The organism is Exiguobacterium sp. s152, assembly GCF_018618335.1.
GTDB classification, from domain to species: Bacteria; Bacillota; Bacilli; order Exiguobacteriales; family Exiguobacteriaceae; genus Exiguobacterium; species Exiguobacterium chiriqhucha.
Map to the genome: position 1 here is coordinate 227,728 of NZ_JACSLX010000002.1, position 115,343 is coordinate 343,070.

Here is a 115,343-nt window from a genome sequence, read left to right on the forward strand (position 1 = left end):
ACAACTTAACACCATCTTTTGAGGGGAGCGAACAAAATATGGGCACATTTTTGGTTACAGGAGCGACGAGCGGGATTGGACGGGCCGTCGCCCTTCGTTTGGCTGAGGACGGACATGACGTCATCGGCATCGGCCGCGACGAGACACGAGGTGCCGCACTCGAAGACGCCTCACCACGCATCACTTTCCTTACATGTGATTTAGCCGAATCCGAGCAAGTTGAAGCATTGATGGACCGCTTGAGCGAGGACAAGGTCGTCCTCAACGGATTATTCAACAACGCCGCGACATTCGGTCGCCCCGGGACACCAGAGTGGTTGCCGACGACCGCGTTCGACGACGTGTTCGAACTGAACGTACTGGCGACGAATCGCATCATCCAACGCGCCATCCCCCTGTTGGTGACAGGAGGGAGCGTCGTCAATAACGCCGCCATCGTCGGTCACGTCAAATTCCCGCCGATGCTCGGTCCATACGCCGCCTCGAAAGCGGCCGTCATCGCCTTGACGAAGACGTTCGCCCATCGGATGAAAGGTAAAGTACGTTTCAATGCGGTCTGTTTCGGTCCGGTCGACACGCCGCTCAGTCATAAACTGTACGGTGGTGAGGCCAAATTCCAAGAGGCGATGACCCATCATTTCCGGGGACATGCCGCCAAGCCGGAAGAAGTCGCACCGGTCGTCACGTTCCTGTTGAGCGGCGCGTCAAGCTATATTAACGGACAAGCCATCACGGTGGATGGTGGCTATACGCTCTCATAAGCAGCAAAAGGGAGGGGTCACTCGAGACCCCTCCCTTTCACGTCTGTACTTTTCGGGCACGCATCATCTGATTCGTCAGAAACGCGCGTTCTCGCGGATGCAACTCTTCAACATCGAGCGACTCCTCAAAATAGTCGATGAACGCCTCGAACGTCTCTTCGTGTGAGGCATGCGCTTCTAACCGGGCGATGCGGATTGCCTCGAACACGGACGCCATCACAAAGATGTCATGGCTCGCATACGTCTTAATCGGAGCAAGCGCCTCGAACAACGTCGCCTCCATCGGCTTCCGTTTGGCGTGCCAGTCACTCTTGCCATTGGAAAATAAGAAATCCCCTTCAGGTAATCGGCTCAGTTCCCGCAAAATGTCCCCGATGTAATGAATGGCGTGAATCGCCGTATTCGGATCGTTAATCCCGGGCGAGATACCTTTTAACGCGATTTCGCTCAACTTCTCGATAACGAAGGCCGGATCTTGAATCGAGGAGCGAATCTCCCCGATTTGGAACACGTCAATCTCGAGCGCTTCTTCCCCGAGCCAATAGCCAAGCAAGTCCCCTTTCGCCACGAAATCCCCGACAGCCACGACCGACTCAAAATCGACGTCATGACTCTCGTGTTTCTCGCTTGCGAACAGTTGAATGTAGCCGGTGCGCGGGGCATGGATGGCGTGACCCTCGAACGTATGGACCGAACGCTTAGGAACGATATGCATCTTGCCGTCGTCGACCGCTTGTTGCTGTGTCTCGATGACGGACAACGCCTCGCGATGCAAGGCTGACAAGAGACGTTCGGCTTGAATCGAGACGCTGATTGTTTGGATGAACTTGACGAACGCCCAGACGGAACTGACGACGAGCAGCACGCTGACGCCCGAGGCGAGGACGACGTCCTCATCTGACGTCCGAATTAAAAATAAGTTCGTGATGCCGTACACGGTCGTCATGATGAACAAGCCGAGCGTATGCTTCGACGCCGAATTCGTCAAAAAGTTGTTGATCGTCCGCGGCGAAAACTGGGACGAGTACGTCGTCAAGACGACGAGAATCGTTGAAAAACTGAACGTCATCATCGTCATCAAACTCGTGAAGGACGATGATAAAACCGTCGCCGCCGAATCCTTATCTAAATAGACGATTTCGGGCAATAGTTCCCGAAAGAAACTTCCAAAGTATTGGGTAAGGAACGTCAAGGCAATCCCCCCGACCCCATACAAGAACGGGACGAACCAGGCACTATCGGCCAACATCAACTGCAAACGTTTCAACATCACGACACCTCGTTTATGTATAAGTTAGAAAAAAATCGCCTGTCCATATGAACAGGCGATTGGGGTTTAGAAATAGTGACGGACTTTGGCGAAGACGTCCCCATCGAGAATGAGCTTGCCGTATTCTTCGAGCATCGCTAACGTCTGCGTGCTGAACGTCAAGTACTCGGCCAAGAGGCTCAATACGTTCTCTTCTTCCTCTGGTTCCATTTCTTCCGGAAAATCGATCCACAAGTAATACTTTTGATCGTAATGGAACAGTTTGAGGTCGATGTTACTTAACGTCTCTCCCGCCCGTTTGCTGAGCGAGATGATGGCCTCAAAGTCGTCCGTTTCCATGGCGAGCGGAGCCCACGCCTCCTGCTCGGTTTCTTCATCGAGTTCACTCAATTGGTCGAGCACCGATTGTTGATCGCGTGCCTCATCGATCGCCGAGCGCAGGAGTGATCCGAGCTCAGAATCGTCTTCGGCGTCAATCACGTTTTTCGCAATCGTCACGGTCACTTCAAGTCCTTTTTCAAAAGCTTGTACTTGTATCCATAGTGGACCATCAAACGAGATATCTTCTCGTTCGTGCGCTTCGTCCATCATCTGCCAGAACAGCTGCTCACCACGTTCTCGGTTATACCAGATTTCATCACGAGCGAAACCACGTTTTTCGATATCGACATACGTAATGAAAAATTTGACGGTATTATCATTGATGCGCTCAATTTTCACGATTGTCCACTCCCTTCTCACCTCACTCCTACTTCAACAATTAAGGAGGAGAGGGGAAATTGTCTTGTTATCATAGTACCCTTTTTTTAACGTGTCAATCTATTGATGATGGGGTTGTTACTATTATTTTATCGGAAAAACGGAATAATAAAAAGCACACTGCTTAGACAGTATGCTCCCTCACTCGTTGACGAGTCGTTGCGCTTCTTGAAGTTGGAACGTGCGGACCTTGCGCGGCAAGAATCGACGAATCTCATCTTCGTTATACCCGACTTGAAGACGTTTTTCATCAATCAAGATTGGACGGCGAAGTAGTCCTGGATACTCTTGAATCAAATCGTACAGTTGTTGAAGCGAAAGCGCATCGACCGATACGTCGATTTTAGAGAAAACTTTAGACCGGGTCGAGATGATTTCATCCGTCCCGTCCTCTGTCATACGTAAAATTTGTTTGATCTCATTGAGTGAGAGTGGTTCTGAAAATATATTTCGTTCCGTAAATGGGATATCATGCTCTTCAAGCCAAGCCCGTGCTTTTCGGCACGATGTGCAGCTCGGAGACGTGTAAAGTGTGACCATTTTCGTTCCTCCCTGATCAAATGTTCGTTCATCTTTTTCAAGTGACTCTATTTGTATACCCAAAAAATCGTTCACTTAATTATAATAATTCTTATGAATTGAAACTTCAATGATATTCTTTCTCATTCAAGTAAGAAAAGAGGACGCATTCTCGAGAATGCGACCCTTGATCGACCGTTCTAGGACGCCGGCATCCGAGAAACCGGTTGTGATACCGTCTCTTTGCCTGGCTTCACTTGTAAGTCTTTCAATTTCTTCTTGAGGACTTCCTTCAGAAGTTTCTTTTTCTGTTCCAAAACTTTATTTCGTTCTTTCATGGTCTCTCACCCCCAACGTCAAAAGGACCGGACCGACCGTTACTGAATCTGAAAATCTTGAACTTGCACTAATCTACAATTAAATTATAGCACATTCTTATGAAAATAGTTGAACAATCTCCAAATTTCTCATCATTTCACACGTTCCAAATTTGCTTTTTATATCCGATTCCCGTATAGTTAATAGAAATATCCTTTGAAATCACCAAGGAGGAGAGCGATGATGAGAATTACATTAGAGACGATTATGCAGCACCCGGTCACCCAAAAATACTTGACCCGTTCTGGCTTGAAACACGCCGTTGATGTGTGTGAACGCGCTCTCGAATTGGCGACGCGACGAGGGCTCGATACGGATTTGGCGACGAAAGCCGCCCTACTCCATGACATCGGTCATTATGAATGGTACACCGAAGGGAAATGGAATTATGATTTGTATCGTCAAAACGATATCCATGCCATTAAAGGCGCCGAACGCGCCCACAAGCTGTTGATTCGTCTCGGTGAAGACCCAGCCCACGCGAAAGAGATCTCGGTCATGATTTTGCTTCACACCGACTCCTACTTACCGCCCAACCGGATTCAACGGACGCCGCTTCAACAGCTCGTTCATGATGCTGACACGTACGTTGAACAGCCTGGCGGATTGCATCACTATGAGACGATGGACATCGAAGATGCCTTGGCCCGTGTCCGCTTGATTGACGCGGTCGTCGACCGGCTCTCGAATTTGCCACGCATCTCAAACGCCTGACACCGTCATCATGGACGGTGTTTTTTTGTACGAAAAAAGTCCCGAATCCATCTGGATTCGGGACTTTCCTATTATACGAGTTGTACTTTGTACGCTTCGTACTCTTCGTCTGTCAATGAGACGTAATGGCCTGGCTCGACTTCGCGGAGTGGCGGGATGCTTGAATCTTCATCCGAACGTCCGACGGCACCGAGTGACTTCGACTCATACACGATCCGTTTACGTGTCCGCTCATGCTCTGGATCCGGAAGTGGGATCGCCGAGAGGAGTGACTTCGTATAGGCGTGGAGCGGGTTCTCGTACAAACGCGCTGCAGGAGCGAGCTCGACGAGGTGACCTTGATACATTACGCCGATTCGGTCCGAGATATACTTGACCATCGACAAGTCGTGGGCGATGAACAAGTACGTGAGGTCACGGTCGCGTTGCAATTCTTTCATCAAGTTGACGACCTGGGCTTGAATCGATACGTCGAGAGCCGAAATCGGTTCATCGGCGATGATGAAGTCCGGTTCGACCGCGAGAGCGCGGGCAATCCCGATCCGCTGACGCTGACCGCCCGAGAATTCGTGCGGGTAACGGCTCGCGTGCTCTTTCGTAAGACCGACTGTCTCGAGAAGGTCATAGACGCGGTTCATCCGGTCTTCTTTCGTCTTGGCAAGACCGTGGATATCGATGCCTTCGGCGATGATATCAGCGACGGTCATACGCGGGTTCAGGGATGCGTATGGATCTTGGAAAATCATTTGCATCGCTCGGTTGAACTTCAATTTTTCAGCGGTGCTCTTCTTGCCGTGGACGTTCTCACCTTTGAAGATGACATCCCCGTCAGTCGCATCGTAAAGTCCGATGATGGTACGACCTGTCGTCGATTTCCCACATCCAGACTCCCCTACGAGTCCGAGCACTTCACCTTTATAAATATCGAACGAGATGCCGTCGACCGCTTTGACGACGCGGCCTCGGCCGATTTTAAAGTGCTGCTTCAGGTCTTTTACTTCGAGTAATTTCTCGCGTTCCATTATTCAGCACCACCTTTCAAAATCGATTTCGCGAACGCACTGTCCGGACGATACTTGAGCGCAAGATCACGGATTGCTTTCGGCGGGCTCACTTGCGGGGCTTGTGGGTGCAATAGCCAGCTCGCCGCATAGTGTGTGTCGCTAATTTGGAACATCGGTGGTTCTTTTTCAAAGTCGATTTTCATCGCATACGGGTTACGTGGTGCGAAGGCATCGCCTTTCGGTGGGTTGAGTAAGTTCGGCGGCGTACCCGGGATGGCCGGAAGCGCCTCGTTCGGGTCATCGGATGGACGCGGCATCGATCCGAGTAGTCCCCATGCATATGGGTGACGCGGCTCATAGAAGATCTCATCGACCGTTCCCTTCTCGACGATTTTACCAGCGTACATAACAGCAACGCGGTCTGCCATGTTCGCAACGACACCGAGGTCGTGCGTGATGAAAATGATCGCTGTGCCTGTCTTTTGCTGGATGTCTTTCAATAACTCTAAAATCTGAGCTTGAATTGTTACGTCGAGGGCCGTCGTCGGCTCATCGGCGATCAATACTTTTGGGTTACATGCGAGCGCGATCGCAATAACGATCCGCTGACGCATCCCACCTGAAAGTTGGTGCGGGTATTGCTTGAGGCGTGCCTCAGGGTTTGGAATCCCAACGAGTGTGAGCAATTCAAGCGTACGCTTCTTCGCATCCTCACCCGTGAGTCCTTGGTGTTGCTTCAATCCTTCGGCGATCTGTTTGTAGATCGTCATCGTCGGGTTGAGCGATGTCATCGGATCTTGGAAGATCATTGCGATATCGCGTCCACGAATTTTAAGCATTTCTTTTTCCGACAACTTCGCCAAGTCTTTACCTTCGAACAAGATTTCTCCATTCGTGATTTCACCTGGCGGGTTCGGAATGAGACGCATAATCGCTTTCGATGTGACGGATTTACCAGAACCCGATTCACCAACGATGGCGAGCGTCTCGCCTTTTTTCAAATCAAACGATACGTTGCGAACGGCTTGTACCGTTCCAGCATACGTATGGAACGAGACCGCTAAGTCTCGGACAGATAAAATCGTTTCCATGCACGAGTCCCCCTGTTTCTATAATTATTTACGCATTTTCGGGTCGAACGCATCACGCAAGCCATCGGCGAGCAAGTTGAAGCTGACCATGAGCAAGACGATGATGATTGACGGGATAACGAGCAAGTACGGGAACGTCCGAAGCTCTTTGTATCCGTCGTTAATCAACGTACCAAGTGATGCTTGTGGCGGTTGAAGTCCGATCCCGATGAAACTAAGGAATGCCTCGAAGAAGATGGCAGATGGAATCGTGAACATAAGTGTGATGATGATGGCGCCGAGCGTGTTCGGGATCAAGTGTTTGAAAATCAAACGTGTACTTGAAGCGCCGAGTGTACGGGCAGCCAAGACGAACTCTTGGTTCTTCAATTTCAAAATCTGACCGCGGACGAGTCGACTCATCCCGATCCAGCCGGTGATGGCCATCGCCAAGATGATGGTGAAGACACCTGGGTCAAAGATCAAGATGAACAAGATAATCAAAATCAAGTTTGGGACACCAGTCAAAATCTCAACAATCCGTTGCATGATGTTATCCGTACGGCCTCCGAAGTAAGCCGAGATACCACCATAGGCGACACCGATAACCGTATCGACGATTGCGGCCATTAAACCGATGAAGAGTGAGATACGTGTACCTTCCCAAACACGTGACCAAAGATCACGGCCGAGGTAGTCCGTACCGAACCAGTAGTTCTCTTCGACGTTCTTTTGTTCATAGAAGTCGATTTCACGGCCACCGAGGTTAGCCATCCCGTCGAACCCTGCCCACTCTAGTCCTGTGACTTTAGGTGGAAGTTTCGCTTGCGAGATGTTTTGCGTATAAGCATCACGACCAGACAGCATCGGGCCGAATAGAGCGAGCAAGACAAGAATGACGATAATCGATAACGACAAGATGGCCGCTTTGTTTTTCTTTAGGCGCATCCAAGCATCTTGCCAGAAGTTTAGACTTTTACCAGCGATTCGTTCAGCGAGCTGTTCGTTCATTTCGACACGTTGAAACATGTCTTGGTCGAACTGCTCGAAATTCTTTTTGTTTTCAATCATCAGTTATTCCCCCCAAGACGAATACGTGGGTCAACGACTCCGTAGAGCAAATCGACAAGTAGAATGATAATAATAAACAGGCCAGAGAAGAAGAGCGTCGTGCCCATGATGACCGAGTAATCATTCAACGTAATAGATGTGACGAACAATTCACCTAAACCAGGTACCGCAAAGATTTTTTCGATGACGAACGTACCTGTCAATAGACCGGCCGTCATTGGTCCGAGGATTGTAATTGCTGGAATCATCGCGTTACGCACCATGTGTTTCCAGACGATCGCATTCCCGGTCAACCCTTTCGCTTTCGCGAGCGTGACGTAATCTTGTCCGGTAACTTCTAACATCTCGGTCCGGACGAAACGAGCGATAGACGCCGTGACCCCGAGTGAGAGCGAGATGGTCGGTAAAATCGTATGCGCCGGGGAATCCCAGAACGCAACAGGGAGCAATTGCAACTTAACCCCAACGTAGTACTGGAGAAGTGCTGCAAAGACGAACGATGGGACAGAAATCCCGATTACCGAGATGAACATCGAACCATAGTCGATGAACGTATTATGACGAATGGCTGCCACGATCCCGAGCAACAATCCAACAAACGTCCCAAGCACGAGTGCTTGAATACCTAGTTGAGCTGAAGGTCCGATTCGTTCCATGATCAAATCCGTCACTGGCCGGTTGGCCGTACGGAACGATACACCGAGGTCCCCTTGCACAAGGTTTCCTAAGTAGGTCGCATAACGAACTGGAAGCGGATCATTGAGTCCGTAGCGGTCGTTCAATAGTTGAATTTGTGTCTCTGTCAATTTCTCCTGGTTTTGATACGGCGAACCTGGAAGCAGGTCCATCAGGAAAAACGTGAACGTCGCAATCAAGAAGAACGTGATGAGGCCGTAAGTCAGCCGCTGAAGAATATAACGTCCCATAAATAAATACCCCCTGTTTTTCTAATGTGTCTATGCTTGCACCAACAGCGTCACTATGACATATTTCCCTTTTCATGAATTCACAAAATGAAAGGAATTTTCTGAAAGAATAGGTCAAACGTCATCTCAAGGCTCTTAGCACAGCACATGAAAATCAAAGAATCCTTAGTTTGTAAAGTATTCTGAATTTTCACTGTTACTACATTATACTTTACCAACAAAACTTTTGAATAGTTTTTTCTCTAATTTCTAATTTTTTTTTAGAAAAGGGGGGACATGCGTGGTGCATGCCCCCTTCTCATTTAGTTGATATCGACGTATTTGTACTGGTAGTCAGCACCGAATAGTTGACGGTTGAAGTTTTCGACGTTCGGACGGAGCAAGTAAGCGACACCCGCTTGGTAAAGCGGCATGATAGCTTGGTCTTGTTCAATCAAGAGCGTTTCTGCTTCTTTAAACTTGTCATAACGCGCATCGATTGATGTTTCAGCTGATGCTTCATCAATCAACTTATCGTATGCTGCCGACTTGTAGTTGATGTCGTTTTGACCGTTGTCAGATGTGAAAATACCAAGGTTCGTGAGCGGATCTTGATAGTCAGGTCCCCAAAGGGCGAATGACATCTGATACTCTCCGTTCGCTTCGAGTTCGAGCTTGTTATTGAACGGTTGTTGTGAGATGTTCACGGTCACGTTCGGCAAGTTCGATTCGAGTTGGCCTTTCATGTACTCTGAGATTTGTTTTGCTACTTCGCTATCGAATGAGAGAAGTTCGATCGTGACAGCTTCGCCGCCAGTCGCTTCTTCCCAAAGTGATGCCGCTTCGTTAGCGTTCGTCTCAAAGTGTGTTACGCCTTCTGCATAATCCGTTCCGTCTTCATACTTGATGAATTCTTTCGGGACAAACGAAGTCGTTGCGATTGAGCCGTTGTTCAACAGCTGATCGATAATCCCGGTTGGGTCGACCGCACGAGCGACGGCTTTACGAGCGTTGACGTCAGCGAAGAGTTCATCTTCGTGGTTAAACTTGAAGTAACCGACAGATGACCGAAGGCCTGTGCTGTAGTCATCGTTCTCTTGGAATGCGGCAACTTGTTCAGATGAGAGGCCGGCGTAGTCGACTTCTCCTGCTTCATACAAGTTGACGACAGTCGATGTGTCTTTGACGACGCGAACGTCGACTTTCTCTAGGGCTACATTTTCAGCATCCCAGTACGATTCATTTTTCGTCAACACGTATCCTTGCTCGCGATCCCACTCCGACCATGTGAATGGACCGTTGTAGATGTGGTTTTCTGGAGTCGTCGAGAAGTCTTCGCCTTTTTCAGTCGCAAACGCTTCGTTAATCGGTGTGAACGTACCGAACGATGTGAGCGAGATGAATGATGGGTCTGGACGCTCGAGTGTAACTTCAAGTGTCTTCTCATCGATTGCCTTCACACCGAGATCTTCTTTAGGAAGTTTACCCGTGTTGATGGCTTCGGCATTTTTAACTGTGTTCATGATGTACGCGTATTGTGAACCTGTTTCAGGATCCACGGCGCGTTGCCAAGCGTAGACGAAGTCGTTCGCTGTGACAGGTTCTCCGTTTGACCATTCCGCGTCACGAAGTGTGAACGTGTAGACCGTTTCGTCTTCACTCACTTCTGGTTCTCCTTCAGCGATGGCTGGAACGGCATTTCCTTCCTGGTCAAGACGATAGAGACCTTCCATCGTGTTGGCGATCAAGTTGAACGCCACAGCGTCCGTCGCGAGCGCCGGGTCAGCTGTTGTAATGTCAGACGTGTCCGTCAAGCGGAGAATCTTTTCTCCGTTCGAAGACGAACCGCCGTCAGAGTCTCCGCCAGTCGAGCAAGCGGCGAGCACTGAACCGAGTGCCAAGATGAGTGTCATCATGAGCAAAATCGATTTTTTCTTCATTGCGATGTCCCCTTTCTGTTTCGTGAAGCATAGCGTTTCGTCGGACCGTAACATCTTACTTTTTCTTTAATTTTCTGAATATTTCATTTTGTATCCGACGAAAGAACGTTAGGGCTATTGTAAAAAATTTTTAATCAAACTGTCAACTCCCCAATAAACCGCTGTCATTTTTAACACGAACTTCTCGCCATATATGCCGCACAACAGTTATCATAGAGCCATAGGGCGGATGACTCGATGGAGCGCATCCACGCTGAAAGGAGTTTGTCATATTGAAAAATTTTAGAAGTATATTAATCGTTTGGGGAATTGTCACAATTGCCTACACCGTCTGGTCGACCTTTTCCTACTATCAGGACGAAACGGTCTGGTTTCATTTGAGCGGCGGCCTGTTCGTCGCCGGCATCCTCGTCTTCGCCGTCGGGATGTTCTCTCACATGGGCGCGACTGGATTGTTCGATGGATTCATGTACGGCTTCAAGCGCAATCGCCGGGCCAAATTGAAAGAAATCGATCCCGATTACGAGGAAGACGAAGAAGCGACACCGGAAGAACGGTCCGCACAAAAACGTTCGGCGTGGCGTTGGGTATATGTCGGTGTCGCGAGCGTCATCCTTTCTTATGTGGTCACCCTCGTTTGACCTTCCGATTTCATGGTCGATATGCTACACTATGGCTAGAACAATAGGAAACACAAGGATGAAGACAAGTACCTCGAATCCCCTTTCCCCCAGAGAGTCTACGTTGCTGCGAGTAGATGGAAAGCGTCGAGCGAATGGACTTCGGAGTGGCTCGCCTGAACGATAGTACGGCGAGACGGTCACGCCCGTTAACGCGATCAAGTGGCATGAGTTTCATGCAAATTTGGGTGGCACCGCGGTTATTCGTCCCGATTTATCGGGCGGGGAACCGCGGTTTTTATATTCTCTGGAGGTGTAATCATGGCAAAAATCTTTTCTGGCATTAAGCCGACCGGCGTCGTGACGCTCGGTAACTACTTAGGCGCGATGAAACAGTTCGTCGAACTGCAAGAGGAACACGAAGCGTTTTACTGTGTCGTCGATCTCCATTCGATCACGGTTCAACTCGACCGCGTCGAGTTGATGGACAACACGCGCAAGCTCGCGGCACTCTATCTCGCTTGCGGTCTCGATCCTGAGAAGTCGACGATTTTCGTCCAATCGGAAGTGAAGGCGCACGCCCAGCTCGGATGGATGTTGACATGTATCGCAGGCATGGGTGAACTGAGCCGGATGACGCAGTATAAAGACAAATCACAAAACAGTGAAAACATCGGCGCCGGGTTGTTCGTCTATCCAACCTTGATGGCGGCCGACATCCTCTTGTACGGCACGGAACTCGTCCCGGTCGGCGATGACCAAAAACAACACGTCGAATTGACACGTGATTTGGCCGAGCGCTTCAATAAGCGATACTATGAGACGTTCACGATTCCGGAGCCGCTCATTCAAAAAGAAGGCGCGCGCATCATGAGTTTGACGAACCCTGTCAAAAAGATGTCGAAATCCGACGCGAATGCGAAAGGCTTCATCTCGATGCTCGATGAGCCGAACGTCATCCGTAAAAAAATCAAGAGCGCCGTCACGGACTCGAGCGGTGTCATCAGCTTTGACCGTGAGAACAAACCGGGCATCTCGAACTTGCTTGAGATTTACTCGCTTTCGACCGATACCCCAATCGCTGAACTTGTCGAACGCTACAAAGATTCGAACTATGGAACGTTCAAGCAAGACGTCGCCGAAGCCGTCGTCGCCATGCTCGAGCCGATCCAAAATCGCTATCACGAACTCGTCGACTCAGCTGAGCTCGACGCCATCCTCGATGCGGGACGTGAGAAAGCGGAAGCCGTCGCCAACAAAAATCTCGCGAAAATCGAGAAAGCGATGGGACTCAACCGGAAACGGGCCAAAGTGAAGAAATAAAACGTAGCCGCCCTTTGCGTTCAAAGGGCGGCTTTTTCGTGCAACGTGATTGCTCAAACTGAAGACACAAAAAAAGAGACAGGCGTCCCCGTCTCTTTTTTGTATGCGTGTTGTTTCTTATTACTCTTTGCCTTCGATAGATGCCCACTTGTACGAGTAGTCAGCGCCGAACGCGTGTTCAACGATTCCTTTAACATATGGCTTCGTGAGGCGAGCCGATCCACGTTGGTAAACTGGCGAGATTGCGTTCTCTTCAAGAACGATTTTCTCTGCAGCTTGAAGGTCAGCCCAACGCTGTGCAGCATCTGTGCTTGATTTCGCAGATTCGATGAGCTTGTCGAATTCTTCGTTCGACCACTTACCACGGTTGTATGGTCCGTCAGTGACGAAGAGGTCAACGAATGTCATTGGATCCTGGTAGTCAGGGCCCCAGCCAGCGAATGTCAACTCGAACTCACCTTTGTTTTCAAGGTCAAGTTTGTTGTTGAACGGTTGTTGCTTGATTGTAAGTGTGATCCCTGGAAGGTTCTTCTCAAGTTCACCTTTGATGAACTCACCAATTTGTTTCGCAGATTCTGAGTCATAGTTGAGGAGCTCGATTTCGACAGAGTCTTGACCGAGTTCTTCAAGTCCTTTTTCCCAAAGCTCTTTCGCTTTGTCCACGTCGTAGCCGCCGATGTCGCCGTTCGCTTCACGGAAGTCTTTACCGTCTGGTCCAGTGACGAAGTCTTTAGGTACGAGGTAGTTGGCAGGAACTGAACCGTTCGCAAGGAGCGTTTCAGAGATCGCTGCTTTATCGTATGCCGCATCAATCGCGTTACGGATGTTTTGGTTGTCGAGCGCTTCAACCTCAGTGTTGAACTGAAGGTAGAAGAGTGTTGGCTCAACGACAGTTGAGAAGTCTTCGTTGTCTTGGTATTGAGCAACGAGTTCAGAAGTCAAACCAGTACGGTCAACGTCTCCGTTTTCGTACAAGTTAACGCCTGTTGAAACTTCTTTAACGACTTTAACGTTGATTTCTTCAAGTTTGACGGCTTCAGCATCCCAATAGTCGTCGTTCTTGACCATTTTCCAGCCTTGCTCGCGCTCCCAGCTTTCGAGTTTGAACGGTCCGTTGTAGAGAGTTGTCTCTGCAGACGTACCGAAGTTCTCGCCTTGCTCTTTGTCGAACGACTCAAGTTTAGGCATGAATACGCCGAAGCTTGTGAGACCGAGGAAGTACTCAGCAGGTGCAGTCAATTTAACTTCAAGTGTCTGCTCATCAGTCGCAGTGACACCGACAGCGTCACGCTCGCCTTCGCCTGTGTTATAGGCTTCAGCGCCTTCGATGATTGACATAACGTAAGCATATTGTGATGCGTTGTCTGGGTTAAGGACTTCTTTCCAAGCGTATTCGAAGTCGTTCGCAGTTACAGGCTCGCCGTTAGACCAAGTTGCGCCTTCACGGATTTTGAACGTGTACGTTTTACCGTCTTCAGAAACTTCGTGTGACTCCGCGATCCCTGGTGTCGGGTTATCGTCTTCGTCCATACGATAAAGACCTTCGTTAACGTTGTTCAAGACGTTGAATGAAACTGCGTCTGTTGCAAGCGTTGGGTTAAGTGAAGGGATGTCTGAGCTATCGAGCAAGTTGAGGACTTGCGCTTCATCAGTATTTTCTGATGCGTTGTTATCAGTTGTTGCTCCCTCTTCTTCCCCTGTCGAACATGCCGCTAGGAATGCGCTAGATAGAAGTGTTACCGACGTTGCTAAAGCAAAACCTTTTTTCTTATTCATTGCGATGACCCCCTGATTTTTTTCGTTTTAACGAAATGAACGATGGTAGAAAATTCTGATAGTTCACTTTACAAAATTTGTTACCACAATCCCGTTGAAGCAATAATACAATATTCTGATAATTTTGCAAAGTGTTTATTTTGATTTTTCTAAAAAATTTTTACTATGGGCTAAAAGCCCGCTTAGGTAGACGGGCTTTTAGCTCATTTTTCATAAACTTTAGAAAATGTTAGGACGTACGAAGGACCGATGACCGGAAAGCCGATTTCCGCATATTTGGAATCGACCGCGTAAGATCTTCCAGCTTGGTAGATTGGGATAACGACAGCTTGTTCCAACAATCGTTTTTCGGCTTGTCGATACGTCTCGTTCCTGTCTGTAACCGCCTCGGTCGTACGTGCCTGTTCCATCAACCGATCGAACGGTTTATCGGCAAATCCGCTCGAATTCAAATAGTTATCTGACTCGAATTGAGTCAAATAGGCGCTGAATGCCGGATAGTCCGGTTGCCAACCGGAAAGGGACAACGCGTACTCGCCTGCGACTTCTTTCCTAACTTTGTCCCCAAGTGGGAGTTCGACGACGTTCACTTGAAGACCCGGAAGTTTTTCAAGTTCCGTTTCAATCGTCTGGGCGATTTGTCGCGCTTCGTCATCGACAAAACTGAGCAACTCGATTTCAATCTCGTCTTCCTCGAGCCGCTCGAGCACTTCCTCGAACAGTGCGGTTGCTTCTCCATCGAGCGAAATGTCGAGTTCCGCTTCATCGGTGACGAGCAATCGTTCGGTCGTGACTTCGGCCCGAGCGAGTGAATCTTCCACGGCTTCCCGATTCAAGGCGAGGGCAAGCGCTCGCCGGAAATCAGCATCATCGAACGGATATTCGTCGACGTTCGGCTTCAAATAGAAGACGCCGCTCCGTGGGACGTCGACGAGCTTGCCTTCGAGCAAGTCGATGGTCGCCTCATCCGTGCCGTATGGAATCGGATGGATGCCATCCGGTTCTGAATCCAGCCCTTCATCCGCCAACATCATAATCTTTTCGAGCGTGACGCGATCGGCATCGTAATACGCCTCGTTTTTCGTCAACGTGACTTGGGCCGCATCCAATGATTCGATTTGAAACGGACCGTTCGCATCAAGCTCTTGCCATTCCCCGATCATCGTCTGTGGTAAAAAGGCCGGCATCGCCAAAATCTGTTCGAACCCTTCCATCGGTCGTTCGAGTGTCAACTCGAGTGTCCGCGCATCGACCGCCTTCACGCCGAGCGTCTCTGGTTCTTTCGTCCCGAGACTAATCGCTTTCCCGTTCAGAACGTCTTCCAAAAGGAAACTGAACGGAGAGTTCGTGTCGTCATCAGCGAGCATCCGGAAATGATCGACGAACGTCTCGGCCGTGACCGTATTCCCGTTCACGGTACGACTTTCTTTCAACTTGAACGTGTATGTCGCGCCGTCTTCCGATCGGGTCATCGTCTCGACGAGTCCCGGTTCGATTTCCCCGTCCGCACCGAAGCGATACAATCCTTCATAAATATGCGATAACACGGTCTGTGAACTCGGGTCGATGGCGAGCAGCGTATTCGGTTGCTCCGGTAACATCTCCCCATGAATCGTCACGATTTGTTCTTCAGGTGGTACTAATTCTCGTGCCTGCTCTCGTTGTCCGTACCATATAACGAAAAAAAGGATAAGGACTGAACTCAACAAGGCGGCACCGATGAAAAATCGTTTCATCTGGCATTCTCCTCTCTGTTAGCTCAACCCTTATACCCTACCCGTTTTTGCCACTTTTTTCTACTATTAGTCGTTTACTTTTGCGAACGCGAGCGTCGCGTTATGGCCTCCGAAGCCAAGTGAGTTGCTGAGTGCGTACTGGATATCAAGTTCCCGATTTCCTTCACGGACATAATCTAAATCACAATCGTCTGCCGGTGTCTTGCAGTTGATCGTCGGGTGAATCCGTCCCTCATGAATCGATAGCGCTGTAATGACGGCCTCGACTCCGCCGGCGGCACCGAGCAAGTGCCCGATCATCGATTTTGATGAGTTAACGGCCAAGTTATGAGCATGGTCACCGAAGACGTTGTGGATGGCTTTCGTCTCCAACATATCGTTGAGCGGTGTGCTCGTCCCGTGAGCGTTGATGTATTGCACGTCTTCCGGACGAATCCCCGCGTCCCGAAGCGCCTCGTTCATCGCTTTCGATCCGCCTTCCGCTTCCGGTGACGGTGCCGTGATATGGTAGGCGTCCGAACTCATGCCGTAACCGACGACTTCCGCATACATTTTGGCACCGCGCGCTTTCGCATGCTCGTATTCCTCGAGAACGAGCACGCCAGCGCCTTCACCCATGATGAATCCGTCACGGTTCGCATCGAACGGGCGACATGCCGTGTTCGGGTCCGGGTTCGTCGATAGCGCTTTGTTGGCACAAAATCCTGAGAACGAAAGCGGTGTGATTGGCGCCTCGGCTCCACCTGCGAACATCGCAAGCGCATCGCCACGTTGAATGACTTTGAACGCTTCCCCGATTGAGTTCGTTCCAGAGGCACAAGCCGTGACCGAACAGTTGCTTGGTCCTTTCGCCCCGAGGTAAATCGAGACTTGACCGCTCGCCATGTTCGGAATCATCATCGGGATGAAGAACGGGCTGATGCGGCGTGGTCCACGCTCATGCAAGATGCTCGCTTGTTTGTCAATCGTCTCGACACCACCAATTCCGCTTCCAATCCAAATCCCGACTTCATCCGCGATCGCCTTCACATCTAGACCGCTATCCCGATGCGCAGCGTCAGCGGCTAAAATCGAGTATTGGATGAACGAATCCATCTTGCGCGCTTCTTTCGGCTCGACCAAGTGGTCGATGTTCCATTCTTTGACTTCAGCTCCGACTTTCGCCGGATATTGGCTAATATCAATCTTCGTTAACGTATCGACTGCATTTTCCCCGTTCAACAGTCGTTCCCACATTGCCGTAACGTCGTTCCCGAGTGGGGATACGACTCCTAATCCTGTGATGACTACTCGTTTCATGCGTTAATCTCCTCCGTGATGTTAGCGTTATTCCATGTTAGACAACTCGCTCCCCAAGTGAGCCCGGCGCCGAATCCGGCGACGACGACCGTCTGACCGTTTGAAATCTTACCGTGTTTGACCGCTTCGGCCAAAGCGAGCGGAATCGAAGCGGCTGACGTGTTCGCATGGTCTTGAATCGTGACGACGACTTTTTCTTCTTGAAGCCCTAACCGTTCAATCGCAGCGTCGATGATGCGACGATTGGCTTGGTGTGGCACGAGCACGTCCAGGTCCTCAATTGACTTCCCAGCTCCTTCTAGTGCCTCTAGTACGATATCCGGCATTTTACGAACGGCGAATTTGAATACTTCACGTCCGTTCATGACGATTTTACCTTCTTCATTCTCATATAAGAACTTTCCGCCTGTACCGTCACTGCCGAGCACGATGGAATCGATGGCGGCCACTTCGTCTTCACCGAGGACGACGGCACCGGCCCCGTCACCGAACAAGACGGCGGTCGAGCGATCGTCCCAGTCGATGAGGTTGCCCATCTTCTCGGCTCCGATGACGAGCGTCCGTTTCAACCCTTTCGCCTGCATCATGCTCTTCGCCGTATCCATCGCGAAGATGAAGCCGCTACAGGCGGCACTGACGTCGAAAGCGACCGCTTGCTTGGCTCCAAGGTTGGCCTGGACGAGACAAGCAGTCGCCGGGAACGATGGCGCCGTCGCCGTCGCGCAAATAATCGCATCGATGTCTTCAATCGAGACACCTGCGCTTTGGAGCGCCCGCTCTGCAGCGTGTGTGGCCATATCGGCGACACTCAAGTCGGCGTCGGCCAAATGTCGTGCCTCGATCCCGGTGCGGGTCCGAATCCATTCGTCGCTCGTATCCATTCGTTTTTCCAAATCGATGTTCGTGATCCGGTTATCCGGAAGGAACGAACCGATCCCAATGATTCCAATGTTCATATTGATGACCCCTATTCTTAGTATCTGGTACTAATATAAGGGAATAAAAAAGGGATGTCAACGCATCCCTCTCGATTATTCACTTTGACCGAGTCGTTTCGTGACGGCCATGACCATTTTCGCCGAGTTGATCGATGCCGTCTCCAAAAATTCGTCGAACGACAAGTTCGCTTCCTCGTCGGCGCTGTCCGAGATTGAACGGGTCACGACGAACGGAATTCCGAACTGATAGCACGTCTGTGCGATCGGTGCGGCTTCCATCTCGACGGCAGCGACGCCTTCGAAATGGCCAAGGATGTCGGCGACACGCTTCGAGTCGTTGATGAACGAGTCACCTGTCACGATTAGGCCCGTATGGACGTTCACATCATGGAGGCTCTCAATCACTTCTTTACAGACATCCATTAAATGAGCGTCAGCCGTGTATGCTGCCGGCATGCCTGGCACTTGACCGTATTCGTATCCGAACGCTGTCACGTCGACATCATGGTGTCGGACTTCGGTCGAGACGACGACATCGCCGACTTTCATCCCTTTTTTAAAGCCGCCAGCTGAACCCGTATTAATGACGACATCCGGTTTGAACTTGTCGATTAATAGTGTCGTGCCGATGGCCGCGTTCACTTTCCCGATTCCCGACTTCAAAATGACGACTTCGACGTTGCCGAGGTACCCTTCATAGAAGTGATAGTTGGCGATTTCCGTGTCCGTCCGTTCTGTCAATTCGTTGCGGAGCAAGTTCACTTCTTCTTCCATTGCTCCAATGATTCCAATTTTCATGATAAGTGCCTCCTCAGAAAGAGAGCGACATCCATGTGGAAGTCGCTCATTTGTGTTACTTGATTTCTTTGATTTCGACGACCATGTCGCCGCCTGGCGTTTGGACGTTAACGACGTCTCCGACCGTACGGCCGAGGAGCGCTTTTGCAATTGGTGATTCATTCGAGATTTTCCCTGTGAACGGGTCAGCCTCGGCGCCCCCGACAATCGTGTACGTCTCGTTCTCGTTATCTTCTTGAATGAAGAACGTCACGGTCTTTCCGATTGCGACCATCGAGTTATCAGCCACATCGTCTTGGATGATGACTGCGTTACGAAGCATCTCTTCGAGTTGGGCGATCCGTCCTTCGACCATTGCCTGCTCTTCTTTCGCTGCATCGTATTCAGCGTTCTCAGACAAGTCTCCGAAATCGCGGGCAATCTTAATATTCTCAACGACTTCTTTACGGCGTACCGTCTTCAGTTCGTTCAATTCATTTTCGATTTTCGCTTTTCCGTCTAACGTCATGTAATGTTGTTTTTCAGCCATTTCTGTCACTCCTTCATTGTCTCCTAGTATATTACAGAATTTACGAACGGGAAAGCCCATATCCGACACATCCCGTTTTTAAACATGGGATAAACGTGAGTTCGGACGTTCTCCATATCCGACATTCGGTTAAATCTATCGCACAGACACATACAAGTCTCTAAAACACCTTTGTCCACCGACCTTTGAAAATCGAGTCCGGCAGCAGATCGATGATACGATGCTTGTCGTCATGCTAAAGACGCTAAAACATCAAGTAGGCACACCTGTAACGACCTGTGGTAGATGGTCACAGTCCACCAACCTGGGGACCTATAGAGTCTATCTCGGTAGAGGTGATGGCACACTCTCATTTGAAGGCTTGAACAAAACAAAAATGAACTGCGTTCGCACAAGCACTTCAGAATCCCACGGTTTCAATGGTGAGAGTGTCAAAGCTCTTTTAACTAAATTTGGCGAGAATTCTCCCACCTCTAAACGTCGAAGAGGGAAGGGCCAGCGTAGGTGGAAGATGAACCGCCTGCTTGCAAATCCTTTGGATATCCCTGTGACAGATATGACGAACAAAGGTTCGTGATTCTGTCAGATTCTCTCGCCCCCACCGCGGGTATCGGAATGGGACGAGACTCATCCTCACACCGCCCAAAGGAGGGACGGACATGCTGAAGGGCTACAAATACCGGCTCCACCCGACGCCGGCACAGGCCGAGTTCCTGATCCGGACGATCGGCTGCGCCCGGTTCATCTACAACAAGCTGCTCGAGGACCGTATCACCATCCACGAGGAGGCGAAGGCGGGCGGTGGGCCGAGACGGAAACCGCCGACACCCGCCTCCTACAAGCCACTGTTCCCGTTCCTGTGCGAGGCGGACAGCCTTGCGCTCGCGAACGCGAAGCTGCACCTCGATGCGGCGTTCGCGAAGTTCTTCGCCAGGACGGCCGGCTTCCCGGTGTTCAAGTCGAGACGGAAGGCGCGCGCGTCCTACACGACGAACAACCAGCACGGAACAATCCGCATCGAGGGAGACCGGGTACGGCTCCCGAAGATCGGGTTCATCCGGTTCACACAGCACCGCAGTTTCAACGGGAAGATCCGATCGGCGACCGTGTCGATGACGAAGACGGGCACGTTCTTCGTGTCGCTCCTCGTCGAACAGGACGACGAGCCGTGGGTCCCCGCCGAGCACAAGGTCGGGATCGACCTCGGCCTCGGGCACTTCGCCGTCACGACGAACGACGCGCTCGTCACGGAGAAGATTGCGAACCCACGCAACCTGCGAAAGGCCGAGGCGCGGCTGAAACGGGCGCAACGCGCGCTCTCCCGCAAGAAGCCGGGCAGCAAGAACCGCGAGAAGGCCCGGCTCCTCCTCGCGAGGAAGCATGAGCAGGTCAGGAACCGGCGCAACGACTTCCTCCACAAGCTGTCGCGACGCATCGTCGACGAGAACCAAGTCGTCGTGGTCGAGACGCTGAAACCGAGGGAGATGATGCAAAACCGCCGCCTGGCGAAATCGATCGGGGACGCCGGGTGGGGCGAGTTCGTCCGCCAACTCGAATATAAATGCAGGTTCTACGGCCGGACGCTGATCAAGGCCGACCCATGGTTCGCCTCGACCCAAGTCTGTTCGAACTGTGGCGAGAACGACGGCAGGAAGGGACTAGACATCTGGGAGTGGACATGCGGCACGTGCGGCGCGCATCACGACCGCGACGTCAACGCGAGCCTCAACCTGTTGCGTCTCGCTGACCGAAACCACCCAGGGCAGGGACTGCCCGACGAGCTTGGTCCATAACCGCGGCTAGTAAAAGCACGGTCTTCCCAAGAAACTCCCACTTCAAGTTGCGAAACAAGCAAGTGGTGAGTAGTTCACATTGAAAACGATTTATTTCCCTTACGCGCGGTTACGTTCTGTCAGCACCCAGCGAATCTTCGTCACGAGCAAATCGATGGCAACGAAGTTCTCGCCGCCTTCGGGCACGATAATATCCGCATAGCGTTTCGTCGGCTCACAAAATTGAAGATGCATCGGCCGGACGACGTTCGTATACTGCGCGACGACCGAGTCGATCGACCGACCCCGCTCATTCAAGTCCCGTTGCATCCGACGTAAAATCCGCACGTCCGCGTCCGTGTCGACGAACACTTTAATGTCCATCAAATCACGGAGACGGTCGTCCTCGAGTGCTAGAATGCCTTCGACGATGACGACATCGACCGGTTCGATCAAAATCGTCTGATCCGAACGTGTGTGTGCGGCATAATCGTATACCGGCTTCTCAACCGCCTTATGTTCTTGTAACTGTTTGATATGTTCAATCAATAAATCGTTATCGAATGCGAACGGATGGTCATAGTTCGTCTTATACCGTTCTTCCATCGTCATCTCTGACTGGTCTTTATAATACGCGTCTTGCTCGATCATGACGACCGATTGTCCTTTGAACGCATCCACGAGCGCGCGGGCCACGGTCGTCTTGCCTGATCCGGTGCCCCCGGCCACGCCGATAATGACGGGTTTATGTTGCATCAAAGTTAAATCCTCCTCATCGTAATTTACGACTGATTGCTAGGCCATCACCAAGGGGCAAAATTGCAGTATGATAATCGGTCCGTGCCATCAATTGCTCAGTAAACTCTTTTACGAGACGGACGAGCCGGCGGCGGCGGCGGTCAAGCACTGACACGTCTTCGAGCAGGACGTCCCCTCGTAAAAATAAATTATCGCTGTAAATCGTACCACCAATTGGTACTAAAGCGCCATACCCATCAAAGAATTTTTGATACTGACCTTTGGCCGCATCGATAAAGACCGCATCGAATTCTCCTTCAATCGTCCCAATCAATTCGACCGCATCTCCATGGATGACGGTGATTCGGGCCGATACGTCCGAGCGTCCGATAAAGCCGAGCGCCTCTTCGTGCCGTCGCGCATTCCGCTCGATTGTGACGATTTCAGCGTCCGGTAACAGCTCGGCCATCCGAATCGCGCTATAGCCGATGGCTGTCCCGACCTCGAGGATGCGGGCCGGGCGCTGCAACGCCAGAAGCGACAGCAACACTTCTGAACCGGTCAAGTCCATGATTGGCACGTGGTGTTCTTTCGCGAACGCCTCCATCTCCGCCAAGAGCGGGGACCGCGGCGTGACCAAGTTTTCCACGTAACCTTCATAGGATGAATGTTCCACGTCGTACACCTCAACCTCTCTATTCATTCAAACGACCGGAAGCCTAGGCTTCCGGTCGCATATCCGTCAATTGTTGTTTGCTTCTTCGAACGCTTCCCACTCCGGACGGTACTTGTTCACGTTTTGTTGGTGCGCCTCATATTCCACTTCGAACAAGACTTCCCCGTTCGGGAATCCTTCACGTGGTGGTCGGGCGTAGAAATAAACGTTATCCGTATCGTTCGGGTTGAGTGTGGCGACGAACGCGTCACGACTGACCGAAGCAATCGGCCCGATCGGGATGCCCTCGTAGCGGTACGTGTTATAGAGCGAGTCGTTTTCAAGGTCGTTGAACGATGTGAAAATTGACGTCTCCCCGGTGCCGTACCAGACGGTCGGGTCAGACTGCAACTTCATGCCATCGGCCAAACGGTTTTCGAACACGCCGGCAATCTCTTGCCGGTCCTCTGTCGACACGGCCTCTTTCTCAACGACCGAGGCAAGCGCAAGCGTCTCATGGAACGTACGTCCCGACGCTTTAACCTCATCCCCATACTCGAGATAGAGCTGTTCGGTCGGCTTCAACATCTCATCAATGATCTGTGTGAGTGTGACACCTTTGTCGAACTCATACGTGGCCGGGAACAAGTAACCTTCGAGCGGATGGTAAATCCCATCAGCGAGTACTTCGTCGGTCAACATCTCATGCTCATTGACGAGCGAGCGGATATACTCTTCGTCGCTCAGTTTGGCCGAAATCTCTTCTTTCGGGATTTCTGCAACTTTAGCGAGACGTGAGATGACCTGATCGATTGTAAAGCCTTCCGGAATCACCAATTTGATATCCGGGACAACGATGACTTTCCCAGTTTTCAGCGTGGCGATCAACTCGTCAAGCGACTGTGACGGAGACAATGTATACGTCCCCGCTTGGAACGATGATTCATTTTTAAATCGTGTATAAAAACGGAAAATCGTGCTATTCCTCACGAGCCCATTCTCTTCGAGTAGTTCGCCAATGTACCCTGAACCTGCACCGAGTGGAACCTCGACCTCGACCGATTCGGTCGAAGACGGGTCGACGGGTTCGAGCGATCGTTTCACGAACGCATACGACACCGCGGCACCTGTGGCGATAACTAGAAGAAAGACAGCAAGGATGATGACCGTAATTCGCCGAACGATCCGGTTACGTGCACGCTTCTCATCAAACATCGATGGATGGTTCATGCGCATTTCTCCCCTGTTCTTCTGTTATGAAGATGGGCGACGAGGGTTTCCCCTAGTCGCCCGCCCACTTATTAGTCTAATCCAACTTCGTCATTGACGATATCGAACGCTTCCATGACTTCCTCGAAGTCAGCGTCGTCTTCGACGATCTTCAAGACGAACTCTTCATCTTCAAGTTCTTCGATTTCGAACGCGTATACTTCGATTGTATCTTCGTCTTCCGTCTCCGGGTTACCGACCGGCTCAAGAACGACAAACGTCTTGTTCGTGCGGTCACTCGTCATCCGGAAAATTTCTGCGAATAAATGCTCGTCTCCATTTTCATCTGGAATTCGGTACATTTCTTCTTCGTTACGGCTAAGTTCTGCCATACGTAATTCCTCCTTATTTGCCTGCGCGATCCAGGTAGTTTTGTAAAATCATGACGGCTGCCATCTTATCGATGACGGCCTTTCTCTTTTTTCGGCTGACGTCTGCTGAAATCAGCATCCGCTCCGCTTGCATCGTCGTCAAACGCTCGTCAACGAGAATCGTCGGCAAACCGGTCGCCTCGGTGAGGGCCGCGGCAAACGCCTGTGACGCCTCGCCCCGAGGTCCGATCGTCGCGTTCATGTTCTTCGGAAGACCGACAACGACTTCTTTCACATCGTACTGCTCAATAATCGGTTGAAGCAGACGGACAGCTTCGTCAAAGTCCGGCTCAGTCCAGTAGACCGTCTCCACACCTTGCGCCGTCCATCCCATGAGGTCGCTCACAGCGACCCCAATCGTCTTCGAACCGACATCGAGCCCCATGACTCGCTTCATATTAATCCTCTCTACGATCGTTCAAATACGATTTGACCAGCTCTTCGAGCAGCTCATCTCGTTCGATTTTGCGAATTAAGTTTCGCGCATCGTTATGACGCGGGATGTAGGCAGGGTCACCTGACAACAAGTATCCGACGATTTGATTGATCGGTTGGTAGCCTTTCTCCTCGAGTGCTTGATATACCGTGATCAGCGTTTCCCGAGTGTTGGCTCGATTATCATCTTCTGGAAAATTGAATTGCATCGTGCGATCCATTTGGCTCACAAGAATCCACCTCTTTCCGTTTGCACTTCACATTCTATTATGCCAGTGATTGAACGTAATGTGAAGCAAACTTCAATGCTTCGTCCAGTTTTGTCGCGTCACGGCCTCCGGCTTGCGCCATGTCAGGACGGCCACCACCGCCTCCGCCACAACGTGTCGCCACTTCTTTAATCAATTTCCCGGCATGGAAGCCACGGTCGTTCAAGTCTTTCGTCACCCCTGCGACGAGGTTGACTTTGTCGCCGTTCGCTGAACCGAGCAAGATGACGGCTGAACCGAGCTTGCCTTTCAATTCGTCGACCATGCCACGGAGCGCGTCCATGTCTTGTCCGTCTACGCGTTTGGCAATCAATTGGACATCGCCGAACGTTTCGATGGAGTCAGTGAGTGACGACGCTTCGATGTTCGCAAGCTTCGCTTTGAGCGATTCGCTCGCGCGTTCAAGTTCTTTCATTTCAACTTGAAGCGCTTGGACACGTGTCGGCACTTCGAGCGGTTTTGTCTTGAGCAATTTCGCTGCCGTCTCGAGCGTCTCGATATGCTGGTTCATCACTTCGTAAGCCCCAGCGCCTGTGACCGCCTCGATGCGACGTGTGCCGGCCCCGATTCCTGACTCCGACAAGATTTTAAAGAGTCCGATTTCAGCCGTGTTACCGACGTGGCAACCACCGCAAAGCTCGACCGAGTCACCGGCCGCAACGACGCGGACGACGTCCCCATACTTCTCACCGAAGAGCGCCATCGCACCTTTCGCTTTCGCGTCGGCGATATTCATCTCTTCGATATCGACAGCAATCGACGCCCAGATGCGTTCGTTCACTTGACGCTCGATCGACTGGAGCTCTTCAGCCGTTACTTGACCGAAGTGCGAGAAGTCGAAGCGAAGACGATCTGGTGTCACGAGTGAACCAGCTTGGTTGACGTGCTCACCGAGCGTGTCTTTCAACGCACGATGCAACAAGTGTGTCGCTGTGTGGTTTTTAATGATCGCTTGACGTGAGTCGAAGTCGACCGTTGCTGTCACCGCGACCTCTGCCTTGGCGACACCCGATGTGACCGTGACCGTATGCAAGTTTTGGCCGTTCGGTGCTTTCGAGACATCTTTCACGTGAAGGACGAAGTCCGACCCGACGATTTGACCTTTGTCACCGATTTGACCACCGCTCTCTGCATAGAATGGCGTCTGGTCGAGGATGACTTGCGCTTCTTCGCCTGCTGCGACGACGTCGACGAGCTCACCATCGTGAATCAAGCTGATAATTTTTGCTTCCGTGCTGAGGTTCGTGTAACCGACGAATGATGACGCGAGCGTGATGTCTGCGAGTACGCCTGACTGGATTTGCATCGACTCGACGTCGGCGCGGGCTGTCCGGGCACGTTCGCGCTGGGCGTTCATCGCTTGTTTGAAGCCGTCCTCGTCGACTGAGAGGTTATGGTCTTCCGCATACTCGATCGTCAATTCGAGCGGGAAACCGTACGTATCGTACAGACGGAATGCATCTTCTCCGCTGATGACGTTCGAACCGGCTGCTTTTTGTGCTTTCGCGACTTCGTTCAAGATCGCAAGACCGTCATGAAGCGTCTCGTGGAAACGTTCTTCCTCGTTCTTGACGACTTTTTTGATGAAGTCTTTTTTCTCACGGACTTGCGGGTAGAAATCGACCATGATATCGCCGACGACATCGACGAGCTCATACATGAACGGACGCTCGATGCCTAGCATCTTCGCATAGCGGACGGCACGACGGAGCAAACGACGAAGGACGTAGCCACGACCTTCATTCGATGGGAGGGCCCCATCCCCAATCGCGAACGACACGGTCCGGATATGGTCGGCGATGACTTTGAACGCCACATCTTTGCTGCTGTCGGCGCGATACGTCTCGCCGCTGATTTTCTCCGTCTCCCGGATGATTGGCATGAACAGGTCTGTATCGAAGTTCGTCGGCACGTCTTGCATGACGCTCGCCATCCGCTCGAGACCCATCCCCGTATCAATGTTCTTCCGTGGGAGCTCGGTATAGTTCCCGTGCCCATCATGGTTGAACTGACTGAAGACGATGTTCCAAATCTCCAAGTAGCGTTCGTTCTCGCCACCCGGATACAGTTCTGGGTCGGTCGGGTCGTCACCGAACGCCGGTCCGCGGTCGAAGAAGATTTCTGTGTTCGGGCCAGACGGGCCTTCCCCGATTTCCCAGAAGTTCTCTTCGAGCGGGATGATGCGGTCAGCCGGAACGCCTAATCCGAGCCAGATTTGTTTCGCTTCTTCATCTTCTGGGTGAATCGTCACCGACAGACGGTCCGGATCGAGTCCGTACCATTCATCGCTCGTGAGGAGTTCCCAGCCCCATTTGATCGCATCTTCGCGGAAGTAGTCGCCGACCGAGAAGTTTCCGAGCATCTCGAAGAACGTATGGTGACGAGCCGTCTTCCCGACGTTCTCGATGTCGTTCGTCCGAATCGACTTCTGCGCGTTGACGATGCGCGGGTTAGCTGGAATGACGCGGCCATCAAAGTATTTTTTAAGTGTCGCGACACCTGAGTTGATCCAAAGAAGCGTCGGATCTTCGACCGGTACGAGTGAGGCACTCGGCTCGACACTGTGTCCTTTTGATTTGAAGAAATCTAAATACATTTGGCGAATCTGTGCGCCAGTTAATGGTTTGAGCGGTTTCATCAACAATTCCTCCTTCAGTTTAAACGAAACGAAAAAAAAGCGATGCTCATCCCTGTGGAAAGGGACGAAAGCATCGCTTCGTGGTACCACCCTCGTTCGCACGGCAAAGCCGTACCTCGAACATCCGATAACGCGGATGAGGCGCCCAGGGTGAGTGGGGACTCCAGACTAGCTTCGGTCGACCGGACCCCCATCTTCTCACAGCCTAGGAAGATGTCTCTGGTGAGGCGGTTACGACGTACTCATTTCCTTCATCGTCTTTAATCGTTTCAGTTTTCTATTCGTCATTATCACACGTCAGTCGAAAGACGTCAAGACTTGCCGCCTAGCCGTTCGACGAGTTTCGTCCGGCGCACCGGTTCCTCTTCCCGTGTCGCTGCCTCGAGCGCACGCACGTCCCCGAACAAGAGCAAGCTCTTCTTCGCCCGCGTGACGGCCGTATAAATCAAGTTGCGCGACGAGCGGAAACCGCCGTTGAAAAAGACGGGCATGAGCACGATCGGGAACTCGGACCCTTGCGACTTATGGATGGTGATGGCATAGGCGTGGGTGAACTGGTCCCATTCGCTCCGGTTATACTCGACCTCGGTTTGATCGAAACGGATATAGATTTTATCGACCTTATCGACGTTCTCTTTGGCGTAAAAGATGTTCGTGATTTCACCGATGTCACCGTTATAGACGTTCTCCTCGGCGTTATTGACGAGTTGGAGCACTTTGTCCCCGTTTCGATACGTCCGGTTGCCGTGCTTCACTTCCCGGGCGGCCGATTTCGGATTGAACACGTTTTGGAGCGCCTCGTTCAACCCGTCGATGCCGCAAATCCCACGGTACGTCGGCGCGAGCACTTGGATGTCGAACGGCGAATAGCCTTTCCGGAGCGCGGCCCCTGCCATTTGGCAGATGGCCTGCAGCGCCGTCTCTTGGTTGGCCGTGTAAAAACGACGGTCCGGCAGTGCCGCCAGTAAATCGTCTGGCATTTGTTTCGCGTTGAGCGCGTGCGCCAGGCGCAGGATGCTCGACTCGGACGCCTGCCGATGGACGACATCGAGCCGGACGACCGGGATGCCTTCGGTCGCCATCAAATCGGCGAGCACTTGGCCAGGTCCGACCGAAGGCAATTGATCGCGGTCCCCGACGAACAGAATCTTCATCCCGTTCGGCACAGCCCTGAGCAGGCTGCGGAACAAGAAGATGTCAATCATCGACGCCTCGTCGACGATGAGCACTTTTCCGACGAGCGGATTCGTGTCATCGACTTGGAACGAACTGCCGTCAAATTTGAGCAACCGGTGAATCGTCGAGGCCGGCAGCCCCGTCGACTCGCTGAGCCGTTTCGCGGCCCGTCCGGTCGGTGCGGCCAGCACGAACGGGAACGGCTGGTTCTGCACCGGCTCGAGTTTCCAATCGAACACGTCGCTGAGCGCATGGATGATGCCGCGGACGACGGTCGTCTTCCCGGTACCCGGTCCACCGGTGAGGACCATGAGCGGCGACTTCAAGGCGAGCTCAATCGCTTCCCGTTGCTGTGTCGCATACTCAATCGAGAACATCTCTTCGACGCGTCCGACCGCATCAAAAATCGTCGTCATATCGACGTCTTCTGTCGTCGAGGTCGACATGATGCGGGCAAGTTCTTCGGCCGCTTTTTGTTCGGCCCGGTAGACACGCGGATGATAGACGACACCGTCTTCGACGATGACACGTTCGTCATTCGCGAGCGTCTCGAGCGCCGAGACGAGTGCCTCACCCGGGTCGCCGCCGATGATGCGCGGCATCTCGTTCGCGAGTTGGTCGGCCGTGACGAACAAATGCCCGTTGCCTTGCTCGAGCTCAAGGACGTATAACACGGCCGCAGCAATTCGCTCGGGATGAATCCCTTGAATCCCGAAGTGGGCGGCGATAGCATCGGCCGTCTTGAAGCCGATTCCAGGGACGTCATACATGAGGGCGTACGGATTTTTTTCAATCGTCTCCATCGCCCGTCCCTCATATTCTTTATGAATCTTTGAGGCGAGGCGCGGCGTCACGTCGAACGGCGCCAAAAACAAGAGCAACTGGTCGACGCCATATAAGACGTTCAACCGCTCAGTGATGACGCGGGCCTGTTTCTCTTTCAACCCTTCGACGTTCGACAGAAGGCTCGGATGCTTGACGATTTGATCGATGCAGTCGTCTCCGAGTGCATCGGCAATCTTCTGGGCCGTCTTTTGGCCGATCCCGGGGAACGAACCGTTCGTCAAAAAGCGGACGGCGGCGCGCTTCGTCATCGGGACGACCCGGCGAATCCACTCTGCTTTCATCTGTTTCCCGAACCGGGGATGGTCGACGAGTCGGCCGTGCGCCTTATACGTCTCGCCTTTCTCAATACCGACGCCGACGCCGGCGATGACCATCTCGGTCTCGTCTGTCTCAAAATTCTTTTCTTTTATACGTACGAGCGCGATCGTGTGCGCTTCTTCTTCCGATTGAAACAGGACGCGGATGACTTTTCCTGTCAACTCGTAAGGTGCTGCCATCATTCGAGCCACCTCCAGCTAGTTTTCCATCCCCCATTATAGCCCGAGTTGAAACGATAGGACAAATCGCCTAACTGAACAGGTTCAAGATGCGCTCAAGTTGATCGAGGTCGACCCGTTCCAAGATTTGAATGAGTTGATCGAGATCGATTCGGTTCAAGATCCGTTCAAGTTGATCTAAGTCCACGGTTTCAAGCAACCGTTCGAACCGTTCCAACTCGCCCGAATTGACGTACCCTTCGAGCCGCTCGAACAGTTCGGTCCGCTCGATGCGGAACAATTGCTCCAAAGATGGCCGCTGAATCAACAACACGAGACCTGCGGCAACGACATGGACGCCCCAGTTGAGCACGACATGACCGAGCCGCACCGTCTGTCCGACGAACGGGATGAGCGGGATGAACGACAACTGCAACACGATGATGGCGAGCTGGATGTATGGATTTGGGATGAACCAAGCCACAATCGCGAGCAGGGCTGGTACGACCCAGGCCACCCCGACCGTCCCGAGCGTTACGGACCAAGAGCGATGAGTCGACAACACCCAATGCATGATGATACCGAGCACGAAGAACGTCGCGAATAAGACTAACAGGACGGTCGACGCCCGCTCCGACTCGACGACGACCCGGAACAACAGATTGTTCGTCCATTCGCCCGTCGCTAAACGTTCGTCGATGGCGGCAAACAGACGACCGAGCATAAACCATTCGATGATAAAAAAAACAAGGACACTGACCAGACTGATCAATCGCATAGACTTCTCCCCTCTCAATTGTTATTCCATTTCCCGAACAATTGGACGGCTATGCACGTTTTTCGTCGAATCAAAGCGGGAACTGTTCGAGTGAACCTATGAAGGAGGGACTATGTATGACGAAACGTATTCCAATCAGTGGCCTGTGTGAACTCGTGTTAGAAGTGACCGATATGGCGGAGGCCGTCGACTTTTGGCACGGCAAGCTCGGACTTCCCGTCGTCGAACAATGGGTCGGTGACGATGCCGAGCCGAGCGAAGCGCAAGAACAGGCGGACGAACCGTGGGCGACGTGGCTCTATGTCGGCGGGAACACCCGTCTTGGTCTCTGGCTGAAACGTGATTTCACATCGGAAGAAGAATCGAATCGCCAAGAGGACGTAACCGAGTGGGACACACTCTATGATGAGGGCGGCGCCCACGTCCACTGCGCGTTCTATGTGCCGATGGACTCGTTCGATCAAGCGCTCGAGGTATTAGAGGCGTCAAACATCCCGACGAAGCTCCGGACGTGGGACGAAGACGAGACGGTCAACGGCAAAGAGCGCTCGGCCTACTTTAAAGACCCGAGCAAGAACGTCATCGAGCTGTATACGAAAAACATGGACGAGGCGTACGAGAAGTTCGGTGGCGAGCCCGTGAAAATCACGACGAAACAACTCTGATTCACGTATACGCTCGACAACCCAACATGATACGATGAGAGAAAATGGAAAAGGTTGTGTATTATGCGTTTCTTCCCGCTTCTCATCGTGATTGGTTTAGGATTGCTCACGTATGGACTGTCTTTCATGGTGGATACATTCCCCACGCTCGATCGTCTAACTTCTTTTGCCACCCTATCGTTCGTTTCATTCGGTGCAGCCTTGCTCATCTTAACAGATGGTATACACCGGGCTAAATCAGGCCGACGCGTCGGTTGGAACTCTATCACGCTCGCCTTCGCATTATTATTGACGATTTATAATCTTGCGGTTTGGATGATCGGGGAGGTGGCTTCATGACGCTCATCTTACCAGAATGTATCACTGGCTTTTCATACGGCGACTGCCCCGTCCCCGAGTTCGATAATAAATCATTCCAAACGGTTTGTTTCGATTACGCTCGTCGGAAAGGTGGCACGTGCAACATCATCCTTGGTGACTCGGTCACTCCGAACTATGACCAAGCGACGATCACCATCCGTGGACGCAGCATCTATGTGCTGCTCAGCAGAGTGTATCCCATCATTGGCATCTCAAAATTTGAACCGTTTCAGTACGAATACATCGATGTACCCGAACTGACCGAAATGTTTCCGGATTCCTATCAAATCCCATCAGCGGCGGAGCTGAATGAACGATTTGATGTGACGCTACAGCCGTTTCTGAACAAGGCAGAACGTGGAGAAATCAACTATTGGCAGCCAAAGACAATCGGCAACGTCATCTTCCATTATTGGGACTAACGAAAAGCGCTTCTCGCAAAATTTGCGAGAAGCGCTTTTTTGATTCAGTTGCCGAGTAGCTCATCCATTTTCGCTTTCGCGTCAAAGGCGAGCGCATGGTCCGGTTGCAACTCGAGCACACGCTCAAGTTCAGCGTACGTCTTGTCCTGTTCACCGAGGAAGGCGTAGGCAATCGCCAAATTGTAGCGGGCGTCCGTATGGCTCGCGTCAAGGTCGAGCGTATGCTCGAGCGCTTCGACGGCCAAGTCGAGTTGTTCGTTCTGTGCGAGCGCGAGCCCGTACTGGAACGAAATCTCGACGTCTTCCGGCGCCTGCTTCATCGCCTCGCGGAGACGTGGCAACGCCCGGACGAAGTCGCCCATCGCCTTGTACGTCAAGCCGAGCATGAAGTGCAGGTCGGCGTCGTCCATTCCGGCCAGGAGCGCCTGACGAAGCGAAGCCTCGGCCAAGTCGAGCTGTTCGAGCTCATAGGCGAGCGCCCCCTTCGCATAGTGGGCCGCGCCGAACGCGTTGTCGAGTTCGAGCGCCTTATCGTAAAAGACGACGGCCTGTTCATGGTCACCGATCGCTTGTAGCAGCGTGCCCATGTTGACGTAACCGGTCGGGTCGGTCGAGTCCGCCTCGATGGCCGCATTGAACTGCTTAGCCGCCTGTTCGAACTCACCTTGTTGCATCGCTTGAATCCCTAATTCGTTTGCGTTCATCCTCATCACCTCATCCGATATAGTCGAGTCGTTTGCCATTGCGATACGCTTCGTCAATCGTCGCACCGCCGAGACAGATGTCGCCGTCATAGAAGACGACTGCTTGTCCTGGCGTGATGGCACGTTGCGGCTCATCGAATTTGACGAGCACGTCGCCATTTTCAAGTGGCGCAATCGTCACCGGCACGTCTTGTTGACGGTAGCGGAATTTCGCCGTCGCCCGGAACTCACCTGTTGGGACAGCTCCGGTCCACGAAAGTTTTGATGCGAGCAATGCGTCCGAATAGAGCGCGTCATGATGGAAGCCTTGGCCGACGTAGAGGATGTTTTCTTCGACGTTCTTGCCGACGACGAACCATGGGTCCCCGTCGCCGCCGATGCCGAGGCCATGGCGTTGACCGAGCGTATAATACATGAGCCCATCATGGTTGCCTTTTTGTTCCCCATCGAGCGTCTGCATGATGCCTGGTTGTGACGGTAAATACTCTGAGAGGAACTCTTTGAAGTTGCGCTCTCCGATGAAGCAGATGCCGGTCGAGTCTTTCTTCTTCGCTGTCGCGAGCCCCGCTTCTTCGGCGATGACACGGACGTCTTTCTTGTCCATATGACCAATCGGGAACATCGTCCGCGCGAGTTGGTCTTGTGACAACTGGTTCAAGAAGTAAGTTTGGTCTTTGTTGTCATCTTTCCCACGAAGGAGTCGATGCTCACCGTCAACATACTCGACCCGTGCGTAGTGCCCGGTCGCGACGAAGTCGGCACCGAGGCGTAGCGCGTGATCGAGGAACGCCTTGAACTTGATTTCCTTGTTACACATGACATCCGGGTTCGGCGTCCGTCCGAGACGGTACTCGGCCAAAAAGTATTCAAACACACGGTCCCAATATTCTTTCTCGAAGTTGACCGCGTAATAAGGAATCCCGATTTGGTTGGCGACCGCGATGACGTCTTCATAGTCTTCCGTCGCCGTACAGACACCGTTCTCGTCCGTATCATCCCAGTTTTTCATAAAGATTCCGATGACGTTATACCCTTGCTCTTTGAGCAGATGGGCCGTCACCGATGAATCGACGCCGCCTGACATCCCGACGACGACCGTCGTCTCGGCAGGGGCTTTTGTGCGTAAGTTCATTTGTTATCTCACTCCGTTCGTGAATGTCGAGACGACCTCAGAGAGTCGTTCGGCGAGCCGTTCCACGTCTTCGACCGAGTTGCCGTGTCCAAAGCTGATGCGGACGGACTGTTTCGTCCGGTCCGACGTCCCGAACATCGCCGTCAATACGTGTGACGGTTCAATCGACCCGGCCGTGCAGGCACTACCGCTCGAGATGGCAAAACCGCGCATGTCCATCATGATGAGGAACGGTTCGAGCTCGATGCCCGGGAGATACAAGTTGACGATGTGCGGCAGGCGGTTCGCCCCGTTCACGTCATACTCCACTCCGAGTTCATCGAGTCGCCCGAAGAGCGCCTCAGCAATTTGCTGGTAAGTCTTCACCCGTTCGGCCTGTTCGATTTTAGCCAGTTCGGCTGCTTGTTGGAACCCGACGGCACCCGGAACGTTTTCCGTGCCGGCTCGACGTTTCCGTTCTTGTTGTCCTCCAAAAGAACGCGTCGCTAATTTTACACCTGTTTTCATAAAAAGAAAACCGATACCTTTCGGGCCATTGATTTTATGGGCCGAGGCCGACAATAAATCGACACCGAGCGCCTTGACGTCAATCGTTTCCGTGCCGAGCGCTTGGACCGCGTCCGTGTGAAAATAGGCCGGATGGTCGGCGAGGAGCGCACCGATTTCCGCAATCGGTTGAAGTGTGCCGACCTCATTGTTGCCGTACATGACCGAGACAAGAATCGTATCGTCCCTTAGCGCGGCACGAACGGAGTCAAGCGTCACTGCACCCGTCGCGTCGACATCGAGATACGTCACCTCAAAGCCTTCCCGTTCGAGTTGCTCCATCGCGTGCAGGACGGCATGGTGCTCCACTTTCGTCGTAATCAAGTGTTTTCCTTTATGTTGATTCGCGTATGCCGCGCCGAACAACGCATAGTTGTCCGACTCGGTCCCACCCGACGTGAAGACGATCTCGTTCGGCGTCGCCCCGATCCACGTGGCGAGGGTCCGGCGCGAAGCGTCTAATGCAGCACGGGCCGTTCGTCCGATGCCATGGATGCTCGAGGGGTTACCGTATTGCTCGAGCAAATACGGCGTCATCGCTTCAAGCACCTCCGGACGCATCGGCGTCGTTGCGGCATGATCAAAGTAGTTCATGTTCGTTCACCTCACCTTTAAATATAGAACATATAGCCGTCTGAATCTTCTTCAGCGAGATCGGCAAGTGTCGTCTCTTCGAGCACTTTCTCGATCGCGGCTTTGATTTTATCCCATAGCTTCCGTTTCACGGCGTCATCTGCCTCTGAATCTTCGACAATCGTGAGCGGGCCTTCGAGCAGGCGGATGATTTCTCCCGCCGTGATGTCCGTCGCCGGTTTGACGAGCTGATAGCCGCCGTACGCCCCGCGGACGCTTTTGACGAGCCCACCGTTGCGGAGCGGACCGATCAATTGCTCTAAGTAATGTTCCGGCAAGTCATGCCGGGCCGCAATCTTTTTCAAGCTGAGCGGTTTATTGTCCGTTTCCCGAGCCAGTGCGATCATGATCGTCAATCCATAACGACCTTTTGTAGATATTTTCATCTTCATGTCTCCTTCTGCTATACTAATCGAACAAACGTTTGTCGAAAGGAATGTGTACGTATGAGTGATTTGTTTCAGCAATCGAATAGCGGCCCACTCGCCAACCGGATGCGGCCTGAAACGTTAGACGAAGTCATCGGTCAACGCCACATCATCGGCGAAGGCAAATTGTTGCGCCGGGCCATCGAGGCCGACCGCCTCGGCACGATTATCTTGTATGGACCGCCGGGAACGGGCAAGACGACGCTCGCCCGTGTCATTTCAAATTATACGAAAGCAACGTTCGTCCAATTGAACGCCGTCACGGCCAAACTTGATGAACTGCGAAGTGTCATCCGTGAGGCCGAGTCCCGGTTCGACTTCGAACAAGACCGGACGATTTTATTTTTAGATGAGATTCATCGTTTCAATAAACTGCAGCAAGACGCCCTGCTCCCGGCACTCGAGGCCGGCAAGCTCATCTTGATCGGGGCGACGACCGAAAACCCGAGTTTCGAGGTCAACGCGGCGTTACTGTCGCGCGCGACCGTGTTCCGGCTCGAACCGCCTGGACCAGACGAACTGCGCGTCGTCTTGGAACGGGCCTTGTCTGACAAAAAGGGGCTCGGCAACTATCCGGTCAAGATTGAGGAAGCCGCCGTGGACCATTATATCAAAATGGCGGACGGTGACTACCGTGTGCTGTTGAACGCGCTCGAACTGGCCGTGTTGACCACGCCCGAGATTGACGGCAAAATCGACATCACGCTCGAAGTCGCCGAAGAGTCGATTCAACAAAAAGCAATCAAGTACGACAAGACGGGCGACCGGCATTATGACGTCATCTCGGCGTTCATCAAATCGATTCGTGGCTCCGACCCGGACGCGGCCCTGTACTGGCTCGCCGTCATGATTGAGGCCGGTGAATCACCGCGCTTCATCATGCGCCGGCTCTATGTCCATGCGGCCGAAGATATCGGGCTAAGTGACCCGAACGCGCTCGTCATCGTCGATGCGGCCGCTCGCGCGAGCGAGCATATCGGTTTCCCGGAAGCGCGCATCCCGATGGCCCAGGCCGTCCTTTATCTCGCGACGGCACCGAAATCGAACGCGGTCATCACCGCCATCGACAAGGCGATCCATCACGTCCGCACGGTCGAAGGCGGCCCGGTCCCTGTCCATCTCCGCGACGCCCATAGCCCGGGTGCGCGTGAGCTCGGCAACGGTGCCGGCTACAAATACCCGCACGACGAGAAAGACGGCTACGTCCCGCAAAACTATTGGCCGGAAAATCTGGCCCGGAAACGTCCTAAATATTATACACCGACGAGCCGTGGCTTCGAGCAACAGCTGCAAAAACGGCTAGACTATTGGGAAAAACGACGCTGACTCTGATGAGTCAGCGTCGTTTTTTCATTTCTGGATGCGGTTAATCTCGACACCCGCTGTCTCGAGCATTTGATTGATGACGTAGCCCGCAGCGACGAGTCCTGCGACCGACGGGACGAACGCGTTCGAACTCGGTGGCATCTTCGCTTTACGGATCGGGGCATCCTTTTTGCCGACGACCTCGTTCACGTCTTCGCGTGTCACGATCGGTGACTCGTCCGAGAAGACAACCGGGACGCCTTTATGGATACGCTCTTTACGAAGACGCGTCCGGACCATCTTGGCGATCGGGTCGTACGTCGTATCCTTGATGTCGACGACTTTGATGCGCGTCGGGTCCATCTTGTTGGCCATGCCCATGCTCGAGATGACCGGGATGCCCCGGCGTTTGCACTCGACAATCAAATGGATCTTATAAATGATCGTGTCCGAGGCGTCGATGACGAAATCGAGGTCTTGGGCGAAGAACTCTTCGAACGTCTCTTCTGTATAGAACATTTTCAATTTGACGAGCTCAAGCTCCGGGTTGATGTCGAGGAGACGTGTTCCCATCGCTTCGACTTTCGGTTGCCCGACCGTCGACAAGAGCGCGTGGATTTGGCGGTTGACGTTCGTGATGTCGATGTCGTCCTTATCGACGAGGACGATGCGTCCGACACCGCTCCGGGCGAGTGCCTCGGCCGCGAACGACCCGACACCGCCCACGCCGAGGATGGCGACCGTCTTACCTTTTAATGCTTCTAAACCTTCTTGACCGATGGCCAACTCATTTCGTGAAAACTGGTGTAACATACTCTTCCTCCAAATTAATTCTATTTTCTCACACTATTTTACTCGGAATTATAATCAAAAAAAAGACGTCTAGCGACGTTTTTACAATAAAATCGATGGGACCCGGAGTGCCGTGACGATGCCCTGCTTTTGAACCTGCTTAAGCAGGTGGGTGACCTAGCGTCCCCTTCACAAGTCCTCCTGCACGTGATGAGGCAGTTGATCTGGATGGCAGTTCGGTCTCCCGTATTCAAAGTGTTGGCTCAAAATAACGAAGGCGGCTCTCGTACACCTCAGGTATCCCATCTGTTGTCCTTACTATAGCACTGTCTGTAAAAAGAAGTCAATCAGAAACGATGACTTCTCATGACAGTTTCGTCACAACCAACTGTTACGAAACGCACCGGTCGGGTCGTACGTATCTTGTTGCCGCGTGACGTTGAAACAGCGATCTCGCGAGTCGTTGCCGACCCCGGCCTGGTACGCCCAATTGCCGGTATTGCTGGCGACATCATAATCAATCAGCATCGATTCGAAATACGACGCGCCGATGCGCCAGTCTTGCCCGAGCTCTTTCGCAAAGTAACTCGCGACGATTTGACGCCCCCGGTTCGACATCCATCCCGTCGTATTCAATTCACGCATGAACGCATCTACGAAGTCGACGCCCGTCTCGCCCGCTTGCCAACGGCCGATGACATCATCGTCTACGCGCCATGCCTTCTGTTTCAATCGAATGCCTTGGGCGCGGAACAGTCGTTTCCCTTGCTCAAGGGCGACCCATTGGAAGAACTCGCGCCAGAGCAACTCGAAATAGAGCCAATACGTCGACTCGTTTGCCCCGTGCAACCGCTCATGTTGCTCGAGCTCGTGCTGCACCCGGCGCGGTGACAACGAACCGTTGGCGAGATAAGCCGACAGCTTCGACGAGTCGTCGACCCCGAAGCCGTTCCGTGTCTCTTTATACGTCCGGACCGGACCGGCCAAATATGCGTCGAGCCGCTCTCGTCCCGCCCGTTCCCCGCCTCGAAACGGAAACGCAGTCCGTGCGTCATGTTCCTGCTGTTCATAGGTAACCGGGAAATCGACGGAATGCAATTCTTTCGTAGGCGAGCGCTCAATCAAGCGGTCCGGTCTCGCATCAGCCTCCATTGCTTTCCTGAACTCGGTGAAGAGAAATGGCAGTTTCTCGAACGGAATCTCGTCTCGTGGATAGAGGGTGAACCCATCGAACGATTGGCACTCGCCTTGCCACGCGGTCATGACCTCACGTTCGCGTCTCCGTTCGTTATAGCCGATCGCTCGTTGGAACAATAAGCGGTCGGTTGGGTCGAACATGTCGAGCGGATGACCGATATGGACGAAAAGCGGGATGCCGAACGCTGCGAGCGAACCGGCCAAGTCGTCGAGTGACTCGTTCAAAAACTGAAGTCGACGTGGTCCAAGCGGAGTATGGCCGAACCGGTTTTCAATGAGCTCTTCTTGTGGAATGACGTAATGACCTTCGATGGGATCGTCATGCCGGAGTGCCTCCTCGAGCGGGCGATGGTCATCGACCCGTAAATCGTTTTGATACCAGATAATCGTCTTCATCTTTTTCGCCTCCTCCCCCCATTATGGGACATGGCTGCCGGTGTTCGCTTAGACGAAACTGTATGAAATATGTTTTCATTTCTGGAACAGGTGGAATATACATCATTAGAACAGAAAGGGGTGCAGCAACATGGCTAGAAAAGGTAAATTTGGTACACTCATTAAAGTCGCGACGGCGGTCGCACCGTTCGTCTACGATTACTATAAAAAGAACAAAGCAAAAAAAGCATCGACACCTAAAAAGTGAGCCAAGCGCTTCGGATTTCATCCGAGGCGTTTTTTTCTTGTGTTGAAACCAAATATGATATGATGATGGAACATTTTAGGGAATCGAGGCGACCATCATGCACGCGGTATGGGTACAATCTTTACGAATCAGTTTGAAGTGGGCGTTATTCATGGGTGGCCTGTTCTTGCTCGCCCTCGGGTCTTCGATGATGATTACGGCCGACCTCGGCGTATCGACATGGGACGTGCTCCATCTCGGGCTCGCCCGGCACACCCCGTTTTCCGTCGGGACGATCATCTTGCTCGTCGGTCTCTTGCTCGTCTTCTGCAAGTACATACTCGACCGGATTCGGCCCCAGTTCGGGACACTCGTCAACGCTGTCTTCGTCGGCGTGTTCATGAACTTGATTCTCGACCATCACTGGTTGCCGCAGCTTGATGGCATCGCGCTCAACATCGCCTGGCTCATTCTCGGCATCTTCGTCATCGGGATGGGTGCCGGTTTGTACGTCGCCATCGGCTACGGGGCCGGCCCACGGGACGGGTTGACGCTTGCTTTGGCCGACCGGTTCAACACGTCGGTCCGGATGATGCGGACGTGGATGGAACTGACGGCTTGCCTCATCGGCTGGGTGCTCGGCGGACCGGTGTTCTTCGGGACGGTGCTGTCGATTTTCTTGATTGGCCCGTTCTTCCAGTTTTGGCTTGAACAGTTTCGGCGCCTCGTCTCGGTCATCGACCGGGCGAAAGTGACGGCATAACGAAAGAGAGGATACCGGACTTCGTCGTCCAGTCTCCTCTCTTTTTTATGGGACAAGGACGATTTTTCCGAACTTGCCTCGTTGCTTAAAATATGTCTGCGCGTCCCGCGCCTCAGCGAGCGGGAACGTCCGATCGACGATGGGCCGGACCTTCCCGGCTTCAATCGCCGCGAGCATTGCTTGGAACTCGGCCCGCGTACCGAGCACGGAACCGTACATGATGATATGTTTCAAATACATCGTCCGGAAGTCGAGGTTCGTTTGTTGTCCCCCGGCCGATCCGGAGATACAGAACTTACCGCCATTTTTCAACACTTCGAGCGACGTCGCGAACAAGGCGTCACCGACGACATCGAGCACGGCATCGACCGGTCCCCCGTTCGCTTCGAGGATCTCCTCAGCCAGTCTCTCGGAGCGATATGAAAAGACTCGGCTTGCTCCAAGTTCTTTTAGTTTCGCCTCATCTTTCAAGTCGCCGACGATGGCGAATACGTTCGCGCCATGCACATTCGCCGCGATTTGGACGTTGAACAACCCGACCCCACCGCTCGCACCGGTGACGACGATCGTCTGCCCCGGCTGAATCTCAATCTGTTCGTTCATATGCCACGCCGTCAATCCGCTCACCGTGAAAACGGCACTGTCGACGAAACTGTCGAGCGGCATGTCGAAACAAAGGTCGGCCGGCCAGACGACGTATTCGGCATACCCGCCGTCGTACTCGGAACCGATAAATGACATATCTTCAGCGATATGTTCGGTACCATCTGGTCCGCTCGACGTGAACGGGAACAGGATGACCCGACGGCCCACCATCGTGTCTTCGACCCCACTGCCGACCTCCACGACTTCTCCGGTGATATCAGAACCCGGGATCCGCGGGAACTGAACCCCTTCCGGTCGCCACCCGGACTCTTTGTCCGTCCCATACGCCCCTTCTCGCATCCAAATCTCGGTATTGTTAATCCCGCACGCCTTCACGCGCACGAGCACTTCTCCTTGTTTTAGGCTAGGAACCGGGACATCGACGACTTGTAATTGATCGACGTCACCGTAACCGATGACCTGTACTGCTTTCATCACATGTTTTCCTCCTCATGACAACCATTTGCTTGTCTATACCCCACTAACGCACGACAGCCACCAAAAATATTGGTGGCTGCCCATTCCTTATAGTTGTTGGCGTCTGAGCAATCCGGCGAACACGCCGCCTTTCATGCTCAATTCATCGTGCGTCCCGTCCTCGACAATGCCGTCAGCGGTAACGACGAGGATGCGGTCGGCATTTTTTACCGTCGCTAAGCGGTGGGCGATGATGAGCGTCGTCCGATCGGCCGCGAGTTCATTGAGCGAGTCTTGAATGATTGCTTCCGTCTCCGTATCGAGCGCGGAGGTCGCCTCGTCCAAAATCAAAATCGGTGGATTTTTGAGGAACATCCGGGCGATGGCGATCCGTTGTTTCTGTCCGCCCGACAGTTTCAAGCCCCGCTCCCCGATTTGTGTATCAAGGCCGTACTGCAACTCGTCGACGAGCGAGTTCAAATGCGCTTTCTCAACCGCATGCATGATTTCAGCGTCGGTCGCATCTAGTTTCCCGTAAGCGATATTCTCACGGAGTGTTCCCGCGAACAAGAACACGTCCTGTTGCACAATCCCGATTTGACGGCGCAAGCTCTCTTTCGTCATATCGCGGATGTCCATGCCATCAATCGTGATGGCACCGCTCGTCACGTCATAGAAACGAGGGATGAGCGAACAAATCGTCGTCTTCCCGGCTCCGCTCGTCCCGACGAGGGCGACCGTCGTACCCGACTTGATGTCGAGGTCGATGTCAGTCAACACTTGGCGATAGTCTGAGTAGCCGAACGAGACGTTTTGGAAGGCGATATCGCCTTTCAGTGCCGTGACGTCGACGGCGTGCGGACGGTTCTCGATGTCCGGGGCCTCGTCCAATAATTGCGTGAATCGTTTGAAGCCGGCCATCCCTTTCGGATACATCTCGAGGAGGGCTGTAATTTTCTCGATTGGCTTGATAAGCAAGTTCATATAGAGGATGAACCCGACGAGCTGCCCGTAAGACAGTTGCCCTTGATACGTCAAATAGGCGCCGTAGACGAGTACGAGCAGCGTCATGAGACGCGTCGTAATGTAAATGCCCGCAAGCGATTTACTCATGACTCGATACGCCTCGATTTTCGAGCCGCGGTAGAAGTTATTGTCTTTCTGGAACCGCTTGATTTCGAACGTCTCGTTCGTGAACGATTGGACGACACGTGCGCCGGAGACGCTGTCCTCGACACGGGCGTTCACTTCACCGATATTCGTATACATCTTTTGCCACGCCTTGTTCATGTTCTTGTTGGCGTACGTGATCATGATGACGAGGAACGGCACGGCGACGACCGTCACGAGTGCGAGTTGCGGGTCAATCGAGAACATGATCCCGAACGCACCGAGCAGCGTCATGATGGCGATGAAGAAATCTTCGGGCCCGTGGTGCGCCACTTCACCGATATCGAACAAGTCGTTCGTCACCCGGCTCATCAAATGGCCGGTCTTATGATTATCGAAGAACCGGAACGATTGTTTATGGATATGGGTGAACAGCTCTTCCCGCATATCGGTCTCGATATTGATGCCGAGCTTATGTCCCCAATAGTTGACGACGTACTGCATCATCATGGCGAGTATGTAAAGGATGAGCAAGCCGATGCTGATGATGATAATCCAGTTCCATTCCCCACCTGGTAACAGGTCGTCGATGAACCATTGCACGGCGAGCGGAAAGCCGAGCTCGAGCAGGCCGACGAGGATGGCGAACGAGAAATCGAGAATGAATAACTTCTTATGTGGACGGTAATAACTAAAAAAACGTGAGATCATGTCGTTTCCCCCTTCTAAACAAATAGTTTACGCCTTTTTGCAGGAAGTGGAAAACGGGAAGCACGTCTTTTTCAATCTTTTTTCCAGCAAGGTATAATAGATGTAAGGAGTGATACACATGAACGTACAAATTACAGAACGCGCCCAAGCGCGAATCGATGCCTTAAAAGGCGACCGTGACGGACAGATGCACTTGTTTTATGAGACGGAAGGTTGCGGCTGTGGCAATAGCGGCATCTTCGAGATTCGCTACGTGACCGAGACGACACCGGAAGACGTCGAGATCGACTCGAATGTCGGCCCCGTTCTCATCAAGAACTGGACGAAAATCTTTTTGGACGAAGATATGATCATCGACTATCGTGACGATAAACGGACGCTCGTCTTGAAGAGCAACGGCCAAGTGTTCAACTCGAACTTGCTCGTGACCGATGGGACCGGTTGCCAGTTGAACGTCCCAAGCCGATGAAGCAGGCGTTACGCGACCATCCGAGCCTCTGGCTGTGGTTCATCCTCAGCTTCGGGCTCGGCCTGTTCGGCATTTACCTCGCGTTCGCGGACTCGGTCTACACGATGACGGCCGTGATCGCCTCACTGTTCGCCTTCGGATTCGCGCTTCAGCGAACGGCGAAAAAGATGGAGCAACAAAATCACTAAAAAAGGAGGTTCGCCGCGGCGAACCTCCTTTTGATTGCTTATTTCTTCTCTTTCACCGCAGTCCGAATCGACAACTCTTGGAGTTGTGCATCCGCGACCGGGCTTGGCGCTTGTGTGAGCAAGTCGCTCGCCGACGCCGTTTTCGGGAAGGCGATCGTGTCACGAAGGTTCGAACGACCCGCGAGGATCATGACGAGACGGTCGAGACCGAGCGCGATACCCGCGTGTGGCGGTGTTCCATACTCGAACGCTTCGAGCAAGAAGCCGAACTGATCGACGGCTTCTTGTTCTGTGAAGCCGAGCAATTTGAACATGCGCTCTTGAATGTCACGCTCGTAAATCCGCTGCGATCCGCCACCGAGCTCATACCCGTTCAAGACGAGGTCATAGGCAAGAGCGCGGACGCTCGCCGGGTCCGTCTCAAGAAGATGGAGGTCTTCACGGTTAGGCATCGTGAACGGGTGGTGGTTGGCGTAGAAACGACCGTCTTCTTCTTCGAACGTGACGAGCGGGAAGTCCGTCACCCAGAGGAAGTTGAATTTCGACTCATCGATGAGTCCGAGCTCATGACCGAGCTTGACGCGAAGCGCACCGAGGCTGTCGGCGACAACTGTCGGTTTTGACGCCACGAAGAGGAGCAAATCGCCCGCTTCCGCGTTCGTCGCTTCCATCAACTTCTGGGCGTACGTCTCGTCGAAGAACTTGGCGATCGGTCCGTTCAAGCCTTCTGGCGTCACTTTGAGCCAAGCGAGGCCTTTCGCGCCGTAGACGGCCGTGAATTCTTGAAGCTTGTCGATATCTTTACGCGAGAACTTGTCCGCCTCGCCTTTGACGTTGATTGCTTTGACTTGTCCGTTCGACTCGAGCGCCATGTCGAACACTTTGAAGCCGGCCCCTGTGACGGCGTCCGCGACGTCGATGAGTTCAAGACCGAAACGTGTGTCCGGTTTGTCTGAACCGAAACGGCGCATCGCTTCTGCGTAAGTCATCCGTTCGAACTTGGCTGGCGTGTCGGTGCGACCGAGCGTCGCTTCCATGACTTGCGCCATCATCGATTCCATCATCGCCATCAAGTCTTCAACGTCCATGAAGCTCGTCTCGATATCGACTTGTGTGAATTCCGGTTGACGGTCGGCCCGAAGGTCTTCGTCACGGAAGCAGCGTGCGATTTGGAAGTAACGGTCGAACCCAGCCACCATGAGGAGCTGCTTGAACAACTGCGGTGATTGCGGGAGCGCGTAGAATTCGCCGCCGTGGACACGGCTTGGGACGAGATAGTCACGCGCGCCTTCCGGTGTCGACTTCGTCAAGATCGGCGTCTCGACTTCGAGGAACTCCTCTTCCGTCAAGAAGTTACGGATCGTGTTCGACGCCTTCGAGCGGAGACGGAACGTCTCTTGGAGCGCCGGACGACGGAGGTCGAGGTAACGGTATTTAAGACGGAGGTCTTCCGATACGTTCTCGGCCTCGTCACCGATTGGAATCGGCGTCATCTTCGCCGCGTTCAAGATGTTGATTTCAGAGGCGATGACTTCAATGTTCCCGGTCGGCATGTTCGGGTTCTTGTTCTCACGTTCGAGGACGGTCCCTTTGATGTCGAGAACGTATTCGCTACGGATCGACTCGGCGAGTTTGTGTACCGCTTCGTTTTCTGGGCGAACGACGACTTGGACGATGCCTGTGCGGTCACGAAGGTCGATAAAGATGAGGCCTCCAAGGTCGCGACGTTTTTGGACCCATCCTTTCAATTGTACGTCTTGGCCAATCAGTGACTCTGTCACGCGGCCGTTCATATGTGTGCGTCCGATCATTGTCCTGCTCCTTCCGATAGTTCACGAATTTTGTCTGCGACAGCCGATAGCGGCACGTCGACTTGTTCCCCGGTCGCCATGACCTTGAGGGAGGCCGATCCGCGCTCGACTTCATCGTCTCCGAGGATGACGGTGAACTTCGCGTTCAAGCGGTCGGCTTGTTTGAATTGTCCTTTGAACTTGCGGCCTAGATAGTCACGGTCCGCCTTGAAGCCTTCGATGCGAAGCAATTGCAACAGGCGTGTCGCCGTCACTTCGACTTCTGATCCGCCTTGGGCGACGACGAAGACGTCAAGTCCCGTCTCGAGCGCTGGGAGCACCCCTTCGTTCTCGAGAGCGAGGATAAGACGCTCGAGCCCGATCCCGAAACCGATGCCCGGCATGTCCGGTCCACCGATGTCTTGGACGAGACCGTTATAGCGTCCACCGCCGCAAAGCGTCGTGATGGCGCCGAAGCCTTCTGCCTCTGACATAATCTCGAACGCCGTGTGCGTGTAGTAGTCGAGACCGCGGACGAGCGTCGGGTCGACCACGTAGGCGACGCCGAGCGCATCCAAGTGCGCGAGTACTTTCTCGAAGTACGTCTTCGACTCTTCGTTCAAGAAGTCGAGAATCGAAGGTGCCGACTTCATCGACGGGTGGTCGCGGTCGACTTTGCAGTCGAGGACGCGAAGCGGGTTTTGGTGCAATCGCGTCTGGCAATCTTGGCACAGCTCGTGCTGGACCGGTTCGAAGTGACGGATGAGCGCTTCGCGGTGAGCATTGCGGCTCTCGGCGTCACCGAGCGAGTTGACGACGACTTTGATTTGCTTCAGGCCGAACGATTTGTAAATCGTGTAGGCGAGGCTGATCACTTCTGCGTCGACGGCCGGGTCGCTGCTACCGATCGCCTCGACACCGTATTGGTGCAGTTGGCGGAAGCGTCCTTTTTGTGGACGCTCGTAGCGGAACATCGGTCCCATGTAGTACAGTTTCGTCGGCTGGTCAGGGCTACCGAACAGCTTGTTCGTGACGAAAGCGCGGACAACCGAGGCCGTCCCTTCCGGACGGAGCGTATACTCGTCCTTGCCTTTCTTGACGAGCGTGAACATCTCTTTTTGGACGATGTCCGTCGTCTCGCCGACGCTGCGTGTGAACAGGTCGGTCGTTTCAAAAATCGGGGTACGAATCTCTTTATAGTTGTAACGGGCGCTGATGTCGCGTAGTTTCTCTTCGACATACTGCCACGTCTCGACCGTGCCCGGAAGCAGGTCTTGTGTGCCGCGTGGTGCTTTCATCTAAATTCCCTCCTTAGAATACAAAAAGGCCCTCGTCCGCAAAGGGACGAGAGCCTGTTAAAGTTTCCCGTGGTACCACCCTCGTTGCAGAGCCATAATCGATACTCTGCCACTCGAAATCGGTTAACGCCCGATGAAACGGCTCCCCCTACTAAGAGTTCAGGGAAGCACCTCCAAAGTGTCGTTCGGGTCATCATCCAGTCGATGCTTTCAGCCTAGGCATCGCTCTCTTTGCTGGTGGGGTGACCGTACTTTTCTTTATCGTAGGTGTTAGGTTATATGGTTCATGATGCCGAATCACGCCTGCTTCTGTCAAGCGTTTTTTTCGAGCATGAGCGTGACCGGACCGTCATTGACGAGCGCGACATCCATCATCGCCCCGAACTTCCCGGTCTCGACGACGAGCCCGTGCGTCCGCAAACGCTCGTTGAACTTCTCGTAAAGACGTTCGGCGATATCCGGTTTCGCTGCTTGGGTGAACGCGGGACGACGGCCTTTAAGCGTGTCCCCGTAAAGCGTGAACTGCGACACGGACAACACTTTGCCGTCGACGTCTTGAATCGATAAGTTCATCTTCTCGTCCGCGTCCTCAAAGACACGAAGCCCGGCCACCTTGTCGGCGAGCCAGTTCACTTCCGTCTCGGTGTCCTCATGGGTCACCCCGACGAGGAGCAGATAACCGGCCTCAATTTGACCAATCGTCTCCTCATCGACGGTGACGGATGCTTCTTTTACTCGTTGCAACAATACACGCACAGAAATCTTCCTTTCGTCACGTCATCATGACTCGGCTGACCGAGTACACGTCCGAGATTTGCTTAATCCGGTCGACGACTTTTTGCAGATGGTTCACGTTCGGAATCGAGATCGTCATCGAGATGCGGGCCTGTTTGTTCTGGTCCCCGCGTCCGCTCACGGCCACGATGTTCGTGTTCGTCGCCGAGACGGCTTGGAGCACGTCGTTCAACAAGCCTGAACGATCGTATCCGGTGATCTCGATATCGACGTTATAGTTCTTCTCTTTCGCCTGACCGACTTCCCACTCGACCGTGAGGAGCCGCTCCGGATGCTGTTCATTGATGATGTTCAAGCAGTCCTTCCGGTGAATCGACACACCGCGTCCGCGTGTAATATAGCCAACGATTTCATCGCCCGGCACGGGGTTACAACAGCGGCTCATGCGGATGAGCATGTTGTCGATCCCTTTAACCGAGACGCCGGCCTCGGCCGTCTTCTTCTTCGGTGACTGGCTGACTTTCAGTTCGTTGATTGCGTCCGACAGCTCGAGTTTCGGCTCTTTGCGCTGCTTCTCCGTCAACTTGTGGGCGACTTGGGCGGCCGTGATGCCATGATAGCCGACCGCGGCGTACATTTCTTCCTCGTTCCCGAAGTTGAACTTCTCGACGACGACGGCGAGCGATTGGTCGTCAATCACTTCTTTCGGCTCGAAACCGAGCTTCTTAATCTCGACATCGACGAGCTCTTTGCCTTTCTCGACGTTCTCTTCACGCTGTTGGCGCTTGAACCATTGGCGAATCTTATTCTTCGCCTGGCTCGAGACGGCGAGTTTGAGCCAGTCCTTGCTCGGCCCATAGCTATGTTTCGACGTGATGATTTCGATGATGTCCCCCGTCTCGAGTTTATGGTCGAGCGGCACCATCCGTCCGTTCACTTTCGCCCCCGTCATCCGGTGACCGATCTCGGTATGGATGCGATACGCGTAATCAATTGGGACCGAGCCTTTCGGCAACTCGAAGACGTCGCCTTTCGGGGTGAAGACGTAGAGCATGTCGCTAAAGAAATCGACTTTGAGCGACTCCATGAACTCCTCGGCGTCGGTCGTATCTTTTTGCAACTCTAAAATCTCGCGCAAGTGGGCGATTTTCTCATCGAATCCGTTCGTCGCGACACTCTTTCCTTCTTTATAGGCCCAGTGCGCGGCAATCCCGAATTCGGCGATGAAGTGCATGTCCTTCGTCCGGATTTGCACTTCGAGCGGCTCACCTTTCGGTCCGATCACCGTCGTATGGAGCGACTGATACATGTTCGGTTTCGGCATGGCGATGTAATCCTTAAACCGGCCCGGCATCGGCTTGTATTGCGTGTGGATGATGCCGAGGACGGCGTAACAGTCGCGAATCGAATCGACGATAATACGGACGGCCATTAAGTCATAAATCTCATTGAACTCTTTTTTGTGCTTCACCATCTTGTTGTAAATCGAGTAGATGTGTTTCGGACGACCGTTGACGTCGGCCTCGATGCTCACGTCCTCAAGAACGGCATTCACTTCCGTGATAACGGACGCGACGAGCGCTTCTCGCTCGGTCCGTTTCTGTTTCATCATCGAGACAATCTTATAGTATTGTTGCGGGTTGATATAACGTAGTGAAATATCCTCGAGCTCCCATTTGATTGTCGAGATCCCCATCCGGTGGGCAAGCGGCGCAAAGATTTCAAGCGTCTCTTCCGCTTTTTGGACTTGTTTCTCTTTCGGCATATGTTGAAGCGTCCGCATGTTGTGCAGACGGTCGGCGAGTTTGATCAAGATGACGCGTACATCTTCCGCCATCGCGATAATCATCTTGCGGTGATTCTCGGCGAGCTCTTCTTTTTTCGATTTATATTTGATTTTACCGAGCTTCGTCACACCGTCAACGAGCATGGCGACTTCGACGCCAAACTCATCAGCGAGTTGTTTGAGCGTGATGTCCGTGTCTTCCACGACGTCGTGAAGAAGCGCACCGATAATCGTCGTAGCGTCTAACCCGATATCAACGAGAATACCGGCCACTTGAACCGGATGCAGAATGTAGGGTTCGCCGGAACGTCGGAACTGACCGGTATGATGCAGTTTTGCGTATTCGTAAGCGCGTTTCACTTCGGCAATCTCGTCTTCACCCATATACTCCCCGAGCGCGTCGAGAAGGTCCTCAATACTTACGATTTGTTTTTTGGTCATAACATTCGACACCCTTTTTCTTACCGCTCCAATCGACTCGGACAAGTCGAAGCATGGTATTAGTTAACGTACACATATATATTCTAATTTTACTTTCTATTATCGAAAAAATCTGACGACCTGTCAAAGGTTGCGGGTTATTTTCCTCAAAAACTATTCAAAAAAGGGAAGCCATCGCTTCCCTTTGATTAATCTTCGTAACGGATGAGTGAGAACACGTCATACCCTTCGAGACGCTCGCGTCCACCAAGTCCATCAAGTTCGATTAAGAATCCGATTCCGGCGACGACGCCACCGAGTTGCTCAATCATTTTGATCGTCGCTTCAATCGTGCCGCCTGTTGCGAGCAAGTCATCCAAGATGACGACTTGTTGGCCCGGTTTGATTGAATCTTTGTGCATTGTCAAAATGTCTGTGCCGTATTCAAGGCCGTATGCGACGCGAACCGTCTCGCGTGGCAACTTGCCTTCTTTACGGACCGGGACGAACCCGAGTTCAAGTGCGTACGCTGCCGGGCAACCGACGACGAATCCGCGTGCCTCAGGACCAGCGATAAGTTCAGCGCCGCGCTCCTGGGCGTAAGTAACAAGCTCGTCGACCGCTTTTTTGTAAGCCGGGCCGTCTTGCATGAGTGACGTGATGTCTTTGAAGCTGATTCCTTCTTTCGGGTAATCCGCTACTTCTTTAATATGCTGTTTGAAATCCATTTTATGTGTAAGCCTCCTGCATCTTGTTCGATCGCAATGATTGTAACCGCTCTTTCAGTTCTGCCAATGACGCATAAATGAAACGCTCCTCGAGTTGGACCCGTCCGACCCGGCGCTTGTAACACGGCGCTTCGGTCAAATCGCGTTTCGGCGCTTCTGGATTCACTCCAGGCAGTCCGTCTTCCATTGTAACAAGAAATTCGAGTTCAGAGAATACTTGATGCATAAATTGAATCGTATTTTTTGACCATTTTCGCTCAATTGATAATCGAATCAAGTTTTCACGCAGGTTTTTCCGTTCGCACGTCGCCATATGGACGTAATATGTTCGGAAATCTTCCCGTGTCGGCAATTTCTCGAAGAACGAGCCACCTTGTCCGAACGCACAGTAGATGCGCTCGACATCCTCGGTTAACAAGTCTGCCAATACCTCTTCCTCGTCCGGCAAATCGAGCAACACGACGAACGGCTTGAGCGGCGTATCAAGGTCGTGGAGCGGGAAGTCGTCCCGCCCTTGGAACGAGATGAACGACGTCGTGTCGCCCGGGAGCTGTTTCAATTCGTCGAGCGAGTTTTTCTTGCCTCGATAATCGAACACTTGGAACCCGTCGACCCGGATGTCTTGAATCATGAGCTGCGGCTTGCGCATCCCGTTCCATTCATTCACTTGCAGACTGCCCATGACCGAGACGTGGGCCATCTTCGATATTTCAGAGACGACGTGTCCGAAACCGAAGCCGATGCCGTCAAGTTCCCGCTTGTCTCCGGCGAGCTGGACCTTCAAATGGGTGTTGTCGCGCCCGATTTGACGAATGTCGCGAAGTCTAGCGTCTGCCACGACGACACGTGGCGACGGGTTTCCCATCCCGAACGGGGCGAGCTTGCTAATCTCTGAAATCAAGTCGAGCGACACATCGTTCACGTCGAGCTTCAAGTCGACGTTGACGCGGGCGACGAACGTCTCGTCCGGAATCGATTCGGCTTGTTCATTCAAACGGCGACGCAGTTCGGCCACGTTCTCGGATAACAGCGTCATCCCGGCTGCGGCCGGGTGGCCACCGAAATGCGGCAAGATGTCTTCGTTCTTAGATAATTCTTTGAACAAGTCGAAACCGTCAATCGACCGGCCCGACCCCTTCGCCTTCCCTGTCTTCGGGTCATGGCACAACAGGATAACTGGACGATAATACGCCTCGACGAGCCGTGAGGCGACAATTCCGACGACGCCTGGATTCCAGCGTTCACTGGCGACGACGAGGACGCGGTCGTCCGTCATCGAGGCTTCGACGAGTTCCGTCGCTTCCTTGGCGATTGTCTTGACAATGTCTTGACGCTCTTTATTCTGTTTGTCGAGCTTCTGAGCCAGTTCGAGTGCTTCCTCAACGCTTTCGGCGAGCAACATCTGGAGCGCCGGCATCGCCGAGTCGAGACGACCGGCGGCGTTGATGCGCGGCCCGAACGCGAACCCGACCGACTCCTCGGTCAATGTCCCGTCCGTCAACGCGCACACTTCACGGAGCGCCAAAATCCCCGGGCGTTTCGAATCATCGAGCGCCTTCAGTCCGAGCTTGGCGAGCAGACGATTCTCCCCGTCGAGCGGGACGAGATCGGCGATCGTACCGAGGACGGCCAAGTCGAGCAGCTCGTCCGGCATTCGGTCAAGCACGGCGTGCGCCACTTTGAGGGCGACGCCTGCCCCGGCGAGTTTATCGTACGGATACGACGGGTCGATGTGGGGATGGATGATGGCGAACGCGTCCGGTAACGTCTCTTTCGGTTCGTGGTGGTCGGTGATAATCAAGTCGACCCCGAGCTCTTTCAACAGCGCCGCCTCTTCAATTCCCGAGATGCCGCAATCGACCGTGATGATGAGGGTGAACCCTTCGCCGGCGGCCCAACTGAACGCCTCTTTGTTCGGTCCGTAGCCTTCGGTGAACCGGTTCGGGATATAGCATTCCGCCATGACGCCAATCTCGGTCAAGGCGTGCCACATGACGGCTGAGGCGCTGACGCCGTCGACGTCATAGTCGCCATATATCAATACCATCTCGCCTTCGTCGGCCGCCCGCTTCAAGCGTTCGACGACTTTTGGCATCTGTTCAAATAAAAACGGGTCGTGGAACGTCAACTCATCCTCGACGTATAAAAACGCCTTGGCCGCCTCGACGTCGCGGTGTCCCCGTTGTGTGAGGAGCGTCGCGAGTTGCTCCGATATATTCAATTCTGTCTGTAACTGTTCAACCGCCGCTGCATCCGTCTCCGGATACACCCAACGTTTCTTCGCATGATACATAATGCCTCACTCCAATCAATTGTAGATTATATCAGAACGAGCGAGTGAAGTGCCGTCTTGACATTCAAAAAGGTCCCCCGATTGATTCGGGAGACCAGTGGTTACGCCTCTGGGGCAGCTGTTTTCTTTTTGTTGAGCGACATGCCTTTGATGAGCAACCAAAGGTATGAAGCGATGAAGATCGACGAGTACATCCCCATGACGAGACCGATCAAAAGAGCGAGCGCAAAACTTTGAATCGATTCGGCCCCAAATACATAGAGCGCCACGACTGTAAAAATAACTGTTATGACGGTATTAATGGACCGGACGATCGTCTCTTGAATCGCTTTGTTCACGAGCGTACGATACTCGTCCATCGTCTTGATTTTCCGTTCTTTCTCATACGCTTGAATGTTCTCGCGCACCCGGTCGAACGTCACGATCGTATCGTTGACCGAATATCCGATAATCGTCAAGATGGCGGCGACGAAGTACAAGTTGACCTCGATGCCAAAGATCGAGAACGCCACGAGCATGAAGAACGCATCGTGAAGCATGGCAACGACGGTCGCGACACCGTAGGAGAACTCGAAACGGAACGTGATATACAAGATAATCCCGAGCGAGGCGAGCGCGACGGCGTAAATCGCGTTACGAGCGATGTCACGGCCGACTTCGGCTGAGACGGTACTGATGTTCGGGTCGTTCCCGAACGTCTCTGTGAATACAGTCTTCACCGATGCGACTTCCTCTTGGGTGAGCTGCCCGACGAACGTCACGTTCGCGAGCGTCCCGCCTTGCGCATATTGAACAGAAGAAATGTCTTCGTCCACGCCTGCCTCTGTGAAGGCGGCCGCTAACTCATCTTGCGATACTTGCGACTCGGTCTGAACTTCGACACGCGTTCCAGACGCGAAGTCGATTCCGAGGTTCAACCCGCGGAATAACAAGATGCCGAGACCGATGATGACGACGGCACACGAGATGAGGAACAACGTGCGCATCGGTTTAATATAGTTTAATTCAGTGAGCTTAAAGTTCACGGATTTCACTCTCCTTCACACCAAACCAGCCTTTGCGCTTGTCGAAGAGACGACTTGCGACGAGGAGGTGCATCAAATAGCGCGAGATGAAGACGTTCGAGATGAACGTCATCGCGATCGAGATCATCAGCATGAGCGCGAACCCTTTGACGGAACTCGTTCCGAAGTAGAACAGGACCGCTGCCGAGATGAGCGTCGTCAAGTTGGCGTCGATGATCGTGCTGAGCGAGCGACGGTTACCGGAACGGAACGCCGATAGGACCGACTTCCCAGAGCGGAGCTCATCTTTAATCCGCTCGGCCGTGATGATGTTCGCATCGACCGCCATACCGACACCGAGAACGAGACCGGCAATCCCCGGGAGCGTCAAGACGGCGTTAATCCCGTTGAAGAACAACATAATCAAATTGATATACAAAATGAGTGTGATGATCGAGACGAGACCGGGTAAACGATAGAAGAACAACATGAACAAGAAGATGGCGACGACACCGATGACCGACGCGAACACGGTCTTCTCAAGCGCGTCTTGACCGAATTGGGCCGAGACCGATGTCGAGTAAATCTCTTCAAGTTTGACCGGGAGTGCCCCGGCGTTCAAGATATCCGCTAAACGTTGACCGCTCTCGGCGTCGATATCCCCACCTGAGATGATGGCTTTATCGGAAAGAATCGGTCCGTTGACCGAAGCGTCCGAGACGATTTTCGAGTTCTCCTTTTGAATCTCTTCTTCGTACGAGTCACCTTCCTCATAATCGAGCCAGATGACGAGACGGTTTTCCGGTGCCGGACGCTGTGCGATCTCAGACGTCACTTCACCGAACTGTTCTGCCGACTGGAGCGTCAATTCGACGACCGGGTTGCCTTGCTGATCGTAGCTGATCGAGGCACCGCGCGGCGCAAGGTCTTTTCCGTCGAGCAGGACGTTGTCATCGATGTCACGAAACGTGAGTTGTGCCGTCGACGAGAGTACTTCGCGCGCATCGTTTTGGTTCGATACGCCCGCGAGTTGGACACGGATTCGATTACTGTCCTCAATCCGGATATCCGGTTCAGACACACCGAGCACGTTGACCCGGTTGTTGATAGCGCGAACGGTTGCATTCATCGCTGATTGGTCGATGACATCGCCGTCTTCGAGCGGCTGTACTTCGTACAGCACTTCAAACCCGCCTTTGAGGTCAAGGCCGAGGTTCGTGTTCTTCACGACCCAAGGTGTCGTCAAGACGGCGAGTAGGATCGTTGCAATCATGATGACCGCAAAGATCGCGATATTCCCTTTTTTGTACATACGACAAATTCCTTTCTAAACACATGTTCTCGTAAAAAAACTTCTCTCGTTAACATTACAAATATTCTAAACATTTATCAATCGTTTTCCTAAAATTGTAACACGGGAGCGTCGATTTCCCACGCTTTTTTGCGTTCGCGACTAAATGTTGCATTGGGGCAAAACTTGAGCTATGATGTGATTATCAACTTACACTACATGTAAAGGAGTCCTTTCCAATGGATAGCACGATTATCTATGCCTTTCTACTGACATTGTTCGCTGGACTCGCGACGGGGATCGGAAGTATGATTGCCTTCTTCGCCAAACGGACCAACACAGCCTTTTTGTCGGTGTCCCTTGGCTTCTCAGGCGGGGTCATGATTTACGTATCCTTTATCGAGATTTTCCCGAAGGCACTCGCTGAACTCGTCGGCGCCCATGGCGAGCAGACCGGTACACTTTATACGGTCCTCGCCTTCTTCGGCGGCATGATGTTGATTGCGTTGATCGACAAGTTCATCCCGTCTCCTGAAAATCCACATGAAGTCAAATTCGTCGAGACGATGCAAAACGACCCGTCGTCCCAAGAACTCGCGACGACGGCGACCGAACGCGTCCCATTGAATCATGAGACGAAACAACGACTTCATAAGATGGGCATTTTCATGGCACTCGCCATCACGATTCACAACTTCCCGGAAGGTTTGGCCACGTTCATCTCGGCCCTCGATGACCCGGCAGTCGGTCTAGCCATTGCTATCGCTATCGCGTTACACAACATTCCGGAAGGAATCGCCGTCTCGGTCCCAATCTACTACGCGACCGGCTCACGGAAGAAGGCACTGAAACTGTCCTTCTTATCCGGACTCGCGGAACCGCTCGGCGCGGCCGTCGGCTTCCTGTTGTTGATGCCGTTCTTGAGCGACACGGTGTTCGGAATCATCTTCGCGGCCGTCGGCGGCATCATGGTGTTCATCTCGCTCGATGAATTGCTCCCGGCCGCCCGTGAATACGGACGGGCCCACCATGCGGTGTACGGCATGGTCGCCGGTATGATGGTCATGGCAGCAAGTTTGATTTTGTTAATGTAATCAAAATAGCGTCCCCTCGATAATCGAGGAGACGCTATTTTTATGCCTTGAACAAATGGACGAGGTCTTTCAACTCGACCGACATGTGGCTCATCGTCTCGGCGATGCCGTTGATTTCTTGAATCGCGGCGAGTTGCTCTTCGACGTTCGCACCCGCCTCTTCGACGCTTCGTTGCGTCGAGACAGCGTTCGTCGACATGTCCTCGACCGAGACCGCGACTTCGGTCGTGTTCGCACTTACTTCTTCTGTCGCTGCCGCAATCTCGCTCATTTGACGGGACGTCTCTTGGATGACAGTGACGATCTCACGGAACGCACCAGCGACTTCTCCCATTTGGGTCACGCCGCTCGTCACGTGCTGGCTCGTAACATCGAACGCCGCCTCCACTTCCGACGTGTCGCGTTGAATATCGACGACAACCGCTTGAATCTGTTTCGCTGACTGCTTCGACTCTTCAGCCAGTTTTCGGACCTCGGCTGCGACGACGGCAAACCCTTTGCCATGCTCCCCGGCTCGGGCCGCTTCAATCGCAGCGTTCAAGGCAAGCAAGTTCGTCTGTTCCGTGATCGCTGTGATGGAACGGGTGATTTTCTCAATCTCGAGCGATTGATTCGATAAGCGCTCGACCATCTGTTGTGTCAAGTCGTTCGCTTGTTGAATCTCCCGCATCTGCTGCTCGGCCAACTGAATCGTCTCCAGTCCCCCACTCGCCGCTTCGAGCGTATGAATCGTCTGCTCGTTCACGCCTTGCGAGGCCGCGGCGATTTGGTTCAAGCCGACGACGGCTTGATTGACGCCAGACGTCCCTTCTTCGGCTCGTTTCGCCGTGACTTGCGCCGCGAGGTTCATCTGTTCGAATAGACCGGCCACACCTTGCGTCGTCGTGGCGACGTGGTCCGTGCTGGCATACAGTTCTTCCGAGTAGGCCGTCACTTTGTCCGAGGCCGCCCCGACTTGACGAATCAGGCCGACAAGGTTGCGTTTCATATCGTTGAACGCCGTGACAAGGTCACCGAGCTCATCGTTCGAACCGACCTCGATATCGTCCCCTGTCAAATCGCCTTCCGCGACGACGCGCGCTTCGCTCACGAGTCGATTGATTGGCTTCAAGAACAGCTTTTGAAGTGCGAACAGCGAGAATAGACCGATGGCGACACCGATGACACTGATGACGATCATCCAGATGATTGACTGCCCAGCACTCGCTTGGACCGCTTCCGATTCTGCGGCAAGCGCCTCGTCTTGATACGTGACGAGATCGGTAACCGTCATCCGGACTCGGTCCGTCGTCGGTGTGACGCTCGTATTGAGCACCGTTTTATAACCGATCTCATCTTGTTGTTGACGAAGGTCGATGACGCGCGCCATTTCTGTGTCGAGATGCTGATTGAACTTCTCGAGGTCACCAATCCAGGCTAGCACCTTTTCATCGTTCGAAGACCCTTTGAGCGTGGCCATCAGCTCATCGCGTTTCGTCTGCGCTGCTTCCAGACTGATAAGCGTCTTCGGGTTCGATACAATCAGATAGTAATTCAAATAACGTTCGGCATCCGTCACGGTCAACGCCAAATCCTCGGCGACAAGCATGTCCAGTACTCGCTCGTTCAATACCCGGTCGTACTCAGATGTCGCATTTTGTAATTGATACGAGCCGAGCGCACCGACCATCAATAAAGCAATCAATGTCGGTACGAGAGCGGTCGCCATTTTGCGCCGCATCGACGAGCGGCCTTTTACTCTCTCAGGACGACGTCGAACCTTCCAATTTTTAAGCGGGCGTAGCAATCGTTTCACATCCATGTTTTCTTCTCCTTCTTTCCAATTCTTCTCAACTTGACGATAATGCAAACGTTTTCACGATTCAAATTAATTTTTAGAAAACAGGTGGATGATTCGTCGGATTGACACAGTTTGACAAAAAAAGAACGATTTCATTCATCTCTTAGACACAAAAATACGCCTGACCACTGGTGGTCAGGCGTTGTTTGGTTACTCGGCGAATGACGAGTTGCCTTTTTTCGTCACTTCAGCAATCGCACTGCGATTGAACTTGAGGAGTGACTGATCACATTTCAATGTGACTTGTGTATCTTCGATTTGGTGGACGACGCCGTGAAGGCCGCCGATTGTTACGACGTGATCCCCACGCTCAAGCGCGTTTTGCATCGATTGTACTTCCTTCTGACGTTTCGTCTGCGGACGGATCAGCAAGAAGTAGAACACGACGAAAATAAGGATCATCGGTAATAGTGCTACGAGAGTTTCCATGCGTAAAATTCACCCTTTCCTTCAATATCAGGTTCATTATACCGTGAAACTGAAACGTTGTCACATAATCGCTGTCAGAACAATTAGAAATTCTTGGCGTTTGGTTTGTTATACCCATATTCTTCGAAAAACTCTTCCTTGAAGTCCAAGAGTCGGTCTTCGCGGATGGCTTGGCGCACTTGACTCATCAAGTTCACGAGGAAGTGAAGGTTGTGTGTCGAGCAGAGGTGAAGCCCGAACATCTCATCAGCACGAATCAAGTGATGGACGTACGCGCGTGAATAGTTCTTACACGTGTAGCAGTCGCACTTCTCATCGATCGGGCCGAAGTCCGTCTTATGCTTCGCATGTTTAATCGTGACACGGCCTTTCGATGTCATGAGCGTCCCGTTGCGGGCGATCCGGGTCGGCAATACGCAGTCGAACATGTCGATGCCGCGAATCGAGCCTTCAATCAACGCATCCGGTGAACCGACGCCCATCAAGTAGCGCGGCTTGTTCTCCGGCATGAACGGCGTCGTGAACTCGAGGGCACGGTACATGACGTCTTTCGGTTCGCCGACCGATAATCCGCCGACGGCATAGCCTGGGAAATCAAGCGAGACGAGGTCGGCCGCACTTTGACGACGGAGATCTTCGTACTCACCGCCCTGAATGATCCCGAACAACGCCTGATCTTGTGGACGCTCATGTGCCGCGAGGCAACGCTCAGCCCAACGGCTCGTCCGCTCGACCGACTTCTTCATGTACTCATGTGTCGCTGGGAACGGCGGGCACTCGTCGAACGCCATCATGATATCCGAACCGAGCGCGTTTTGAATCTCCATCGCTTTCTCCGGTGACAAGAACAACTTGTCGCCGTTCAAGTGGTTGCGGAAATGGACGCCTTCTTCTTGGATGTTACGAAGGTCGGCGAGCGAGAAGACTTGGAAGCCGCCCGAGTCCGTCAAAATCGCGCCGTCCCAGTTCATGAACTTATGAAGGCCGCCGGCTTGTTTGACGACTTCGTGTCCTGGACGGATCCAAAGGTGGTACGTGTTCGAGAGGATGATGTTGGCGCCCATCGCCTTGACTTGCTCCGGGGCCATCGTCTTGACGGTCGCCTGCGTGCCGACCGGCATGAAGACCGGCGTCTCGAACGAGCCGTGCGGCGTATGGACGATCCCGTGCCGCGCTCCCGTCTGTTTACATGTGTGGATATGTTCGTATGTGACTGCGTGTTTGGTCATTTATTCTCTTCCTTCCTCGTGATGAGCATCGCGTCTCCAAAGCTGAAGAAGCGGTAACGTTCTTGTACCGCCGTGCGGTACGCGTTCAAGATGATGTCGCGCGACGCGAACGCCGAGACGAGCATGACGAGTGTCGACTTCGGCAGATGGAAGTTCGTGATCAGTCCATCAATCGCCTTCAACGCGACGCCCGGGTAGATAAAGATGTCCGTCCAGCCCGATGACTCGACGAAATCCCCGTGGTCACGCACGATCGTCTCGAGCGTCCGGGTCGATGTCGTGCCGACCGCGAAGACGCGCCCGCTGTTTGCACGGACGTCGCGAAGTGCCTCGGCCGAAGCGGCCGACAACTCGAAATACTCACTGTGCATCGTGTGCTCTTCAATCGTATCCGCCGTGACGGGACGGAACGTGCCGAGACCGACGTGGAGCGTGAGCGGAATCAACTTGACCCCTTTCGCCTCTGCCGCTGCGAGCAATTCTTCCGTGAAGTGAAGACCTGCCGTCGGGGCGGCCGCACTCCCGCGTTCACGGGCGTACACCGTCTGATAACGGTCCTGGTCGTCTAGCTGTTCACGGATGTATGGCGGGAGCGGCATCGTGCCGAGCTCGTCTAAAATCTCATAAAAGATGCCGTCGTAGTCGAACTTGAAGCGGCGTCCCCCTTCCGGCAGCTCTTCGACGCATTCGGCCCGGAGCAATCCGTTGCCGAACTCGATGATGGCGCCGACGCGGACTTTCTTCGCCGGTTTGACGAGCGCTTCCCAGACGTCATCTTCCGTCTGTTTGAGTAAGAGCAGCTCGACCTTCCCGCCCGTCTCTTGCTTCGCCCCGAACAGTCGGGCCGGGAGCACGCGCGAGTCGTTGACGACGAGGGCGTCGCCTGCCTGCAAATAGTCGAGCACGTCGCGGAAGTGACGATGCTCGATGTCGCCCGTGTCGCGGTCGAGGACGAGCAGTCGTGAGCTCGTCCGATCGAGGAGCGGTACTTGGGCGATCAGTTCTTCCGGTAAGTGAAAATCATAATCGTTTACGTTCAATTGAATGTCTTGCATATCGTTTACTCCTCTTCATAGCCAAAATGCGTCTTTGCGTACTGGGTGATCATGCGGCCTCGCGGCGTCCGTTGCAGAAAACCTTGCTGCAACAAGTACGGCTCATACACGTCCTCGATCGTCTGGGCGTCTTCCCCGATCGTCGCGGCAAGCGTCTCGAGTCCGACCGGTCCGCCTCCGAACCGTTCGACCATCGCCCGTAACAGCCGGTGGTCGACTTCATCGAGCCCGAGGGCATCGACGTGCAATCGGTCGAGCGCGCTTGAAGCCATGGCCGGATCGATTTCTTTCGTCCCGGCCACTTGGGCGAAGTCACGGACACGGCGCAATAGCCGGTTGGCGATTCGCGGCGTGCCGCGGGAACGTTTCGCGATGGCGCCGCTCGCCTCTGGTGAAATCGACAGGCGGAACAGTTGCGCTGTCCGGCTGACGATGGCGGCGAGTTCATGCGTCTCATAATATTCGAGCTTGAGCGTCACACCGAAGCGGTCCCGGAGCGGGGCCGATAACATCCCGGCCCGCGTCGTCGCCCCGACGAGCGTGAACGGCGGCAAATCGATGCGGACGCTACGTGCCATCTCGCCTTGTCCGTAGACGATGTCGAGACAGTAGTCCTCCATCGCCGGATAGAGAATCTCTTCAATCGTGCGGCTCAAGCGATGAATCTCATCGATGAACAGGACGTCGCCCGGTTCGAGCGTCGACAGAATCGCGGCCAGGTCTCCCGGACGTTCAATGGCCGGGCCGGCCGTCGTCTTGATGCCGACGCCCATCTCGTTGGCGATGATTTGGGCGAGCGTCGTCTTTCCGAGTCCCGGGGGACCGTAGAGGAGGACGTGGTCGAGCGTCTCGCTTCGTAGCTTCGCGGCTTGGATGAAGATCGACAAGTTACCTTTCGCCTTCTCCTGTCCGATGTACTGCTCGAACTTTTGCGGACGCAAGCTCCACTCTTCTGAGTCTTCATATTGTTGATGGGATTGTGACAACAATCGTTCGTCCATGGTCTCCTCCTTATTTCAATAGCAATTGCAGGGCGCGCTTTATGTAAGCGTCTGTCGTCAATATTTCTGAGTTCAATTCCTTGCGGACACGTGTGATTTCACGCTCCGAATAACCGAGTGCGGCGAGCGCCTCGCACGCCTCGTCGAGTTCGGACGCGCCTTGGGCGAACAGTCCCGTGTTCGGCACGTAGTCCGGGGCGAGCTCGGATAGCTTGCCTTTCAGGTCGAGCGCCATCTGTTTGGCCGTCTTCTTGCCGACACCCGGGAACTTAATCAAGTACTTCTCGTTCTCGGTCTCGATCGCGTCGATGAGCGCATCCATATCGCCCGAGGCGACGATGGCGAGCGCGCCTTTCGGTCCGATGCCGTTGACGCCGAGCAGTTTATTGAACAGTTCACGTTCGCGGCGTGAGCGGAAACCGTACAGCGTCTGTTGGTCTTCACGTACGTAATGGTGCGTAAACACGATTACATGTTCGTCTTGTTCACGATAAAAAAACGGGTTAGGCACATGTACTTTGTAGCCGACGCCCGAAACATCCAACGTTATATATTCCGCGCACACATAGGCGACGGAGCCTTTTACGAATTCAATCACGGTCATATCTCCTCTTCGTGGGAAAACTGCATTCATTGTACCATAACCGTCGCCACGAAAAAAGGACAGGCGATTGCCTGTCCTTAGCGTGCGAGCATCCGTTCCAAGGCGAGTGTCGCCCATTTTGTCGTCTCTGAATCGACGCGGATGAGGTTGACCGGATCCGTCTCGAGCGACTCGAGTGCCCAGAGCAGATGCGGCAAGTCGATGCGGTTCATCGTCAAGCACGGACACATGTACGGGTTGAGCGAAATGATGTCGAGCTCGGGGTGCGTCGCCGCAAGACGGTTGACCAAGTTCATCTCGGTGCCGACGGCCCACTTCGTCCCCGGCGCGCTCGCCTCGATCTGGTCGATGATATATGACGTCGACCCGGCCTCGTCCGCTGCCTGCACGACATCGAACGTGCACTCGGGATGGACGATTATGCGTCGTTCCGGGTCGTTCTTCCGTAACGCCTCGATTTGGGCGACATTGAACTTCTCATGGACCGAGCAGTGCCCTTTCCATAGAATGACGCGGACATCCTCAATATCGCCTTCATAGACGAGTCGCTCCCGGAGCGGGTCCCAGACGGCCATCGCCTCAAGCGGCACGCCCAAGTCATATGCCGTGTTGCGTCCGAGATGCTGGTCCGGTAAGAACAAGATCCGTTCGCCCGCTTCGAGTGCCCAGCGCACGATGTCATGGGCATTGGACGACGTGACCGTTGCCCCGCCATGTTTGCCGACGAACGCCTTGATGGCCGCTGTCGAGTTGACGTATGTGATCGGGACGATACTGTCGCCGAACGTGTCCGTCAATTCTTCCCATGCGATTTCTGTTTGATCGATATCAGCCATATCGGCCATCGAACACCCGGCCCGCATATCCGGCAAAATGACCAGCTGGTCGTCACGCGTCAACATGTCGGCCGTCTCGGCCATGAAGTGGACGCCACAGAAGACGATGAATTCGGCCTCGTTCATCTGTTCGGCAAGCCGTGCGAGCTGGAGCGAATCTCCGGTCGCGTCCGCGAACTGGACGACCTCGTCCTTTTGATAATGGTGAGCCGGTAAAAACAGGCGGCTGCCGAGCCGTGCCTTGATGGCTTTGATCCGTTGTTCCATCTGTTCAACCGTCAATTCAGCGTATAGCGCTGGCATCGTTCCGAGTAACTGCATGTTTGATTCCTCCTACGAGATTTAAACTACAATCGAGCGCCGTCACCGAATGGGTCAACTGCCCGATTGAGATGACGTCGACGCCCGTACCGCGATACGAGGCGATCGTCTCGACAGTGATACCGCCTGACGCCTCCGTCTTGATATGACTTGGGACGAGCGCGCGCCACGCCTTCAGTTCTTCTGGCGTCCGGTTGTCGAACATGATGATGTCGGCGTCCGCCTTGATCGCCTCATGCAACTGTTCGAGCGTCTCGACCTCGACTTCAATCGGCGTCGTGTGGCCAGCGAGCATCCGGGCCCGGGCGACCGCGTTCGTGATCCCACCGAGTGCCGTAATGTGGTTGTCTTTAATCATGACGGCATCGTCGAGCCGGAGCCGGTGGTTCTTCCCACCACCCGAACGAACGGCGTGCTTCTCGAGCATGCGAAGTCCTGGTGTCGTCTTACGCGTATCGGTGACGGCGATCGTCGGGTCATTGAGCTGTTCGACGCAGCGCCGCGTCATCGTGGCGATCCCGCTCAAATGTTGGACGAGGTTCAACAGCACCCGTTCCGTCTCGAGGAGCGTCCGTGTCTTGCCCCGCAACGTGAACAGTTCATCCCCGACGGAGACAACCGTGCCGTCCGGTTGGCATGACTCGACGACGAGCCGTTGCATCTGGGCCAGCTCCAGCACGACGTCCATGCCACAGAATACCCCATCCATTTTGGCGGTGACCATGGCGAACGACGTCTCGCGCTGATCGATCAGTCCGCTCGAAATATCGCCGAAGCCGATGTCCTCATGTAGAAATGCCGTCAGCTGTTCGCGCAAAGCGATCTTGTTCATAACCATCCTCCGTCCTCATCATGGCTCGGGCCAAAAGCCGCGCCGCCTCTAAACTCAATGTCTGTTCACTTAATTGTCTTGTCACGTGTTTCGTCCGTGGCAGTTGTTGGGTATTTTCTAAGAAACTTACGATTTTGCCGAGTTGCGGCGAGATTGTCAGCCATTCCCCAATCTGTTGCCGATAGCGGCCGAACAGATCCGTCGAAACCTCAAACGCGGTCGTCTCGTTCACCGTGAACGGCTTCTCCTCCACTGCCATCGCCGCCGCCACCCGCTTCCCGAACACCCAGCATTCGAGTAACGAGTTTGACGCAAGTCGATTCATCCCATGGACGCCCGTATCGGCGACCTCACCGACCGCATATAGTCCCGCTACCGTCGTTCGTCCATAGGCGTCGACGTCGACACCGCCCATATGGAAATGTAGTCCCGGCCGGACCGGGATGCGCTGGATGTCGATGCCGTGCGCGTCGCATGTCGCCACCAGTTTCGGGAACCGCTCATCGAGCCGTTCGACACGGCTCGTATCCAAGTACACCGGTCCGACATGGTTCGTGAGCACACGGGCGACCTCATCCCTCGGGGCGAGGCTACCGAGCGAATGTTGTCCCATCACGTGGTTCCCGGACATGTCGACGAGCGTTGCTCCCGCCCCGCGCAGCGCTTCCGTCACGAGATGGGGTGAATCGACGGCGAGCAGCGTCGGATGAAACTGAATCCGGGACAAGTTTGTGAGCCGTGCCCCGACGGCTCCCGCCAAGACGAGACCGTCTCCTGTGACCGAGCGACAGTTCGACGTCCAGTCGATCAGACCGCCGATGCCACCGGTCGCGAGGACGACGGCCCCGGCCTGAACATGGAGGCGCGTCTCCCCGTTGAAACCGGTCGCCCCGCTCACATGGCCGTCGCTTTTGGTCAATGCATCGATCAGGACGTGCTCCATGACGGTCACATTGTCCGGCAGTTGACGCCGAAGCGTCGCCATCACGTGTCGTCCCGTCTCATCGCCACCGACGTGAAAGATTCGATTCATGCCATGGGCGCCTTCCCGACCGACCACGTAGCCAGTCGCGTCGCGGTCGAAGACGACGCCGAAACGCTCCAGCTCTTGAATCGCCGTCCGCCCTTCCTCGACGAGTGTGTAGACACGGTCGGGCACAGCCGCGAGTTTCGAGGCGACGAGCGTATCCCGCTCATGGTCGACGCTCGACGGTTCCAAGTACGAGCTCGCGATGCCACCCTGGGCCAAGTCCGAGTTCGCACTCGTCACTTCGTGCTTGGAGACGAGCAGGACGTTCAACGTCCGGGGCAGATGGAGGGCGACCGTCACGGCGGCCAAGCCGGCCCCGATAATCAAAACATCGACCCGTTCAAACTGTAAAGACATCTGTATATCACCTGTTTTTCATATGTAATGTTGACTTGTAAACTAGTTTCGCATAATTTTGTGAAGAAGACAACATAAGAAAAGGGGAACTTTACGATGAACCGTTACTTTGATTATGCGGCGACGCACCCGATGACAAAATCCGCCCTCGACCATTACGTCACCATGGCGCGGAGCGTATACGGTAACCCGTCTTCCCTCCACACGCACGGATACATGGCCGAAGATTACTTGACCGAGGCCAGGCGTCTGGTCAAGCAGGCACTCGGGCTCGACATGCTCCGCGGGAAGCTGCTCTTCACCGGGAGCGGCTCGGAGAGCAACTATATCGCGCTAACGAGTCTCCGTAAGCGCATGAAAGGCAGTGAAGTCATCACGTCGTGGCAAGAGCACGACTCGGTCGCCCTCCTTCTCGACGAATGGGAAGCGGAAGGCGTGACCGTCCATCGGCTGAAACTAAAAGACGGTCGCTTCGACCAAGAGACGTTCACGCGTCTGCTCGACCGTGATATCGGGCTCGTGACGTTCCAGCACGTCAACTCCGATACCGGATGGACGCTGCCGCTCCACAACATCCTCTGCCAATTGAAATATAAGAAAGTGTTGCTCCATATCGACGGCGTCCAGGCGCTCGGCAAGATTCCTGTCTCGGTCGACGGGATTGACGCCTATTCGTTCAGCGCCCATAAGGTCGGCGGTCCAAAAGGCGTCGGCGGCCTCTATATGGAACGGCTGTTGCCACCGCCCTACTATCCGGGACACCACCAGTACGGCATTCGTCCCGGCACGATTGACGTCCCCGGCATCTGTGCATTCGTTAAAGCGTTCACCGACCGGCACGAGGCACGGACACGTCATGAAAGAAATTTCTTGGCGTTTCGTGCTATCTTGAAAGAGAAGACATCGTCTTACGTGGACTGGCTCGAGTTCGACCAGCAGAGTCCCGCCATCTTCTCGTTCGTCTCGAATCAGCGGGACGGACAATGGTGGATGACCGAACTCGACGGGCTCGGCTTCCAAGTCTCGGCAGGCTCGGCCTGTCGGGCCGGCCAGAACGGACCGAACCGGATGCTCGAGTCACTCGGCTATGAGACGAGCGCCTGCCACGGCCTCGTCCGCATTTCCTTCGGCGAAGACACGACCGTCGAGGCCACGACGGCGCTCGCCGAAGCCATCGTCACTTTAGCAAGGAGAGTTGGATCTTATGAACAAACGCTTAGCCGGTGAAGAACGCCGGCGCACATTATTGGAAATGATTGAACAGAGTTCCGAGCCGATCACCGGCTCCGAGCTCGCCCGCCGCGTCGCCGTCAGCCGACAAGTCGTCGTCCAAGACTTGTCGCTCTTGAAGGCGAAGGGCCATCAAATCGTCGCGACCGCCCGTGGATACGTCTATCTACCGGGCGAGTCGTCACCGTCCGCCTACACCCGTAAAATCGTCTGTCGTCACGAGGCCGAGGCCATGGAGGCCGAAATGAACGCCATCGTCGACGAAGGCGTCACGATTCGCGACGTCATCATCGATCATCCGGTCTACGGTTCGTTGACGGGCCAGTTGATGGTGAAGAGTCGTCGCGACGTCCGTGCCTTCCTCGAACGGGTCGAGGCGAATCAGGCCGCCCCGCTGTCGCATTTGACGGGTGGCTTGCATATCCACACGCTCGAGGCCGATAGCGAAGATGCCATCGATGCCGCCGTCTCGGAACTCGAACGGCTCGGCGTCCTCGTCTCCGAGCTCGACTAAGATGTCACAAATACGTGACATCTTTTCTTTTGCTTTCGGTCCATGTCCGTTATACTGATGGATGGAACAAAGACCGTACAAAATTTGGAAAGGAGGGAACGGTCATGTGGCATTTCTTTGAACAACTGTTGCTCGACTGCGGCGTCTTCAGCGTCCCGCTCGGCATCTTCATCCAATTCATCCCGAACGAGCTCGTGCTCGCCTACGGGGGCCACTTGATTGGTTCTCTCGACGTCTCGTTCCTGCTCGTCTTCCTCCTCGCGTGGTCGGCGTTCGTCCTCAGTCAAATCGTTCTCTATTGGATTGGCCGCTATGGTGGTCGTCCTGTCGCCCTTCGGCTCTACAAGTCATTTCGCATCAGTGAGGCGAAGCAACAACGCGCCGAAACATGGTTCGAGACGTATGGCGCCTGGATAGTCTGTTTGAGCGTCATTTGGCGCCAGCTATTCGCCGTCAGCGCCGGTGTCATGCGCTTGTCGTTCCGAAAGTTTTTGACGGTAACCGTCGTCGTCTTCGCCGTCTGGTCGTTCGTGTTCGTCAAACTCGGGATGATACTCGGCAGCAATTGGCGTCATATCGGTGAAGTCACGCACGGGTTCTTGCCGTATGTCGGCATCGCCATCGGACTATATGTCCTCATCCGCTATATCCGCGCGAATCCACGTCTATTCAAAAAGTCAGCCTGAGCAGATTCGCTCGAGCTGACTTTTTTTGAATAGAGGGAAAAACGAATATAGTACCGAATTAAGAACAGTGAGGAAAGCGTTTTTTTCTCGGAATAGAGACAGCCACCTTCAAAGGAGGAATTACCATGTTCCATCGTCGAAAAACGTACACCATCCGTCCTGAACGCTTAGATGAATTCACCGAGTTTTTCCATACATACCTGTATCCGATTCAGGTATCGCACGGCGCCCGTCTCGTCGGTCGTTGGGTGACCGAAGACAAGGATGAGGTCATGGCCCTCTGGGAATACCGTGACCGTGAGCACTACGAACAAGTCGAACGCGATTACCGCTCGAGCGGTCTCCGCCGCGAGGCGATGAAGAAGCGGGCCCGCCTCGGCAAAGATTTATATATCAAGTCGAGCGAAGAGTTCATGATGCCGACCGGTCACTACACACCGCCGCGCACCATCGTCTCCGTGACCGCTTACGTCACGAACGCCGACGGTGAGGTGCTCCTCGTGCAGAACACGCATCGAAACGACACGTATGAGATGCCAGGCGGGCAAGTCGAAGAGCATGAGTCGATCGTCGACGCCGTCCATCGCGAAGTGAAAGAAGAGACCGGCATTGAGATTGAGGTTGACGGGATCACCGGCATCTATCAAAACGTGTCCTCCCGCGTGCTCTGTGTCACGTTCCGCGCCCGTTACATCTCGGGTGACCTGCAACCGCAAGAAGGCGAGACGCAAGAAGTCGGCTTCTTCAAGGTTGACGCCTCGAACGTCGGCGACTATATCAAGCGCGATCATTTCCAAATGCGCCTACTTGATGCGATCGATCCGACGTATATGCCGCACGCCATCTATAAAGTACGCCCTTACGAGCTGCTCGAACGCGTCGAGCGCCATCATACGGTATAAACAAAAGGAGGGACCGCCGGTTGGCGATCCCTCCTTTATTCGTTTACGCTTGTTCCGCCGCTTCGGATTGACCCGTTTCGACGAGCAACTTGCGAATCCGACGCTTTTCGACGTGGAGAACGGTGAATGTCATGTCTTCATACGTGACACGCGCACCTTTCTCTGGAATGTCTCCTAACAGTTCGACGATCCAACCACCCATCGTGTTGGCATCTACTTCAGGTTCTTTAATTCCCATCTCGTCCGCAAACTCATCGACATCCATGTCGGCCATACACTCGTAGACCCCGTCACGGAGTCGTTTGAGATAGACGATTGACTCATCGTGCTCATCCCAAATGTCTCCGACGAGCTCCTCGAGCATGTCTTCGAGTGTAATGAGGCCGGCCGTCCCGCCGAACTCGTCGAGGACGATTGCCATGTGCGATTGTTTTTGCTGGAGTACAGGAAGCAGTTCAATCAATTTTGTCTGCGGTGATACGTAGGTGAGCGGTCGAATGAGCGAACGGACGTCCGTCACTTCATCACTCATCATCGAACGAAGGAAATCACGTTCTGACAACACCCCGATGACGTTGTCAATCGAGTCTTTATATACCGGCAGACGGGAGTGCCCACCGCTAAAGATCGTGTTCTTGATTTCTTCGAGCGTATCATCGATGTCGACAGCGAGGATATCAATCCGCGGCGTCAACACGTCGTCGACAGTGATATCGTTGAAGGCGAAGGCACTGTGCACGAGTTCCGCTTCGGTCTCGCCGAGCACCCCTTCTTCTTCTCCCATATCAACGAGCACTTTCAATTCTTCCTCCGTTACCGACGGTTCTTTGGTGCTCATTCCGAATAGGCGGAGCACCAATTTTTTCAAACCACCAAAAATCATCGTGATTGGCTTCAAGATTTTGACGAGGAACAGTAAGATGCCGCTGATGAGTAGCGAATATTTCTCGGCGAACTCTTTTGCGAGCGACTTCGGCAGAATCTCTCCGAAAATCAAGATGATGACGGTCGTAGCGAACGTCGAGATAAGGAGCCCAGTCCCACCCGAGTAAATACTCGTGGCGATGGCCGTCGAAACGGTCGCTGCCCCGATATTGACGATGTTGTTCCCGACGAGAATCGTCGAGAGCGTATCGTCGAAGCGGTCGACGAGGTGAAGGACGCGCTTGGCGCCCTTGTCCCCATCTTCCGACATCCGAATCATCCGGACACGGTTCACGCTCGAGAGCGCAGTTTCGGCAGAAGAGAAAAAGGCTGACAACATAACTAAAACTACATAAAGAATTAAACTAGACGAGGGCACAGGGTCCACGTTTACGTCACACTCCATTTCCTAATTAAAAAGATTATTCGACGAACTCGAATTCAAAGTCTAGGATGGCGACGACGCTGCCGTCTTCGGCACCTAACTTGCGAAGGTCGTCATCGACGCCCATTTGACGCATTTGACGCGCAAATCGTTTGATTGATTCGTCGTGATCGAAGTTCGTCATCTTGAAGAGCTTCTCGATACGAGGTCCCGTGATGACGAAGCGGTCGTAGTCATCAATATGAATCTGATATCCCTTCTCTTCCTTCTCGTAACGATAAACGACACGTGGTGTGGCCGTCTTCTCTTCGAGCTCTTCGAGTGGGAACTCAGGTGTCGAGTCTACAAGGTTAGCTACTTCGATGAGCAGGTTGCGAAGTCCTTCTTTGGCGAGTGCCGAAATCGGGAAGACTTTGACGTCGTCTCCAATTTTCTTCTGGAACTCTTCAAGTAATTCCGGCGCATCCGGCATGTCCATCTTGTTGGCGACAACGATTTGCGGACGCTCGAGGAGACGTAAGTTGTACGACTCGAGTTCGCGGTTGATTGTCGTGTAGTCTTCGAACGGGTCGCGCCCTTCCATGCCACTCATATCGATCATGTGGACGATGACTTTCGTCCGCTCGATGTGACGCAAGAATTGGTGACCGAGGCCGACGCCTTGGCTCGCCCCTTCGATGAGTCCAGGAAGGTCGGCCATGACGAAGTCACGGTCGTCTGCCGTCTTGACGACACCGAGGTTCGGTGTGATCGTCGTGAAGTGATACGCGCCGATTTTCGGGCGTGCCGACGAGACGACTGACAAGAGCGTCGATTTCCCGACTGACGGGAATCCGACAAGACCGACGTCGGCGAGCAATTTCAACTCAAGACGCAATTCACGCTCTTGACCTGGCTCCCCGTTCTCGGCGATCTCTGGTGCCGGGTTAGATGGCGTCGCAAAACGACAGTTCCCGCGGCCCCCACGTCCACCTTTGGCGATCGTGGCCCGTTGGCCGTGCTCGGTAAGGTCGGCGATGACCGTATCTGTTTGTGCATCGAACACGATCGTACCTGGTGGGACTTTGACGACGAGCGGCTTCGCTTTTCGTCCGTGCATGCCTTTCGACATCCCTTTTTCACCGTCATGGGCGATGAACTTTTTCGAGAATCGGAAATCAACGAGTGTACGTAATCCTTCTTCTACTTCAAAGACGACGTCACCACCGTGACCTCCGTCTCCTCCTGCTGGTCCACCGTCTGGAACATACTTCTCGCGGCGGAATGCAACCATCCCTTTACCGCCGTCTCCAGCTTTTACAAAAATATTAACCTGATCGACAAACATTTAATTCCCCTCCTTTATAACGAACGTAGAACATTCTACTGTTTGCTCGTACACTTCATCTGACGTGAACACGTCTTCCGGTACGTGACCGAAGACGCGGACCATCAGTCCGTCCGTGAACGTCACATGAATCGGTCCATCCGTTCCTGACAGAAGACGGACAAGCTTGTCCGCCACGCGCGCGTCGTCTAGCGACACGCGGTCGGTCGATACCTTATAGGTCAACCGCCCTTCCCAGTTCGCTTGCATGAGGACGAGACTCGTCGTCGGCATGTCCAAGCGAATGAGCGCACTCTCCTCGTCGGCGTGCTGACGATATCGCTCATACAGCTCCTCAAGTTTTTCAGGCTCGAGCGCCGCGTACAAAGAGATCATCTGAAGCCGATTCATCCATTCGTGACGGACGGTCGATAATAGTTTCAGTGCTGCTTGTGGGTTCATGCAATCCTCTCCTAGTAAAACTAGTAAAAAAGACTCTAACCAAATAAGTGGCTAGAGTCTTCTGCGTGGTTCTACTTACGCAACTGGGTAAACGCTCACTTGTTTCTTGTCGCGACCAAGACGCTCGAAGCGTACTACGCCGTCAACTTTTGCAAACAATGTGTCGTCGCCACCACGGCCGACGTTTTCACCTGGGTGAATTTTCGTACCGCGTTGACGGTAGAGAATCGATCCAGCTGAAACAGTCTGTCCGTCAGCGCGTTTAGCGCCGAGGCGTTTCGAAATCGAGTCACGACCGTTTTTAGTCGATCCTACTCCCTTTTTCGATGCGAAGAACTGAAGGTTCAATTGTAACATGAGGTCCACCTCCTATTGTTCAATTTGGATATAATCACCGTAACTATGGGCGATCGTGTCTAGTTGCACGAGCATCCCTTCTAATAACAGTTGGGTGCGAGTCATGTCCTCCGGTGATACGTCAGGATATGTCTCGACATAAAAGTAGCCACCCTCTGTTTTGTCTGCCATTTCTACAAGAAGCGATTGACCGGCAAGTACCTCGACAGCGTTATATGCCCCAAAGATGATGGCAGAAACGCCGGCACAAACCAAATCAGAACCGGGTTCAGCAAAGTTGGCGTGACCTGTCACTTCAACGGAACGAATCGACTTCGTCTCGTCTCGTCTGACCATTACTCGAATCATAACTTACGCTTCGATTTTCTCGATGCGAACTTTCGTGTAAGGCTGACGGTGACCTTGCTTACGACGGTAGTTTTTCTTAGCTTTCATTTTGAAGACAGTGATCTTCTTCGCGCGACCGTGTTTAACGACAGTTGCTACGACTTTAGCGCCCTCTACGAGTGGAGCTCCGACTTTAACATCGTCACCACCAACGAAAAGAACTTCACCGAATTCTACAGTACCCTCGACATCAGCATCGAGTTTTTCGATGTAGATCTCTTGACCTGCTTCAACTTTGATTTGCTTACCACCAGTTTTGATGATTGCGTACATATACGTGCACCTCCTTATTAAACTCAGACTCGCCATCCAGGGCAGGGCGAAACCATTTCAACCCGTTCTGTGCGGTTGTAGCCATTTGGGTGCTTCCAAACGAACTAACGTTATAGATAATACCACTCTCGTTCAATCGTTGTCAATGACGAGATACGAAATTCTGACATTCCTCGAGCGTCCCGTAGAACGCCACTTCCGGTTCTCCGTCGACGAGGAAGACCGTGCAGTCAAAACCGTCCCACGACGCGTCATGCCACTTGCTCGGGAGTGTCACGACGACACCCTCAGCTTGAGGCGCGAGCTCCATCAGCGCCCGCTCCAGCTGCGAGAAGACGGCAAGCTTCGACGGGTTACCGTTATAGGTCATCCGGTCTTGCATCGAACGTCCGGTCCGTTCTCGCGACAGCTCGAACAAGCCCATTCGCGTGAAGCCGTACACTTCGACACGGCGCGGATCGCGGGCACCGAGCTCTTTCATCTTCTTCAAGAGCCGGGCTTGTCCATCCTTTGAACCCCTCAGGAAGTCGATGACGACCATACCGCCGATATTGCGTAACCGAAGCTGTTCCATGACGGCGTAGAGCGCGGCCTCGTTAATCGTGTCGGCGGCGCGACCCTTGTCTTTGACGGCGACGTTCTTGCCGCTGTTAACATCGATGACGGTCATCGTCTCGACTTGTTCAATCAAGACGTACGAACCGCCTTCGAGCCAGACGACACGCTGACCGAGCTTCTCGATTGCCCCGTCGAGCCGGACCGCTTCTTTCATCCGACCTTTGCCGATGTGACGTTCGACGTTGACCTCGAGCCGCGTCAACCGGTCCTGCGCTTCCTTGTCATTCAACATGACCGATTCGACCGCATGGCGTCGCACGAACTGTTCGCACAACAACTCATCTTGTCCCCGGCGTGCCGTGATGACGTCCGCAGCACGCGCCCGGAGCAAATCGAGTTCTTCTTGAAGGTCGGCCGGGCTCGCTTGCCCCGACTCGGTCCGGAACAGCACCCCTTCCGTCTCCTCGAGCTCGAACACTTTTGATAACCGGTCCTGAGTGACGAGGTCAAGCTTACGGCTATACAGCTGGCGCCGTCCATATGGGAAGTAGACGATATAGCGTCCGCCGAAGCGGATATTCTCCGTCACTTTATGATGTTTGCCGTTGATGCCTTCTTTCGTCACTTGGACGAGTCGCTTCTGGCCGACGACAGCCGCCTGACCGATCGCCGGCACGTTCGGATACGCCTCGAGCGCTTTCAACGTCTCGGCAATCGGTAAGAAGAACGTCGTCTCGCCGGTCGTCAAAAAAGCGGCGCCAAGCGACGGGTGAATCCGTTCAATCGCGGCCTCGAGAATCGTTCCGATCGATAATTGGTCGATGAAACGTTCCTCGACTTCGAGCAGACGTTCCCCGTCAACGAGCATGGCCCGTTCGATGGATGGCGTCCGTTCATAGATCAATCGCATATGCGTCTCTCCTTTCGACACAAAAAGGCAACTTTCGTTGCCTTAGGCTTTTTTCATTCCAAATTTCATCATGAGCCGCGTCCAGAAGCCGACCGGTTTTTGTTCGGTCTGAATCGACATGAGCGGCACCGACTCGCCGAGAATGCGGCGCGTGATGTTACGGTACGCTTGTCCGGCGTTGTTGTCCGGGTTCATCGTGACTGGCACCCCACGGTTGGCGGCGGCGATGACTTCTTCATCGTCGACGACGACGCCGAGCAGGTCGATCGACAAGATACGCATGATGTCATCGATGTCGAGCATGTCGCCTGATTCGACGAGGTGGTTCTTGACGCGGTTGACGATCAATTTCGGCGCAGCGACATGTTCCGCTTGCTCGAGCATCCCGATGATTCGGTCCGCGTCCTGAACGGCCGCCTTCTCAGGCGTCGTCACGACGACGGCCTCATCGGCGCCGGCGATGGCGTTCATGAAGCCTTGCTCGATACCGGCCGGGCAATCGATTAACACGAAATCATATTCCGTCTTCAACTGGTCGATAATTTCTTTCACTTGCTCCGGTTGGACCGATGTCTTGTCTTTCGACTGGGCCGCAGGCAAGAGATACATCTCTTCGAACCGCTTGTCACGGACGAGCGCCTGATGCAGTTTGCATTGGCCGTTGATGACGTCGACGAGGTTATAGATACTGCGGTTGTCGAGTCCCAAGATGATGTCGAGGTTACGAAGACCGATATCCGTATCGACGAGACAGACCGAGTGACCAGACAATGCGAGGCCGGTCCCGAGGTTTGCGGTCGTGGTCGTCTTCCCGACGCCACCTTTCCCCGACGTCACGACGATGGCCCGACCTTTCTTCACTTCTTTCGCTGTATGTACAGGCTCTACTACTTGCTCCATCTAACTCACCCTCTCTGTAATTCCATTGCATATGCGTCTTTCAGCCCAGTCATGACTTGACGGAGACGCGTCATTTCAATACCTTGATTTGTCTGATATGCGCATCCCATCTCGATCTCCGGAAGCTCTTCGCCGTCGTCCGACGCGAGCACGTGTTCACCAATCGCTAAAAACTTCGGATGGAGCAGACTGGCGGTAATGACCGCTTCCTCCCATCCTTCGACACCGGCACGCACATTTCCTCGTATCGTCCCTAAACAATAGATACTTCCCGTCGCCCGAACCTCGGACCCCGGGTTGATGTCCCCGATAATGAGCACCGAGCCATCAAAGTCGAGCACTTGCCCGCTTCGAATCGTCCCGCTATGGTAGTGGAACGTCTTTTTGCCGTAGGTCGCTTTCGCTTCTTCGGTCAACATGACCTCGCTCGATAGCTCCTCGATATAAAAAACGCCATGACGAGCGACGACTTCACGAATTTGACGTGACAGCTCCTCGTCTACATAACGAGTACCCGCATGCAACTTGAGTGCAATCTTCCCAGAGGGCGGCTCCATTTCTTGTAACGTGGCCTCAAGCTCTCCGAGCACCTCATCGATGCCACTCCGTGGATTGAAGTGGATTGCAATACCGTTGCGATGTCCTTTAATCGTAATATGTCGTTTACGCTCCATCATGGCTACCCTCTTTTCGCTACAGGTCGCGGCGCCACGTATCGTGTCATCGGCACGTATAACAGTGCGATGGCGACGGCGTTGGCGACGAGCGTCCCTGGAATCTGTTCAACTAATAGTGTTTGAATGGTCATGGTCGTCCCACCGACCGCCGTCATGACGCTAAAGATCCCGAAAGAAAACACGAGAATCATAAACGTGAACGTGATGACGACCGAGAAGAAGTTCTCACCTATATATTTTAACACGAAGCTGACTAAGAGAGGAATGAGTGAAAAAGTAAATAAGTAAATTCCGAGCAAGTCGGTGTAGACGATGTCATACAACAGTCCAAAGACGAGTCCGAATCCGAACGCCGCCTCGAAGCGACCATACAAACTGACGTACATCAAGCCGATCAATGTCAAATACAAGAACGGCGTCACATAGTGCCACGAGAAGATGGCGGCCCATGTCCCTTCAATAAGAAAGAGGAGGAACAGGGCGATGAACACTTTCATGTTACTCACCCGCTGCTCCTCCTTCCTCGGGACCCGTCAAGAACGGTTCGTCGAGCGTTCGATTGATGACGAACATTTGCGAGAACTCATTGAAGTCCGCTTCTGGTTTGATGCGGGCGACTTGAGATACGCCATATTCATCCGTCTCGATCGACTCGACCGTTCCGATGACAAGACCGGCCGGATAACGGCCACCGAGACCTGACGTCGACACGATCTCGCCTTCTTTCAACTTGACGCTGTTCGAGACCTTCGTGAAGAAGAGCTCGTTCGTCTCGCTGTCGAAGCCGTCAATCGTCCCGTAAGTCGCTTTGCCGTCCTCGTCCTTGACGACGGCCGAGACATTGTTCGTCCGGTTGTTGTCCGAGAGGAGTTGCACTTGCGACGTGTAGGCGCTCGTTTGAATGACGCGACCGACCATGCCGCCGGCGGCCGTGACGGCCATGCCTTTCTCGACACCGCGCTCTTCCCCGACGTTGATCGTCACATAGCGCTGCCAGTCGTTCGGCGTGCGCCCGATCACTTCGGCGGGAATCAAATCGAAGTCACGGAGCGATGTATCGGCCGCCTCGACCATTTGCCGCAATTCTTCGTTCTCACGGCGCAGGTCATCGGCTTCGACCGACACTTCCGCGTATTTCGTCAAATGTTGTTTCAATTGACGGTTCTCTTCATAAATATTGCGTACGTTCGAAATCGAGGACACGGTACTGTCCATCCAGCCGATCGGCACCGTGAACACCCGTTGGAACGTTCCGACCACATCACGCGTGACGTCTTGATACCAAGCGGATTCCGACCGTCCTCGAATCGAAACCCCTAAAATCACTACGAATAAGATGATACCGATCAGCGTGATGATGAGCTTTTTATTCCGTACGAACCGGCTCATCGTGTGTCACCACTCATCGACGCGACGAGATGCCTGATTTTGAACGGAGGACGTCCATCATTTCAAGAGATTTTCCTGTCCCGATGGCGACGCAATCGAGCGGCTCATCCGCGACGAGTGTCGGGATGTGAGTCTCGTCCGAGATCACGTCATCCAAGTTTTTAAGGAGTGCTCCACCGCCTGTGAGGACGATACCGCGGTCCATGACGTCAGCCGCAAGTTCCGGTGGCGTCTGCTCGAGCGTTTGTTTCACGCCTGCGAGGATCGCTTCGACCGTATCCGAGAGTGCTTCACACACTTCAGCAGCCGAGACTTCGATTTGTTTCGGAAGACCGGTCACGAGATCGCGACCACGGATTTCCATTTTCTCATTTTCGTTCGAAGCGTCGATGCGAGCCGAACCAACTTCCATCTTGAGCGTCTCTGACGTCCGCTCCCCGATCATGAGGTTATATTTGTTTTTGATGTAACGAATAATGGCGTCATCCATTTCGTCACCGCCGACACGAATCGATTGGCTCGTCACGATGCCGCCGAGTGAAATCACTGCGACTTCGGTCGTACCGCCACCGATATCCACGACCATCGAGCCTGTCGGTTCCCAAACTGGGAGACCGGCACCAATTGCTGCCGCGAACGGTTCTTCAATCGTGTACGCTTCACGCGCGCCCGCTTGCTTGGCTGCGTCTTCCACGGCACGTTTTTCGACTGACGTGATGCCGCTTGGCACACAGATCATGACGTTCGTCTTCGATGAGAACAAACCGCTCTTCGACTTCTGCGCTTGCTCCATGAAGTATTTGATCATCGTCGCTGTCGTTTCGAAATCGGCGATAACCCCATCTTTCATCGGACGGCGTGCCGTGACGTTACCCGGCGTACGTCCAATCATATCCTTGGCCTGGTTACCCACGGCCTCAATTCTACCTGTATCTGTACGGAACGCCACTACCGACGGTTCACGAACAACGATGCCTTGACCTTTTACATAAACGAGCGTATTTGCCGTTCCAAGGTCGATTCCGATTTCTCGGTTAAAACTACGAAACATACGTGCTGCTCCTCTCTTGGTTACACTATTTTTTATTATAACGGAAAAATCATGTTTGAAAACGTTCATTCGATTACAGGTTATTTACAATAACGTTCATCTCAGTCCTGTCTCACCGTATATTAGTGTGCCTTCTTTTCGACAAAAACGCAAATCAAAAAGCAAGCACGTGTAAGCGCCTGCTTAGATTTTTATAGGTTCTCGTCAAATCTGCTTTAACGTCTCGAATACGGCGGTTTGAAGCATCGGTCGGTTTGCATCGTACAATTTCACGAAGAAGCTCTTTAGAAACGTTTTCATGTTGTGGACGACGTGCCAATACTGCTCGGGCCCGAGTTGCTGTTTTTGTGCGCTCAGTTGAGCTGGCAGGCCGTCTAATAGAACGACGATTTCGTGCTCGTCCATCCCGCGCTCCAGCAAGGCGAAGATGGGATTCAGCAAGCGCTCATCCTCGTCGTGCAAATAAGCGGTCGGAAACATCACTTTGTCCCACAGCGCCTCGAGGATCTCACCGAACTCCGTCTCGTCGAGGGATGGATGCAAGACGAGCTCGTCGAAGGCATCGGCCACATGGGCGATCGAATGTGCCCAACCTTTTGTGGGCACGTACCCTCTCGTATCGATTTCACAATCGAGATATGCCAGGAGCTTCGCTTTCAACATCTCGAGATCCGGTTCCGATAAAAATCCTTGTTGACGGTCTTGGTACAAAATCAAGGCGATCAATAACGTCGAGAACGCCCGTGTGAAGACGGTATCGGATGCCGTCTCTCCGATGCTATGGAACAAGTGGTATTTGAGTGTCGAATTGAATAGACCAGTCAGTTGTTCGTTCGTCAGTTGCTCGTCTTCGATGATGAATCGATAGAAGAGTGTGTAAATCAACCGATCTCGAAGCTCCGCATCCGGCGATCCGATATGATGGAGCATCGATTGGATGACCCGCTCCTCATCTAATTCCTGTAACCGAACCGTCCCGTCCTTGATATCCGTCAACATCAACTTCAAATCCCGTTCCTGATAGACAGTTTCCTCATTCATATCTGATCACATTCCCTCTTCGTAGGTCGTATAGAACCGTATACTCTCGATTTTCGACACCGTGTTTGATGACTCCTCTAAACAGACAAAAAGCAGGCACGGATGCGCCTGCTTCGTTCGAATGACAAGTTGAAGATTAGAGACCTGGCTGGAGCGGGAGCAAAAGCATCGATCCGTAAAAGACGACCGAGAAGATGAGCACCGGCCGAAAGAATCGGGACGGACGGACGCGGGTCGCCCCTGCCAAAAAACTCGACACCGTCACGACGAACAAGTAAATCCCGATATACATGAAGACGAGTTGCGGGATGACTTGCCACGCCCGAAGGTCAATCGAGGAATTAAACCAGACGACAAATAGAGCAGCGTACGCGATCCATGCGACAATCCCGATGCCGACACCGACGAGTGGTGAGACACGGTCGAGCCAATGATCCTCACGTTGGAACCGTTGAAACAGCGCCACACTGATGAAGATGAACAACGCGAACACGAGAAGCGACAGTACGAGTGGCTCAAGCGGGACGAAACTGGCGACGAGCGCGACAACAAGCATCAATAACCAAATCAATTTTTCCATATGAACACCTCATCTGTCAGTATAGCAAACGAATGTTTCATTTGGAAATTAAATTCCATTTTTGAACATTCATATAAATTCATTGCTTCAGGCTGACAATATGACCGGCCTTGTCGAGACGCTCTGACACTTCCATATGTTTGAGCGAACAATGAACAGACATAAAGATTGTTTTCGTTCGTTATTCTGATGCATTTATAGGAATCAGTCTTGTTTTACTTTTTCGTCTTCTTGTCTTCAGTAAATACTAGGACTGCACCCAAAATGATTAATGCACCTAGCAAAACAAAATATGGTGTTGGAAGATTCCCACCCCAAGCCATAGTACCTTCTTTTGCGACTACATAAGCCCCAGCTTGAATAATAGAATGAGAAATTTGATTCAATTGGTTGAGCAACAATCCAAATAATACTGTTTGAGAAATGATCAAAATGCCTATTAGTTTTTTCAAACGTTTTATCTCCCCAGATTTGATTGGTAGTTGTACCCAATGCTTAAATTAAAAATTTGAATCAATAATAAAGCTATAGTAATAATTCACAATTCAACAGGTACTTCTTCTGATGAAAATATTATGTTTTTCATATCAAATAAGAAATCTAAATCTCGTTTGATATCCCAATTGGCGTGTATTACAATTCCACAGTTTTTTGTAATCATTATATTTATAGGGTAATCAAAATCTACAAAAGACCATTCCACTGTAATTGCTGATAAATTTCCTAAATTATTAAAACGTTGAAAAGTGTCATCCAAATTGACTCGTTCTCCAAAAAGCCCTACAGATTTAACTTGGCCATCAATATTATTGAACCACGAGTTCACAATTTGATTGTCACTTAACATAGAAATCAGGCGTTTAAAATCTACCTCTTTTTGAATTGGCTTAAAATCTCTAGGGTTTTTATTTATCAATTTCCTCTGAAAATCTAATGCAACTTTTTTTGATGTGTTTAAAATCATAATTTTATCATTTGAGTTGTAAAAGCAATTAAATGCTAAATCCCCACCAACAATTGTTTGTGGTAGATATTCGTCTTCTCCAGCCATCCTTCTTGGAGTTTTATCAATCATTTCATGAATCCCTCTTAACCTTGTCCAACCCTTGTAGTAATTTTCCTCCACTATTTCTAATGAACTTATCGGATCGGGGTCAACTCTAGAATTACCAAAAGTCAGCTGTTGGTCTGTAAAAAAACCATTTTCAGGGATATTAAATTCTTCCATGTTGACAAAGTAATATGTTTTTCCCAACGTGTTATCCTCCTGCAAGAAAAAGATGCTTCTTAATTAGGCCAGAAAAACTATTTAGACTTTTAGCTCGCAACGTTAATTTCTTATGAGTAATCGTGACTTTACCGATCGAATCCAATCCTTTGATAGGAGACTCTTCTGAAAAATCGCAAGTAAAAGTAAAATGTTCTTTTTTTCTAAAGTCCTTTACATACAAACCCAAGTAAGGATGATAATCTTTAAAAATTACATCAAAAGAAAAAGACTCGTGACAATTCCCAATTTCTTTATGCATATAATTAAGAATAGGAAAAATTCGTTCTTCTAATAAATCACTTGCTTCTAAATATGGAGCATGATATTCAGGGATATACAAAGAGATTTCTCCAAGATATTCATTACTAGAATAAATATCTGTATTTAAATGTTCCCTGTAACTACATTCTAATAAAACACCATCAATTGTTAAGGAAATTTTCCAACTGTTTTCATGAATAACCCTGTTGTTATCTCCAATTTCTTTTAGCTTATTCTTAATCGAATTGAAAGTAAGATTATTTATAGTTTCCCCCTTATAGTTGCAAAATAAAGACCAAGAAACCTGTTTGTTCATCATCGTAGTTTTAATTTTGTATAAGGTTTTTTTAAACTTAGTGGATATATCCTTAGCAGTAACTAACGCTCCCAAAGTTCCAATTATAGATAAAATTGTGTTATACCAGTTATCTATAATAATCGTATGATATTTACTTATTAAGAAAAAAGAAATGGCCAAAATGATTGTAAATGCGAACCAGTAAATTAATTGCTTATTCTTTCTAAATAGTGAGCTTATGTTCATAGAATTCACCCTTTCATAAAAGGTAAATTAAGAGAGGGAAATTGAAGTGGTGGAAACTTAATCCTTTTAGAATAATTTACCACATCATTCTCTATAAATGTACCTATACCGAAAATTTTAGTATGCAAGCATAAACAAAGAACTTATATTCTTATTTAAGAATACACTACATTTTTGAATTTCCTAAGTCTCGGTATAAACATAGCGCTACAATGTACACAAAATGTATGTGCTTTAGTACCTAATAAAAATGGTCACAAAACTCATCAAAGTTAAATAATAACTCTTTAATCACAAAAAGCAGACATTTCTATGCCTGCTTCCCCCTTATCCATTCATATATCCCCGCTGTTTCATACTGACGTAATGGTCCTCCCCGATGATGACGTGATCGAGACAAGCGATGCCGACGATATGGCCCGCCTCGACGAGCCGCTCCGACACCTCGATGTCTTCCCGGCTCGGGGTCGCGTCCCCGCTCGGATGGTTATGGACGGCGATGAAACAAGCGGCCGACAGTTTGAGCGCTTCGCGGAACACATCGCGCGGATGGACGATGGACGAATTGAGCCCGCCGACGAACAATGTCTTCCGGGCGATGAGCTGATTCTTCGTGTTCAAATACAGGCAGATGAAATGTTCCTGATTCAATAGCCGGAGCTCATCACGGAGCAGTTCATAGGCGTCCTGCGGCGAGCGGATTGTCGGCGTCTCCACTTTCGGTTCCTCGACATAACGGAGACCGATTGTGAACGCCGCGAGCAACTGCTCGGCTTTCTTCTTCGTCATACCTTCAATCTGACAGAGGTCGCTCACGGTCGCCTGCGACAGCGCCCGGAGCGTCGGATACACGTCAGACAGCCGTCGGGCCGTCTCATGCGGGTCGCCACCCCTACCCCCGATTTGGAGCAGCCGGGCGATTGCGGATTCAACACTTCGGTCGAGCACCATGGTCATTCCTTCACCAACTTTCGCTTCAATCACAGAAAGCGCGGCGCTACCCCGTGTCGTTCGAGCGTCTCGACGAGCGGACGAATCGGTAGACCGACGACGTTATAAAAGTCCCCTTCGAGCCGTGCGACGAACAGACCGCCCGACCCTTGGATGCCATAGGCGCCAGCTTTATCGTACGGCTCCGTCGAATCGAGATAGCCATCGAGCCAAGTGTCCGGGATCTCGATGAACGTGACGTGCGTCGTCGTGACGAACAAGTCTTGCCGCTCGGGCCCGATGATGCTGACGCCGGTGAGCACTTCGTGGGTCGCCCCCGAAAGCCGTTGCAGCATGTCCCGCGCGTCGACACGGTCTTTCGGCTTCTCTAAAATCGTCCCGTCTAAGACGACGACCGTATCCGAGCCGATGACGACGGCGTTGCGGTTGTCGCGGGCGACGTCCATCGCTTTCTCGCGAGCGAGGCGTCCGACGTACTCGTCCGGGTGTTCCCGACCGTTCGTCCCTTCGATGACGTTCGAGGGGATGACTTCATGCGTGATGCCAGCCTGGGTCAACAGCTCGGTCCGTCGCGGCGACATCGAAGCGAGGATGACACGTTTCTGTGTTGGTTTCATTGTAACGACTCCTTCCATATGTGCGTAACGGGCTTCTTTTCCGTATCACACTTCACTGTCGATTGTAGGCAAACGGGCACGTGAATACAATCAGAGACCTCTCAAAAAAACGCCCCTTCTTTTCGAAGGGACGTGCGTTCACGGTGTCGTATAATCGTACACCGGGATGTCTTTCGGTGTGAACGTCTGGGCCGGTACGTAGCGGTCTTCGACGAGTTGATCGAGGTCCGGGCGATAGAACGCGTCGAGTTCGACCGTGAAGTCGAGCGGCTCAGCCGTCTCGGTCGTGTTCGGTCCCGTCTCAGTAGGTCCAGTGAATTGGACCGTGCGCAAGATGTGAATCCGGTTCATCGACTCGACCGACTCAAGGAACAGGACGAGCGACTCGTACGTGTCCGCTTGGAGCGACACCGTCGAGCGGACCGACGAGGCGTTGACCGGCGTGATTTCAACCGGTTCGGCCGGTTCAGCCGTCGCACTCACATCGTTCGGTTCCGGCTCGTCGATGTCTTTTGGTACTTCCGATTCAGCGATGATACCATCGGCGAAAGCGATGCTCGTCACGCGAACGTCAGACAGTTGGCTCGCCTGCGACAACGTCTCGACGACCGTGTCGAGCGCTGCTTCGGTCGGGACACGAGTCTGCAGGCGCTGGGAATCGGCGACGTCGACGACTTCGCCTTCTTGGCGCAACAGTTCGAGCTTCGTCTGTTCGAGCGACAGTTCCCGTTCGAGCGACTTGACGTTGCCTTGGTGGATGAAGTACTGGTAACCGAAATAAGATGGTACGGCGATGGCCGCGAACAAACAGATTGTGAAAATCAAATAAATCGTCGAGCGTTTCATTCGCTCACCACCTCCTCATCGGTCGTCTCTTCCGTCTCGCCGTCCGGTGTCTCACCATCTGGGGTCTCCCCTTCCGGCGTCTCCGGTTCGGCATCGATGAACGTGAAGGTGAACTCGCCGATGTAGCGTGGGAGCGGTTCGTCTGTGGAATCGAGCACGCTCGGCGACAGCGTCGAATCCGTTTCGGTATCCGTCTCTTCCTGTTCCGTCTCCGCTTTCGTCTCGGTCGTCACGCCGAGCAGTTTTACGTTCTCAAACCGTACGTCGTTCAAGAGCGAGCGTTGGAACACGTTCAAATCGGCGAGCGTCTCGAACTGGGTGCGCACGCTCATGAGCGAACCGTCGGCGTAGTTGTACGTCAGCACGTAGCCCGTCGGCGGCAGTTGTTCCGTCAAGGCCCGCAGTGCTGGCACGGCTAACTTCTCTTCGGCCGTGAGCGCCGTCACCGTTTGATCGAGCGATAGGACTTGCTGTCCTTTCGAGTTCACTTGCTCGGTCTGATAGATGCGGACGAGCTGCAACTGTTCTTCGACCTGGGCCTCGTTCTGTTTCAATTCGTTCACTTCATAGAACAAGTAACCGGTCGCCCCGCCGCCAATCAAGAGCGCGAGCAGGCTCGCGATAATCGGCCACCGGAGTGTCACATCGGTCGAGTTGATGAAGTTGGCGTCGTGCTCTTTGTCGAGCGTCGCCATTCCGAGGAGCGGCAACATCTGGTGCGACAACGGTGTCGCATGAGAGAGCGGGAGCGGGTCGTCGATGCGTTTGACCGGCACCATCGCCTCGCTTTCAATCGTCCGGACGAGGTCGTCGAGGTTCGGGACCGTCCCCGAGACGAGCAACTCGTCAATCGGACGTCCGTCCGTCCGGAGCGAGTAGCGATAGAAGTCGAGGAAGCGAGCGAGTTCGTTCAACCACTCGTCCGTCTGAGTCGCAAGCGTCTCCTTCGAGCCGCTATATGTATACGTGATGATTCCGTCTGTCGTCTCGGCGCGGTACGGGAGGTCCGTCTCGATGGCCCGGATGAACCGGACTTGCCCTTCCTCGAGGACGAGCAACTGGTGCGCGAACGGTGTCACGTGCCAGAGGAGCGTCGATTTGAGCGGGTCGAGCGTCTCGAGTCGGCTCACGCCGTTCGCGATCGCGACCGGGCGTGGAACGATTTTCTTCAATTGGAACCCGCGTTTCTTCATGTAAGCGCGGATGGCTTTCGTCAAATCGACCGAGACGGCGTGGAGCATGACCTCGGTCTTCGTCTCCGTTTCGCCGAGCACCTCGTAGTCGAAGGCGACGTCGTCGAACGGCAAAATGATCGAGCTGCCGATTTCCATGAACAGATAGCCGCGGATCTCATCTTTCAGGATCGTCGATGGAATCTCGACTTTGCGGGACAACACTTCGGTCTCGGCCATATCGACGGCACAGACCATCCCTTTTCGTACTTTCAGTTTACGGCACAGTTCATCGAAAGCGAGACCGAATGCGTTCTCGTCTTCAATCCGTCCCCCCACGTAGGCGCCTTTCGCCAATTGGACGGACGCGCTACGCTTGAACACGCCTTGTTTAATCACGGCCCCGTGGATGCTGAGCGCATCGATCGAGAAATACGCGACCGTTCCTTTCTCTATAGACCGGCTCATGCTGGTTTCCCCCTACATCAAATCAAAATACCAATCAAAGAAGCGTTCGCTGAACCAAAACGTCAGCATCGTGCCGAGTGAGATCGACGGCACGAACGGAATCGGCTGTTTGCGATCCATCCGTTTCAAGCCGATGAGCGTCACTCCGACGATCGCGCCAATCAAGCTCGATAAAAAGAGTGCGACGAGGACGTCGCGCGGCCCGAGGACGAGCCCGATTACTGTAAATAGTTTGACATCGCCGGCCCCAAGTCCCCCCTTGGAGACGAAAAAAACGGTGGCGAGGACAGCGAAACCGAGTGCAGCCCCGGCAATCGGGCTCCACCAGACCACACCCGCGCTGTAGGCGAGCAACATGAGGACCGGTGCCGTGAACATGAGAATCACGTTCGGGACGAGCATCGTCGACAAATCCGACATCGCCAAGGCGAGGAGCGTCGATAAGAAGACGAAGGCGAGAAGCGTCGTGAGGCTAAAGCCATACAGCCAGAAGCTATAGGCGTAACCGACTGCTCCAAGCAGTTCAAACAGCGGGTACGTCGGCGCGATCCGCCCGCCACAGCCGCGGCATTTCCCGCGCAGGAACACGTAACCGAAGACCGGAATCAGTTCCCAAGCGGATAGGACGTGTCCACATGACGGACAGTGCGAGCGCGGTGTGACGATGGACTGTTTGCGTGGCACGCGGAGCCCGACGACGTTCGTGAATGACGTGATGACGGCCCCGAGAACGAGGCTATAAATGAGTCCGATGAATTCAACCAATCAAGGTCACTTCCTTACTTGTAAGTATATGCCAAAAACAGAAAACCGGCTAGGCTGAGCGAGTGCCCAGCGCCAGCCGGAGGAAATATTATTTTACTGCAACAAGATTTGCATCTTCTTTGTTTAATGACCCTTCAGAAACTCCAGTGAATTTGTACTTTGTGCCCTCTAAGTTAACAGCGTAATTAAATTTCCCTTTTGTAGTAGCATCCTCAGTGATTACAACATTAGATGCTTTATACGCTGCATCTCCAAATGGATCTTTTAATTGAGAAAGGTACTGTTCGCCATTCTTACCTGCTGCAAAATCAAGCGTTCCTGCTTTTGGGTTCGAAGCTGTATATAATTTCGCTGCACTTACCATCTGTTTCGCATCGGCAACCATCGCATCTTTCTTCGAGTTCTCGATAATCCCACCAATCGCGACAACGGCGATTGCTGCGATAATCCCCAAGATAACGACGACGACGAGCAACTCGACGAGTGTTAGTCCGCGCTCATCTTTCAATTGTTTGGCATCTTGCCAAATCATTTTCATTTTCTCTAACATGATTCATTCTCCCCTTTTGTGTGTTGTGCTGTGTTGTGTGCTGCATGCATTACCTTTGACCTAATAATAAGTAGAACAATTTTACTATACATTCAAAATATAGGATTGAAAAGATACAAATCTGCAAATAAATAAAAAGTTTCTACTGATTTTGGATATCGCCATAAATTTGGAACATCGGGACGACAATCGCGATGACGATGACCCCGACGATGCTCGCCAAGACGACAATCAACAGCGGTTCGATAATCGATTTTAGGCGGTCCGTCGTCGTCTCGACCTCGGTCTCATAAAACTCCGCGACCTCGTTCAACATCGAGTCCAAATCCCCGCTCTCCTCGCCAACCGCAATCATTTGCGTCATGAGCGGCGGGAAGCTGTCGTTCCGTTCGAGCGGTTCATGGAGTGGAATCCCTTGTGCCATCATCTTGCGTGCTTGAGCAAGACCTTTACGGATGACACGGTTCGAGACGATCTTCTCGGTAATCTCGATTGCAGATAAAATCGGGACCGCCGCTTGGAGCAAGACGGCCAAACTTCGCGTCAATAACGCGATTTGCGATTTCAGGACGATAGGCCCGAAAATCGGCATCTTCAACAGCAATCCATCAATCACATACCGTTCCTTATCGCGTTTCAACATCCACGTAAAGACGAGCAAGGCGAGGAGCGCCCCACCGAAGATGAGCCACCAATAGGCCGCGACGAAATCAGAGACGGCAACGACGATGCGCGTGATGAGCGGGAGTTCCCCGCCGAGCTGTCCGAAGATGCTCGCGAACGTCGGGACGACATTCACCATGAGGAAGGCGACAACGCCGATGGCGACGATTGAGACGACGAGCGGATACGTCAACGCTGAGATGACTTTCCGTTTGACGTCATATTGTTTTTGGAGCTGAAGACCGATTTGGTCAAGCGCCTCCTCCAAGTTCCCGCTCGCCTCACCCGCGAGTGCCATCGAGCTGAAGAAGTTCGAGAACACACGCGGATGTTTCTTGATCGCCTCCGAGAAGGCAATCCCTTCACGTAAATCGTCCTCGACTTGGCTGAGCGTCTTCTTCAACACTTTCGACTCGGTCTGGACGCGCAAGATGGACGTCGCCCGAACGATTGGCACGCCGGCCCGGATGAGCGTCGCGAACTGGCGCACGTACATAATCAAATGTTCAATCTTGACCCGCTCGGGGAGCAAGTTCACTTCTTTATTCAATCCCGTCGACTCGAGTTCAGCGAGCTCGGTGACGAGAATCGATTCTTGGCGTAGCTTTTCTTTCGCCTCCCGGAGCGAGACGGCGGTGACCCGCCCTTTCTTTCGCTTCCCGTTCAGCAGTTTGCCCTCGTATTGGAAGATGGCCATTCAGTCACCTCTCTTCATTTGGTACGGCGTTCGGGTTGATGACGCCTTGACGGACGAGCTGTTCAATCGCCATGTCCATCGTCTGCATCCCGTTCTGCCGGTTCGTCTGGATGACGGTCGGGAGTTGGAACTCCTTCTCGTTCCGAATCAAGTTGGCGACGGCCGGATTGCCAATCATAATCTCCATCGCGGCAACACGACCTTTCGGAACGTCGACGCGCGGGAAAAGACGCTGACTGACGACACCGAGCAGGACGTTGGCGAGCTGGGTCCGAATCTGGTCCTGTTGCTCGGCCGGGAACGCGTCGATGACCCGACTGACGGTCGACATCGCGCTCGATGTGTGGAGCGTCGCCATGACGAGGTGGCCCGTCTCGGCAGCCGTCATCGCCGTCGAAATCGTTTCGAGGTCACGCATCTCCCCGAGCAAGATAACGTCCGGGTCTTGACGGAGCGCGGCTCGAAGGCCGTCGACAAACTTCATGACGTCCGAGCCAATCTCGCGCTGGTCAACGATGCTCTGGTCGTGCGAGTGCAAATACTCGATTGGATCCTCGAGCGTGATGATCCGTTTCCGCTGCGTGCGGTTAATCTCGTGAATCATCGCGGCGAGCGTCGTCGACTTCCCCGACCCGGTAGGACCCGTGACAAGGATGAGACCGTACGGCTTCTCAATCAACCGTTTTAACACTTGCGGCAAATCGAGCTCGTTCATCGTCGGGATTTCCCCGGAAATAGATCGGAACGCGATGGCGACCGTGCCCCGTTGGTAATAGGCGTTGACGCGGAACCGCGATACGCGCGGGACCCCGAACGAGAAGTCGAGGTCGCGTTGCATCTCGAGCCGGCCCCGCATCTCTTCGGTCATGATCTCTTTCAAATAACTCTCGATATGGAGCGGCAACACTTTCTCGTCACCCATCGTGATGAGGCTGCCGTCGACCCGGATGATCGGCGGCGAGCCGGCGGTCAAATGGATGTCCGATGCGCGTTGTTCGACCGCTTTCGTTAAAATCACTTCAATCGATTGATGGATCATAGGCTCACTCCGTTATCACTGTTCTCAATATTTCTTCGGTGTTCGTCAGTCCGAGTGCGACTTTCTCAAGTCCATCGGCGAGGAGGAAGCGGACGCCTTGTGCTTTCGCATAGGCGACCATCTCGGCCTCTGTCGCCTGGTTCATAATCAACCGGCGCAACCCTTCATCGATCGGCACGACCTCATGGATGGCGAGCCGTCCACGGTATCCCGTGAAATTACAAGAGGCGCAGCCGTTGCCGCGCATGATCCGTTCGATAGGAATGCCTTCAGCAGCAAACAGTTCCTGTTCCCGTTTCGAGACCGGCTGTTCGTGCCCGCAGTCCCGGCAGACGCGACGGACGAGCCGCTGGGCGATCAGTCCGGACGTCGACGCGGCGACGAGGAACGGTTCGACCCCCATATCGATCAAGCGTGTGATCGAGCTGATGGCCGAGTTCGTATGTAGTGTCGATAACACCAAGTGGCCGGTCAATGACGCCCGGATGGCAATCTCGGCCGTCTCGGTGTCCCGAATCTCCCCGACCATGACGATGTTCGGGTCTTGTCGCAAAATCGAGCGCAGCCCCGACGCGAACGTCAAGCCGACTTTCGAATTGACTTGCACTTGGTTGATCCCGTCGAGCTGATACTCGACCGGGTCCTCGACCGTGATGATGTTCTTCGATTCATCGTTCAGTTCGCGCAGCGACGCATATAACGTCGACGACTTCCCTGACCCGGTCGGTCCGGTGATGAGGATAATCCCGTTCGGCCGTTTCAGCATGTCGCGGTACACCGCCTCGTTCTCGTCGCCGAAGTCGAGCTTCGTCAAATCGGTCAACCCTTCCGAGGAGTCGAGCACCCGGATGACGATTTTCTCGCCATACATCGTCGGGAGCGTCGAGACGCGGAAGTCGTACGGGCGGCCCCGAAGCGTATATTTGATGCGCCCATCCTGCGGTAAGCGGCTCTCGGTGATGTCTAAGTTACTCATGACCTTGAGCCGTGTCAGCATGACGCTTTGAATCTTTTTCGGATAAATCGCTTCGGTCCGAAGGTCACCATCGACCCGGAAGCGGACGTGCAACTGCTTCTCATGAGGGTCGAAGTGGATGTCCGAGGCGCGTTGGTCAATCGCGCTCAAGAACAGCTGATTGACGAGCCGGATGACCGGTGCGTCATCCCGCGACGCCATCTCTTCGCGTTCGAGTTCTGGTGCTTCTTCTTTTAAAATCTCGATGAGTGACGCGTCCATCTCGTAATAGCGGCCAATCGTCTTGCGAATCTGCTCGCGCGTGGCGATGCCGACCTCGATGTTCATTCCCGTCTGGAGCCGGACGTCATCGATGGCAATCAAGTCGAGCGGGTCCGCCGTCGCGATGAACAGCGTGTTCCCTTGTAGCGAGATTGGCATGATGTCATGTTTTTGGGCGATGACTTTCGGGACGAGTTTCGTCACGGTCACGTTGATGTCTTGGGCATATAATGAAATGACCGGCACGTTCAACTGTTCGTGCAACACTTGAATCAATTGCGTCTCGGTCAAATAGTTCAATCGCATGAGCGCATCCCCGAGCTTTTCCCCGGTCCGCTTTTGTGCGAGCGCTTCGTCGAGCTGGGCTTGCGTGATGATTCCCGCCTCGACGAGCATCTCGCCGAGCCGTTTTTTTGTTCGTCTCAACTTACTTCACCATCCTCTGAGGTTCCTCCCGAGGCACCTCGTGTGCGAAGCCCCGTTGTTCAATGAATGAACTAAGCGCCGCTCCACCAATCAAACCAAGAGACAGGAGGACCCATACCCACCATGCCCGCTCGAGACCTTCATCAAAAATGGTATACACACCAAGGGAAAGCAAAGCTACAAATAGTGAAATAGTACCTTTCGTCTCACGCTTTCGAATGTATGGGATCGACAAGGCGAATACCGTCAATGTGGCGAGTACCCAAAAGGCAATCAAAATTAAATATCCGATCATCCGACTGCCCCCTCACTTGGTACCGGGTCAGTGTCGTGAACCGGTGGCTGTTCTGGCTGTTCATTATAGTCATTTATGTTGTCATCTTGTACATCGTCATTTGGTAGCCATTCATTTAGCCATTCCTCTGGATTTTCTGGCAAAATCGGAATAATAATTGGTTCGGTCGGTTCTGGTTCCGGTTCTGGTTCTGGAATCGGTACAGAACTCTTTGTCAAAATTTCTGGAATTGGTTCGTAAAAGTCAAAGCCGAGTAGTTCAATCGACTCACCCGTTTCAGTAATGCGGATACGATACAATTTACCTGATTCCCCGGTTTGCCCAGATTGGGTGACAGATGAACTACCAGCAGTAAGTGAAGGTGAAAAACGAACGATATTTTGATACGGTACGCTCGTCACGTCTTCTACACGCGACTCATATGCTCCAACGAACGCCTTACCAAGTAACTGAATCGTCATTGTGTTGCCTTCTTCTAACACGATGAGCGCATAAGGCGTCTGTTCCGTGTTCTGGACGGCGAAGTTTGAACGTTCGTCAACTTTAACGTCATAGCCAAGCTCAATGCCAGCTGGAAGAGTCTCATGTTGAACACGTTCAAGGATTTGAAACGGTGTTGCCGCGAATAATTGATACATCGATGACCCAAGCGTACTAAGTGCTTCAAAGTCTTCGCCAAATGTTTTTAGACTAAAAATGTCTCCCGCTTCCATCTCAAAGCCATTCATTCGTTCAATCGCTACTCTCATTTCTGGTGTTGGACTGACAGTAATTGTCGCAACGACTTCACTCTCTGCCGTAGTCGTTTCCAAGACAATGTCTGAATTGAAGCTTGAAGCTGCCTCAACAAGTGGCGGGGTGACCATTGTGAGCGTCACTGGTTGATTATTTAAGTAGGGAGTAAGTAATTCCTCATCAACTGTCGTGACAAGAGAATATTCTCCAGAAGTTTCAATTCCATCGAGCGTCGCATCGACGTTGAACGATACGACATCTTTGCCGATTTCAAGCGCCGTTCCATCGACGAGGGTTACGATAAAGGGGGTATTATTAAAATCTTTAATTGCATTATCGAGCCGAATGATCGCTTCTTCTCTCGTCATCCCCGATACATCAATGCCGGCAACCGTTGTCTCTTTGTATGTAGCACTTGTCTTCGCCGATGCCTCGAGATAATTGACAAGTCCAATCGTCGGCAGCGATACGAGTAAGACAAGTCCAATGAGGATGGAGACATGCATTCCAAACTGTTTCATTTTAAATTCCTCCACTTTGTAAAAGTTCTCATGGGTTAGTAATCTCTCTAACAGTCCCTTTCTTTACAATCAAGTTTGTTTCTGAACTTGCCTCTCCAAAGAAAGGTAAGTCATCTAATTCAATGGATGCTGCATTGACTTTCGCCCCACCACTGATTGTGAAAGTGTCGGAAACAATGCCCCCATTCACCGTACCACCCTCGATGATTTCAACATGAGCGTTCGGCGCAAAAATCAATTTTTTCGGTGCATTGATTTGAGTCGCGCCGGTTACTTTCACATTTTGCCCACCTGACAAAATACTTCCATTCAAGGAGGCCGAACCAACGAACTCTAAGTTGGCATCTTTCGCATAAATCGAGGCATTAAATTTTCCATATCCAGAACTCTTTACTAGTTTCGTTTGACCATTAGAAGGTCCGATATATATGAACAAATCATTCCCGTCGCTTTCGTTCACATGACCGTTTAATGAAATGTTGTCAGCTAGGTAAATCGTCAAACTCCCGCCCGGTTGACTCTTCACATCTAAATGTCCGATTCCTTGAATCGAATTAACGTATAAGGACACATCCTTATCTTTTACGTTAATCGTCAAACGATAGTTACTACTCAAGTTAATGTCGTTCACTTTATAATCTTGATCCAAAATGAGCTCATAATCACTGACAATCCAGTTCGAAATATTGATATTACCTTTTGAAATCACTTGGTACTGACTGCTGCCCGCTTTAAAAGTAGTATCGGGAATCATCTTATAATTGAAATCATTTGCTGATGGAAAGTCAGGAAGTGTTAAGCCTAAGTTAAAGTCTTCTTTGTAAATTATAGGTCGCTTTTGATCCAGCCACCAATCCGGCGCCAAAATAGTTTTGGAATGAGACGAGGGTAACGTGTAGACAGCTCCGTTGATTGTCGGGTTGCCGGTAACCTCTAACATATTTTGAGCGTTCGATTCTAGGAGGATATTACCTGTCACGACCCCGTTGGCGAGCTTCATTTTTCCTTTGGAGTATATTCCTAAGTTGGAAGGAAGGGTTGGTCCCGGCTTCCGCTCGAGATCCAACGAGTAACTTGTTTGCAACGTTTTTTTTCGCACACCGACCTGTCCAGTCGATGTGATGATGTAGTCTCTAACCGTTCGATCTGATGAAACGTTACTCATCTTTACAGTTACCGTAGCCAATGGTTGAATACCTTTCTGTTTCTCAAAAGAAGAAAACACTCGAGGTTGAGTACCAGTTAAAATGTTGGCATTTACATAGTTATAGTACTGTTCATCCGTCATTTTGTTTAAATTTTCCACCTCATCGAGTGCTTGTTGAATCTGATCAAGTGTATATGTAATACCACTTTCAGCGATGTAATAGGCAGATTGTTCTTTGACTTCTCCGTCCGAAAGAGACACGGAATTCAAGCTAGACTGAATCATGCTTAAACCAATTGAAGAAAATAGTAAAATCACTATCAAGACTAAGATGAGAGTATTCCCTTTTTCTTCTTTGGCGAGGCGCCAATTATTCCAAGTTTTCAACTGCCACACCTTCCCCGATAAACAGTTTTGTCGTTACGACTTTTGAAGGCTGATTGACACCCTCAAGTTTTAAATCGATTGTTAACATTTGATCCTTGAAATTAAACGTCAACGATTCGACGCCTCGCGCAATCACTTCATTGTTTCGATAAATGACTCCATTACTCTCTTTGTATGTACGGCTATTCACAGTCAAAGCCGAGGAATTCATTTCAAACGTGTTGCTTCTGCGAACATCAGTAGTAATCATCTTAATGACTAATCGCATCTCTGCCGTTTGATGATCTCGTAATTTTTCGGATTGATTGAATTGAACAAGACCAGTCAAAATATTTGCCAATACGATTATTACAATTGAGCTAATGACTACTGTCACCAGCAATTCGACTAAAGTAACGCCTTTTGATTCATTACGGATTTTGATAACAAATTGCTTCATCCCCACCTCAAGACGCCCTCCAGTTTTGTATTAGAGTCAATCGTTGCCTCTTCAAACACTTCAATAATGACTCGATTTAAAGCTGAGGGACTATTCTCCACCCTTAAAACGATGCGCCGATTATCCAGCGGAATCGTTTTTGAGAATTCCAGCCATGCCGACCCATTTATTGAGGACGTTTGTCGATAGGTATAGCCGAGTTCTTCAACTATTTGAATTCTCGTCTTGCCACTAGTCTCCTGCCCTTTTGCTTTCATCAACTCGAATTCATTTTGAGCAACGTAAGATAAATCCATCATCGTCCGAGAAACCGTATTAGTTTGGGCACTTTGAACGAGAAGTCCATAAAAGCTTGTAAAAATAATACCGAGGAGAACAATAGAAACTAATACTTCTACTAATGTGAAACCTTTCTCACTCTCCATACTGCACCTCACTACTCCTCAAAGTGGATTCCCATTCAGTTTATCCCAATCTAAGACTATTATCCCATATCTATAATCTTTTTCTTACATTTTTTGAATATCTTTAGCTAAATGATTTCTGACTTCACTGATAAAGTAGAGCGACCCCGTCACGACGAGCGTCTCGGATTTCGGTGCTTCGAGCCATGCGGACAACCAATCCTGCCAGTCCACGTAACGAGCACCGTCCGCAATCAGACTGTCTTTCGTTCGGGTACGCGGGAAATCGAACGTCGTCTCATAGACGTCCGCGACTATCTGGAGCGACGCGACCATCGCCTCGCGGTCCTTGTCAGCGAGAATGGCTGCGAGGACGGTCACGTCACGCTCGAGTTTCAGTTGTTCGACGAGTGCGGCAACACCTTCCGCGTTATGCGCCCCGTCGAGCACGATGCGCGGCTGTCTCGAGATGAGCTCATAGCGTCCCGGATGTTGCGCCGACGCCAGCCCCGCTTGAATCGCTTCTGTCTTCCATCCAAGATGACGGGCGACCGCGACGGCACATGCCCCGTTGTATGCTTGATGATGTCCGGTCAATCCGAGCGTCACCGGAGGCAAACCGTCATAGGTCACAGTCGTCTCGGACCCGTCCTCGATTGACGTGACGAGCGGCGTGACGTCGTGAATCGGCGCATCCATCTCTCGTCCTTGTTGTTCGAGCAAGGCGATCAACCGCTCCTCCATCAAGCTATGGAACATCGGCACGCCATGTTTCATGATGCCGAATTTCTCGAGGGCAATCTCTTCGAGCGTGTCGCCGAGAATCCCTTGATGATCATGTCCAATCGACGTCACGATGGTCGCGAGCGGCTTCTGTAACACGTTCGTCGAGTCAAGCCGGCCGCCGAGCCCGACTTCCCAAATGACGAGGTCGGGCTGTTGTTCGTGGAAATAGAGCCAGGCCATGACCGTCAGTAGCTCGAACTCCGTCAACGTCTCTGGTGATGTTGACGCACAGTCACGAACTCGGTTGGCAATATTGACGAGGTCGTCCTCACGAATCGGTTCCCCGTTCAACATAATCCGCTCTTCGAACTGGATAATGTACGGTGAGATGAACGTCCCGACGTTCAACCCTTGTTTCATCGCCATCGCCCGCAAGAAAGCGACCGTCGACCCTTTCCCGTTCGTCCCCGCCACATGAATCGAAGGCAACTCTTTGACCTGTAGCGCGTTCAACATCCACTCGATTCGTTTCAAGCCCGGTTTAATCCCGAACCGCAGCTGGCCATGTAGCCAATCAAATACATCTTGTCTCGTCTCCATCTTCCATCACTCCCGTTTTCACACTTCCCTCTCATCTTACCAAAATTCGCGAAGCGCTACGCACGGAATCGGCTGTGCTATACTCGAGGCGAAGAAGGAGGAATCACCATGACAACCAACTGGAACTTCGAGGCGACCTACCTCGATCTCCGTGACATCTTTTACGACCAGGGACCGGTCCATCCGGTCGACAAGCCCGAGATCGTGCTTTGGAACGAACCACTCGCCGAGACACTCGGCCTCGACGCCGAGGTACGCCAAGACATCTCGCTCTTCGCTGGGAATCGCCAGACCGACACGTCGTTCTCGCAAGCGTATGCCGGCCACCAGTTCGGCCATTTCACAATGCTCGGTGACGGACGAGCACTCGTGCTCGGGGAACATGTCACCCCGAACGGCAAGCGTTTCGATGTTCAATTGAAAGGCTCAGGTCCGACCGAGTATTCCCGTGGAGGCGATGGACGGGCCGCTGTTGGACCGATGGTGCGCGAGTTCCTCATCAGTGAGGCGATGCACGCCCTCGGCATCCCGACGAATCGGGCGCTCGCCGTCGTCACGACCGGTGAGCCAATCATGCGTCAAGGACCGAAGCATGGTGCCATCTTGACGCGCGTCGCGTCGAGCCACTTACGCGTCGGCACGTTCCAATATGCCGCTGCGGCCGGATCGATTGATGATGTCATCGCTCTCGCCGACTATGCGATTCGTCGTCATGACCCTGACCTTGAAGGACAGCCGAATCGCTATGAACAATTCCTCGGCCGCGTCATCACCCGTCAGGCGAAGCTCATCGCGGATTGGCAACTCGTCGGATTCATCCACGGTGTCATGAACACGGACAACACGTTCATCAGCGGTGAAGGGATCGACTATGGCCCGTGTGCATTCATGGATACGTATCACCCGAACACCGTCTTCAGCTCCATCGACCGCGAGGGACGCTACGCCTATGCGAACCAACCATATATCGGGTCGTGGAATTTGGCCCGCCTCGCCGAGACGCTGTTGCCGCTCCTCGCTGACAAGCAAGAAGCCGCCGTCGATATCGCCAACAAGCTGTTGAACGACTACACGGAAACGTATAAAGAGGCGTACTTTACTGGGCTCGCCCATAAAATCGGGCTCTATGTCCGAAAAGACGGGGACGATGCACTGACGGACGAACTGCTCCGACTCATGATGGAGTCTGAGGCTGACTTCACGAACACGTTCCGAGCGCTCACACTCGACGACACGGACGCGCTCTTTTTTGCTAAACAGGACGACGGCAAGGCGTGGCTGTCCGCTTGGCAAAAACGCCTCGGGGAGCAAGGTCTCCCGGATTCAGACGTCATTCGGCTCATGCGTCAGCATAACCCGGCCGTCATTCCACGCAATCATCATGTCGAGGCCGCCCTCATGGCAGCCGAACGCGGTGACTTCGGTCCGACCCATGCACTGCTCGACGTATTGCGAAAGCCGTACGATTACGAAGCAGACTATGGACGATATGTCTCTCCCGGACCGCCTCGCAGCTATCCTTATCAGACGTTTTGTGGCACATGAACCATTCTGCTTCGGCAGGATGGTTTTTTTGGAACCTTTTTTATGTTCGAACGTAAAGTGGATAACATCACTTTTAGGAGGTTCAACATGCTTCTACTCACTTCACTCATTTCGTTAGGGTTTGCCTGCTTGATGTCAATCGAGCTATTGCAAGGACCTTTCATAGACGGCTGGGCATGGCTCATGCCCGCCTTTTTCTTAGCTGTTTCGTTTTCGACTTTCATGAGATATTTGAATAATTTTGATTGGGACGAATCGAAATGAAGATGACTGTCTTGCTCATGACGATTATCGTCGTGTCCACGTCCTATCTCGTCTACAGTTTTTATTTATCGTTGACGGGTCAGCCGATTCAGCCGCAAGTAACCGGACTCGCAATCGGCGCCTTGCTCACGTCATCTTATTTCGTGACAACCGGTCGCCTCCCGTTTTGGATAGAACCAGAGGAAGAGGACGTATAAAGGTTCTTTATTCCATCTTACTAGGATTCGGAAGCATCCTTTATGTCGTCTATGCCACTCATCTATTCCCCATTGGCCATCCTCAACCGCTCTTCTTGCATGTTTTGATTGCCACCACTGTATTTGGCATCATTTATATCGGACGCAAACACAACCCCGAACATCGATAACGATGCTCGGGGTTGTTCTTTCATATAGACTTATAGTCCGAAATGAATCATGTCCTTCTGTTCGACTTGGGCTTGAGCGATTTTCGAGATGAGTCGATGCAGTTCGTCTGATTCATGCGTGTACATTACCTGTTTGACAACTTGATAGAACAGTGCCAGTGACTCATGTGGAATGAGCGTGATCCCGCATTCGTCTAATCCGAATCCAGGACGGTCATAGGAGTGGAAATACGTGCGCATCTCGTTCAGCTCCTCGATAAACCCATCCACCCACTCTCCATCCACCGAGACACAGTCAAAACGTTCAGGTGTATACGTATCATATGATGATTGACGATTTGTTGAATCCAATACACCGAATTCGTGAGTGTACGACATAATATTCCCTCCTCCTGAATGATTGCTTACTTCATCGGAAAATCAGCCGACCACGTCTCCGGCAGCGAGTCCGAGAGATCGAGCAACACGTCTTCCGACACATTCCCGGTCACGACAATGAGCTTGCCTTGGTCCACATAATACAAACCGTTCCCTTCCGGCTGATTCAAGCGATACCGCTCGTTCGAAACGTCGCGCTGTTCAATCAATTCTCCATCGGCCACACTAAACGCATCGGTCACTAAAATCGTGATGCATTGCGTCTCATCATACAAAGTCCACATCTCCACCGGCCGCTCGAGCTGACTCATCTCGAAGTTGTCGACAAACAGCTCTTCTTCAGGTAAGTCCAGCCCGTGGCGGACTTTTTCGGCCGCCTCGGGAATCGTAAAGTTTTGAATCCCGTGCAACCCCCACTCCTCGTCCCGTGAATAGTTGAATACGCCGAACGAATCGTCGCGGTTTGGTAACTTAATGGCGATGAGTCCGAGGTCATCAATGACGGTTTCATAAATCACACCGTCTTTCGATGGTCGCTCGGACGTGCCATCTGTATATTGAAGCGTGTATTGGGACGTGACCGCATCGACTAGTCGAACGGTCCCTTTCGGCACGTCCTCAATCATCGAGCCGAACTCTTCTTTGTCCGTCATTACGGGAATATCCTTGGAAGACGTCTCTTCTGCACTTTCATTAATTGTCACTCCTAATTCCGTCGGTTCGATCGGTTCAGCTCGTTCCGCCACATACCCACCCAATCCCATCACAGCCAAACCTAAAATCATGCCGATTCGTCTCATGTCACTCCACCTTTGCATCGTCTCCTCTCCTAAATTCCACCAAACGACAAAAAAACCTTCTTCGGAGAACAGGTCTCCAAAGAAGGTTGATGTCTTACTTACGCAACTCTTCCAAACGGGCGCGAACCGCGTCACGTTTATCGAGGTAGTCTTTTTCTTTCGCCTTCTCTTCGTCGATGACGTGAGCCGGGGCCTTGCCAGTGAAGCCTGGGTTGCCGAGTTTCTTCTGAACGCGCTCGACTTCCTTCTCGTACTTCGCCACTTCTTTCTCAAGACGGGCGATTTCTTCTTCAAAGTTGATGAGGTCGGCGAGCGGGATGAACAGTTCCGCACCCGTCATGATGGCCGACATCGACTTATCAGGAGCCGTCAAGCCACGTCCGATTTCGAGCTCAGTCGCGTTCGTGAACTTGCCAATTGTTGCTTCGTTCGCGCTCAAGTAATCTTGAGTCGCCTCATCCGACGTCGAGATGAAGAGCTGAATCGGTTTCGACATCGGGGCGTTCACTTCCGAACGGATGTTACGGACCGAACGGATGACGTTCATGACCGCTTCAAACGCTGGTACCGAGTCCGCGAAGTGGAGCTCGTCGCGACGTGTCGGGTAGCTCGCACGGACGATTGAGTCACCTTCGTGCGGCAAGTGCTGCCAGATTTCCTCTGTGAGGAACGGCATGAACGGGTGCATGAGACGCATGATCGAGTCGAGCGTGTACGCGAGCACTGAACGTGTCGTCGCTTTCGCCGCCTCGTCCTCACCATAGAGCGTGAGTTTCGCCATCTCGATGTACCAGTTACAGAACTCTTCCCAAATGAAGTTGTACAAGTAACGGCCGGCTTCGCCAAACTCATACTTGTCGACGAGACGTGTCACTTGGTCGATTGTGTCGTTCAAGCGAGTGAGAATCCACTTGTCAGCGAGCGTCTTCTCACCTGACAAATCGATGTCCTCATACTTCATGCCTTCCATGTTCATAAGGGCGAAACGGCTCGCGTTCCAAATTTTGTTCGCGAAGTTCCATGTCGATTCGATTTTCTCCCAGTAGAAACGAAGGTCGTTCCCTGGTGTCGATCCCGTGAGGAGGAACCAGCGGAGTGAGTCCGCACCGTATTGGTCGATGACTTCCATCGGGTCGACGCCGTTACCGAGCGACTTCGACATCTTGCGGCCTTCCGAGTCGCGGATGAGACCGTGGATGAGCACGTCGTTGAACGGCTGCTTCCCAGTGAACTCGAGCGATTGGAAAATCATGCGTGATACCCAGAAGAAGATGATGTCGTAACCCGTGACGAGCGCGCTCGTCGGGAAGTAACGTTTGAAGTCTGCTGAGTCCGTATCCGGCCAGCCCATCGTCGAGAACGGCCAGAGCGCTGACGAGAACCATGTGTCGAGCACGTCTTCGTCTTGGTGCCAGTTCTCACTGTCCGCCGGTGCTTCTTTGCCTACATAAATCTCACCTGTCTCGTTATGGTACCACGCCGGGATGCGGTGGCCCCACCAGAGTTGACGGCTGATACACCAATCACGGATGTTCTCCATCCAGCGAAGGTATGTGCCTTCGAACCGCTCTGGGATGAAGTTGACTTTCGTATCATCATGTCCTTGTGCTTCGAGCGCAGCTTTCGCGAGCGGCTCCATGTCGACGAACCACTGTTTCGAAAGATACGGCTCGATGACCGCGCCTGAACGTTCCGAGTGGCCGACCGAATGCGTGTGCGGCTCGATTTTGACGAGCGTGCCGTCTGCTTCCAAATCTTTGACGAGTTGTTTGCGGCATTCAAAGCGGTCGAGCCCTTCGTACTTGCCGGCGTTCTCGTTCATCTTGCCGCCTTCGTCCATGACGAGGATGCGCGGGAGTTCGTGGCGGTTCCCGATCTCAAAGTCGTTCGGGTCGTGCGCCGGTGTGATCTTGACGCAACCTGTACCGAACTCCATGTCGACGTAGTCGTCAGCGACGATCGGAATCTCGCGGTTCATAACCGGAAGCATGATCGTCTTGCCGACGAGGTGCGCGTAACGCTCATCTTTCGGGTTGACGGCAACGGCCGTATCGCCGAGCATCGTCTCCGGACGCGTCGTCGCGATCTCGATGTGGCCTGAGCCGTCCGCAAGCGGATACTTCATGTGGTAGAATGCGCCTTCGACTTCTTGATAGATGACCTCGATATCCGAAACGGCCGTCTTTTGCGCCGGGTCCCAGTTGACGATATATTCGCCGCGGTAAATCAAGCCTTTCTCATAGAGGCGGACGAACACTTCCTGGACCGCTTTCGAGAGTCCTTCGTCGAGCGTGAAGCGCTCACGTGAGTAGTCGAGACCGAGGCCAAGTTTTGACCATTGGGCACGGATCGTATCGGCGTACTCGTCTTTCCATTCCCACGTCTTCTCGAGGAACTTCTCGCGTCCGAGGTCATAGCGCATGATGCCGTCCTCACGGAGCTTCTGTTCGACTTTCGCTTGCGTCGCGATCCCGGCGTGGTCCATCCCTGGGAGCCAGAGGACGTCATAGCCTTGCATGCGCTTGAGGCGCGTCAGCAAATCTTGGAGCGTCGTGTCCCATGCGTGTCCGAGGTGAAGTTTCCCCGTTACGTTCGGTGGCGGGATGACGATCGTGTACGGCTGTTTTGAATCGTCCTCGTCTGCTTTGAATACGTCGTTCTCTAACCAGTAGTCATACCATTTCGCTTCCGTCGCACTTGGATCGTACTTCGTCGGCATGGTGATTTCGTTTGTCTCGTTGGCCATATGCCCAACCTCCTCTAATAATGTGGACAAAAAAACGGCTACTCTCGTCCTTAACGCTAAGGACGAAAGAAGCCGTATCTTCCGCGGTACCACCTTAGTTCGCCACTTGTGGCGCCCTCAAAATCGAATAACGGTCGATGGACCGGACCTTCCTACTTCGTTCAAAAGGTCAGCTCCGAGGCGACTTCCGCACCATCCTTCGCGGCCTCGCACCAAGCGGCCGCGTCTCTGAAAATGGATGTTGATTGCGTACTATTCCTCATCGTAGCTTTTGTTCGTATCTGTTAAACAATTGTAGCGACAGAAGCTGTTTCCGTCAAGATTACAATGAAAACTCTTGTTGCAGCTCTTTGAACGTCGCCTCGACCGCTGCGAGCGTCAAGTCGATATCTTCGTCCGTGTGAACGGTCGAGAGGAACAATCCTTCGAACTGTGACGGTGGCAAGAACACGCCGCGCGCCGCCATCTTCTGATAGTAGGCGCGGAACAGGTCGAGGTTCGCCGTCTTCGCCTTCTCGAAGTTCGTCACTTTCTCGTTCGTGAAGAAGAATCCGAACATCGAGCCGGCCCGGTTCGTGTCGTGCGGGATGTTATACTTCTCGGCTGCTTTCGTATAGCCTTCGGCGAGACGGTCCGCTTTGCGTTCGAACTCGGCATAGTGCTCAGGCTTGAGTTGCGACAACGTCGTGTAGCCGGCGATCATCGCGAGTGGGTTCCCTGAGAGCGTCCCTGCCTGGTAAATCGGTCCTTGTGGCGCGATTTGTTCCATAATCTCGCGTTTCCCGCCATAGGCACCGACCGGAAGGCCGCCGCCGATGACTTTCCCGAGGCACGTCAAGTCCGGCGTCACGCCGAAGTAGCCTTGGGCACAGTTATAGCCGACCCGGAATCCGGTCATGACCTCGTCAAAGATGAGGAGCGAGCCGTACTGTTCCGTGATCTCGCGGAGTCCTTCGAGGAAGCCAGGTTGCGGTGGCACGAAGCCCATGTTACCGGCCGCCGGTTCGACGATGACACCAGCGATATCGTCGCCGAACTTCTCGAAGGCGATGCGGAGAGCATCCAAATCGTTATATGGCACCGTGAGCGTCTGGCTCGCCAAATCTTTCGGTACGCCCGGCGAGTCCGGGAGACCGAGCGTCGCGACGCCCGAACCGGCCTTGATGAGGAGCGAGTCGCCATGACCGTGGTAGCAGCCTTCGAACTTCAAGATTTTCGTCTTGCCCGTGTAACCGCGTGCGAGGCGGAGTGCCGCCATCGTCGCTTCCGTACCCGAGTTGACCATGCGCACCATCTCGATCGATGGGACGCGCTCGATGACGAGCTCGGCCATTTTCGTTTCGAGCTCGGTCGGTGTCCCGAACGTCCAGCCTTTCTCAGCTTGCTCTTGAATCGCCTTCGTGACGACAGGGTCGCGGTGGCCGAGGATGAGTGGTCCCCATGAGAGGACGTAATCGATATATTCGTTGCCATCGATATCGTAGATGCGTGAACCTTCACCGCGTTCAGCGAAGATTGGCGTCATGCCGACTGATTTATAGGCACGGACCGGGCTGTTTACCCCACCCGGCATGAGCGGACGTGCTTGTTCGAACGCCGCTTCTGAGCGTGTTTGTTTGTAGGTCATGCGTAGTCTCCTTCCAAATAGCGACAGACATCTTTTGCGAAATACGTAACGATGAGGTCCGCACCGGCTCGTTTGAAGCCGACCATCGTCTCCATGACGATGCGCTCTTCATCGACCCAGTCGTTCAAAGCGGCCGCTTTGACCATGGCGTACTCCCCACTCACGTTATACGCCACAATCGGCATATCGAGCGAGTCGCGCATGTCACGGATGATATCCATGAACGCGAGCGCCGGTTTGACGATCATGAAGTCTGCGCCTTGCTCGACGTCCGATTGTGATTCACGGAACGCTTCACGGCGGTTGGCCGGGTCCATCTGATAGCCTTTGCGGTCGCCTTCGCCAGGTGCCGATTGCGCTGCGTCACGGAACGGTCCGTAGTACGCCGATGCGTACTTGACACCGTAACTCATGATCGGGATATGGTTGAATCCGTTTTGGTCGAGCCCTTCGCGGATGGCGGCGACGAAGCCGTCCATCATCGAGCTCGGCGCGATGATGTCAGCGCCGGCTTGCGCTTGTGTGATCGCCGTCTGCACGTGAAGCGGTAGTGACGCGTCGTTATCGACGTCACCGTTCTTCACGATGCCGCAGTGGCCCGTCGACGTGTATTCGCACAGGCACGTGTCGGCGATGACCGTGAGCTGTGGCGCCCATTCTTTTACTTTGCGGATTGCCTCTTGGACGATGCCGTGGTCATGGTACGCCTCGCTGCCTTCCGGGTCTTTATGTTCCGGCACGCCGAACAAGAGCACCGATTGAATGCCGAGGTCGACGATCTCGTTGATCTCGTCCTCGAGACGGTCGAGCGAGAAGTTGAAGACGCCCGGCATCGAGCTGACTTCGCGTTTAATGTCTGTCCCTTCGATGATGAAGAGTGGGTAAATCAAATCTTCTTTCCGAACATGGTTTTCACGTACGAGTGCACGCATTGACTTCGATGAACGAAGACGACGATGACGGTCAAACTGGTTCATGAAAAATCCTCCCCTATACACTGTATTAATGCATCCATAGTATAACACTCAGGCACTCGGACCGGTAACGTCGACACTTCCCGGACGGCGCGCTCGGTCACTTCACCGATGGCGTACCACGTCCCGTGGAAATGGTCGAGGTATGGCGTGAGGGCATGGACGGCGGACGGGCTGAGGACGAGGAGCGCCTCGATTCCTTCGAGCGCCTCGACTTCCGTCTCTGTCAGTTCACGGCCGATTGTCTCATAGACGACCCAGTCGTGGACGTTTTCGAGCTTTGCCATATGCGCCGTGTTCGCCAAGTCGCCCCGGGCGAACAAGACGACCTCGTCTGCTTTTACGACAGTCGCAAGGTCACGGAACAGCGCCTCGCCTGTAAACGTCTCCGGCATGAGCGCGACGGTGAATCCTACGGTCTCGAGTGCTTGTTTCGTTTTCTCGCCGACGGCCGCGACTTTGACGTCACGCGGGACGTCACGGAGTGCCGGCACCGCTGTCTGGCTCGTCACGACGAGCCAATCGAATTGACTGATCGGCATCTGATTGTGCGTCAATCTCGTCTCGATGAGCGGGACGTGATGAACGGAAAGACCGCTCGCGGTGAGCCGGGCTCGCTGCGAAGCGGTCAGTCGTTTTGTCCCTGTGTACCAGACGTCACACATTGACCGAGGCGAGAATTTCGCGCCCGCCGCGTCCGAGCAAATCGTCTGCTACGTCTTTCCCGAGTGCGACCGCGTCTGACGACGTCTTCGTCACACGGAGCACTTCTTTGCCGTCGACCGAGGCGATGAGGCCTGTGAGTGTCACGTCGTCGCCATCGACCGTCGCATAACCGCCGACCGGTACGTGACAGCTGCCTTCGATTGCCTTGAGGAACGTCCGCTCGGCCGTTGCGGCTTTCGCCGTCACGTCGTCATGGAGCAATTGTAGAATTGCCGTCACTTCAGTGTCGTCCTTCCGGCTTTCGATGGCAAGCACACCTTGTCCGACGGCTGGGACCATCATATCGGCGTCAAGCGCTTCGAAGTCGACGCGGTCCGTCCAACCCATGCGCTCGAGCCCGGCTTTGGCGAGCAAGATGGCGTTGAAGTTTTCTGTCTCGAGTTTTTTAAGGCGCGTGTCGATGTTGCCGCGAATCCATTGAATGTCGAAATCCGGGCGGGTGGCGAGCATTTGAGCACCACGGCGCAGTGAGCTCGTCCCGATGACGGCACCTTCTGGGAGCGTCTCGAGCGTATAGCCGTTCTCGCAGATGAGCACGTCACGGGCGTCGACGCGTTTCGGCATGCAGCTGATATAGAGTTCTTCCGGCAACTCGGCCGGCACGTCTTTCATGCTGTGGACGGCGAAATCGATGTCACCAGCGAGCATCTGTTGCTGAATCTCTTTGACGAACAATCCTTTGCCGCCGACTTTCGATAGTTGCACGTCGACGATTTGATCCCCTTTCGTCACAATCTCTTTGATTTCGAACTCGTTTTGAGCTCCGGCTTTCTTCAATTGGTCGATGACCCATTTCGTCTGTGTCATCGCAAGTTGTGAGCGGCGTGAGCCGACGATAATTTTACGCATGATCGGTTATCCCCTTCATAGAAAAAGGCGACGAGATCCGCCGCCTTTTTTTGTTTTGTATTAGCGCATCAAGGCGCGAAGTGGTGCTTTCGCTGACATCGCTTCGGCTTCTTCCGTTTCTGGTTCGGCGTCAGGGACGTCGACATCCAGACCGAACGTCTCCACAAACTGATTGATGCGTGTGTTCGCATCCGGTTGCGCGGCGGCGTCTTTGATGTAATCAATCGGTTCACGAAGCATCTGGTTGATGATTGACTTCATATGCTTACCGATGACTTTTTTATCGCGGTCCGACAGATGATCGAGCTTGCGTTCGAGGCTTTCCATCGTCTCTTCTTGAATGTTGAGCGCACGGGCGCGCAATTCATTCATGATCGGGACGACACCGAGCGTGATGAGCCACGTTTGGAACTCTTGAATCGCCTCATCGATTTTGATTTCAATCTTTTCGGCTTCGATGAGACGGGCCGCCAAGTTTTTATTGACGATGCCGTTCAAGTCATCCACATCGAACAAGTGGACGCCCGGAAGCGCCCGGACCGCTGGATCGATATCTCGCGGCACGGCAATGTCGATTAATAACAGTGGACGTTCCCGGCGGAGCAATTGAGCTGCGGCGACGTCATCATAGGCGATGACCGCTTCTTTCGCACCGGTCGAGCTGATTAAAATATCGGCGTCAAGCAAGCCACAAGCAATCTCACGGATTGAGTGGGCCCGGCCTTTGAACTTGTCGGCGACCGCTTTCGCTTTGCTCTCGGTCCGGTTAAAGACCGCAATCTGTTTCGCACCGGCCTCGAACAAGTTGAGCGTCGTCAACTCGCCTGTCTCCCCCGCGCCGACGACGACGACTTGTTTGTCATCGAGCGACGAATACATTTCTTGGGCGAGCGTGACTGCTGCCGCGCTGACCGATACCGACATTTCCCCAATCTGCGTGTCAGTATGGGCACGTTTGGCGAGCGTCACGGCTTCTTTGAACAGTTTGTTGAATACCGTTCCCGTCGTCCCGTTCTCTTGGGCGCGGAAGAAGCTCGATTTCACTTGTCCTAAAATCTGTGTTTCCCCAATGATCATCGAATCGAGTCCAGACGTGACGCGGAACAAGTGGCGAATCGCCTCTTCTCCTTCACGAATCGATAAATAAGGGGTGAATTGGTCCATCTCTAAATCAAACCAGTTCGCTAAAAACCGTTTTGTATAATAACGACCCGTATGGAGCTGGTCTGTGACGACATATAGCTCTGTTCGGTTACAAGTCGACAAAATAACCGATTCAAATATGCTTTTCTCTTCGCGAAGTGCAATCATCGCATCCACGATTTCTTGCTCCCCAAACGAGAACTGCTCCCGAATCGCGACAGGGGCTGTCTTGTTATTTAGTCCAACGACGACAATATGCATGTATCTCTTCCCCTCATCCAAAATCCACCGACGGTTGTCTTTTCTTTTTCAATCTCTACCGTACATTATAACAGTTCTTATCTGGTAACTATAATCTTCTGTTTGATTTTCCTGAAATAAAATAAGAACTTTTTGTGACGAAAAAAAGTAGAAACGGACATAGAGACCATTTCTACTTGATTCCTCATTTTAGAGAGGATGGATCGGTGATGATTGTACTTTCTTGTACCTTTTCTTCTTCCGCTTCGAGGTAATGCTTCCGTTCCCTCAGCTTATAGATGCGGACGATATTTTGAACGACGACTTTCGCCACCGCATAGAATGGGACCGCGATGAGCATTCCGATAATCCCAGCCAAGTTCCCGGCGACGAGCAAGACGATGATGATTGTCAATGGGTGCACCTTCAGCGACTTACCTTGGATGAGCGGTGAGATGACGTTCGATTCGATCTGTTGGACGATGATGATGACGACGATGACCCAAAGCACTTTAATCGGATCTTGGATGAAAGCGACGACAACGGCCGGTGCCGCACCGAGGAACGGTCCGACGTACGGGATGATGTTCGTCACCATCATGAAGAGCGCGAGTAGGATGGCATAGTCGAGTCCGATAATCCATAATCCGATGAGCGACGTGATTCCGACGAAGAACGCCACAATCAACTGGGCATGGACGTAGTTTTTAACCGTCGTGTGCATATCATGTAAGATGTTGCGTGTCTCACGCTCATAGCTCGACGGCAACAACTTCACAATCGAGTCCGGAAGACGTTTCCCGTCAAGTAACATATACAAAAGCATGAACGGAATGACGACGATTGTGATGACGGCCGACGTGATGAAGCCGACAAGACGACCGACCGATGACGCGACATTCCCGAAGACGTCTCCGAGATACGACGTCACGTTGTTCGTGAAGTCGGTGAACATATCGTCATTCTCGGCGATGAAGCGTGACAAAAACTCATTTTGCATGAGCGAGTCACGGACGGCGAACGCCTGTACCTGTAATTCCTTCGCAATGCTCGGCATCGCGTTAACGAGTGAAGTCACCTGCTCCGCGAGCACCGGGCCGAGAATGCTGAAGACGAGCGTAAAAATCAGCACGAGTCCCCCAAGCGTAATCCCGACGGCGAGCGGCCGTTTGCCTTCCATCCGTTTTTCTAAGAAATCGACAATCCCGACTAAGAAATAATAAAAAAGTCCGGCAATGATGAGCGGTACCGTGACGAGCGCCAAAATGACTTGGACTGGTTGGAATACGAAAGAAATTTCCGTCCCGACCCAGATGACCAAGAAAATCGTCAGCGTCCAAAATAAAAAGCGGTACCATTTGTTCTGAAACATGATTTGCATCTTTCCACCTCGTTCTCTATTCTCTTGTCTTATGTAATTAGGACAATTATACGATACTTACCCGCTCACGTAACCCTGAAAACAAAAAAGACGAGGGGTTCCCTCGTCTTCGATCAATCTTCTTCACGTGTCAATAAATCGTAAATCGCTTTCCACGCTTCGTCTTTTCCCTCTGCCGTCTCCGCCGAGAACGCGACGAATCGGTCAGTCGATTCAAACTGAAGCTTACGTTTGACGGCCGCCTCATGTTTTTGACGCTGCGCTTTCTTGATTTTATCGAGCTTCGTTGCCACGACGATGACCGGAATTTCGTAATGCTTCAAGAAGTTGTACATCGTCACGTCATCACCCGTCGGCTCATGACGGATATCGACCAACAAGACGACGCCGCGAAGCGCGCTCTGTGACGTCAAATACTGCTCCATCATGACGCCCCACTTCTCACGCTCCGTCTTTGAGACTTTCGCGTAGCCGTAGCCCGGGACGTCGACGAACATAATTTCATCGTTGATGTTGAAGAAGTTCAGCGTCTGCGTCTTCCCTGGCTTCGAAGACGTCCGTGCAAGTGCTTTGCGCTGACAAGTCTTGTTGATGAACGATGACTTCCCGACGTTCGAACGTCCGGCGAGTGCGACTTCCGGCAACTCATGAATCGGGTAATGCTCCGGTGCGACGGCACTCGTGACAAATTCTGCTTTAGTGATTTTCATTATTTAATTTCCTCCAAATGCTACTTCTAATACTTGATCGAGCGTCGTGACCGGGACGAACGTCAGTTTCTCACGGACGGTGTCTTGAATGTCATCGATGTCACGCTCATTGTCTTTCGGAATGACGATGGTCGTCAAGCCGGCTCGGTGTGCGGCGAGCGCTTTCTCTTTCAATCCACCGATCGGCAGGACGCGGCCGCGGAGCGTGATTTCCCCGGTCATACCGATGTCACGGCGGACTTTCTTCCCAGTCAACGCCGAGATGAGCGCCGTCGCGATCGTAATCCCCGCCGACGGACCGTCTTTCGGGACGGCACCTTCCGGCACGTGGATATGCACGTCTTGGCGCTCGTAGAACGTCGGGTCAATCCCGAACCGTTCCGCGTTTGAACGGACGTAGCTATACGCGGTCTGCGCCGACTCTTGCATGACGTCACCGAGTTTCCCCGTCAACTGGAGCTTGCCTTTACCAGGTGCGAGCGCGACTTCAATCGTGAGCGTGTCGCCCCCGAACGCAGTGTAGGCGAGTCCGGTGACAGCACCGATCGAGTCTTCCGTCTCCCCTTTGCCGTAGCGGTACTTCGGTTTCCCTAGGTAGTCGCCGAGGCTCTTCAATGAGACGGTGACGCGTTTCTTCTCGCCGATGGCGATTTGCTTCGCCGCTTTCCGGCAAAGCGAACCGATGACCCGTTCCAAGTTCCGGACACCGGCCTCACGCGTGTAACGGCGAACGACTTCGTAAAGTGCGTCCTCTTTAATCGTGAGCTGGCTCTTCTTCAAGCCGTGCTCTTTATACTGTTTCGGTATCAAGTGACGCTTAGCGATCTCGACTTTCTCGAGTTCCGTGTAGCCACCGATTTGGATGAGTTCCATCCGGTCAAGGAGCGGTGCCGGAATTTGCGAGACGTCGTTCGCCGTCGCGATGAAGAGCACGTTTGATAAGTCGAACGGTTCCTCGATATAGTGATCCGAGAACGAGACGTTCTGTTCCGGGTCGAGCACTTCGAGCATCGCCGACGCTGGGTCGCCCCGGAAATCGGACGCCATCTTATCGATCTCGTCGAGCAAGAACACCGGGTTTTTGCTCTCGGCCTGCTTCAAGCCACGGATGATGCGGCCTGGCATCGCCCCGATATACGTACGACGGTGCCCCCGAATCTCAGCCTCGTCACGTACCCCACCGAGCGAGACACGGACGAAGTGACGTTCGAGCGCCGACGCAATCGAGCGGGCGAGAGACGTCTTCCCGACCCCTGGAGGTCCGGCGAGACAAAGAATCGGCCCACGGAGCGAATTCGTCAATTGACGGACGGCCAAGTACTCGAGGATCCGGTCTTTCACCGACTCGAGCCCGTAATGGTCGTCATCTAACACATCGGCCGCATGTTTGACGTCGAGTTTATCTTCTGTCTCAATGCCCCACGGGAGTGAGGCAATCCAGTCGAGATAGTTACGGATGACGGCATACTCGGGTGACGTCGCCGGGACGACGTTCAACCGCTCGGCTTCGCGCATGACGTTCTTCCGTGTCGTCTCAGGCAAATCGAGCGCCTCGAGCTTCTCACGGAGACGGTTCGGTTCAGACTCTTGCGACTGGTCACCGAGCTCTTGCTGAATCGTCTTCATCTGTTCGCGCAAATAATACTCTTTCTGTGCCTGTTCAATCGTCTTCTTCGTCCGTTCGCGCAACTCTTGCTCGAGCTCGATGATCTCGACCTCGTGCGTCATAATCTCGAGCAGCTCTAAGCCGCGTTTGACGGCGTCCGGTTCTTCGAGCATCGCTTGGCGGATATCGACGTCGACATCGAGCTTCGACGCGATATAGTCGGTCAACGACTCGAGCCGTTCATACATCTCGAAACGACGACGCTCGTCCGGTGACAATCCTTTGATGGATCCGACGAGTTTTCCGAACTGTTCTTTCAATAAGCGCACGAGTGCCGTCCGCTCGACTTCTTCCCCTTCGACGAGTTCAAGTGGCTCGACGTCTGCGAACCAGCCTTCCTTCGTTTCTTCGATGGAGTTGATTTTGACGCGTTCTTTCCCGACCAAGCGGACGCGGACCGTCTCGTTCGACAGCTCGCTCATCTTGGCGATATGGACGCGTGTCCCGATCGCGTACAAGTCTTCCGGTTCGGGTGATTCTTTCCCCGTCTCTTTTTGTGTCACAACAATCAAATCTGTCTCGTGTTCCTTTGCGGCAAGGAGTGCTCGTAGGGAGAGCGGACGCCCCACGTCGATTGTCACTCCGATGAGCGGATACACCACGACTCCACGCAAAGGAAGGATTGGTAATTGTTCCATTACAACGCCTCCTGTGCAAAAAGGCCCAAAACTCGGATGTGCCGAGTGTTTGAGCCTTTTTCGTTCAAAATTATGCTGTCTCTTTATTGTCGCCTGTCTGTTCGACAGTACCATCGCGAAGGACGTATTTCGGACCGGCAAGACCCGTAATCGTTTCATCCGTGATGATGACTTTCTCGATATCGTCGCGCGATGGGACAGTGAACATCACATCGAGCATCATTTCTTCGATAATCGAGCGGAGACCGCGTGCGCCTGTCTTACGTTTGATCGCAAGTTTGGCGATTTCAACCAACGCCTCGTCTGTGAACGAGAGTTCGACATCGTCGAGTTCGAGCATTTTCTCGTACTGACGAACGAGGGCGTTCTTCGGCTTCGTCAAGATCTCGACGAGTGCTTCTTCGTCAAGCGTCGTGAGCGTCGCCATGACCGGTAAACGACCGATGAATTCCGGAATCAATCCGAACTTCTGAAGGTCTTCCGGAAGCGCGCGGGCGAGCAAGTCTTCTTGCGTCAACTCGCGATTTTCTTGGTCGTTCCCAAATCCGATGACTTTCTTACCGATGCGGCGTTTGACGACCGCTTCGATGCCAGCGAACGCGCCGCCGACGATGAACAAGATGTTCGTCGTATCGATTTGAATGAACTCTTGATGCGGATGCTTACGTCCACCTTGCGGCGGCACGCTTGCGACCGTTCCTTCCAAGATTTTAAGAAGTGCCTGCTGAACGCCTTCACCCGATACGTCACGCGTGATTGATGGGTTTTCCGACTTACGGGCAATCTTATCGATTTCATCGATGTAGATAATCCCTTTTTCAGCCTTCTCGACATCATAGTCAGCCGATTGAATCAACTTGAGCAAGATGTTCTCGACGTCTTCCCCGACGTAACCGGCTTCCGTCAAGCTCGTCGCGTCCGCGATTGCGAATGGGACGTTCAAGACGCGAGCCATCGTCTGAGCGAGAAGTGTCTTACCGCTACCAGTTGGTCCAATCATGACGATGTTCGACTTCGAAAGTTCGACATCATCAGAACGGCCACCGGCGTTGATACGTTTATAGTGGTTATAGACAGCTACTGAAAGCGCACGTTTGGCGCGGTCTTGACCAATGACATAATCGTCTAGGATGTTACGAATCTCTTGTGGTTTTGGAATGTCTTTAAATTCGACTTCTTCCTCCACACCGAGCTCTTCCTCAACGATTTCATTGCAAAGTTCGATACATTCGTCACAAATGTATACGCCAGGACCGGCGACTAATTTACGGACTTGTTCTTGCGATTTTCCGCAAAACGAGCACTTGAGTTGCCCCTTTTCCTCGTTAAATTTGAACATTCGGTACACCCCTTCTAAATGAAAATGGATGTAAGTGCGATAAATCGCCTATTTGTATTCCCAGGTGCGCATGCACCGTGAAAAGACATTTACATCTCTGCGTTGCAATAATTGTAGCATGAACAAATCACTTCATCAAAGATAAACACATGCAAAGTGTCGTGACGAAAAAAAGGACGACTGCTAGGCAGCCGTCCTTCTGTCATCCGATTACTTCGCTTTCCCGTTTTCAACGAGAACGTCGATCGCTTTGCGGAATTTGAGATCACCTTTAAGTGTCTCGATTCCGCCTTGTGGAGCGAGCATCGTGCGGAGTTGATCCGGTGCGATGTTGTAAAGTTTAGACATTTCTTCGAGTTCTTTCTCAGCATCTTCGTCAGACACTTCAATCGCTTCTTTCTCAGCGATTGCTTTCAAGACGAGACGAGCTTTAACGCGCTCTTCAGCTTGCTCTTTCATCTCTTCGCGCATCGCTTCTTCAGTCGTTCCAGTAAGCTGGAAGTACATGTCGAGGTCGATTCCTTGTGAAGAAACACGTGTGCCGAACTCTTGAACCATGCGGTCTACTTCTTGGTCAACGAGTACTGCTGGTACGTCGATTGTTGCGTTAGCTGTTGCTTGCTCGACGAGTTGGTCGCGCATTGTGCCTTCTGCTTCTTGTTTCTTCGCAGTTTCTAAACGCTCACGGATTTTCGCTTTCAACTCGTCGAGTGATGAAACTGACTCGTCGATGTCTTTTGCGA

113 protein-coding genes, 1 other RNA gene and 4 other annotated features (1 of these 118 running past the window's edge) are annotated in these 115,343 nt (G+C 52.8%); of the genes, 19 read left to right on the forward strand and 95 right to left on the reverse strand.

From position 1 onward, the window contains the following. Positions 1-38 precede the first annotated feature (38 nt). Positions 39-761 carry an SDR family NAD(P)-dependent oxidoreductase gene (locus KNP72_RS05200; protein WP_214832381.1) on the forward strand — a complete coding sequence of 241 codons (723 nt, stop codon included), beginning with the start codon at positions 39-41 and terminating at the stop codon, positions 759-761. 37 nt (positions 762-798) lie between these two features. On the opposite strand, the gene KNP72_RS05205 is transcribed toward KNP72_RS05200, so the two are convergent. The 4 genes from KNP72_RS05205 to KNP72_RS05220 form a co-directional block, all read right to left on the reverse strand. After that, a complete protein-coding gene (locus KNP72_RS05205; RefSeq protein WP_214832382.1) occupies positions 799-2,031 on the reverse strand; it encodes a DUF2254 domain-containing protein in 1,233 nt (410 codons plus the stop codon). A 66-nt stretch (positions 2,032-2,097) separates the two neighbouring features. Continuing rightward, positions 2,098-2,751, reverse strand: a complete 654-nt coding sequence (mecA, locus tag KNP72_RS05210; protein ID WP_029595784.1) for an adaptor protein MecA — start codon at positions 2,749-2,751, stop codon at positions 2,098-2,100. Positions 2,752-2,931: 180 nt separating this feature from the next. Then, entirely contained in the window at positions 2,932-3,330 is a 399-nt protein-coding gene (gene spxA / locus KNP72_RS05215) for a transcriptional regulator SpxA (RefSeq protein WP_015881217.1), read from the reverse strand. Between the two features lie 179 nt (positions 3,331-3,509). Next, positions 3,510-3,647, reverse strand: a complete 138-nt coding sequence (locus tag KNP72_RS05220; RefSeq protein ID WP_198922699.1) for a hypothetical protein — start codon at positions 3,645-3,647, stop codon at positions 3,510-3,512. A gap of 220 nt (positions 3,648-3,867) precedes the next feature. Between KNP72_RS05220 and KNP72_RS05225 the strand changes: the two genes are divergently transcribed. Continuing rightward, positions 3,868-4,401: an HD domain-containing protein gene (locus KNP72_RS05225; RefSeq protein ID WP_214832384.1), complete on the forward strand. Its 534-nt coding sequence runs from the start codon at positions 3,868-3,870 to the stop codon at positions 4,399-4,401. 71 nt (positions 4,402-4,472) lie between these two features. Here KNP72_RS05225 and KNP72_RS05230 read toward each other — a convergent pair whose 3' ends face one another. The 5 genes from KNP72_RS05230 to KNP72_RS05250 all read right to left on the reverse strand — a co-directional run bounded on the left by KNP72_RS05230 (position 4,473) and on the right by KNP72_RS05250 (position 10,391). Next, positions 4,473-5,423 (reverse strand): ABC transporter ATP-binding protein, encoded by a 951-nt coding sequence (locus tag KNP72_RS05230; protein ID WP_214832386.1) that lies wholly within the window; start codon positions 5,421-5,423, stop codon positions 4,473-4,475. Continuing rightward, the gene (locus KNP72_RS05235; RefSeq protein ID WP_021066947.1) at positions 5,423-6,496 is read right to left on the reverse strand and encodes an ABC transporter ATP-binding protein; all 1,074 of its coding nucleotides are present in this window, start codon (positions 6,494-6,496) and stop codon (positions 5,423-5,425) included. The genes KNP72_RS05230 and KNP72_RS05235 overlap by 1 nt, the downstream gene beginning before the upstream one ends. Before the next feature lie 24 nt (positions 6,497-6,520). After that, positions 6,521-7,546 carry an oligopeptide ABC transporter permease gene (gene opp3C, locus KNP72_RS05240; RefSeq protein WP_285800463.1) on the reverse strand — a complete coding sequence of 342 codons (1,026 nt, stop codon included), beginning with the start codon at positions 7,544-7,546 and terminating at the stop codon, positions 6,521-6,523. Next, positions 7,546-8,472: an oligopeptide ABC transporter permease gene (gene opp3b, locus KNP72_RS05245; RefSeq protein ID WP_021066945.1), complete on the reverse strand. Its 927-nt coding sequence runs from the start codon at positions 8,470-8,472 to the stop codon at positions 7,546-7,548. The genes opp3C and opp3b overlap by 1 nt, the downstream gene beginning before the upstream one ends. A 302-nt stretch (positions 8,473-8,774) precedes the next feature. After that, a complete protein-coding gene (locus tag KNP72_RS05250) occupies positions 8,775-10,391 on the reverse strand; it encodes a peptide ABC transporter substrate-binding protein (protein ID WP_214719523.1) in 1,617 nt (538 codons plus the stop codon). A 272-nt stretch (positions 10,392-10,663) separates the two neighbouring features. Here KNP72_RS05250 and KNP72_RS05255 point away from each other — a divergent pair, with 272 nt between their 5' ends. Together KNP72_RS05255 and trpS are read left to right on the forward strand one after the other, a co-directional pair. Then, positions 10,664-11,032, forward strand: coding sequence for a DUF3899 domain-containing protein (locus KNP72_RS05255; RefSeq protein WP_214832387.1), 369 nt, complete (start codon positions 10,664-10,666; stop codon positions 11,030-11,032). 46 nt (positions 11,033-11,078) lie between these two features. Then, positions 11,079-11,286: a binding site (T-box leader), on the forward strand. A 46-nt stretch (positions 11,287-11,332) separates the two neighbouring features. Next, a complete protein-coding gene (gene trpS, locus KNP72_RS05260) occupies positions 11,333-12,334 on the forward strand; it encodes a tryptophan--tRNA ligase (protein ID WP_138859701.1) in 1,002 nt (333 codons plus the stop codon). A 120-nt stretch (positions 12,335-12,454) separates the two neighbouring features. Here the strand turns inward: trpS and KNP72_RS05265 are convergent, their stop codons facing one another. The 6 genes from KNP72_RS05265 to greA all read right to left on the reverse strand — a co-directional run bounded on the left by KNP72_RS05265 (position 12,455) and on the right by greA (position 19,410). Beyond that, positions 12,455-14,110, reverse strand: coding sequence for a peptide ABC transporter substrate-binding protein (locus KNP72_RS05265; RefSeq protein WP_214719526.1), 1,656 nt, complete (start codon positions 14,108-14,110; stop codon positions 12,455-12,457). Between the two features lie 203 nt (positions 14,111-14,313). Next, positions 14,314-15,846 (reverse strand): peptide ABC transporter substrate-binding protein, encoded by a 1,533-nt coding sequence (locus tag KNP72_RS05270; protein ID WP_214832388.1) that lies wholly within the window; start codon positions 15,844-15,846, stop codon positions 14,314-14,316. A gap of 66 nt (positions 15,847-15,912) precedes the next feature. Next, positions 15,913-17,145: a beta-ketoacyl-ACP synthase II gene (gene fabF / locus KNP72_RS05275; protein WP_214719528.1), complete on the reverse strand. Its 1,233-nt coding sequence runs from the start codon at positions 17,143-17,145 to the stop codon at positions 15,913-15,915. Continuing rightward, positions 17,142-18,101 carry a beta-ketoacyl-ACP synthase III gene (locus KNP72_RS05280; RefSeq protein WP_214719529.1) on the reverse strand — a complete coding sequence of 320 codons (960 nt, stop codon included), beginning with the start codon at positions 18,099-18,101 and terminating at the stop codon, positions 17,142-17,144. Before KNP72_RS05280 ends, fabF begins: the two co-directional genes overlap by 4 nt. A gap of 75 nt (positions 18,102-18,176) precedes the next feature. Beyond that, a complete protein-coding gene (gene mtnN / locus KNP72_RS05285; protein WP_021066937.1) occupies positions 18,177-18,881 on the reverse strand; it encodes a 5'-methylthioadenosine/S-adenosylhomocysteine nucleosidase in 705 nt (234 codons plus the stop codon). Positions 18,882-18,936: 55 nt separating this feature from the next. Continuing rightward, positions 18,937-19,410, reverse strand: coding sequence for a transcription elongation factor GreA (greA, locus tag KNP72_RS05290; RefSeq protein WP_138859707.1), 474 nt, complete (start codon positions 19,408-19,410; stop codon positions 18,937-18,939). Positions 19,411-20,069: 659 nt separating this feature from the next. Between greA and KNP72_RS05295 the strand changes: the two genes are divergently transcribed. Beyond that, positions 20,070-21,203 carry an RNA-guided endonuclease TnpB family protein gene (locus KNP72_RS05295; RefSeq protein WP_214832389.1) on the forward strand — a complete coding sequence of 378 codons (1,134 nt, stop codon included), beginning with the start codon at positions 20,070-20,072 and terminating at the stop codon, positions 21,201-21,203. A 99-nt stretch (positions 21,204-21,302) separates the two neighbouring features. Here KNP72_RS05295 and udk read toward each other — a convergent pair whose 3' ends face one another. From udk to KNP72_RS05340, 9 genes are all read right to left on the reverse strand, one after another. Beyond that, the gene (gene udk, locus KNP72_RS05300) at positions 21,303-21,938 is read right to left on the reverse strand and encodes a uridine kinase (protein ID WP_214719530.1); all 636 of its coding nucleotides are present in this window, start codon (positions 21,936-21,938) and stop codon (positions 21,303-21,305) included. A gap of 16 nt (positions 21,939-21,954) precedes the next feature. Further along, positions 21,955-22,596 carry an O-methyltransferase gene (locus KNP72_RS05305; RefSeq protein WP_214832390.1) on the reverse strand — a complete coding sequence of 214 codons (642 nt, stop codon included), beginning with the start codon at positions 22,594-22,596 and terminating at the stop codon, positions 21,955-21,957. A 66-nt stretch (positions 22,597-22,662) separates the two neighbouring features. Further along, positions 22,663-23,805: an endolytic transglycosylase MltG gene (mltG, locus tag KNP72_RS05310; RefSeq protein WP_214719532.1), complete on the reverse strand. Its 1,143-nt coding sequence runs from the start codon at positions 23,803-23,805 to the stop codon at positions 22,663-22,665. Positions 23,806-23,876: 71 nt separating this feature from the next. Continuing rightward, positions 23,877-24,176, reverse strand: a complete 300-nt coding sequence (locus tag KNP72_RS05315) for a DUF1292 domain-containing protein (protein WP_021066932.1) — start codon at positions 24,174-24,176, stop codon at positions 23,877-23,879. Positions 24,177-24,189: 13 nt separating this feature from the next. Continuing rightward, positions 24,190-24,612 (reverse strand): Holliday junction resolvase RuvX, encoded by a 423-nt coding sequence (gene ruvX / locus KNP72_RS05320; RefSeq protein ID WP_214832391.1) that lies wholly within the window; start codon positions 24,610-24,612, stop codon positions 24,190-24,192. A gap of 1 nt (position 24,613) precedes the next feature. Beyond that, entirely contained in the window at positions 24,614-24,880 is a 267-nt protein-coding gene (locus KNP72_RS05325) for an IreB family regulatory phosphoprotein (RefSeq protein ID WP_029595797.1), read from the reverse strand. 37 nt (positions 24,881-24,917) lie between these two features. Further along, a complete protein-coding gene (alaS, locus tag KNP72_RS05330) occupies positions 24,918-27,557 on the reverse strand; it encodes an alanine--tRNA ligase (protein ID WP_214832392.1) in 2,640 nt (879 codons plus the stop codon). A gap of 311 nt (positions 27,558-27,868) precedes the next feature. Continuing rightward, entirely contained in the window at positions 27,869-30,076 is a 2,208-nt protein-coding gene (gene recD2 / locus KNP72_RS05335; protein WP_251128885.1) for an SF1B family DNA helicase RecD2, read from the reverse strand. Between the two features lie 70 nt (positions 30,077-30,146). Continuing rightward, positions 30,147-30,833: a magnesium and cobalt transport protein CorA gene (locus KNP72_RS05340; RefSeq protein WP_021066927.1), complete on the reverse strand. Its 687-nt coding sequence runs from the start codon at positions 30,831-30,833 to the stop codon at positions 30,147-30,149. 116 nt (positions 30,834-30,949) lie between these two features. Here KNP72_RS05340 and KNP72_RS05345 point away from each other — a divergent pair, with 116 nt between their 5' ends. Genes KNP72_RS05345 through KNP72_RS05355 form a run of 3 tightly spaced genes read left to right on the forward strand, consistent with a single transcriptional unit; the run spans position 30,950 to position 32,280 of the window. Beyond that, positions 30,950-31,498 carry a VOC family protein gene (locus KNP72_RS05345; protein WP_251128886.1) on the forward strand — a complete coding sequence of 183 codons (549 nt, stop codon included), beginning with the start codon at positions 30,950-30,952 and terminating at the stop codon, positions 31,496-31,498. 54 nt (positions 31,499-31,552) lie between these two features. Continuing rightward, positions 31,553-31,837 (forward strand): hypothetical protein, encoded by a 285-nt coding sequence (locus KNP72_RS05350; protein ID WP_214832396.1) that lies wholly within the window; start codon positions 31,553-31,555, stop codon positions 31,835-31,837. Continuing rightward, on the forward strand, positions 31,834-32,280 hold the full coding sequence (locus tag KNP72_RS05355; protein ID WP_214719538.1) for a hypothetical protein: 447 nt from the start codon (positions 31,834-31,836) through the stop codon (positions 32,278-32,280). The genes KNP72_RS05350 and KNP72_RS05355 overlap by 4 nt, the downstream gene beginning before the upstream one ends. 44 nt (positions 32,281-32,324) lie before the next feature. Here KNP72_RS05355 and KNP72_RS05360 read toward each other — a convergent pair whose 3' ends face one another. The 4 genes from KNP72_RS05360 to cymR are packed head-to-tail and all read right to left on the reverse strand — an operon-like array spanning position 32,325 to position 35,681. Beyond that, on the reverse strand, positions 32,325-32,984 hold the full coding sequence (locus KNP72_RS05360; protein WP_214832397.1) for a tetratricopeptide repeat protein: 660 nt from the start codon (positions 32,982-32,984) through the stop codon (positions 32,325-32,327). Positions 32,985-32,994: 10 nt separating this feature from the next. After that, on the reverse strand, positions 32,995-34,116 hold the full coding sequence (gene mnmA / locus KNP72_RS05365) for a tRNA 2-thiouridine(34) synthase MnmA (protein ID WP_214832398.1): 1,122 nt from the start codon (positions 34,114-34,116) through the stop codon (positions 32,995-32,997). Positions 34,117-34,119: 3 nt separating this feature from the next. After that, on the reverse strand, positions 34,120-35,256 hold the full coding sequence (locus KNP72_RS05370) for a cysteine desulfurase family protein (RefSeq protein WP_214832399.1): 1,137 nt from the start codon (positions 35,254-35,256) through the stop codon (positions 34,120-34,122). A 17-nt stretch (positions 35,257-35,273) separates the two neighbouring features. Then, positions 35,274-35,681: a cysteine metabolism transcriptional regulator CymR gene (cymR, locus tag KNP72_RS05375; protein WP_021066920.1), complete on the reverse strand. Its 408-nt coding sequence runs from the start codon at positions 35,679-35,681 to the stop codon at positions 35,274-35,276. A gap of 60 nt (positions 35,682-35,741) precedes the next feature. On the opposite strand from cymR, the gene KNP72_RS05380 reads away from it, so the two are divergent. Then, positions 35,742-37,049, forward strand: a complete 1,308-nt coding sequence (locus tag KNP72_RS05380; protein ID WP_214832400.1) for a replication-associated recombination protein A — start codon at positions 35,742-35,744, stop codon at positions 37,047-37,049. A gap of 24 nt (positions 37,050-37,073) precedes the next feature. Here the strand turns inward: KNP72_RS05380 and KNP72_RS05385 are convergent, their stop codons facing one another. The 3 genes from KNP72_RS05385 to KNP72_RS05395 form a co-directional block, all read right to left on the reverse strand. Further along, positions 37,074-37,841, reverse strand: a complete 768-nt coding sequence (locus KNP72_RS05385; RefSeq protein ID WP_021066918.1) for a tRNA threonylcarbamoyladenosine dehydratase — start codon at positions 37,839-37,841, stop codon at positions 37,074-37,076. Between the two features lie 95 nt (positions 37,842-37,936). Further along, a non-coding RNA gene (gene ssrS, locus KNP72_RS05390) (6S RNA) lies at positions 37,937-38,123 on the reverse strand. Positions 38,124-38,198: 75 nt separating this feature from the next. Continuing rightward, entirely contained in the window at positions 38,199-39,413 is a 1,215-nt protein-coding gene (locus KNP72_RS05395; RefSeq protein ID WP_214832401.1) for a DASH family cryptochrome, read from the reverse strand. 380 nt (positions 39,414-39,793) lie between these two features. Between KNP72_RS05395 and KNP72_RS05400 the strand changes: the two genes are divergently transcribed. Then, positions 39,794-40,402, forward strand: a complete 609-nt coding sequence (locus tag KNP72_RS05400; RefSeq protein ID WP_251128887.1) for a YczE/YyaS/YitT family protein — start codon at positions 39,794-39,796, stop codon at positions 40,400-40,402. A gap of 45 nt (positions 40,403-40,447) precedes the next feature. Here KNP72_RS05400 and KNP72_RS05405 read toward each other — a convergent pair whose 3' ends face one another. Both KNP72_RS05405 and KNP72_RS05410 read right to left on the reverse strand, forming a co-directional pair. Then, positions 40,448-41,482, reverse strand: coding sequence for a zinc-binding dehydrogenase (locus tag KNP72_RS05405; RefSeq protein WP_214832403.1), 1,035 nt, complete (start codon positions 41,480-41,482; stop codon positions 40,448-40,450). Positions 41,483-41,572: 90 nt separating this feature from the next. After that, the gene (locus KNP72_RS05410) at positions 41,573-43,285 is read right to left on the reverse strand and encodes an ABC transporter ATP-binding protein (RefSeq protein WP_214832405.1); all 1,713 of its coding nucleotides are present in this window, start codon (positions 43,283-43,285) and stop codon (positions 41,573-41,575) included. Positions 43,286-43,403: 118 nt separating this feature from the next. Between KNP72_RS05410 and KNP72_RS05415 the strand changes: the two genes are divergently transcribed. Beyond that, positions 43,404-43,754 (forward strand): iron-sulfur cluster biosynthesis family protein, encoded by a 351-nt coding sequence (locus KNP72_RS05415; protein ID WP_214719547.1) that lies wholly within the window; start codon positions 43,404-43,406, stop codon positions 43,752-43,754. Beyond that, positions 43,751-43,942 carry a hypothetical protein gene (locus tag KNP72_RS05420; protein WP_214719548.1) on the forward strand — a complete coding sequence of 64 codons (192 nt, stop codon included), beginning with the start codon at positions 43,751-43,753 and terminating at the stop codon, positions 43,940-43,942. Before KNP72_RS05415 ends, KNP72_RS05420 begins: the two co-directional genes overlap by 4 nt. A gap of 38 nt (positions 43,943-43,980) precedes the next feature. On the opposite strand, the gene aspS is transcribed toward KNP72_RS05420, so the two are convergent. The 8 genes from aspS to secD all read right to left on the reverse strand — a co-directional run bounded on the left by aspS (position 43,981) and on the right by secD (position 55,308). Continuing rightward, positions 43,981-45,753, reverse strand: coding sequence for an aspartate--tRNA ligase (gene aspS, locus KNP72_RS05425; protein ID WP_214719549.1), 1,773 nt, complete (start codon positions 45,751-45,753; stop codon positions 43,981-43,983). After that, positions 45,750-47,030 (reverse strand): histidine--tRNA ligase, encoded by a 1,281-nt coding sequence (gene hisS / locus KNP72_RS05430; protein WP_021066907.1) that lies wholly within the window; start codon positions 47,028-47,030, stop codon positions 45,750-45,752. Before hisS ends, aspS begins: the two co-directional genes overlap by 4 nt. Positions 47,031-47,069: 39 nt before the next feature. Further along, positions 47,070-47,304, reverse strand: a binding site (T-box leader). Positions 47,305-47,342: 38 nt separating this feature from the next. Further along, the gene (dtd, locus tag KNP72_RS05435) at positions 47,343-47,786 is read right to left on the reverse strand and encodes a D-aminoacyl-tRNA deacylase (protein ID WP_128122914.1); all 444 of its coding nucleotides are present in this window, start codon (positions 47,784-47,786) and stop codon (positions 47,343-47,345) included. 16 nt (positions 47,787-47,802) lie between these two features. Next, a complete protein-coding gene (locus KNP72_RS05440) occupies positions 47,803-49,992 on the reverse strand; it encodes a RelA/SpoT family protein (protein WP_214832407.1) in 2,190 nt (729 codons plus the stop codon). A 188-nt stretch (positions 49,993-50,180) separates the two neighbouring features. Further along, positions 50,181-50,699, reverse strand: a complete 519-nt coding sequence (locus KNP72_RS05445) for an adenine phosphoribosyltransferase (protein ID WP_214719551.1) — start codon at positions 50,697-50,699, stop codon at positions 50,181-50,183. A 1-nt stretch (position 50,700) separates the two neighbouring features. Beyond that, complete coding sequence (gene recJ, locus KNP72_RS05450; protein WP_214832409.1) at positions 50,701-52,992, reverse strand: single-stranded-DNA-specific exonuclease RecJ; 2,292 nt, start codon at positions 52,990-52,992, stop codon at positions 50,701-50,703. A 101-nt stretch (positions 52,993-53,093) separates the two neighbouring features. Continuing rightward, the gene (gene secF, locus KNP72_RS05455; protein ID WP_214832410.1) at positions 53,094-54,017 is read right to left on the reverse strand and encodes a protein translocase subunit SecF; all 924 of its coding nucleotides are present in this window, start codon (positions 54,015-54,017) and stop codon (positions 53,094-53,096) included. Beyond that, entirely contained in the window at positions 54,007-55,308 is a 1,302-nt protein-coding gene (secD, locus tag KNP72_RS05460; protein WP_214832412.1) for a protein translocase subunit SecD, read from the reverse strand. Before secD ends, secF begins: the two co-directional genes overlap by 11 nt. A 218-nt stretch (positions 55,309-55,526) precedes the next feature. On the opposite strand from secD, the gene zupT reads away from it, so the two are divergent. Next, positions 55,527-56,381: a zinc transporter ZupT gene (gene zupT, locus KNP72_RS05465; protein ID WP_214762183.1), complete on the forward strand. Its 855-nt coding sequence runs from the start codon at positions 55,527-55,529 to the stop codon at positions 56,379-56,381. Positions 56,382-56,421: 40 nt separating this feature from the next. Here zupT and KNP72_RS05470 read toward each other — a convergent pair whose 3' ends face one another. The 9 genes from KNP72_RS05470 to KNP72_RS05510 all read right to left on the reverse strand — a co-directional run bounded on the left by KNP72_RS05470 (position 56,422) and on the right by KNP72_RS05510 (position 65,915). Beyond that, positions 56,422-58,182, reverse strand: a complete 1,761-nt coding sequence (locus tag KNP72_RS05470; protein WP_214832414.1) for a methyl-accepting chemotaxis protein — start codon at positions 58,180-58,182, stop codon at positions 56,422-56,424. 189 nt (positions 58,183-58,371) lie between these two features. Continuing rightward, positions 58,372-58,650, reverse strand: a complete 279-nt coding sequence (gene yajC, locus KNP72_RS05475) for a preprotein translocase subunit YajC (RefSeq protein WP_021066898.1) — start codon at positions 58,648-58,650, stop codon at positions 58,372-58,374. 83 nt (positions 58,651-58,733) lie between these two features. Then, complete coding sequence (gene tgt, locus KNP72_RS05480; RefSeq protein ID WP_131471101.1) at positions 58,734-59,879, reverse strand: tRNA guanosine(34) transglycosylase Tgt; 1,146 nt, start codon at positions 59,877-59,879, stop codon at positions 58,734-58,736. Beyond that, positions 59,876-60,919: a tRNA preQ1(34) S-adenosylmethionine ribosyltransferase-isomerase QueA gene (queA, locus tag KNP72_RS05485; protein ID WP_214832607.1), complete on the reverse strand. Its 1,044-nt coding sequence runs from the start codon at positions 60,917-60,919 to the stop codon at positions 59,876-59,878. Before queA ends, tgt begins: the two co-directional genes overlap by 4 nt. 20 nt (positions 60,920-60,939) lie before the next feature. Next, positions 60,940-61,935: a Holliday junction branch migration DNA helicase RuvB gene (gene ruvB / locus KNP72_RS05490; protein ID WP_214719557.1), complete on the reverse strand. Its 996-nt coding sequence runs from the start codon at positions 61,933-61,935 to the stop codon at positions 60,940-60,942. Between the two features lie 10 nt (positions 61,936-61,945). Further along, positions 61,946-62,533, reverse strand: a complete 588-nt coding sequence (gene ruvA / locus KNP72_RS05495; RefSeq protein ID WP_214832416.1) for a Holliday junction branch migration protein RuvA — start codon at positions 62,531-62,533, stop codon at positions 61,946-61,948. A gap of 83 nt (positions 62,534-62,616) precedes the next feature. Beyond that, the gene (nadA, locus tag KNP72_RS05500) at positions 62,617-63,696 is read right to left on the reverse strand and encodes a quinolinate synthase NadA (protein ID WP_214832418.1); all 1,080 of its coding nucleotides are present in this window, start codon (positions 63,694-63,696) and stop codon (positions 62,617-62,619) included. Next, entirely contained in the window at positions 63,659-64,528 is an 870-nt protein-coding gene (gene nadC / locus KNP72_RS05505) for a carboxylating nicotinate-nucleotide diphosphorylase (RefSeq protein ID WP_214832420.1), read from the reverse strand. Before nadC ends, nadA begins: the two co-directional genes overlap by 38 nt. Continuing rightward, entirely contained in the window at positions 64,482-65,915 is a 1,434-nt protein-coding gene (locus KNP72_RS05510; RefSeq protein WP_214832421.1) for an L-aspartate oxidase, read from the reverse strand. The genes nadC and KNP72_RS05510 overlap by 47 nt, the downstream gene beginning before the upstream one ends. A 96-nt stretch (positions 65,916-66,011) precedes the next feature. Between KNP72_RS05510 and KNP72_RS05515 the strand changes: the two genes are divergently transcribed. From KNP72_RS05515 to KNP72_RS05530, 4 genes are all read left to right on the forward strand, one after another. Continuing rightward, on the forward strand, positions 66,012-67,142 hold the full coding sequence (locus KNP72_RS05515; protein ID WP_214832423.1) for a cysteine desulfurase family protein: 1,131 nt from the start codon (positions 66,012-66,014) through the stop codon (positions 67,140-67,142). Beyond that, positions 67,120-67,659, forward strand: a complete 540-nt coding sequence (locus KNP72_RS05520) for a transcription repressor NadR (RefSeq protein WP_021066889.1) — start codon at positions 67,120-67,122, stop codon at positions 67,657-67,659. Before KNP72_RS05515 ends, KNP72_RS05520 begins: the two co-directional genes overlap by 23 nt. A 104-nt stretch (positions 67,660-67,763) precedes the next feature. Further along, positions 67,764-68,345 carry a DedA family protein gene (locus KNP72_RS05525; protein WP_214832425.1) on the forward strand — a complete coding sequence of 194 codons (582 nt, stop codon included), beginning with the start codon at positions 67,764-67,766 and terminating at the stop codon, positions 68,343-68,345. A gap of 125 nt (positions 68,346-68,470) precedes the next feature. Next, the gene (locus KNP72_RS05530; RefSeq protein WP_214832426.1) at positions 68,471-69,247 is read left to right on the forward strand and encodes an NUDIX domain-containing protein; all 777 of its coding nucleotides are present in this window, start codon (positions 68,471-68,473) and stop codon (positions 69,245-69,247) included. A gap of 43 nt (positions 69,248-69,290) precedes the next feature. Here the strand turns inward: KNP72_RS05530 and KNP72_RS05535 are convergent, their stop codons facing one another. The 32 genes from KNP72_RS05535 to KNP72_RS05690 all read right to left on the reverse strand — a co-directional run bounded on the left by KNP72_RS05535 (position 69,291) and on the right by KNP72_RS05690 (position 97,207). Continuing rightward, positions 69,291-70,577: a hemolysin family protein gene (locus KNP72_RS05535; RefSeq protein ID WP_285800942.1), complete on the reverse strand. Its 1,287-nt coding sequence runs from the start codon at positions 70,575-70,577 to the stop codon at positions 69,291-69,293. A 16-nt stretch (positions 70,578-70,593) separates the two neighbouring features. Next, entirely contained in the window at positions 70,594-71,883 is a 1,290-nt protein-coding gene (obgE, locus tag KNP72_RS05540; RefSeq protein WP_214719565.1) for a GTPase ObgE, read from the reverse strand. After that, a complete protein-coding gene (locus tag KNP72_RS05545) occupies positions 71,884-72,324 on the reverse strand; it encodes a Spo0B domain-containing protein (protein WP_214719566.1) in 441 nt (146 codons plus the stop codon). Positions 72,325-72,399: 75 nt separating this feature from the next. Beyond that, positions 72,400-72,681 carry a 50S ribosomal protein L27 gene (gene rpmA / locus KNP72_RS05550; RefSeq protein WP_016508537.1) on the reverse strand — a complete coding sequence of 94 codons (282 nt, stop codon included), beginning with the start codon at positions 72,679-72,681 and terminating at the stop codon, positions 72,400-72,402. A 12-nt stretch (positions 72,682-72,693) separates the two neighbouring features. After that, positions 72,694-73,029 carry a ribosomal-processing cysteine protease Prp gene (locus tag KNP72_RS05555; RefSeq protein WP_031200131.1) on the reverse strand — a complete coding sequence of 112 codons (336 nt, stop codon included), beginning with the start codon at positions 73,027-73,029 and terminating at the stop codon, positions 72,694-72,696. A 3-nt stretch (positions 73,030-73,032) separates the two neighbouring features. Beyond that, the gene (rplU, locus tag KNP72_RS05560; protein WP_016508528.1) at positions 73,033-73,341 is read right to left on the reverse strand and encodes a 50S ribosomal protein L21; all 309 of its coding nucleotides are present in this window, start codon (positions 73,339-73,341) and stop codon (positions 73,033-73,035) included. Positions 73,342-73,356: 15 nt separating this feature from the next. Further along, positions 73,357-73,428, reverse strand: a sequence feature (ribosomal protein L21 leader region). Between the two features lie 55 nt (positions 73,429-73,483). Beyond that, positions 73,484-74,809 (reverse strand): ribonuclease E/G, encoded by a 1,326-nt coding sequence (locus tag KNP72_RS05565; RefSeq protein ID WP_214832427.1) that lies wholly within the window; start codon positions 74,807-74,809, stop codon positions 73,484-73,486. A 42-nt stretch (positions 74,810-74,851) separates the two neighbouring features. Continuing rightward, on the reverse strand, positions 74,852-75,709 hold the full coding sequence (minD, locus tag KNP72_RS05570; RefSeq protein ID WP_051627738.1) for a septum site-determining protein MinD: 858 nt from the start codon (positions 75,707-75,709) through the stop codon (positions 74,852-74,854). 5 nt (positions 75,710-75,714) lie between these two features. After that, positions 75,715-76,383, reverse strand: coding sequence for a septum site-determining protein MinC (locus KNP72_RS05575; RefSeq protein ID WP_251026138.1), 669 nt, complete (start codon positions 76,381-76,383; stop codon positions 75,715-75,717). Positions 76,384-76,388: 5 nt separating this feature from the next. Then, on the reverse strand, positions 76,389-76,883 hold the full coding sequence (gene mreD / locus KNP72_RS05580) for a rod shape-determining protein MreD (RefSeq protein ID WP_214752887.1): 495 nt from the start codon (positions 76,881-76,883) through the stop codon (positions 76,389-76,391). A 1-nt stretch (position 76,884) separates the two neighbouring features. Continuing rightward, positions 76,885-77,775: a rod shape-determining protein MreC gene (mreC, locus tag KNP72_RS05585; RefSeq protein WP_214832428.1), complete on the reverse strand. Its 891-nt coding sequence runs from the start codon at positions 77,773-77,775 to the stop codon at positions 76,885-76,887. A 13-nt stretch (positions 77,776-77,788) separates the two neighbouring features. Further along, positions 77,789-78,826, reverse strand: a complete 1,038-nt coding sequence (locus KNP72_RS05590) for a rod shape-determining protein (protein ID WP_021066877.1) — start codon at positions 78,824-78,826, stop codon at positions 77,789-77,791. A 204-nt stretch (positions 78,827-79,030) separates the two neighbouring features. After that, complete coding sequence (locus KNP72_RS05595) at positions 79,031-79,867, reverse strand: DUF2785 domain-containing protein (protein WP_214832429.1); 837 nt, start codon at positions 79,865-79,867, stop codon at positions 79,031-79,033. A gap of 136 nt (positions 79,868-80,003) precedes the next feature. Continuing rightward, positions 80,004-80,447, reverse strand: coding sequence for a hypothetical protein (locus tag KNP72_RS05600; RefSeq protein ID WP_251128890.1), 444 nt, complete (start codon positions 80,445-80,447; stop codon positions 80,004-80,006). Between the two features lie 215 nt (positions 80,448-80,662). Then, entirely contained in the window at positions 80,663-80,899 is a 237-nt protein-coding gene (locus KNP72_RS05605; RefSeq protein ID WP_251128891.1) for a hypothetical protein, read from the reverse strand. Positions 80,900-80,985: 86 nt separating this feature from the next. Further along, complete coding sequence (locus tag KNP72_RS05610; protein WP_214832430.1) at positions 80,986-81,702, reverse strand: hypothetical protein; 717 nt, start codon at positions 81,700-81,702, stop codon at positions 80,986-80,988. A gap of 4 nt (positions 81,703-81,706) precedes the next feature. Continuing rightward, positions 81,707-82,522, reverse strand: coding sequence for a hypothetical protein (locus tag KNP72_RS05615; protein WP_214832432.1), 816 nt, complete (start codon positions 82,520-82,522; stop codon positions 81,707-81,709). A gap of 327 nt (positions 82,523-82,849) precedes the next feature. After that, a complete protein-coding gene (radC, locus tag KNP72_RS05620; protein ID WP_286038149.1) occupies positions 82,850-83,506 on the reverse strand; it encodes a RadC family protein in 657 nt (218 codons plus the stop codon). Continuing rightward, positions 83,503-84,090 carry a Maf family protein gene (locus KNP72_RS05625; RefSeq protein WP_251128892.1) on the reverse strand — a complete coding sequence of 196 codons (588 nt, stop codon included), beginning with the start codon at positions 84,088-84,090 and terminating at the stop codon, positions 83,503-83,505. Before KNP72_RS05625 ends, radC begins: the two co-directional genes overlap by 4 nt. 138 nt (positions 84,091-84,228) lie before the next feature. Then, complete coding sequence (locus KNP72_RS05630; protein WP_214832435.1) at positions 84,229-84,936, reverse strand: hypothetical protein; 708 nt, start codon at positions 84,934-84,936, stop codon at positions 84,229-84,231. After that, positions 84,933-86,576 (reverse strand): pilus assembly protein PilM, encoded by a 1,644-nt coding sequence (gene pilM / locus KNP72_RS05635; protein ID WP_214832437.1) that lies wholly within the window; start codon positions 86,574-86,576, stop codon positions 84,933-84,935. The genes KNP72_RS05630 and pilM overlap by 4 nt, the downstream gene beginning before the upstream one ends. Positions 86,577-86,588: 12 nt before the next feature. Further along, positions 86,589-87,341, reverse strand: coding sequence for a prepilin peptidase (locus tag KNP72_RS05640; RefSeq protein WP_214832439.1), 753 nt, complete (start codon positions 87,339-87,341; stop codon positions 86,589-86,591). Between the two features lie 88 nt (positions 87,342-87,429). Beyond that, positions 87,430-87,891: a prepilin-type N-terminal cleavage/methylation domain-containing protein gene (locus tag KNP72_RS05645; protein WP_052090090.1), complete on the reverse strand. Its 462-nt coding sequence runs from the start codon at positions 87,889-87,891 to the stop codon at positions 87,430-87,432. A 142-nt stretch (positions 87,892-88,033) separates the two neighbouring features. Next, entirely contained in the window at positions 88,034-89,251 is a 1,218-nt protein-coding gene (locus KNP72_RS05650; protein ID WP_029595836.1) for a type II secretion system F family protein, read from the reverse strand. Between the two features lie 4 nt (positions 89,252-89,255). Further along, a complete protein-coding gene (locus KNP72_RS05655; protein ID WP_021066866.1) occupies positions 89,256-90,290 on the reverse strand; it encodes a type IV pilus twitching motility protein PilT in 1,035 nt (344 codons plus the stop codon). A gap of 4 nt (positions 90,291-90,294) precedes the next feature. Beyond that, complete coding sequence (locus tag KNP72_RS05660; RefSeq protein ID WP_214719932.1) at positions 90,295-91,953, reverse strand: GspE/PulE family protein; 1,659 nt, start codon at positions 91,951-91,953, stop codon at positions 90,295-90,297. A gap of 1 nt (position 91,954) precedes the next feature. After that, positions 91,955-92,248 (reverse strand): hypothetical protein, encoded by a 294-nt coding sequence (locus KNP72_RS05665; protein ID WP_214719933.1) that lies wholly within the window; start codon positions 92,246-92,248, stop codon positions 91,955-91,957. Then, positions 92,245-93,504: a VanW family protein gene (locus tag KNP72_RS05670; protein WP_214832442.1), complete on the reverse strand. Its 1,260-nt coding sequence runs from the start codon at positions 93,502-93,504 to the stop codon at positions 92,245-92,247. The genes KNP72_RS05665 and KNP72_RS05670 overlap by 4 nt, the downstream gene beginning before the upstream one ends. Positions 93,505-93,532: 28 nt before the next feature. Continuing rightward, positions 93,533-95,038 (reverse strand): DUF7305 domain-containing protein, encoded by a 1,506-nt coding sequence (locus KNP72_RS05675; protein ID WP_214832444.1) that lies wholly within the window; start codon positions 95,036-95,038, stop codon positions 93,533-93,535. Continuing rightward, positions 95,022-95,477 (reverse strand): prepilin-type N-terminal cleavage/methylation domain-containing protein, encoded by a 456-nt coding sequence (locus KNP72_RS05680; protein WP_286038204.1) that lies wholly within the window; start codon positions 95,475-95,477, stop codon positions 95,022-95,024. Before KNP72_RS05680 ends, KNP72_RS05675 begins: the two co-directional genes overlap by 17 nt. Beyond that, positions 95,474-95,902 carry a type IV pilus modification PilV family protein gene (locus KNP72_RS05685; RefSeq protein WP_214832447.1) on the reverse strand — a complete coding sequence of 143 codons (429 nt, stop codon included), beginning with the start codon at positions 95,900-95,902 and terminating at the stop codon, positions 95,474-95,476. The genes KNP72_RS05680 and KNP72_RS05685 overlap by 4 nt, the downstream gene beginning before the upstream one ends. Before the next feature lie 84 nt (positions 95,903-95,986). Continuing rightward, positions 95,987-97,207, reverse strand: coding sequence for a bifunctional folylpolyglutamate synthase/dihydrofolate synthase (locus tag KNP72_RS05690; RefSeq protein ID WP_214832448.1), 1,221 nt, complete (start codon positions 97,205-97,207; stop codon positions 95,987-95,989). Positions 97,208-97,315: 108 nt separating this feature from the next. Here KNP72_RS05690 and KNP72_RS05695 point away from each other — a divergent pair, with 108 nt between their 5' ends. After that, positions 97,316-98,752, forward strand: a complete 1,437-nt coding sequence (locus tag KNP72_RS05695) for a protein adenylyltransferase SelO (protein ID WP_214832449.1) — start codon at positions 97,316-97,318, stop codon at positions 98,750-98,752. Positions 98,753-99,012: 260 nt separating this feature from the next. After that, positions 99,013-99,213, forward strand: a complete 201-nt coding sequence (locus tag KNP72_RS05700) for a hypothetical protein (RefSeq protein ID WP_214710484.1) — start codon at positions 99,013-99,015, stop codon at positions 99,211-99,213. 200 nt (positions 99,214-99,413) lie between these two features. On the opposite strand, the gene KNP72_RS05705 is transcribed toward KNP72_RS05700, so the two are convergent. From KNP72_RS05705 to tig, 13 genes are all read right to left on the reverse strand, one after another. Beyond that, positions 99,414-99,668 (reverse strand): hypothetical protein, encoded by a 255-nt coding sequence (locus tag KNP72_RS05705; protein WP_214832450.1) that lies wholly within the window; start codon positions 99,666-99,668, stop codon positions 99,414-99,416. Positions 99,669-99,787: 119 nt separating this feature from the next. Beyond that, complete coding sequence (locus tag KNP72_RS05710; RefSeq protein ID WP_214832451.1) at positions 99,788-100,579, reverse strand: hypothetical protein; 792 nt, start codon at positions 100,577-100,579, stop codon at positions 99,788-99,790. Positions 100,580-100,655: 76 nt separating this feature from the next. After that, a complete protein-coding gene (locus KNP72_RS05715) occupies positions 100,656-103,307 on the reverse strand; it encodes a valine--tRNA ligase (protein ID WP_214832452.1) in 2,652 nt (883 codons plus the stop codon). A gap of 55 nt (positions 103,308-103,362) precedes the next feature. Continuing rightward, positions 103,363-103,582, reverse strand: a binding site (T-box leader). 47 nt (positions 103,583-103,629) lie between these two features. Then, a complete protein-coding gene (gene hemL / locus KNP72_RS05720) occupies positions 103,630-104,934 on the reverse strand; it encodes a glutamate-1-semialdehyde 2,1-aminomutase (protein ID WP_214832454.1) in 1,305 nt (434 codons plus the stop codon). Continuing rightward, positions 104,931-105,911, reverse strand: a complete 981-nt coding sequence (hemB, locus tag KNP72_RS05725) for a porphobilinogen synthase (protein ID WP_214832455.1) — start codon at positions 105,909-105,911, stop codon at positions 104,931-104,933. Before hemB ends, hemL begins: the two co-directional genes overlap by 4 nt. After that, a complete protein-coding gene (locus KNP72_RS05730; RefSeq protein ID WP_214832457.1) occupies positions 105,908-106,573 on the reverse strand; it encodes a uroporphyrinogen-III synthase in 666 nt (221 codons plus the stop codon). The genes hemB and KNP72_RS05730 overlap by 4 nt, the downstream gene beginning before the upstream one ends. Further along, positions 106,566-107,483 carry a hydroxymethylbilane synthase gene (gene hemC, locus KNP72_RS05735; protein ID WP_214832459.1) on the reverse strand — a complete coding sequence of 306 codons (918 nt, stop codon included), beginning with the start codon at positions 107,481-107,483 and terminating at the stop codon, positions 106,566-106,568. Before hemC ends, KNP72_RS05730 begins: the two co-directional genes overlap by 8 nt. A 60-nt stretch (positions 107,484-107,543) precedes the next feature. Continuing rightward, the gene (gene hemA / locus KNP72_RS05740; protein ID WP_021066849.1) at positions 107,544-108,887 is read right to left on the reverse strand and encodes a glutamyl-tRNA reductase; all 1,344 of its coding nucleotides are present in this window, start codon (positions 108,885-108,887) and stop codon (positions 107,544-107,546) included. A gap of 184 nt (positions 108,888-109,071) precedes the next feature. Beyond that, positions 109,072-110,247 carry an AI-2E family transporter gene (locus KNP72_RS05745; protein ID WP_214832460.1) on the reverse strand — a complete coding sequence of 392 codons (1,176 nt, stop codon included), beginning with the start codon at positions 110,245-110,247 and terminating at the stop codon, positions 109,072-109,074. Between the two features lie 113 nt (positions 110,248-110,360). Continuing rightward, positions 110,361-110,957, reverse strand: a complete 597-nt coding sequence (gene yihA, locus KNP72_RS05750; protein ID WP_214832461.1) for a ribosome biogenesis GTP-binding protein YihA/YsxC — start codon at positions 110,955-110,957, stop codon at positions 110,361-110,363. A 3-nt stretch (positions 110,958-110,960) separates the two neighbouring features. Continuing rightward, positions 110,961-113,261, reverse strand: a complete 2,301-nt coding sequence (lon, locus tag KNP72_RS05755) for an endopeptidase La (protein ID WP_214832462.1) — start codon at positions 113,259-113,261, stop codon at positions 110,961-110,963. Between the two features lie 70 nt (positions 113,262-113,331). Next, positions 113,332-114,600: an ATP-dependent protease ATP-binding subunit ClpX gene (gene clpX / locus KNP72_RS05760; protein ID WP_021066845.1), complete on the reverse strand. Its 1,269-nt coding sequence runs from the start codon at positions 114,598-114,600 to the stop codon at positions 113,332-113,334. A 210-nt stretch (positions 114,601-114,810) separates the two neighbouring features. Continuing rightward, positions 114,811-115,343: the end of a trigger factor gene (gene tig / locus KNP72_RS05765; protein WP_021066844.1), read on the reverse strand. 760 nt of this gene lie beyond the right edge of the window; the window shows 533 of its 1,293 coding nt (coding positions 761-1,293); the start codon falls outside the window, past its right edge — the gene reads right to left on this strand; it ends in the stop codon at positions 114,811-114,813.

Coding starts and splice junctions, on each gene's coding strand:
- KNP72_RS05535 (WP_285800942.1), bottom strand. CDS start 70,577: ATGGAGTGTGACGTAAACGTGGACCCTGTGCCCTCGTCTAGTTTAATT.
- KNP72_RS05235 (WP_021066947.1), bottom strand. CDS start 6,496: ATGGAAACGATTTTATCTGTCCGAGACTTAGCGGTCTCGTTCCATACG.
- KNP72_RS05630 (WP_214832435.1), bottom strand. CDS start 84,936: ATGAAACGCTCGACGATTTATTTGATTTTCACAATCTGTTTGTTCGCG.
- tgt (WP_131471101.1), bottom strand. CDS start 59,879: ATGACCAAACACGCAGTCACATACGAACATATCCACACATGTAAACAG.
- KNP72_RS05230 (WP_214832386.1), bottom strand. CDS start 5,423: ATGGAACGCGAGAAATTACTCGAAGTAAAAGACCTGAAGCAGCACTTT.
- hemA (WP_021066849.1), bottom strand. CDS start 108,887: ATGCATATTGTCGTCGTTGGACTAAATAACAAGACAGCCCCTGTCGCG.
- zupT (WP_214762183.1), top strand. CDS start 55,527: ATGGATAGCACGATTATCTATGCCTTTCTACTGACATTGTTCGCTGGA.
- KNP72_RS05730 (WP_214832457.1), bottom strand. CDS start 106,573: ATGTGTGACGTCTGGTACACAGGGACAAAACGACTGACCGCTTCGCAG.
- lon (WP_214832462.1), bottom strand. CDS start 113,261: ATGGAACAATTACCAATCCTTCCTTTGCGTGGAGTCGTGGTGTATCCG.
- hemC (WP_214832459.1), bottom strand. CDS start 107,483: ATGCGTAAAATTATCGTCGGCTCACGCCGCTCACAACTTGCGATGACA.
- KNP72_RS05220 (WP_198922699.1), bottom strand. CDS start 3,647: ATGAAAGAACGAAATAAAGTTTTGGAACAGAAAAAGAAACTTCTGAAG.
- KNP72_RS05710 (WP_214832451.1), bottom strand. CDS start 100,579: ATGCAAAGGTGGAGTGACATGAGACGAATCGGCATGATTTTAGGTTTG.
- KNP72_RS05385 (WP_021066918.1), bottom strand. CDS start 37,841: ATGTTACACCAGTTTTCACGAAATGAGTTGGCCATCGGTCAAGAAGGT.
- mnmA (WP_214832398.1), bottom strand. CDS start 34,116: ATGAACTTACGCACAAAAGCCCCTGCCGAGACGACGGTCGTCGTCGGG.
- KNP72_RS05380 (WP_214832400.1), top strand. CDS start 35,742: ATGAGTGATTTGTTTCAGCAATCGAATAGCGGCCCACTCGCCAACCGG.
- ruvX (WP_214832391.1), bottom strand. CDS start 24,612: ATGAAGCGAGTCATGGGGCTCGATGTCGGTTCGAAGACGATTGGGGTC.
- mreD (WP_214752887.1), bottom strand. CDS start 76,883: ATGAAAGTGTTCATCGCCCTGTTCCTCCTCTTTCTTATTGAAGGGACA.
- KNP72_RS05555 (WP_031200131.1), bottom strand. CDS start 73,029: ATGATTCGAGTAATGGTCAGACGAGACGAGACGAAGTCGATTCGTTCC.
- minD (WP_051627738.1), bottom strand. CDS start 75,709: ATGGAGCAAGTAGTAGAGCCTGTACATACAGCGAAAGAAGTGAAGAAA.
- KNP72_RS05690 (WP_214832448.1), bottom strand. CDS start 97,207: ATGGAGACGAGACAAGATGTATTTGATTGGCTACATGGCCAGCTGCGG.
- KNP72_RS05525 (WP_214832425.1), top strand. CDS start 67,764: ATGTGGCATTTCTTTGAACAACTGTTGCTCGACTGCGGCGTCTTCAGC.
- KNP72_RS05715 (WP_214832452.1), bottom strand. CDS start 103,307: ATGGCCAACGAGACAAACGAAATCACCATGCCGACGAAGTACGATCCA.
- fabF (WP_214719528.1), bottom strand. CDS start 17,145: ATGAAACGAGTAGTCATCACAGGATTAGGAGTCGTATCCCCACTCGGG.
- KNP72_RS05520 (WP_021066889.1), top strand. CDS start 67,120: ATGAACAAACGCTTAGCCGGTGAAGAACGCCGGCGCACATTATTGGAA.
- KNP72_RS05655 (WP_021066866.1), bottom strand. CDS start 90,290: ATGATCCATCAATCGATTGAAGTGATTTTAACGAAAGCGGTCGAACAA.
- KNP72_RS05530 (WP_214832426.1), top strand. CDS start 68,471: ATGTTCCATCGTCGAAAAACGTACACCATCCGTCCTGAACGCTTAGAT.
- KNP72_RS05575 (WP_251026138.1), bottom strand. CDS start 76,383: ATGGAGCGTAAACGACATATTACGATTAAAGGACATCGCAACGGTATT.
- KNP72_RS05355 (WP_214719538.1), top strand. CDS start 31,834: ATGACGCTCATCTTACCAGAATGTATCACTGGCTTTTCATACGGCGAC.
- KNP72_RS05595 (WP_214832429.1), bottom strand. CDS start 79,867: ATGAATGAGGAAACTGTCTATCAGGAACGGGATTTGAAGTTGATGTTG.
- nadA (WP_214832418.1), bottom strand. CDS start 63,696: ATGCAGTTACTCGGAACGATGCCAGCGCTATACGCTGAATTGACGGTT.
- KNP72_RS05665 (WP_214719933.1), bottom strand. CDS start 92,248: ATGATCGGATATTTAATTTTGATTGCCTTTTGGGTACTCGCCACATTG.
- KNP72_RS05650 (WP_029595836.1), bottom strand. CDS start 89,251: ATGGCCATCTTCCAATACGAGGGCAAACTGCTGAACGGGAAGCGAAAG.
- opp3C (WP_285800463.1), bottom strand. CDS start 7,546: ATGATTGAAAACAAAAAGAATTTCGAGCAGTTCGACCAAGACATGTTT.
- opp3b (WP_021066945.1), bottom strand. CDS start 8,472: ATGGGACGTTATATTCTTCAGCGGCTGACTTACGGCCTCATCACGTTC.
- KNP72_RS05700 (WP_214710484.1), top strand. CDS start 99,013: ATGAAGATGACTGTCTTGCTCATGACGATTATCGTCGTGTCCACGTCC.
- pilM (WP_214832437.1), bottom strand. CDS start 86,576: ATGAGCCGGTCTATAGAGAAAGGAACGGTCGCGTATTTCTCGATCGAT.
- KNP72_RS05645 (WP_052090090.1), bottom strand. CDS start 87,891: ATGTTAGAGAAAATGAAAATGATTTGGCAAGATGCCAAACAATTGAAA.
- KNP72_RS05405 (WP_214832403.1), bottom strand. CDS start 41,482: ATGAAAGCAGTACAGGTCATCGGTTACGGTGACGTCGATCAATTACAA.
- udk (WP_214719530.1), bottom strand. CDS start 21,938: ATGCAACATAAACCCGTCATTATCGGCGTGGCCGGGGGCACCGGATCA.
- KNP72_RS05370 (WP_214832399.1), bottom strand. CDS start 35,256: ATGAACTACTTTGATCATGCCGCAACGACGCCGATGCGTCCGGAGGTG.
- KNP72_RS05415 (WP_214719547.1), top strand. CDS start 43,404: ATGAACGTACAAATTACAGAACGCGCCCAAGCGCGAATCGATGCCTTA.
- KNP72_RS05270 (WP_214832388.1), bottom strand. CDS start 15,846: ATGAAACGATTTTTCATCGGTGCCGCCTTGTTGAGTTCAGTCCTTATC.
- KNP72_RS05745 (WP_214832460.1), bottom strand. CDS start 110,247: ATGCAAATCATGTTTCAGAACAAATGGTACCGCTTTTTATTTTGGACG.
- aspS (WP_214719549.1), bottom strand. CDS start 45,753: ATGATCGGACGCACACATATGAACGGCCGCGTGACAGAGTCACTGATT.
- mltG (WP_214719532.1), bottom strand. CDS start 23,805: ATGAACCATCCATCGATGTTTGATGAGAAGCGTGCACGTAACCGGATC.
- KNP72_RS05680 (WP_286038204.1), bottom strand. CDS start 95,477: ATGAAGCAATTTGTTATCAAAATCCGTAATGAATCAAAAGGCGTTACT.
- secD (WP_214832412.1), bottom strand. CDS start 55,308: ATGTACAAAAAAGGGAATATCGCGATCTTTGCGGTCATCATGATTGCA.
- yajC (WP_021066898.1), bottom strand. CDS start 58,650: ATGGAAACTCTCGTAGCACTATTACCGATGATCCTTATTTTCGTCGTG.
- KNP72_RS05360 (WP_214832397.1), bottom strand. CDS start 32,984: ATGAACGCAAACGAATTAGGGATTCAAGCGATGCAACAAGGTGAGTTC.
- hemL (WP_214832454.1), bottom strand. CDS start 104,934: ATGACCTACAAACAAACACGCTCAGAAGCGGCGTTCGAACAAGCACGT.
- KNP72_RS05695 (WP_214832449.1), top strand. CDS start 97,316: ATGACAACCAACTGGAACTTCGAGGCGACCTACCTCGATCTCCGTGAC.
- spxA (WP_015881217.1), bottom strand. CDS start 3,330: ATGGTCACACTTTACACGTCTCCGAGCTGCACATCGTGCCGAAAAGCA.
- KNP72_RS05295 (WP_214832389.1), top strand. CDS start 20,070: ATGCTGAAGGGCTACAAATACCGGCTCCACCCGACGCCGGCACAGGCC.
- cymR (WP_021066920.1), bottom strand. CDS start 35,681: ATGAAAATATCTACAAAAGGTCGTTATGGATTGACGATCATGATCGCA.
- KNP72_RS05510 (WP_214832421.1), bottom strand. CDS start 65,915: ATGTCTTTACAGTTTGAACGGGTCGATGTTTTGATTATCGGGGCCGGC.
- ruvB (WP_214719557.1), bottom strand. CDS start 61,935: ATGGACGAACGATTGTTGTCACAATCCCATCAACAATATGAAGACTCA.
- KNP72_RS05670 (WP_214832442.1), bottom strand. CDS start 93,504: ATGAAACAGTTTGGAATGCATGTCTCCATCCTCATTGGACTTGTCTTA.
- rpmA (WP_016508537.1), bottom strand. CDS start 72,681: ATGTTACAATTGAACCTTCAGTTCTTCGCATCGAAAAAGGGAGTAGGA.
- KNP72_RS05470 (WP_214832414.1), bottom strand. CDS start 58,182: ATGGATGTGAAACGATTGCTACGCCCGCTTAAAAATTGGAAGGTTCGA.
- clpX (WP_021066845.1), bottom strand. CDS start 114,600: ATGTTCAAATTTAACGAGGAAAAGGGGCAACTCAAGTGCTCGTTTTGC.
- alaS (WP_214832392.1), bottom strand. CDS start 27,557: ATGAAACCGCTCAAACCATTAACTGGCGCACAGATTCGCCAAATGTAT.
- KNP72_RS05625 (WP_251128892.1), bottom strand. CDS start 84,090: ATGAAACCAACACAGAAACGTGTCATCCTCGCTTCGATGTCGCCGCGA.
- KNP72_RS05345 (WP_251128886.1), top strand. CDS start 30,950: ATGACGAAACGTATTCCAATCAGTGGCCTGTGTGAACTCGTGTTAGAA.
- KNP72_RS05250 (WP_214719523.1), bottom strand. CDS start 10,391: ATGAAGAAAAAATCGATTTTGCTCATGATGACACTCATCTTGGCACTC.
- recD2 (WP_251128885.1), bottom strand. CDS start 30,076: ATGGCAGCACCTTACGAGTTGACAGGAAAAGTCATCCGCGTCCTGTTT.
- rplU (WP_016508528.1), bottom strand. CDS start 73,341: ATGTACGCAATCATCAAAACTGGTGGTAAGCAAATCAAAGTTGAAGCA.
- yihA (WP_214832461.1), bottom strand. CDS start 110,957: ATGAAAATCACTAAAGCAGAATTTGTCACGAGTGCCGTCGCACCGGAG.
- recJ (WP_214832409.1), bottom strand. CDS start 52,992: ATGTATCATGCGAAGAAACGTTGGGTGTATCCGGAGACGGATGCAGCG.
- KNP72_RS05395 (WP_214832401.1), bottom strand. CDS start 39,413: ATGAAGACGATTATCTGGTATCAAAACGATTTACGGGTCGATGACCAT.
- KNP72_RS05440 (WP_214832407.1), bottom strand. CDS start 49,992: ATGACCAAAAAACAAATCGTAAGTATTGAGGACCTTCTCGACGCGCTC.
- KNP72_RS05565 (WP_214832427.1), bottom strand. CDS start 74,809: ATGCGATTGATCTATGAACGGACGCCATCCATCGAACGGGCCATGCTC.
- greA (WP_138859707.1), bottom strand. CDS start 19,410: ATGGCTGAAAAACAACATTACATGACGTTAGACGGAAAAGCGAAAATC.
- KNP72_RS05420 (WP_214719548.1), top strand. CDS start 43,751: ATGAAGCAGGCGTTACGCGACCATCCGAGCCTCTGGCTGTGGTTCATC.
- KNP72_RS05225 (WP_214832384.1), top strand. CDS start 3,868: ATGATGAGAATTACATTAGAGACGATTATGCAGCACCCGGTCACCCAA.
- KNP72_RS05600 (WP_251128890.1), bottom strand. CDS start 80,447: ATGGAAAAATTGATTTGGTTATTGATGCTTGTTGTCGCGCTCGTCGCC.
- KNP72_RS05685 (WP_214832447.1), bottom strand. CDS start 95,902: ATGGAGAGTGAGAAAGGTTTCACATTAGTAGAAGTATTAGTTTCTATT.
- KNP72_RS05515 (WP_214832423.1), top strand. CDS start 66,012: ATGAACCGTTACTTTGATTATGCGGCGACGCACCCGATGACAAAATCC.
- mreC (WP_214832428.1), bottom strand. CDS start 77,775: ATGAGCCGGTTCGTACGGAATAAAAAGCTCATCATCACGCTGATCGGT.
- KNP72_RS05265 (WP_214719526.1), bottom strand. CDS start 14,110: ATGAATAAGAAAAAAGGTTTTGCTTTAGCAACGTCGGTAACACTTCTA.
- trpS (WP_138859701.1), top strand. CDS start 11,333: ATGGCAAAAATCTTTTCTGGCATTAAGCCGACCGGCGTCGTGACGCTC.
- KNP72_RS05200 (WP_214832381.1), top strand. CDS start 39: ATGGGCACATTTTTGGTTACAGGAGCGACGAGCGGGATTGGACGGGCC.
- nadC (WP_214832420.1), bottom strand. CDS start 64,528: ATGAACAAGATCGCTTTGCGCGAACAGCTGACGGCATTTCTACATGAG.
- KNP72_RS05545 (WP_214719566.1), bottom strand. CDS start 72,324: ATGAACCCACAAGCAGCACTGAAACTATTATCGACCGTCCGTCACGAA.
- KNP72_RS05590 (WP_021066877.1), bottom strand. CDS start 78,826: ATGTTTCGTAGTTTTAACCGAGAAATCGGAATCGACCTTGGAACGGCA.
- KNP72_RS05280 (WP_214719529.1), bottom strand. CDS start 18,101: ATGAACATTGGAATCATTGGGATCGGTTCGTTCCTTCCGGATAACCGG.
- KNP72_RS05615 (WP_214832432.1), bottom strand. CDS start 82,522: ATGAACATAAGCTCACTATTTAGAAAGAATAAGCAATTAATTTACTGG.
- hisS (WP_021066907.1), bottom strand. CDS start 47,030: ATGAAAGCACCACGCGGCACACAAGACCTGCTTCCGGGCACGGTCGAG.
- KNP72_RS05410 (WP_214832405.1), bottom strand. CDS start 43,285: ATGATCTCACGTTTTTTTAGTTATTACCGTCCACATAAGAAGTTATTC.
- KNP72_RS05340 (WP_021066927.1), bottom strand. CDS start 30,833: ATGCGATTGATCAGTCTGGTCAGTGTCCTTGTTTTTTTTATCATCGAA.
- mtnN (WP_021066937.1), bottom strand. CDS start 18,881: ATGAAAATTGGAATCATTGGAGCAATGGAAGAAGAAGTGAACTTGCTC.
- KNP72_RS05205 (WP_214832382.1), bottom strand. CDS start 2,031: ATGTTGAAACGTTTGCAGTTGATGTTGGCCGATAGTGCCTGGTTCGTC.
- hemB (WP_214832455.1), bottom strand. CDS start 105,911: ATGAACCAGTTTGACCGTCATCGTCGTCTTCGTTCATCGAAGTCAATG.
- obgE (WP_214719565.1), bottom strand. CDS start 71,883: ATGTTTGTCGATCAGGTTAATATTTTTGTAAAAGCTGGAGACGGCGGT.
- KNP72_RS05445 (WP_214719551.1), bottom strand. CDS start 50,699: ATGGATTTCAAACAGCATATTAAAGAAGTAGCGGATTACCCGAAAGAA.
- KNP72_RS05315 (WP_021066932.1), bottom strand. CDS start 24,176: ATGGCAGAACTTAGCCGTAACGAAGAAGAAATGTACCGAATTCCAGAT.